General features: G+C 68.2%; 100 protein-coding genes and 2 pseudogenes (2 of these 102 only partly in view). 48 read left to right on the top strand and 54 right to left on the bottom strand.

The window, feature by feature from the left end; all coding sequences use genetic code 11:
- On the bottom strand, positions 1-479 hold the 5' portion of the coding sequence (locus ITJ67_RS07235; protein ID WP_194677175.1) for a rhamnan synthesis F family protein. 1,231 nt of this gene lie to the left of the window's left edge; only the first 479 of its 1,710 coding nucleotides appear in the window; it begins with the start codon at positions 477-479; its stop codon lies off the left edge, out of view.
- 94 nt (positions 480-573) lie between these two features.
- Here ITJ67_RS07235 and ITJ67_RS07230 point away from each other — a divergent pair, with 94 nt between their 5' ends.
- On the top strand, positions 574-1,617 hold the full coding sequence (locus ITJ67_RS07230; protein ID WP_160072639.1) for a glycosyltransferase: 1,044 nt from the start codon (positions 574-576) through the stop codon (positions 1,615-1,617).
- A gap of 89 nt (positions 1,618-1,706) precedes the next feature.
- Here ITJ67_RS07230 and rfbA read toward each other — a convergent pair whose 3' ends face one another.
- A complete protein-coding gene (rfbA, locus tag ITJ67_RS07225; RefSeq protein ID WP_160072641.1) occupies positions 1,707-2,567 on the bottom strand; it encodes a glucose-1-phosphate thymidylyltransferase RfbA in 861 nt (286 codons plus the stop codon).
- A 2-nt stretch (positions 2,568-2,569) separates the two neighbouring features.
- Entirely contained in the window at positions 2,570-3,184 is a 615-nt protein-coding gene (locus ITJ67_RS07220; protein WP_068479667.1) for a dTDP-4-dehydrorhamnose 3,5-epimerase family protein, read from the bottom strand.
- 111 nt (positions 3,185-3,295) lie between these two features.
- Here ITJ67_RS07220 and ITJ67_RS07215 point away from each other — a divergent pair, with 111 nt between their 5' ends.
- The 6 genes from ITJ67_RS07215 to ITJ67_RS07190 all read left to right on the top strand — a co-directional run bounded on the left by ITJ67_RS07215 (position 3,296) and on the right by ITJ67_RS07190 (position 9,373).
- A complete protein-coding gene (locus ITJ67_RS07215; RefSeq protein ID WP_194677174.1) occupies positions 3,296-4,237 on the top strand; it encodes a glycosyltransferase in 942 nt (313 codons plus the stop codon).
- 123 nt (positions 4,238-4,360) lie between these two features.
- A complete protein-coding gene (rfbB, locus tag ITJ67_RS07210; RefSeq protein ID WP_068484209.1) occupies positions 4,361-5,344 on the top strand; it encodes a dTDP-glucose 4,6-dehydratase in 984 nt (327 codons plus the stop codon).
- Positions 5,341-6,240, top strand: coding sequence for a dTDP-4-dehydrorhamnose reductase (gene rfbD, locus ITJ67_RS07205; RefSeq protein WP_323741410.1), 900 nt, complete (start codon positions 5,341-5,343; stop codon positions 6,238-6,240). The genes rfbB and rfbD overlap by 4 nt, the downstream gene beginning before the upstream one ends.
- Positions 6,240-7,397, top strand: a complete 1,158-nt coding sequence (locus ITJ67_RS07200; protein WP_160072645.1) for a glycosyltransferase family 4 protein — start codon at positions 6,240-6,242, stop codon at positions 7,395-7,397. Before rfbD ends, ITJ67_RS07200 begins: the two co-directional genes overlap by 1 nt.
- 49 nt (positions 7,398-7,446) lie before the next feature.
- The gene (locus ITJ67_RS07195) at positions 7,447-8,145 is read left to right on the top strand and encodes a hypothetical protein (RefSeq protein ID WP_194677173.1); all 699 of its coding nucleotides are present in this window, start codon (positions 7,447-7,449) and stop codon (positions 8,143-8,145) included.
- A 265-nt stretch (positions 8,146-8,410) separates the two neighbouring features.
- Positions 8,411-9,373, top strand: coding sequence for an endonuclease domain-containing protein (locus ITJ67_RS07190; RefSeq protein WP_160072649.1), 963 nt, complete (start codon positions 8,411-8,413; stop codon positions 9,371-9,373).
- Positions 9,374-9,520: 147 nt separating this feature from the next.
- Here the strand turns inward: ITJ67_RS07190 and ITJ67_RS07185 are convergent, their stop codons facing one another.
- The 8 genes and pseudogenes from ITJ67_RS07185 to ITJ67_RS07145 form a co-directional block, all read right to left on the bottom strand.
- Positions 9,521-10,588, bottom strand: a complete 1,068-nt coding sequence (locus tag ITJ67_RS07185; protein ID WP_194677172.1) for an aminoglycoside phosphotransferase family protein — start codon at positions 10,586-10,588, stop codon at positions 9,521-9,523.
- Entirely contained in the window at positions 10,585-11,817 is a 1,233-nt protein-coding gene (locus ITJ67_RS07180; protein WP_160072653.1) for a phosphotransferase, read from the bottom strand. The genes ITJ67_RS07185 and ITJ67_RS07180 overlap by 4 nt, the downstream gene beginning before the upstream one ends.
- A complete protein-coding gene (locus ITJ67_RS07175; RefSeq protein WP_194677171.1) occupies positions 11,804-13,618 on the bottom strand; it encodes an ABC transporter ATP-binding protein in 1,815 nt (604 codons plus the stop codon). The genes ITJ67_RS07180 and ITJ67_RS07175 overlap by 14 nt, the downstream gene beginning before the upstream one ends.
- 34 nt (positions 13,619-13,652) lie before the next feature.
- Positions 13,653-16,040: a glycosyltransferase family 4 protein gene (locus tag ITJ67_RS19690; protein WP_228502406.1), complete on the bottom strand. Its 2,388-nt coding sequence runs from the start codon at positions 16,038-16,040 to the stop codon at positions 13,653-13,655.
- A gap of 55 nt (positions 16,041-16,095) precedes the next feature.
- A complete protein-coding gene (locus ITJ67_RS07160) occupies positions 16,096-17,325 on the bottom strand; it encodes a glycosyltransferase family protein (protein ID WP_194677170.1) in 1,230 nt (409 codons plus the stop codon).
- Between the two features lie 282 nt (positions 17,326-17,607).
- Positions 17,608-18,996 carry an LCP family protein gene (locus ITJ67_RS07155; protein ID WP_160072659.1) on the bottom strand — a complete coding sequence of 463 codons (1,389 nt, stop codon included), beginning with the start codon at positions 18,994-18,996 and terminating at the stop codon, positions 17,608-17,610.
- A gap of 52 nt (positions 18,997-19,048) precedes the next feature.
- Positions 19,049-19,591 carry a 5-(carboxyamino)imidazole ribonucleotide mutase gene (purE, locus tag ITJ67_RS07150; protein WP_194677169.1) on the bottom strand — a complete coding sequence of 181 codons (543 nt, stop codon included), beginning with the start codon at positions 19,589-19,591 and terminating at the stop codon, positions 19,049-19,051.
- 91 nt (positions 19,592-19,682) lie between these two features.
- Positions 19,683-20,876, bottom strand: a pseudogene (locus ITJ67_RS07145) (5-(carboxyamino)imidazole ribonucleotide synthase); the annotation flags it as partial.
- Positions 20,877-21,048: 172 nt separating this feature from the next.
- On the opposite strand from ITJ67_RS07145, the gene ITJ67_RS07140 reads away from it, so the two are divergent.
- Positions 21,049-21,678 (top strand): GtrA family protein, encoded by a 630-nt coding sequence (locus tag ITJ67_RS07140; RefSeq protein WP_160072665.1) that lies wholly within the window; start codon positions 21,049-21,051, stop codon positions 21,676-21,678.
- A 123-nt stretch (positions 21,679-21,801) separates the two neighbouring features.
- Here the strand turns inward: ITJ67_RS07140 and ITJ67_RS07135 are convergent, their stop codons facing one another.
- From ITJ67_RS07135 to ITJ67_RS07125, 3 genes are read right to left on the bottom strand one after another with little or no spacing between them, the layout of a single operon-like run.
- Positions 21,802-22,542, bottom strand: coding sequence for a PH domain-containing protein (locus ITJ67_RS07135; protein ID WP_194677168.1), 741 nt, complete (start codon positions 22,540-22,542; stop codon positions 21,802-21,804).
- The gene (locus ITJ67_RS07130) at positions 22,542-23,414 is read right to left on the bottom strand and encodes a biotin--[acetyl-CoA-carboxylase] ligase (protein WP_194677167.1); all 873 of its coding nucleotides are present in this window, start codon (positions 23,412-23,414) and stop codon (positions 22,542-22,544) included. Before ITJ67_RS07130 ends, ITJ67_RS07135 begins: the two co-directional genes overlap by 1 nt.
- Positions 23,411-23,854: a hypothetical protein gene (locus ITJ67_RS07125; RefSeq protein ID WP_160072671.1), complete on the bottom strand. Its 444-nt coding sequence runs from the start codon at positions 23,852-23,854 to the stop codon at positions 23,411-23,413. Before ITJ67_RS07125 ends, ITJ67_RS07130 begins: the two co-directional genes overlap by 4 nt.
- Positions 23,855-23,964: 110 nt before the next feature.
- Here ITJ67_RS07125 and ITJ67_RS07120 point away from each other — a divergent pair, with 110 nt between their 5' ends.
- The 4 genes from ITJ67_RS07120 to ITJ67_RS07105 are packed head-to-tail and all read left to right on the top strand — an operon-like array spanning position 23,965 to position 27,166.
- Complete coding sequence (locus ITJ67_RS07120) at positions 23,965-25,578, top strand: acyl-CoA carboxylase subunit beta (RefSeq protein WP_104243005.1); 1,614 nt, start codon at positions 23,965-23,967, stop codon at positions 25,576-25,578.
- Complete coding sequence (locus tag ITJ67_RS07115; RefSeq protein WP_181059498.1) at positions 25,575-25,820, top strand: acyl-CoA carboxylase subunit epsilon; 246 nt, start codon at positions 25,575-25,577, stop codon at positions 25,818-25,820. Before ITJ67_RS07120 ends, ITJ67_RS07115 begins: the two co-directional genes overlap by 4 nt.
- 10 nt (positions 25,821-25,830) lie before the next feature.
- On the top strand, positions 25,831-26,577 hold the full coding sequence (locus tag ITJ67_RS07110; RefSeq protein ID WP_194677166.1) for a hypothetical protein: 747 nt from the start codon (positions 25,831-25,833) through the stop codon (positions 26,575-26,577).
- A 55-nt stretch (positions 26,578-26,632) separates the two neighbouring features.
- Positions 26,633-27,166 (top strand): septum formation family protein, encoded by a 534-nt coding sequence (locus ITJ67_RS07105; protein ID WP_194677165.1) that lies wholly within the window; start codon positions 26,633-26,635, stop codon positions 27,164-27,166.
- A gap of 121 nt (positions 27,167-27,287) precedes the next feature.
- Here the strand turns inward: ITJ67_RS07105 and ITJ67_RS20230 are convergent, their stop codons facing one another.
- The 7 genes and pseudogenes from ITJ67_RS20230 to ITJ67_RS07070 all read right to left on the bottom strand — a co-directional run bounded on the left by ITJ67_RS20230 (position 27,288) and on the right by ITJ67_RS07070 (position 33,587).
- Positions 27,288-28,202, bottom strand: coding sequence for a class I SAM-dependent RNA methyltransferase (locus tag ITJ67_RS20230; RefSeq protein WP_416362312.1), 915 nt, complete (start codon positions 28,200-28,202; stop codon positions 27,288-27,290).
- 168 nt (positions 28,203-28,370) lie between these two features.
- Positions 28,371-28,625 (bottom strand): annotated as a pseudogene (locus ITJ67_RS20225) (TRAM domain-containing protein); the annotation flags it as partial.
- Positions 28,613-29,206, bottom strand: a complete 594-nt coding sequence (locus ITJ67_RS07090) for a putative glycolipid-binding domain-containing protein (RefSeq protein ID WP_194677194.1) — start codon at positions 29,204-29,206, stop codon at positions 28,613-28,615. The gene ITJ67_RS07090 and the pseudogene ITJ67_RS20225, both read right to left, overlap by 13 nt.
- A gap of 302 nt (positions 29,207-29,508) precedes the next feature.
- A complete protein-coding gene (locus ITJ67_RS07085) occupies positions 29,509-30,483 on the bottom strand; it encodes a transketolase family protein (protein ID WP_160072677.1) in 975 nt (324 codons plus the stop codon).
- Entirely contained in the window at positions 30,480-31,346 is an 867-nt protein-coding gene (locus ITJ67_RS07080; protein ID WP_160072679.1) for a transketolase, read from the bottom strand. The genes ITJ67_RS07085 and ITJ67_RS07080 overlap by 4 nt, the downstream gene beginning before the upstream one ends.
- A 21-nt stretch (positions 31,347-31,367) precedes the next feature.
- On the bottom strand, positions 31,368-32,672 hold the full coding sequence (locus tag ITJ67_RS07075) for an MFS transporter (RefSeq protein ID WP_228502405.1): 1,305 nt from the start codon (positions 32,670-32,672) through the stop codon (positions 31,368-31,370).
- Between the two features lie 117 nt (positions 32,673-32,789).
- Positions 32,790-33,587 carry an SDR family oxidoreductase gene (locus ITJ67_RS07070; RefSeq protein ID WP_160072683.1) on the bottom strand — a complete coding sequence of 266 codons (798 nt, stop codon included), beginning with the start codon at positions 33,585-33,587 and terminating at the stop codon, positions 32,790-32,792.
- A 146-nt stretch (positions 33,588-33,733) separates the two neighbouring features.
- Between ITJ67_RS07070 and ITJ67_RS07065 the strand changes: the two genes are divergently transcribed.
- Positions 33,734-34,870: a mandelate racemase/muconate lactonizing enzyme family protein gene (locus tag ITJ67_RS07065; protein WP_160072685.1), complete on the top strand. Its 1,137-nt coding sequence runs from the start codon at positions 33,734-33,736 to the stop codon at positions 34,868-34,870.
- Positions 34,834-35,217, top strand: coding sequence for a putative quinol monooxygenase (locus ITJ67_RS20420; protein ID WP_416362311.1), 384 nt, complete (start codon positions 34,834-34,836; stop codon positions 35,215-35,217). Before ITJ67_RS07065 ends, ITJ67_RS20420 begins: the two co-directional genes overlap by 37 nt.
- Here the strand turns inward: ITJ67_RS20420 and ITJ67_RS07055 are convergent.
- Positions 35,153-35,914: an SDR family NAD(P)-dependent oxidoreductase gene (locus ITJ67_RS07055; RefSeq protein ID WP_228502404.1), complete on the bottom strand. Its 762-nt coding sequence runs from the start codon at positions 35,912-35,914 to the stop codon at positions 35,153-35,155. The two genes, ITJ67_RS20420 and ITJ67_RS07055, sit on opposite strands and share 65 nt — an antisense overlap.
- 187 nt (positions 35,915-36,101) lie before the next feature.
- Between ITJ67_RS07055 and ITJ67_RS07050 the strand changes: the two genes are divergently transcribed.
- Both ITJ67_RS07050 and ITJ67_RS07045 read left to right on the top strand, forming a co-directional pair.
- Positions 36,102-36,833, top strand: a complete 732-nt coding sequence (locus ITJ67_RS07050; RefSeq protein WP_194677164.1) for an IclR family transcriptional regulator — start codon at positions 36,102-36,104, stop codon at positions 36,831-36,833.
- Positions 36,817-37,545: an IclR family transcriptional regulator gene (locus tag ITJ67_RS07045; protein ID WP_160072691.1), complete on the top strand. Its 729-nt coding sequence runs from the start codon at positions 36,817-36,819 to the stop codon at positions 37,543-37,545. The genes ITJ67_RS07050 and ITJ67_RS07045 overlap by 17 nt, the downstream gene beginning before the upstream one ends.
- 52 nt (positions 37,546-37,597) lie before the next feature.
- Here the strand turns inward: ITJ67_RS07045 and ITJ67_RS07040 are convergent, their stop codons facing one another.
- Complete coding sequence (locus tag ITJ67_RS07040; RefSeq protein WP_160072693.1) at positions 37,598-38,641, bottom strand: zinc-binding dehydrogenase; 1,044 nt, start codon at positions 38,639-38,641, stop codon at positions 37,598-37,600.
- 157 nt (positions 38,642-38,798) lie between these two features.
- Here ITJ67_RS07040 and ITJ67_RS07035 point away from each other — a divergent pair, with 157 nt between their 5' ends.
- The gene (locus ITJ67_RS07035) at positions 38,799-39,449 is read left to right on the top strand and encodes a Maf family protein (RefSeq protein WP_104330533.1); all 651 of its coding nucleotides are present in this window, start codon (positions 38,799-38,801) and stop codon (positions 39,447-39,449) included.
- A 151-nt stretch (positions 39,450-39,600) separates the two neighbouring features.
- Entirely contained in the window at positions 39,601-41,661 is a 2,061-nt protein-coding gene (locus ITJ67_RS07030) for a glucose PTS transporter subunit IIA (protein ID WP_194677163.1), read from the top strand.
- A gap of 42 nt (positions 41,662-41,703) precedes the next feature.
- Here the strand turns inward: ITJ67_RS07030 and ITJ67_RS07025 are convergent, their stop codons facing one another.
- Together ITJ67_RS07025 and ITJ67_RS07020 are read right to left on the bottom strand one after the other, a co-directional pair.
- Positions 41,704-42,702 (bottom strand): glycosyltransferase, encoded by a 999-nt coding sequence (locus ITJ67_RS07025; RefSeq protein WP_194677162.1) that lies wholly within the window; start codon positions 42,700-42,702, stop codon positions 41,704-41,706.
- A gap of 79 nt (positions 42,703-42,781) precedes the next feature.
- Entirely contained in the window at positions 42,782-43,357 is a 576-nt protein-coding gene (locus ITJ67_RS07020; protein WP_194677161.1) for a hypothetical protein, read from the bottom strand.
- A 106-nt stretch (positions 43,358-43,463) separates the two neighbouring features.
- Between ITJ67_RS07020 and ITJ67_RS07015 the strand changes: the two genes are divergently transcribed.
- The gene (locus ITJ67_RS07015) at positions 43,464-43,919 is read left to right on the top strand and encodes a MarR family transcriptional regulator (RefSeq protein WP_160072701.1); all 456 of its coding nucleotides are present in this window, start codon (positions 43,464-43,466) and stop codon (positions 43,917-43,919) included.
- Here the strand turns inward: ITJ67_RS07015 and ITJ67_RS07010 are convergent.
- Positions 43,903-44,481 (bottom strand): TetR/AcrR family transcriptional regulator, encoded by a 579-nt coding sequence (locus tag ITJ67_RS07010; protein WP_194677160.1) that lies wholly within the window; start codon positions 44,479-44,481, stop codon positions 43,903-43,905. The genes ITJ67_RS07015 and ITJ67_RS07010 overlap by 17 nt on opposite strands.
- 118 nt (positions 44,482-44,599) lie before the next feature.
- Between ITJ67_RS07010 and ITJ67_RS07005 the strand changes: the two genes are divergently transcribed.
- Positions 44,600-45,661 carry an SDR family NAD(P)-dependent oxidoreductase gene (locus ITJ67_RS07005; protein ID WP_194677159.1) on the top strand — a complete coding sequence of 354 codons (1,062 nt, stop codon included), beginning with the start codon at positions 44,600-44,602 and terminating at the stop codon, positions 45,659-45,661.
- A gap of 406 nt (positions 45,662-46,067) precedes the next feature.
- Here the strand turns inward: ITJ67_RS07005 and ITJ67_RS07000 are convergent, their stop codons facing one another.
- Both ITJ67_RS07000 and ITJ67_RS06995 read right to left on the bottom strand, forming a co-directional pair.
- Positions 46,068-48,140 (bottom strand): ABC transporter ATP-binding protein, encoded by a 2,073-nt coding sequence (locus ITJ67_RS07000; RefSeq protein WP_104306031.1) that lies wholly within the window; start codon positions 48,138-48,140, stop codon positions 46,068-46,070.
- Positions 48,137-49,870 (bottom strand): ABC transporter ATP-binding protein, encoded by a 1,734-nt coding sequence (locus ITJ67_RS06995; RefSeq protein WP_160072707.1) that lies wholly within the window; start codon positions 49,868-49,870, stop codon positions 48,137-48,139. Before ITJ67_RS06995 ends, ITJ67_RS07000 begins: the two co-directional genes overlap by 4 nt.
- A gap of 383 nt (positions 49,871-50,253) precedes the next feature.
- On the opposite strand from ITJ67_RS06995, the gene ITJ67_RS06990 reads away from it, so the two are divergent.
- Positions 50,254-52,038 carry a biotin carboxylase N-terminal domain-containing protein gene (locus ITJ67_RS06990; RefSeq protein WP_194677158.1) on the top strand — a complete coding sequence of 595 codons (1,785 nt, stop codon included), beginning with the start codon at positions 50,254-50,256 and terminating at the stop codon, positions 52,036-52,038.
- Positions 52,039-52,167: 129 nt separating this feature from the next.
- Entirely contained in the window at positions 52,168-52,932 is a 765-nt protein-coding gene (locus ITJ67_RS06985; RefSeq protein WP_194677191.1) for a sulfite exporter TauE/SafE family protein, read from the top strand.
- A gap of 58 nt (positions 52,933-52,990) precedes the next feature.
- Here the strand turns inward: ITJ67_RS06985 and ITJ67_RS06980 are convergent, their stop codons facing one another.
- A complete protein-coding gene (locus tag ITJ67_RS06980; protein WP_160072711.1) occupies positions 52,991-54,439 on the bottom strand; it encodes an NAD(P)H-quinone dehydrogenase in 1,449 nt (482 codons plus the stop codon).
- Between the two features lie 128 nt (positions 54,440-54,567).
- Here ITJ67_RS06980 and ITJ67_RS06975 point away from each other — a divergent pair, with 128 nt between their 5' ends.
- Positions 54,568-55,398 (top strand): purine-nucleoside phosphorylase, encoded by an 831-nt coding sequence (locus tag ITJ67_RS06975; protein ID WP_160072713.1) that lies wholly within the window; start codon positions 54,568-54,570, stop codon positions 55,396-55,398.
- On the top strand, positions 55,398-57,119 hold the full coding sequence (locus ITJ67_RS06970; RefSeq protein WP_194677157.1) for a phospho-sugar mutase: 1,722 nt from the start codon (positions 55,398-55,400) through the stop codon (positions 57,117-57,119). Before ITJ67_RS06975 ends, ITJ67_RS06970 begins: the two co-directional genes overlap by 1 nt.
- A 407-nt stretch (positions 57,120-57,526) precedes the next feature.
- On the opposite strand, the gene ITJ67_RS06965 is transcribed toward ITJ67_RS06970, so the two are convergent.
- From ITJ67_RS06965 to ITJ67_RS06910, 12 genes are all read right to left on the bottom strand, one after another.
- The gene (locus tag ITJ67_RS06965) at positions 57,527-58,057 is read right to left on the bottom strand and encodes a methylated-DNA--[protein]-cysteine S-methyltransferase (RefSeq protein WP_160072717.1); all 531 of its coding nucleotides are present in this window, start codon (positions 58,055-58,057) and stop codon (positions 57,527-57,529) included.
- Positions 58,054-59,676 (bottom strand): DNA-3-methyladenine glycosylase 2 family protein, encoded by a 1,623-nt coding sequence (locus ITJ67_RS06960; RefSeq protein ID WP_194677156.1) that lies wholly within the window; start codon positions 59,674-59,676, stop codon positions 58,054-58,056. The genes ITJ67_RS06965 and ITJ67_RS06960 overlap by 4 nt, the downstream gene beginning before the upstream one ends.
- A gap of 144 nt (positions 59,677-59,820) precedes the next feature.
- Positions 59,821-60,306, bottom strand: a complete 486-nt coding sequence (locus tag ITJ67_RS06955) for a PTS sugar transporter subunit IIA (RefSeq protein ID WP_194677155.1) — start codon at positions 60,304-60,306, stop codon at positions 59,821-59,823.
- Positions 60,303-61,445: an adenosine deaminase gene (locus ITJ67_RS06950; RefSeq protein WP_323741409.1), complete on the bottom strand. Its 1,143-nt coding sequence runs from the start codon at positions 61,443-61,445 to the stop codon at positions 60,303-60,305. Before ITJ67_RS06950 ends, ITJ67_RS06955 begins: the two co-directional genes overlap by 4 nt.
- A 139-nt stretch (positions 61,446-61,584) precedes the next feature.
- Entirely contained in the window at positions 61,585-62,907 is a 1,323-nt protein-coding gene (locus ITJ67_RS06945) for a thymidine phosphorylase (RefSeq protein WP_160072722.1), read from the bottom strand.
- Positions 62,904-63,323, bottom strand: coding sequence for a cytidine deaminase (locus tag ITJ67_RS06940; protein ID WP_228502402.1), 420 nt, complete (start codon positions 63,321-63,323; stop codon positions 62,904-62,906). The genes ITJ67_RS06945 and ITJ67_RS06940 overlap by 4 nt, the downstream gene beginning before the upstream one ends.
- Before the next feature lie 2 nt (positions 63,324-63,325).
- Positions 63,326-64,636, bottom strand: a complete 1,311-nt coding sequence (locus ITJ67_RS06935) for an ABC transporter permease (protein ID WP_194677154.1) — start codon at positions 64,634-64,636, stop codon at positions 63,326-63,328.
- Positions 64,633-65,937 carry an ABC transporter permease gene (locus ITJ67_RS06930; RefSeq protein ID WP_160072724.1) on the bottom strand — a complete coding sequence of 435 codons (1,305 nt, stop codon included), beginning with the start codon at positions 65,935-65,937 and terminating at the stop codon, positions 64,633-64,635. The genes ITJ67_RS06935 and ITJ67_RS06930 overlap by 4 nt, the downstream gene beginning before the upstream one ends.
- Positions 65,934-67,433 carry an ABC transporter ATP-binding protein gene (locus ITJ67_RS06925; protein ID WP_194677189.1) on the bottom strand — a complete coding sequence of 500 codons (1,500 nt, stop codon included), beginning with the start codon at positions 67,431-67,433 and terminating at the stop codon, positions 65,934-65,936. The genes ITJ67_RS06930 and ITJ67_RS06925 overlap by 4 nt, the downstream gene beginning before the upstream one ends.
- Before the next feature lie 185 nt (positions 67,434-67,618).
- Positions 67,619-68,704 (bottom strand): BMP family lipoprotein, encoded by a 1,086-nt coding sequence (locus tag ITJ67_RS06920; protein WP_236558481.1) that lies wholly within the window; start codon positions 68,702-68,704, stop codon positions 67,619-67,621.
- 240 nt (positions 68,705-68,944) lie between these two features.
- Positions 68,945-70,030, bottom strand: a complete 1,086-nt coding sequence (locus ITJ67_RS06915) for a BMP family lipoprotein (protein WP_194677153.1) — start codon at positions 70,028-70,030, stop codon at positions 68,945-68,947.
- 91 nt (positions 70,031-70,121) lie between these two features.
- The gene (locus ITJ67_RS06910; protein WP_194677152.1) at positions 70,122-71,234 is read right to left on the bottom strand and encodes a mannose-1-phosphate guanylyltransferase; all 1,113 of its coding nucleotides are present in this window, start codon (positions 71,232-71,234) and stop codon (positions 70,122-70,124) included.
- A gap of 124 nt (positions 71,235-71,358) precedes the next feature.
- On the opposite strand from ITJ67_RS06910, the gene ITJ67_RS06905 reads away from it, so the two are divergent.
- From ITJ67_RS06905 to ITJ67_RS06860, 10 genes are all read left to right on the top strand, one after another.
- The gene (locus tag ITJ67_RS06905; RefSeq protein ID WP_160072732.1) at positions 71,359-72,504 is read left to right on the top strand and encodes a glycosyltransferase family 4 protein; all 1,146 of its coding nucleotides are present in this window, start codon (positions 71,359-71,361) and stop codon (positions 72,502-72,504) included.
- A 303-nt stretch (positions 72,505-72,807) separates the two neighbouring features.
- The gene (gene sdhC, locus ITJ67_RS06900) at positions 72,808-73,140 is read left to right on the top strand and encodes a succinate dehydrogenase, cytochrome b556 subunit (RefSeq protein ID WP_104252310.1); all 333 of its coding nucleotides are present in this window, start codon (positions 72,808-72,810) and stop codon (positions 73,138-73,140) included.
- 12 nt (positions 73,141-73,152) lie between these two features.
- Entirely contained in the window at positions 73,153-73,596 is a 444-nt protein-coding gene (sdhD, locus tag ITJ67_RS06895; protein ID WP_181058009.1) for a succinate dehydrogenase, hydrophobic membrane anchor protein, read from the top strand.
- 56 nt (positions 73,597-73,652) lie between these two features.
- Entirely contained in the window at positions 73,653-75,455 is a 1,803-nt protein-coding gene (gene sdhA / locus ITJ67_RS06890; protein WP_104243062.1) for a succinate dehydrogenase flavoprotein subunit, read from the top strand.
- A 15-nt stretch (positions 75,456-75,470) separates the two neighbouring features.
- A complete protein-coding gene (locus ITJ67_RS06885; RefSeq protein WP_104243064.1) occupies positions 75,471-76,232 on the top strand; it encodes a succinate dehydrogenase iron-sulfur subunit in 762 nt (253 codons plus the stop codon).
- A 122-nt stretch (positions 76,233-76,354) separates the two neighbouring features.
- Positions 76,355-77,416 (top strand): YihY/virulence factor BrkB family protein, encoded by a 1,062-nt coding sequence (locus ITJ67_RS06880; RefSeq protein WP_194677151.1) that lies wholly within the window; start codon positions 76,355-76,357, stop codon positions 77,414-77,416.
- Positions 77,417-77,594: 178 nt separating this feature from the next.
- Positions 77,595-78,596: a dihydroxyacetone kinase subunit DhaK gene (dhaK, locus tag ITJ67_RS06875; RefSeq protein WP_194677150.1), complete on the top strand. Its 1,002-nt coding sequence runs from the start codon at positions 77,595-77,597 to the stop codon at positions 78,594-78,596.
- Positions 78,593-79,237: a dihydroxyacetone kinase subunit DhaL gene (gene dhaL, locus ITJ67_RS06870; protein WP_160072740.1), complete on the top strand. Its 645-nt coding sequence runs from the start codon at positions 78,593-78,595 to the stop codon at positions 79,235-79,237. The genes dhaK and dhaL overlap by 4 nt, the downstream gene beginning before the upstream one ends.
- Positions 79,238-79,345: 108 nt before the next feature.
- Positions 79,346-80,218: a class II fructose-bisphosphate aldolase gene (locus tag ITJ67_RS06865; RefSeq protein WP_194677149.1), complete on the top strand. Its 873-nt coding sequence runs from the start codon at positions 79,346-79,348 to the stop codon at positions 80,216-80,218.
- A complete protein-coding gene (locus tag ITJ67_RS06860; protein ID WP_160072744.1) occupies positions 80,215-80,979 on the top strand; it encodes an HAD-IA family hydrolase in 765 nt (254 codons plus the stop codon). The genes ITJ67_RS06865 and ITJ67_RS06860 overlap by 4 nt, the downstream gene beginning before the upstream one ends.
- Positions 80,980-81,125: 146 nt before the next feature.
- Here ITJ67_RS06860 and ITJ67_RS06855 read toward each other — a convergent pair whose 3' ends face one another.
- The gene (locus ITJ67_RS06855; RefSeq protein ID WP_323741408.1) at positions 81,126-81,878 is read right to left on the bottom strand and encodes a GntR family transcriptional regulator; all 753 of its coding nucleotides are present in this window, start codon (positions 81,876-81,878) and stop codon (positions 81,126-81,128) included.
- Between the two features lie 195 nt (positions 81,879-82,073).
- On the opposite strand from ITJ67_RS06855, the gene ITJ67_RS06850 reads away from it, so the two are divergent.
- Positions 82,074-84,242, top strand: coding sequence for an alpha-ketoacid dehydrogenase subunit alpha/beta (locus tag ITJ67_RS06850; protein ID WP_194677147.1), 2,169 nt, complete (start codon positions 82,074-82,076; stop codon positions 84,240-84,242).
- 19 nt (positions 84,243-84,261) lie between these two features.
- Positions 84,262-85,650, top strand: a complete 1,389-nt coding sequence (locus ITJ67_RS06845) for a dihydrolipoamide acetyltransferase family protein (protein WP_194677146.1) — start codon at positions 84,262-84,264, stop codon at positions 85,648-85,650.
- Between the two features lie 220 nt (positions 85,651-85,870).
- Here ITJ67_RS06845 and ITJ67_RS06840 read toward each other — a convergent pair whose 3' ends face one another.
- From ITJ67_RS06840 to ITJ67_RS06830, 3 genes are read right to left on the bottom strand one after another with little or no spacing between them, the layout of a single operon-like run.
- Entirely contained in the window at positions 85,871-87,205 is a 1,335-nt protein-coding gene (locus ITJ67_RS06840; RefSeq protein ID WP_194677145.1) for an iron-containing alcohol dehydrogenase, read from the bottom strand.
- The gene (locus tag ITJ67_RS06835; protein WP_160072754.1) at positions 87,202-88,065 is read right to left on the bottom strand and encodes an HAD-IIA family hydrolase; all 864 of its coding nucleotides are present in this window, start codon (positions 88,063-88,065) and stop codon (positions 87,202-87,204) included. The genes ITJ67_RS06840 and ITJ67_RS06835 overlap by 4 nt, the downstream gene beginning before the upstream one ends.
- Complete coding sequence (locus ITJ67_RS06830) at positions 88,062-89,606, bottom strand: FGGY-family carbohydrate kinase (protein ID WP_160072756.1); 1,545 nt, start codon at positions 89,604-89,606, stop codon at positions 88,062-88,064. Before ITJ67_RS06830 ends, ITJ67_RS06835 begins: the two co-directional genes overlap by 4 nt.
- A gap of 136 nt (positions 89,607-89,742) precedes the next feature.
- Between ITJ67_RS06830 and ITJ67_RS06825 the strand changes: the two genes are divergently transcribed.
- From ITJ67_RS06825 to ITJ67_RS06815, 3 genes are all read left to right on the top strand, one after another.
- Entirely contained in the window at positions 89,743-90,774 is a 1,032-nt protein-coding gene (locus ITJ67_RS06825) for a zinc-binding dehydrogenase (RefSeq protein ID WP_194677144.1), read from the top strand.
- 241 nt (positions 90,775-91,015) lie between these two features.
- Complete coding sequence (locus tag ITJ67_RS06820) at positions 91,016-91,897, top strand: AraC family transcriptional regulator (RefSeq protein WP_160072760.1); 882 nt, start codon at positions 91,016-91,018, stop codon at positions 91,895-91,897.
- Positions 91,898-92,077: 180 nt separating this feature from the next.
- Positions 92,078-92,587, top strand: a complete 510-nt coding sequence (locus ITJ67_RS06815; RefSeq protein ID WP_160072762.1) for a hypothetical protein — start codon at positions 92,078-92,080, stop codon at positions 92,585-92,587.
- A gap of 69 nt (positions 92,588-92,656) precedes the next feature.
- Here the strand turns inward: ITJ67_RS06815 and ITJ67_RS06810 are convergent, their stop codons facing one another.
- Positions 92,657-93,337: a hypothetical protein gene (locus ITJ67_RS06810; protein ID WP_194677142.1), complete on the bottom strand. Its 681-nt coding sequence runs from the start codon at positions 93,335-93,337 to the stop codon at positions 92,657-92,659.
- A gap of 342 nt (positions 93,338-93,679) precedes the next feature.
- On the bottom strand, positions 93,680-95,173 hold the full coding sequence (locus tag ITJ67_RS06805) for an FGGY family carbohydrate kinase (protein ID WP_104243095.1): 1,494 nt from the start codon (positions 95,171-95,173) through the stop codon (positions 93,680-93,682).
- Positions 95,174-95,331: 158 nt separating this feature from the next.
- Here ITJ67_RS06805 and ITJ67_RS06800 point away from each other — a divergent pair, with 158 nt between their 5' ends.
- From ITJ67_RS06800 to ITJ67_RS06790, 3 genes are all read left to right on the top strand, one after another.
- Complete coding sequence (locus ITJ67_RS06800; protein ID WP_194677141.1) at positions 95,332-96,276, top strand: hypothetical protein; 945 nt, start codon at positions 95,332-95,334, stop codon at positions 96,274-96,276.
- A gap of 81 nt (positions 96,277-96,357) precedes the next feature.
- Positions 96,358-97,227 (top strand): HAD family hydrolase, encoded by an 870-nt coding sequence (locus tag ITJ67_RS06795; RefSeq protein ID WP_194677140.1) that lies wholly within the window; start codon positions 96,358-96,360, stop codon positions 97,225-97,227.
- A complete protein-coding gene (locus tag ITJ67_RS06790; protein ID WP_194677139.1) occupies positions 97,227-98,498 on the top strand; it encodes a RuBisCO large subunit C-terminal-like domain-containing protein in 1,272 nt (423 codons plus the stop codon). Before ITJ67_RS06795 ends, ITJ67_RS06790 begins: the two co-directional genes overlap by 1 nt.
- A 62-nt stretch (positions 98,499-98,560) precedes the next feature.
- Here ITJ67_RS06790 and ITJ67_RS06785 read toward each other — a convergent pair whose 3' ends face one another.
- A complete protein-coding gene (locus ITJ67_RS06785) occupies positions 98,561-99,736 on the bottom strand; it encodes a PucR family transcriptional regulator (protein WP_160072770.1) in 1,176 nt (391 codons plus the stop codon).
- A 143-nt stretch (positions 99,737-99,879) separates the two neighbouring features.
- On the opposite strand from ITJ67_RS06785, the gene ITJ67_RS06780 reads away from it, so the two are divergent.
- Genes ITJ67_RS06780 through ITJ67_RS06770 form a run of 3 tightly spaced genes read left to right on the top strand, consistent with a single transcriptional unit; the run spans position 99,880 to position 103,781 of the window.
- The gene (locus tag ITJ67_RS06780) at positions 99,880-101,211 is read left to right on the top strand and encodes an MFS transporter (protein WP_104243106.1); all 1,332 of its coding nucleotides are present in this window, start codon (positions 99,880-99,882) and stop codon (positions 101,209-101,211) included.
- A gap of 54 nt (positions 101,212-101,265) precedes the next feature.
- Entirely contained in the window at positions 101,266-102,972 is a 1,707-nt protein-coding gene (locus tag ITJ67_RS06775) for an amidohydrolase (protein ID WP_104306016.1), read from the top strand.
- Positions 102,969-103,781, top strand: coding sequence for a maleylpyruvate isomerase family mycothiol-dependent enzyme (locus tag ITJ67_RS06770; protein WP_104299696.1), 813 nt, complete (start codon positions 102,969-102,971; stop codon positions 103,779-103,781). The genes ITJ67_RS06775 and ITJ67_RS06770 overlap by 4 nt, the downstream gene beginning before the upstream one ends.
- Before the next feature lie 49 nt (positions 103,782-103,830).
- Here the strand turns inward: ITJ67_RS06770 and ITJ67_RS06765 are convergent, their stop codons facing one another.
- On the bottom strand, positions 103,831-105,000 hold the full coding sequence (locus tag ITJ67_RS06765) for a Cmx/CmrA family chloramphenicol efflux MFS transporter (protein WP_194677138.1): 1,170 nt from the start codon (positions 104,998-105,000) through the stop codon (positions 103,831-103,833).
- Between the two features lie 177 nt (positions 105,001-105,177).
- Positions 105,178-105,981 (bottom strand): triose-phosphate isomerase family protein, encoded by an 804-nt coding sequence (locus tag ITJ67_RS06760; RefSeq protein WP_160072776.1) that lies wholly within the window; start codon positions 105,979-105,981, stop codon positions 105,178-105,180.
- Positions 105,982-106,120: 139 nt separating this feature from the next.
- Between ITJ67_RS06760 and ITJ67_RS06755 the strand changes: the two genes are divergently transcribed.
- The 3 genes from ITJ67_RS06755 to ITJ67_RS06745 all read left to right on the top strand — a co-directional run bounded on the left by ITJ67_RS06755 (position 106,121) and on the right by ITJ67_RS06745 (position 110,643).
- Positions 106,121-107,785: a glycerol-3-phosphate dehydrogenase/oxidase gene (locus ITJ67_RS06755; protein WP_194677137.1), complete on the top strand. Its 1,665-nt coding sequence runs from the start codon at positions 106,121-106,123 to the stop codon at positions 107,783-107,785.
- A gap of 69 nt (positions 107,786-107,854) precedes the next feature.
- On the top strand, positions 107,855-109,393 hold the full coding sequence (locus tag ITJ67_RS06750) for a class I adenylate-forming enzyme family protein (protein WP_194677136.1): 1,539 nt from the start codon (positions 107,855-107,857) through the stop codon (positions 109,391-109,393).
- Positions 109,390-110,643 carry a beta-ketoacyl-[acyl-carrier-protein] synthase family protein gene (locus ITJ67_RS06745; protein ID WP_194677135.1) on the top strand — a complete coding sequence of 418 codons (1,254 nt, stop codon included), beginning with the start codon at positions 109,390-109,392 and terminating at the stop codon, positions 110,641-110,643. The genes ITJ67_RS06750 and ITJ67_RS06745 overlap by 4 nt, the downstream gene beginning before the upstream one ends.
- An 8-nt stretch (positions 110,644-110,651) precedes the next feature.
- On the opposite strand, the gene ITJ67_RS06740 is transcribed toward ITJ67_RS06745, so the two are convergent.
- The 4 genes from ITJ67_RS06740 to ptsP form a co-directional block, all read right to left on the bottom strand.
- Entirely contained in the window at positions 110,652-111,461 is an 810-nt protein-coding gene (locus tag ITJ67_RS06740) for a MetQ/NlpA family ABC transporter substrate-binding protein (protein ID WP_194677134.1), read from the bottom strand.
- A gap of 58 nt (positions 111,462-111,519) precedes the next feature.
- Positions 111,520-112,200, bottom strand: coding sequence for a methionine ABC transporter permease (locus ITJ67_RS06735; protein ID WP_104330495.1), 681 nt, complete (start codon positions 112,198-112,200; stop codon positions 111,520-111,522).
- Positions 112,200-112,940: a methionine ABC transporter ATP-binding protein gene (locus ITJ67_RS06730; protein ID WP_194677133.1), complete on the bottom strand. Its 741-nt coding sequence runs from the start codon at positions 112,938-112,940 to the stop codon at positions 112,200-112,202. The genes ITJ67_RS06735 and ITJ67_RS06730 overlap by 1 nt, the downstream gene beginning before the upstream one ends.
- 161 nt (positions 112,941-113,101) lie before the next feature.
- Positions 113,102-114,530, bottom strand: partial view of a phosphoenolpyruvate--protein phosphotransferase gene (gene ptsP, locus ITJ67_RS06725; RefSeq protein WP_160072788.1) — the 3' portion only. Its footprint extends 263 nt past the window's final position; 1,429 of the gene's 1,692 nt are visible here — the last part of the coding sequence; its start codon lies off the right edge, out of view; its stop codon occupies positions 113,102-113,104.

Genomic DNA, 114,530 nt, shown 5'->3' with positions numbered 1-114,530 from the left:
TACTCGGCCCACGCGTCACTCATCACGACGTGGCGCCGCACTGCGATCCAATGCGATTGCAGATGCGACGGCAGGGTGCCTCGTCGCGTGTACGGATCCGGGGTGAGCTCGCCGTGCTCCGTGACGCCCCACACGTCGTGCCCCGCGGCATCCGCCCACGCGAACGTCTCGGCGAAGTCGCCGACGGGCCCGAAGAAGGTGTAGTTCGCAAGCACGACCTCGTCGAAGGCCGCGAGCCGCTCCGGACCGATCTCCTCGAGCGCTGCGCGATAGCCGCCCACATCGAAGCCCTCGTTCGGTCGCTCGAAGACCCTGTCGGCGACGGAGGCGAGCGACTCGCGCGAAGCGTCGGTCACCGAGCCGTTCACAACGACGAAGAGCTCGCTGGCGTGCCCCCGCAAGCCCTGCAGCGCCCGGAGCACACCGGCGTCGGCGAGACCCGCCCGGTCGAAGAGCAGGTAGATGACAAGTCGATTCATAGTCGCGGGCGGCCGCTGCGGCCGACTCCTCCCCTGAGCGCGTGCAGACTCGTGCCAAGCTAGCACCACAGCGCACCGAGACAGAGGAGAGCAGATGCCAGCTTCGCGACTCGTCGCCGAACGCCGCCAGGAGGATGCCCGCGAGCAGCGACTCGGAGACGCCCCCGTCACCGCGGTCGTCTGCACCCACAACGGCGAGCAGTTCCTCGAGCAGCAGCTGCTGAGCATCCTCTCGCAGAGCCACCCCGTCGCCGAGGTCATCGTCTCCGACGACGCGTCGCGCGACGGCACGGTCGAGCTCGCGCGACGCGTGCTGGAAGCCTCCGACCGCGCGTTCCGCATCTACACCCGCGACGAGCCGCTGCGGGTGAGCGCGAACTTCGCGTTCGCACTCGGCGAGGCACGCACCGAGTACCTCGCCACCAGCGACCAGGACGACGTGTGGCATCCCAAGAAGGTCGAGCACCTCCTCGCCGCCCTCGTCGGCGACGACCAGGCCCTGCTCGCGCACTCCGACGCGCTCCTCGTCGACGAGGACGGCGAGCCCATTGGCGGCACCCTCCTCGAGTCGCTGGAGATCACCGACGCCGAATGGCGCGACTACGAGAACGGGCGGCAGCTCGAGGCGCTCACCGCCCGCAACTTCGTGACCGGCGCGACCATGATGCTGCGCGCATCCCTCGTCTTCCGGGCCGGCAACGCGCCAGAGCCGTGGATCCACGACGAATGGCTCGCGACGACGGCGGCCCTCGTGAACGGACTCCGCGTCGTGCGCGAACCCCTCATCGACTACCGGCAGCACACCGGCAACCAGATCGGGCAGACCGCACCCACCCTGCGGGTGAAGATCGCGCAGGCGACCAAGGACGGCTCCGCCGACCAGCTCCGCCGCTACCGCCGCGCCGTGGCGCTCCTGCGTCGCGTCAGCGAGCTCGGCGGCACCCCGGAGCAGGAAGCGCACGTCCGCCGCAAGGTCGCCCACGAACGGCAGCGGCTCGAGCTGCCGGCTTCGCGCATCCGTCGCCTCCCCCGCGTCCTCAAGTGGACTCTGCGGGGCCGCTACGCGAGCTACTCGCGCGGGAGCTACGACATCGCCCGCGACCTCTTCCAGTCGCTGCGGGAGCGCGACGAGCGCTGACCGCCCAAAAGCGCTGACGTCGAGCGTCGCGCGGACGACGAAGGCCGTGACCCCGAGGGGCCACGGCCTTCACCGCCAAGCGGGGCTCGCTACGCGAGAAGCCCCTGCATGTAGCGTCCGTATCCGCTCTTCTGCAGCGGCTTCGCGAGCTCCGCGAACTGCGCGTCGTCGATCCACCCGGCGCGCCACGCGATCTCCTCGATGCAGCCGATCTTGAAGCCCTGACGGTCCTCGATCACGCGAACGTACTCGCTCGCCTGCATCATCGACTCGAACGTGCCGGTATCAAGCCACGCCGTGCCACGGTCGAGCACCTGCACCTGCAGCTTGCCCGCATCCAGGTACGCCGAGTTGACGCTCGAGATCTCGAGCTCGCCACGCGCGGAAGGCTCCACGCTCTTCGCGATCTCGACCACGTCGTTGTCGTAGAAGTAGAGGCCGGGTACCGCGTAGTTCGACTTCGGCACCTCCGGCTTCTCCTCGATCGACACGGCCTTGTTGTGCTCATCGAACTCGACGACGCCATACGCGACCGGGTTCGACACGTGGTAGGCGAAGATCAGGCCGCCGTCGAGCACGTTGTTGCCGCGCAGCGACGATCCGAGCCCAGAGCCGTGGAAGATGTTGTCGCCGAGCACCAGCGCGACCGAGTCGTCGCCGATGAACTCCTCGCCGATGATGAACGCCTGCGCGAGCCCATCCGGCGACGGCTGCACGGCGTACTCGATGCGCATCCCGAGCTGCGAGCCGTCACCCAGCAGGGCGCGGAACTGCTCGTTGTACTCGGGAGTCGTGATGATCAGCACCTCGCGGATGTCCGCCATCATGAGCGTCGACAGCGGGTAGTAGATCATCGGCTTGTCGTAGATGGGCATGAGCTGCTTGGAGATGCCCTTGGTGATCGGCCACAGACGCGTGCCGGAGCCGCCTGCCAGGATGATTCCCTTCATGGCTACGCACCCGCCTTCGCGCTGAGCTCCGCGTAGTAGGCGCGGGCCTCTTCCCAGCTGGGGAGGAGACCGGACGCGGCCGCCTCGGCGAGCGAGGGGGCATCCGTGTCCTTCGGGGAGAGCAGCAGCTCGCCGGCCTCCTCAGGGAAGCGCAGGTCGACATCCTTGTCGAGCGGGTTGATGCCGTGCTCGCGCTCCGCGTGGTACGTGTCGGTGACGAGGTAGCTGACCGTGGCGTCATCCGTCAGTGCCACGAACGCGTGGCCGAGCCCCTCGGACAGGTAGATGGCCTTGCGGTCGACGTCGTCGAGACGGACCGAGTCCCACTCGCCGAACTTCGGCGAACCCGTGCGGATGTCGATGACGAAGTCGAGCACAGCTCCACGCGTGCACGTCACGTACTTGGACTGGCTCGGCGGAATGTCCGCGAAGTGGATGCCACGGACCACACCACGCGTCGACACCGAGGTGTTCGCCTGCTTGAGGTCGATCGAGTGCCCGACAGCTTCTGCGAGCTTGTCGAAGCGGTACCACTCCAGGAACACGCCGCGGTCGTCGCCGAACTGCTTCGGCGTGATCTCGTAGCTGTCTGGGATGCTGAGTTCGCGAATCTCCATGCCGAGGAGTCTAGTGCGGCACGGATTGCGAATGCTCGCCGACCCACTCGGCCATACTTGAACGCTGGCGAACCGCCGAACAAGAACGCGTATAGAGAAGAGGAATACGGGATGCACACCAACGCCGAGCCGCGCACTCCACCGCGCGTCGCCGTCCTCCTCGCGACGCACATGGGGAAGCCCTACCTCGACGAACAGCTCGACTCGATCCTCGCCCAGGCAGGCGCCGACCTCCACGTGTACGTGTCCGACGACGGATCGACCGACGGCACCCTCGAGATCCTCGCCGAGCGAGCAACCGCCGATGCCCGCATCACGATCCTCTCCCCCGAGACCTTCGGCGCTCCCGCACCCAACTTCTTCCGCCTGCTCACCACGATCCCCATAGAGGATCACGACTACGTCGGCTTCGCGGACCAGGACGACGTGTGGATGCCCGCCAAGCTCGAACGTCACATCCGACTCCTCAGTGAGGGCCACGCCGACGGCATCTCCTCCAACGTCACCGCGTTCACCGAAGACGGCTCGCGCCTGCTCATCAAGAAGGACTACCCGCAGCGCCTCGCAGACCATCTCTTCGAGACGCCGGGCCCCGGATCGACGTTCCTCCTCACCCAGCGATTCGCGCGGCTCGTCGCAGACCAGCTCGACAACGCGGACTCCCCGGCGCGCACGGCCTTCGCCCACGACTGGCTCATCTACGCGCTCGCCCGGTCGGCAGGGCTCCGCTGGATCATCGACGGCGAGTCGACCGTCGACTACCGCCAGCACGTCGCCAACGCGGTCGGCGCCAACACCGGCCTCTCGCAGGCGTGGAAGCGTCTCAGGCTCACCTCGAACCGCTGGCATCGTGGACAGGTGCAGCTGACCGTCGAGGCGTGCATCCACGTCGCCTCCCCGGACGAGCTGCCGAGACTGCAGTGGCTGCACGAGATCCTCGCCGAGTTCACCTACCGAGACGCGCTCCGGCTCGTGCGACGCTGGCGGCAGCTGCGACGCCGGCCACGGGACCGTGCGGCCCTCGCCACCCTCATCACGACGGGACTGTGGTAGCTCGACGAAGGGCCGCGCTAGAGTAGCTCCGACTGCGCGCGGGTCACACCGCAGCACTCGAACCGCACAACCATCGGCAACTTTCCATCGGCACAGCCCGGCCGACGATTGAACAGGACAGGTATGAAACTTCTCGTGACCGGCGGAGCCGGCTTCATCGGCTCGAACTTCGTGCGCCGCGCGCTCCAGGACCAGTACGAGGGTCTGGAGGGTGTCGAGGTCGTCGTGCTGGACAAGCTGACCTACTCCGGCAACCTCGAGAATCTCGCACCCGTCTCCGACTCCGAGCGGTTCACGTTCGTCGAGGGCGACATCACCGACGACGTCGTGCTCGATGAGTGGATCCCGAAGGTGGATGCGGTTGTGCACTTCGCCGCCGAATCGCACGTCGACCGTTCCGTGCGCGACGCCTCCGTGTTCATCGAGACCAACGTCGTTGGCACGCAGAAGCTGCTCGACGCGGCACTGCGCCACGAGCTGCCCCGCTTCGTGCACGTCTCCACCGACGAGGTCTACGGCTCGATCGAAGAAGGAAGCTGGAGCGAGACGTTCCCGCTCGAGCCCAACTCGCCCTACTCGGCGTCCAAGGCGTCCTCCGACCTCATCGCGCGCTCGTACCACCGCACGCACGGCCTGAACGTGTCGATCACGCGCTGCTCGAACAACTACGGCCCGTACCACTTCCCCGAGAAGGTCATCCCGCTCTTCGTCACGAACCTCATCGACGACAAGCACGTTCCCCTCTACGGCGAGGGCAACAACATCCGCGACTGGCTGCACGTGGACGACCACTGCCGCGGCATCGCCATGGTGCTCGTCGGCGGAAAGGCCGGCGAGATCTACAACATCGGCGGCGGCACCGAGCTCACCAACAAGGAGCTCACGCAGCTCCTCCTCGACGCGACCGGCAAGGACTGGTCCTACGTGGACCGCGTGCAGGACCGCCTCGGCCACGACCTGCGCTACTCGGTCGACATCTCCAAGATCCAGCGCGAGCTGGGATACGAGCCCAAGGTTCCGTTCGAGCAGGGTCTGGCTGACGTGGTGCAGTGGTACCGCGACAACCGCACCTGGTGGGAGCCGCTGAAGGAGCGCGCTGCCCTGTGACCGATTCGACGTCTGTCCCCGCCACGGCGGCCGCACCTGCGGTTGCTGCACGGTTCCTGATCACGGGTGCATCCGGGATGCTCGGCCGTGACCTCCAGCGCGCCCTCGCGGGCCGCGAGGTCACGGCTCTGGATCGCGCCGCGCTCGATATCACCGACCCTGCAGCGGTCGAGGCCGCTGTGGCGGGGCATGACGTCGTCATCAACGCCGCCGCCTACACGAACGTGGACGGCGCGGAGACCGACGAGGCGACCGCCTTCGCGGTCAACGCGACAGGCCCCGGCGTGCTCGCGGCCGCCGCCGCGAAGCACGGCGCACGGCTCGTGCACGTCTCCACCGACTACGTCTTCCGCGGCGACGCCGCGTCCCCGTATGCGGAAGGCGCCGACCACGACCCGATCTCCGCCTACGGTCGCACGAAGGCCGCCGGCGAGAAGGCCGTCCGCGACGCACTGCCGGACGCCTCCTACATCGTGCGCACGGCCTGGCTCTACGGGGCAGACGGCCCGAACTTCGCGAAGACGATGGCCCGCCTCGCGGCGTCCAAGCCCGAGGTCTCCGTCGTGTCCGACCAGCTCGGACAGCCCACGTACTCTGCAGACCTCGCGGCGCAGATCGTCGCGCTCGTCGATTCGGGCGCTCCTGCCGGCACCTACCACGGGACAAACGCCGGTATCGCGTCCTGGTACGACTTCGCCAAGGAGATCTTCCGCCTCGCGGGCTTCGACCCCGAGAACGTCAAGGAGACGGACAGCAGTTCGTTCGTCCGTCCCGCCCCTCGCCCCGCCTACTCCGTCCTCGGCCATGACGCCTGGGCGAACGCGGGAGTTCCACCCATGCGGCCCTGGCTCGACGCGCTCGAGGACGCCGCCGCGCAAGGAGTCCTCAGAGCCTGATGGTTACCCTTCGTGTTCTCCTCGACCGTGCCGCCGATGAGCGTCCAGGCGGCACCCGCCGCTACAGCGAAGAGCTCGGACGCCAGCTCATCACGCGCGCGCCCCGCGGCTGCGACATCGAGGCGATCATCCCCCGGCGCACTCGCGACGAGGTCGCGCTCCTCGAGGAGCGAGTCCCCGGCCTGACGAGCGTCGTTCAGGCCCCTCTGCGGCCGGATCGCCTCGAGTCCTCCTGGTCACGCGGGCTCCTGACGAACGCCGTCGGCGGCGGCTTCATCCACAGCTTCACCCCCCTGGCGCCCATGCGCGACATCTCGCTCAGCCAGGGCATCGACCAGACGGTCGTCACCTGGCACGACATGACCGCCTTCACTCATCCGGAGCTCATCAGCTCGCACACCGTGAAGCACCACAAGGCCCTCCTCCGTCGTGCATTCCGCTACGCCAGCGGCATCGTCGTGCCGACGAACGCCGTCGCCGACCAGGTCATCGAGCACTTCGACTTCGGTGACCGAGTTCGCGTCATGAGCCCGGCCGCAGCTGCGAGCATCCGTCTCCCCGAGTCCGAGGGAGCTGGGGATGCGATCGCCGACACGCTCGGATTGCCGGACGAGTACGTGCTGACGCTCGCATCACTGCACAAGCGCCACGGCCTCGCCCAGCTCATCAAGGCCCTCGACGACAAGGACCTCGCTGGCGTCACACTCGTCGTCGTCGGTCCGACAGAGCGCGGAGAGACCACGCTCGACGGCCTCGTGAGCGACTCCGGCGTCGCCCGCGAACGCGTCGTGTCCGTCGGCGTCATCAGCGACGAGCAACTGGCCGTCGCCCTCCAGCGCGCCAGCGCCCTGGTCGTGCCTAGCCTCAGCGCAGGTTTCGGCCTGCCTATCATCGAGGCCTTCAAGTTCGGCACCCCCGTCATCACCTCCGACGACCCAGCGCTCGTCGAAGTCGGCCTCGACGCCACCCTCGTCGTCGAGCGCGGCGACGGACTCGCCGACAGCGGCTACCCCGGGCGCCTCGCCGGCGCCATCGCCGGAGTGCTCGGCGACAGCGACCTCGAACGGCGACTCCGCCTCGCCGGCAAGGACCGCGGCGGGATGTTCTCGTGGGAGATCGCCGCCGACCAGGTCTGGAACTTCCACGCCGACCTCTAGGCACGACGCGTTCGGCGCGTTCGGCGCGGGACATGGATTGACGTTGGACGTGGTTCTGCAGTGGGGCGCCTCGCTCCTCACACTGTGCGGGTTCGGCCTCGCCATGGGCCTCAACCCCGCGCTGTACGCAGCGACCGGAGACCTGCTCGCCCGCAACATCGACGTCGGCAAGCGGCTGGGGTGGATGCTCCTGGGACTAGCACTCGGTGCCACGGTCCTGCTACTCGTCTTCCGCAGCTTCGACCCGACCACGCTCGTCACGACCCTCCGCGGCAGCATCGACACGGCGCTCCTGAACAGGACGCTCGACCTCATCGTCGGCACTATCTTCCTGGTCTCCGCGTCCGCAGTGCTCATCTGGAGAGCGCGCGTCCACGACTTCCCGCAGAAACCGGCGACAGTGTCGAAGCCACGCGCATCCGCCGCCGGCTACTTCCTGCTCGGCCTGGGCGCCTGCGTGGGTTTCACGACCCTCCCGATCATGTACCTCACGGGGCGCCTCCTCCACGGACTCACCGCAGATGATCCTCTGCGCGTTGTCGCCTATGCAGTGTTCCTGCTCGCCCTGGCAGCGCCCTTCCTCACCCTTGCCTGGGTGTGGACGAAGATCCCCTCGCTGGCCGCCCGCGTCGTCGGGTTCTATTCAAGGGCAGCCGACTGGGACTACCGGCGAACGCTCGCGATCCTCCTCGTCCTCGCCGGCTTCCTCTTCCTCTGGCTGGGGATCTTCGCGCCTCGCGGCCTCTGATCCACCGCGCCCGAGCATCCGCGTCGCCGCATCCGCCCCGGGCCTCCGCCTCCCGCCGCCTCACCCCTTTAGCCGGCCCATCCTCTGCCTCGACGTCTCGGGATGGAAACATCACTTCGTTGCGAGAACATTCCCCGAAGCAAGTGATCTTGCCAGCCCGAGTATTCGGAAATCGAGCCAGCCATCAGCTGGTGAGGGAAGCGTCGCCCGCCTGGGCTGTGCATAACTTCCAGTCCGGCAGCGCGGAATCTCTACCGTGGGCGGCATGACAGCAGCATCAGCGCCTCTTCCGCCCGAGCAAGGGCATGCCTTCACCACCGGCGCGGGGCTCCGTTCTGGGCTCAGCCGCCGAGAGGTCTTCGGATCGAGCCTCGCGCGACCGCACCACGGAATCCGAGCGACCGCGGAACCAGCCACGCCCGAGGAACTCGCCAGGGCCTACCTGCCGCGGATGCGCGAATGGCAGGCATTCGGAGACGTCACAGCAGGACTGTTCTGGGGTTTCCCGCTCCCGAGTCGTCTCCGGAACGCGATGACCGTGCACGTCGTGGTGCCGACAGGACGAAATGCACCCAAGGGCAGCCGGCTCGCCTCGAGACGCATCTCCCCGGAGAAGTGGGAGCGAGTAGTCCACCTGGGCACTCCCCTGTCGGCTCCCGCGCTGACTTGGGCGCTTCTGTCGCGCGTCCTCTCAGCGCAGGAGCTGGTCGTCGTCGGCGATGCCGCCATCTCTACTTCACGGAACTACCCCTCTCTGCGGCGACCGTCCGAGCCGAGCATCCCTGGCGACGACTCCAGCGGCGTACCCGCGCACGCCGCGCTGGACCAGCTGGTCGACATCAGCAAGGCCTGGGGCCGGACAGTCGGAGCATCGCGACTTCGCCTGGCTCTTGAGCAGATCCGCGCGGGAGTGGAGTCGCCGATGGAGACCTTGACGCGGTTGGCTCTCGTTGACGCCGGGCTTCCCGAGCCTCAAGTTGCCTACGAAGTGTTCCAGAGGAAACGCTTCCTCGGACGCGTGGACCTCGCTTATCCGGAATTCAAGGTCGCTATCGAGTACGACGGCGAGCATCACTGGACGAAGGAGCAGGCCATGAAGGATCTCGCGCGCATCAACCGCATCCAGCACGCCGGTTGGCTCGTGATCCGCGTGACGCGGAGGCAGCTGACCCCGAACCCGGCGGAGTTCTTCGCGCAGGTGCGTGCAGCGATGCGGCGTGCGCGCTGAACCGCGCTCCTCTCGGGCTGGGAAAATCACTTCGTGCTGGAGAACTTCCCACAAAACAGGGACCTTTCCATCCCCAGGGCCCTGGAAGGGGCGGGGAGGCGGGAAGGGAGAAGGCGGGGAAGCTGGCGGATGGGGCCGCGGGCCGGTTCAGCGCTCGCCGGCGAGCCATGCGGTGGCACGATCGTGCGACCGGGGACGGAACGCCCAGACGCAGGCTATGCGATGCTCGGCCGTCGTGCGGTAGCACGCGAACCGCTCGGGGTCGCCGCCCACTGCCAGCTGGAGGCGCTCGATCATCGCGTGCGCTTGGTCGCGCATCGGGCGCGAGATGCTGCCGGTGAAGGCAGCGAAGTCGAGGTGGGCGAGCAGGTTCGCGAGGTCGAGTTCCGGTTCGGTGAGCGCGGCAGTGTCGAGGTCGAGGACCGCCAGCCGTCGGCTGTCCGGGTCGAAGAGCAGCTGGCCGTCGTGCAGGTCACGATGTGCGAGCACCCCGGCCCGGCGCGCGTCTGCGGTCAGCTCCTGGCAGCTGCGTTCGACCCGTTCAACGAACAGTCTTGTGGTGGCGGCGGAGAGACGGAGCGGATCGAAGGCTCGCAGCTTATCGAGCCAGGCGGCGAGGATGCTGGCCTCGTCAGCAGCCGTGTGCGTGGGGGGTGGTGTCGTCGGGGAGCTCGTCCGTGGTGCATGAACGGCTTTGGTCGCGAAGCTGCCCCAGGAGCGTTCGAAGGCTGCGAGCGCGAGGCCCCAGGCGTCGGGGTCCAGGTGCGCGATGAGGCTTCCCGCCACCGCGCGGGCGTGAATGAGGTCGCCGCTTGCGTCCAGTGACTCGTCGGCGGTCTCGAACCCCGCGCTGCTGAGCGCGCCGGCGAGGGGCCTCGTTGCCTGGTGGATACGCGCTGCCTTGCCGGGCCGGGTTACCTTGACGTATCGTCCGGCCTCGTCATCGCGGAGCACGGCCCGCTTGCCGAGTCGGTGGACGAGCAGGGTTCCTCGAGTCGAGCTGAGGCCCGGCAGCCGCGTGTCGTGCCGGTGCGGGGTGACGGTCGCGATGCCCTCCGCATCGATGCTGCCGGCGCGGCATCGCCCGACCGTGTCCGTGCCTTCGACCACGAGGGCACCGTTCGGGGCGGGCCAGGCCCGCTCGATCGCCAGGGTGCAGCCTGCGTCTGGGATCGGGATCTCCAGTGGGACGCGATGCGTCGCGCTCGGTGTCACGATCGTTCCTCGGTTCCAGCGACGGTGAGGTCCGCGACCATGGTCAGTCGTTGCGCGATGTCGGCTCGCCAGTTCGGGGCGCAGGCGCGGAACGGCTCACTTGCCCGGGCGAGAAGGTGCAGCCCGGTCCACGCCTCGATCTCGTCGAGGGTCGGTTGTGGGTGCCTGGGGCTCGCCCCGCTGCCCCCTGCGAGGTAGCCGGACAGCAGTTCGTCGCGGATGGCGGGCAGGCGTCCGCTCGGTCTGTGCAGGCATCCCGGTTCGGCGTCGATTCGGGTGAGGAGTTCGACGGCGATGTAAGACCCCAGATCGGAGCCGGGTGCGCCCACCGAATGCCGGTCGAAGTCGACGACGACGCCCTGGCTGCCCTCCCCTAGCACCTGATCTCGTGAGAAGTCGCCGTGCAGGAAGACGGGGTACCGCGGGCTCTGCGCGAGCCGACCTTCGAGCGACCGCGAGAGGGCGCGGACAGCACTGCCATGTTCGGGAACGAGGCGTGAGAGCTGCTCCACGCTGGCGGAGAGGTGCGCCCGCCACGCGAGGAAAGGGCTCTCGGCGAGTGGGGCCTGCGTGTGGATGCGCGCGAGCAGCTTGCCTGCCGTCTGGGCGTCGACGGGTTGCGCCGAGTCCGGGGTCACGAGCGGGGTCAGGAGCAGCCGTCCGGATGCGCTGACCCGTGTTGGCAGGGCCGGCCCCCCGCTCTCGGCGATCGCGTTGGCGGCGGCGGCCGATGCCGTGAGCGGACTGCGAGCGAGCTTGACGACGGTAGCCGTGTCTTGGGACTCGTGGATCCTGACGGCTCGGCGCCAGGGGTTGTAGTTGAGCGTCGAGCTCGGGATCGGGGTGAGGTCCGGGGTCGCTGCGAGCTCGCGGTCGGCATCCGCGAGGCGTGGGTCGGTGGCGGCCGGTCCGACGAGCAGGATCGAGCCGTCGGCGAAGGCGTGCTCTGCGAGCTCGACGCCGAGCGCCGAGGCGCGCTTTCGCGCTTTGGCGCCTTTCACCCGTTGTGCTGCGCTGAGGCCCGCCGCCCACCAGAGTCCCTCACCGGAGCGCTCGGTGAGGCGCGCGATGACGGAGAGTGTCGGCTTCTCGCGGAGGTGCCCCGCCGTCACCTCGCGCCCGCCGGTCAGTGAGCGCAGAAGCGCTCGTGCATCCGGTTGCCCGCTTCCGGCTGCGAGGAGGAGGTCGAGTGGCTCGAGACCGAACATGGGGGTCCTAGGCTGCGTCATGGTCGCTCCGCTTCTCCTGCGCCTGAAGCCAGCGCCCGAAGCGGTTGCCGGTCGATGCGCCGAGTTCGATGGGTGAGCCGTCGAGCAGGATCTCCCCGTCCTCGATCCAGACGATGCGTGTGGCCCGGCGGGCGACGGCCGCGTCGTGCGTGATGGAGATGGTGGTCCGTCCCGTGGTGAGGCCGGTGAGGGCTGACAGCACCTCGTTGGCGGAGTGGGGGTCGAGGCCAGTGGTGACCTCGTCGAGCACGACGATCTCGCTGTCACGGAGGATGGCGCGCGCGATGGCGATGCGCTGCCGCTGTCCGCCGGAGAGCGTGCCGCCTCGCTCGCCGAGGACTGTCTCGTATCCCTCTGGGAGGTGGCGGATGAAGTCGTCGGCACTTGCCTGGCGGGCGGCCCATTCGATGTCGGCGTCGCTGGCTCCTGGTCTGCCGAAGCGGATGTTGTTCCTGACCGTCTCGGAGAACAGCACCGCCTCCTGCGGGACGAGCGCGATGTGGCTGCGCAGGGAGGCGAGGGTCATGTTCCGGATGTCGACCCCGTCGAGCTCGATGCGGCCGCTGCGTGGTTCGATGAGCCGGCACAGGGCGAGCGAGAGTGTCGACTTGCCGGACCCGGATGGGCCGACGATGGCGATGTGCTCGCCGGCGGCGATGCTGAGCGACAGGCCGCTGAGGATGTCCCGTTGGCCGTAGCCGAGGGCCACGTCGCGCAGGCGGAGGTCGCCGCGGACTCGTGCCACCGAGACGGCGTGCGGGGTGTCGGCGATCTCGGGGACGACGTCGAGGAGGTCGGCCACGCGTTCGCCACTGGCGGCCGCGCTGGCGATGCGGCCGGTGTACTTCGCCATGTCTCTGAGGGGTTTCATCGCCGTCTTGAGGTAGGTCAGGTAGATGACGAGGTCGCCTGGGGTCATGACCTGGCTGGCTACTCGCCAGCCGCCTGCCACGAGGATCACTGCGGTGGCGAGGCCGACGATGACGTCGGTTTTTCGCTCGAGTCCGGCGGCGAGGCGCTTGGCCTGGACGCCGTCTTTGAGGGATCGCTCGTTGTTGCCGGAGAACGTTCGCGCCACGTGGGACTCGAGTCCGTACATCTGCACGATGCGGAGTGACGTGAGCGATTCCTGCGCGATGTTGGCGAGGTTGCCTTCGCCCTTTCGTGTTCTCCGGGCCGCGTTGGTGATCGCTCCCGTCGAGGTGCGGGAGAAGAGGAAGTAGAGGAACCCTGCGACGAAGACGACGAGGGAGAGGAGCGGGTCGAGCCAGAGCATCACTCCGCTCATGACGACGAGCGTGAGCACGTTGGCGAGCAGCGGGAGTCCGGCGGTGACGGCCACATCCTGCAGCTTGCCGACGTCGCCGACGAGGCGCTGCACGATGTCGCCGCTTCTCGCTTTGGAGTAGTAGACGTACGAGAGCGACTGGACGTGGTCGAACACGTGCGAGCGGAGTCGCGTCGCGACGCGGGAGCCGACGAGTGCGAAGGCGAGCGTCGCGAGGTAGTTGGTGAAGGCGCGGAGGGAGACGATGACGAGCAGCGCTGCGCCGCAGGCGAGGAGCAGGGGCACGCTGGCGCTCGGCCCTGCCCCGGCGAGGTCGGCGCCGAGGCTTCGGGTGACGGCGTCGATGACGAACTTCGTCGGCCAGGGTTCGAGGACGCGGAAGATGACTTCCGCGAGGAGCGCGGTCATGCCACCGGCGGCGAGCAGGCGGTTTCCCGGGATGAAGGGCCGGATGAGCCGCAGCGTTCGCTTCAGCGGGCCCGCCGGGGTGCCGGAGGCGCCGGAGGGCCCCATGGGGTCGCCCTGCTTGTCCGCGGGGTCGCGCCGCTTACGCAACGGTCCGCCAGATCTTCGAGACGACGTTGCGCCAGTCGTGGTGCTCTTCCGCTTGGGCGCGGGCGGCGCGGGAGAGGCTCGTGCGGCGCTCGGGGTCGGCGGCGAGGGCGTCGAGGGCCGACGCGAGGGCGCGCGGGTCGGATGGCGGGACGAGGACCCCGGTTCGTCCGTCATCGAGGATGCTCGGGATCTGTCCGGTTGCGCTCGCCACGATCGGCAGGCCTGAAGCGAGGTACTCGTAGATCTTGAGCGGTGAGAAGTAGCCTTCCTCTCCGTCGTGTGCCGGGTAGGGTGCGACGGCGATGGAGGCGGCCGCGAGGAAGCGGGGCACTTCGGACGGCGGCACGGCGCCCGCGAACTCGATGCGTCGGCGCGTGTCGGGCGGAAACGCGGAGGCCTGCTCGAGGAGCCGCTCGCGCTCGGGGCCGTCGCCGACGATCACGAGCCGCCATGACGGCGCCGCGAGGGAAACGGCGTCGAGCAGCGTCGAGACGCCGTGCCAGGGCTTGAGTGTCCCGACGAACACCACGGTGACGGGGGCTTCGCGCACGATCTCCGCATCCGTCGCCGTGATCCGGCGTGTGTTGACGCCGTTCGGGACGACGTGGATGCGCGCACTCGCTTCGGGTGCAGTCTGGCGGGCCCACTCGGCGACGGGTGGTGAGACGCAGACGGTCGAGGCGGCGGCCTCGAGCTGGGCGCGGAGGTTTGCCCGGGCTCCCGCCTCGTCGTGGAGCTGGCGGTGCTTGCGCTGCTCGTCGATGAGGGGGGAATTGACTTCGAGGATCCCGGGCACGCCGGTTGCTGTGGTCACCTCGCTGAGCGCGCACGACCAGAGGCTGTACCGCTCGTAGACGATGTCGGGGTGGCTCTCGGCGACGCGTTCGGCCAGTTCACGCGCGGCCGACCGGACTGCCTTCTCGCGGTTGCCGTCGTCTCGCCCTCGGACCGGAACCTCGGTGACGGCGAGGTCGGCGAGGTCGGCTGGGACGTGGTCGCCTCGTCGGAGGCAGTAGAGCTGCACGCTCGCGCCGAGGGCACGCAGCGCGCGAAGAACTTCCTGCACGTGCACGGAGCTCCCCTTCGTGCCGAAGACGGGCACGCCGGGGTCGGCGCAGACGTAGGCGACCCGTTGATCGACGAGGGAGGCGGGCAGTGGATGCTGAAGGCGGCGCAGTGAGTTCGCCTGCGCGGCGGAGTCGAAGCGCGCTTCGATGAGGCGCCGGGCGCGCCGTGTCAGCAGGCCGAGTTCGGGATGGGCGGCGAGAGCACGGATGGCGTCCACGAGCGCTGTACGGTCGCCGGCCGGGACAAGCAGCCCGGTCTCGCCGAAGCCGTCGATGCGCCCGATGACCTCGGGCATGCCGGTGACGTCGCTGGCGATGGATGGGGTGCCGGTCGCCATGGCTTCCAGCAGCACGGTCGGCAGGCCATCCGCGTTGCCGTCTTCACCCACGATGGAGGGGGCGACGAACACCTCTGCCCATCGGAGCAGCTCCCCCACCTCCCGCTGGGTTCGGCTGCCGAGGAGGTGCACTCGGGCGCCCAGTCCATGCGCGGCGATTCGAGCCGCGAGCTCGGCTTCGAGCTCCCCGTCGCCAGCGATGCGCACCTCGCTGTCCACCCCCTCGTCGCGGAGCTGCGCTATGGCGTCGACGAGCAGGCCGAAGCCCTTCTTCTCCACGAGACGCCCGACGGCCGCGATTCGCAGCGGCGCTCCCGGCGCACGCGTTGTCTCCGGCGCACGGTAGGGGAAGCGCTCCAGCTCGAGCCCGTTGTACTGCAGGACGATCTTCGCCGCGTGCTCCGGGTAGCGGTCGCGGAGCGACTCGAGGTTGAACCTGCTGATGGTGACGACGTGGTGGGCGCGCTCGATGAGCATCCCGAGCCGCTGCTCGTCGACGCTCTCGTGGAAGATGTCCTTCGCGTGGAGCGTGACTGAGTAGGGAATCCCGCTGAGCCGCGAGGCGACCTCCGCAACGCGGCCGGCGAGGGAGCCGAAGTGCGCGTGCAGATGGGTGAGGTTCGCGCGGATGCTCTCCACGGCGAGGCGGACGCCCTGGGCGACCTCGGATGCCTCGAAGGCGGCGAGCTCTGGGAGGCTCTCGGCGAAGCGCTCCGCGAAGCCGGGGACGGTGCGCTCTGCTTCGGCGACGTCGGCCCACACCTCGCCGAGCTTGTGCTCCTTCGCGATGAAGGTCACGGGAGCCTGTACACGAGCCAGCTCCGGGTGGAAGCGGGGATCGCTCGTGGGGCGCAGAGCGTAGATCGCGATCTGCTCGCCTCGCGCCTCTCTCGCCAGGATCTCGGTGACGACGAAGGTCTCCGAGAATCGCGGATACACCTTGACGACGTAGCCCGTCTTGGATTGCTGTCTCATTCTCGTCTCGCTCCTCGCCGTCATGGCTGTCCGGTTTCCCTCGCTCCCTGCGCTGCTAGCTCGCATCGGCCACCGCTGCCGTCAGGCTCATGCGCAGCGAGACGCTGGGGGCGTCGTGCGGCGACAGCAGCGCTGCCGTGAGCCGGACGACCGCGTCGAGTCCGTGCCCGTCGATCGCGGATCGGCCGCCGCTCTGAGCGATCTGCCCGGTCGTGGCCGCGGTGAACCAGCGGGCCAGCGCGTCCGGGCTGACGGCCTCGGGTTCGAGGACGCTCACGGCGCCGTGCCGCTCCAGGGCCGTCGCGCGGATCAGCTGCTCGGTGCGCGGCGACGTGCGTGGGACGACGAGGGCCGGGACGTGGCTGGAGAGCAGCTCGCACATGGTGTTGTAACCGCCCATCAGCACGGCAGCGGATGCCTCGCGCAGGCAGGCGAGGCCGTCTGGTACGGATTTGTGCAGCTGGACGTGGGGGCCAGCCGCGGCCTGCACGCGCCGGAAGTCGGCGCTCGGCATCTGCGGGCCCGTGACGACGAGGTGCTCGAACCCTTCTGGCACCGGGGTGCGCGCCGCGAGCTCGGCGAGCTCGAAGGCGTCCGAGCCGCCGCCGAACATCGACACGACGTAGGGCTGCTCGACCATGCGCGGTGACCGCCCGACTGCCCGCCCCGCCGACAGGTAGCCCGTGTGTCGGACGAGGTGGCTGACGGCCGCTGGGATCTCGCCGCTCTCGACGGGGTCGTGGACGCGCGGGTCTCCGTACACCCAGATCTGGTCGAAGTCTCGGCAGAACTGGTCGAGGTCGAGCTTCGCCCACTCCTTCGCCGCGCGGTCGGGCTCGTCGAGCACCTCGCGCATGCCGAGGACGATCCGGGTCTCGGGCCGTTCCCTCTTCAGATCTCGCAGTGCGGGAGCAAGCTCCTGTCGGACGCCGTAGGGGTGACGGTCGACGACCACCAGGTCTGGGCCGAAGCTCAGCACAGCGCCGCGCACGATGCGGCCTCGCAGCTGCGTCAGGTCGCCGAAGGGCACGTCGAGGCGACGCGCGCCGTAGGAGGAGCCGGATTTGGTGATGCCTGGGATGACGAGCCACTCCCAACCGCGCGGCAGGGGGAACTTCAGTGCGACGGGCTCACCCGTGATGAGGAGGCCTGTGACGGGGCCGGTACCGTCGCGGTCGGCGGCTTCGGTGAACGCTCGGGCGAGAGCGAGATTGCGCCGCACGTGGCCGAGGCCGACGGAGTCGTGGGAGAAGAGCACGATCTTCTTGGGTGCGTGGATCTTCATGGCTGTTCATCCCTAGGTCGCCGAGCGTGGAGACGTTCAGCGTCAAGTGAAGGCTGAACGTTCCTCGAACCTAGGGAGCGGCGGCGACCGGGGTCGCCAAAATGAGAGGACTCTCCTGGAGTCCGGACGAGCAGGGTTCACGGCGACTGTCGGCCGTGATCAGCTCGACACCCGGGTATTTCCGCCGATCGAGCGACGCGGGCGCGGTTGGGTGACCGGCCGGCCAGAGGCTTCGCTGACCCGCAGCATGAGAACTCCCTCATGCGCGGTCAGAGGCCGGCGCTACTCGGCGGGAGCGGTCTCCTCGGGAGCGGGCGTCGCCTCGGGCGGGTCCGAGGCGATCGCATCCTGGACGGCAGCGTGGATAGCGGGGATGTCGGGATTGCCCTGGTCGAAGTTGGGCGGCACGATGTCGAGCCGCACGCTGTTGCCGCTGCGCGACTTCAGGAGGAGATCGCCCACGTAGCCGATCATGCCCTCCGGGATGTCGGTCTGCACGACCTTCTCGAGCGCATCCGTCACCGGCCCGATCTTCCCGAGGAGGTTGGTGGGCGTCATCGTCGCCACCATCGCCTCCTGGAGCTGCCGCTGGCGCTCCATGCGGGCGAAGTCGGTCGTCTCGTAGCGGGAGCGCGCGTACCAGAGGGCCGTCGAGCCGTCCATGTGCTGCTGTCCGACCTCGATGAACTCGGTGGCGGGTGCCCAGCCGGGTGACCCGTCGTCGTTGATGCCGATGCCCACGCGCTCGGTGACGTTGATGTCGACGCCGCCGAGGGCGTCGATGAGCTCCGTGAAGCCGGCCATGTCGACGAGCACGTAGTACTGGATGCTCAGCCCCGTGATGCCCTCGACCGCGTCCCGCATCGCCTCGATGCCGGGCTCCGAGCCATGCTCGGCGGCGTCGGCGTAGCCGCCGTCCTCGGCAATCGTCGCCTCGGTGTAGACGGAGTTGAGGTAGCAGACGTCGACCGCGCAGCCCTCGTAGAGGTCCGGGTAGAGGTCGCGCATGTGGCCCTCGGAGAACGGGAAGCTCTCCATCGCTCGTGGGAGGCCGATCGTGGTGAGCTTGCCCGTGAACGCGTTGAAGCTCATGACGCTGATCGAGTCGGGGCGGAGGCCTTCGCGGTCGGCGCCGCGGTCGCCGCCGAGCATCATGATGTTGATCTGGCCATCGGATGGGAGCTGCAGGCCGTTCGAGGCGCCGCCGAAGAGCCCCTCGATGGCGGACTTCCCCTGGTTCGCGACCTGCGACGTGACGGCGGCGAACACGAGCGGCACGGTGACGAGGACGACGCCGACGATGGCGATGAGCGGCCGAGCGACCTGCTCGAGCTTGATGATGCGCACGAGGCGGAGCGCGTCCAGCCCGCTCACGACCCACATGGCCACGTAGAGCATGAGCACGAGGTGCACCGCGGTGATGCCGAGCGTGGTGGAGAACACGAACAGCAGGGGTCCGCGCAGCACGAGCGCCATGAGCAGGACCACGAGAACTGCCGCGATGCCGCCGAGCCAGATCGAGAGCATGAAGCGCCCGAACTTCCGATTCCCGGCGAGGATCTGCGCGGTTCCCGGAAGGAAGAAGTTCGCGAGGAGCAGCCACCAGGCGCGCCTGGTCATGAGCTGCGGCGAGCTGGCGTCCGGGTACCGGAGCGGGAGGGTGAGTGTCATGTGGTCCTGCGGTCGAGGAGCAAGGGGTGGCGACGGCGGCCGAGGGGGTGGGCTAGAGCGACTGCTTGAGGGCGTCGTTCTTGGCTTCTACGGCGTCGCGCAGTCCGTCACTGTAGTCGGCGAGCCTGGCCGCGAGCGCTTCGTCAGCTGTGCCGAGGATGCGGGCGGCGAGGATTCCGGCGTTCTTGGCGCCGCCGATGGAGACCGTCGCGACGGGGATGCCCGCGGGCATCTGCACGATCGAGAGCAGGGAGTCCATGCCGTCGAGGTACTTGAGCGGGACCGGCACGCCGACGACGGGGAGCGTCGTGAGCGAGGCGACCATGCCGGGGAGGTGGGCCGCGCCTCCGGCTCCGGCGATGATGACGCGGATGCCGCGTCTGCTCGCTTCGCGGCTGTAGCTGACGAGCTTCTCGGGGGTGCGGTGGGCGGAGACGACCTCGACCTCCGTGGGGATGCCGAACTCCGCGAGCACGTCGCGAGCTTCGTGCATGACACGCCAGTCGCTGTCGCTTCCCATGATGATGCCGACGAGGGGAGCCTGCTGTGGGGTGCCGTCTGCGGGCGCCGGCGATGCGGTGGGGTGGTCGCTCATGCGTGCAAGCGTAGACGCGGGTGCGCGCGGCCCCGCTGAGGCTGGCCGGTGACGGCTCGCCTCAGGTCGCGCGCCGCTTCACGGCCTCGCGTCAGGAAACGCGGTCGTCGTCGAACGCGGCCGCCGCAGCCCGGGCCCGGTAGGCGACGTCGTCGAGCTCGGGGCCCGCGACGGTCACGTGCCCTACCTTGCGCCCGGGGCGCGCGGACTTGCCGTAGCTGTGGATCTTCGCGTCGGGATGCGCGTGCATGGCCTTCTCGTACCGGTCGCCGTAGCTGCCCTCCTGCGGCCCGCCGAGCACGTTGACCATGACGGCGTGGGGTGCCGTCATTCCGGTGTCGCCGAGGGGAAGGTCGAGGACGGCGCGGAGGTGCTGCTCGAACTGGCTCGTGGTGGACCCGTCGATGGTCCAGTGCCCCGAGTTGTGGGGGCGCATCGCGAGCTCGTTGACGAGGATGCGCTGGTCGGTGGTCTCGAAGAGCTCGACGGCCAGCACGCCGGTGACGTCGAGCCCGAGGGCGACCGACTGGGCGATGGTGGCGGCGACGTAGCCGAGGCGGTCGTCCGCTCCTTCGGCACCGGGGGCGGGGGCGAGCACCTCGGCGCAGACGCCGTCGCGCTGCACGGTCTCGACGATCGGCCAGAGGGCGATCTCGCCAGAGGGACGACGGGCGACGAGCTGCGCGAGCTCGCGGCGGAAGTCGACGCGTTCCTCGACGAGCAGGGACTCGCCCGCGGCGAACCAGTCGGCGCCATCGGCGCCGGATCGGACGATGCGGACGCCCTTGCCGTCGTAGCCGCCTCGTGGCGTCTTGAGCACGGCGACGCCGCCATTGGCGTCGATGAACGCCTGCAGCTCCGCTTCGTCGCGCACTTCGGCCCAGTTGGGGATCGGGATGCCGAGCTCGGCGAGACGGCGGCGCATGAGGAGCTTGTCCTGCGCGTACTGCAGCGCGTGCGGACCTGGGCGCACGGCGACTCCCGCATCGACGAGGCCCCTGAGCACGTCCTGCGGAACGTGCTCGTGGTCGAAGGTGACCACATCCACTCCGCGCGCGAAGTCGAGCACCTCAGCGAGGACATGCATGTCGCCGACGGCGGTGACGGCGCGGTCTGCGCTCTCGCCACGGCCTGCCGCGAAGACCCGCAGGTCGACGTCGAGCTCGATGGCGGGTGGGAGCATCATTCGCGCGAGCTGCCCTGCTCCGATGACGCCGACGACCTGACCCATGGTTCGCTCCGTTCGAGAGTGCTGCTGGCAGTCTTGCCGTGAGGGAGTCTGTGCGCTCGCATCGAATTCGACGGCCGGGGAGTTCTCCCCGCCTGCGTTGCAGTGGCAGTGACGTGCCTTTTGCTCTGACGTGTCTATACTCCGACGAGGGTCACAACTCCCCAACAGTCTATCCTGCTTGCGGCGGCATCATCCACGCAAGTGCCCCACGATGGAGGTCGAGCGCTTGACCAATCGCTCCCACAAGCACGCAGAGCCGCATCACTCTGAGCCTGAAGATTTCGTCGGCTTCGTAGCCGCGGAGACAGCCGAGTTCGATCTGCCTGCGCAGCGGACCTCGCGGAGCCTCTGGGGCCGCATCGTCAACGTGTTCCGACGCATCGCGGCGTCGAAGGGCATGATGGCGCAGCTCATCAACTTCGGCCTGGTCGGCGGGGTCGGCTTCGTCGTCGACACTGGCCTGTTCAACATCCTCATGCTGACGGTGCTCAACCCCACCGAGGTCGCGCATGGCGCGCTGTGGGCGAAGGTCATCTCGACGTGCGCGGCGATCGTGACGAACTGGATCGGCAACCGCATCTGGACGTTCCGCCAGCACAAGCGGCAGGACAACTTCCGGGAGGCGATCGAGTTCTTCGGCGTGAGCCTCGTGGGGCTCGGCATCGGCCTGCTCCCGATCTGGTTCACGAATGCCGTGCTCGACAACCACTCGTGGATCGCCTACAACATCGCGAACCTCATCGGGATCGGCCTCGGCGCCATCTTCCGCTTCATCCTGTACCGCTTCTGGGTCTTCTCCCCCAAGCGCGTCGCGGAGATGCAGGAGAAGGACGGCACCGCCATGGAGGCGAGCTGACCTCGTCGGCCGAGCGATCGGCGGGCACAGAAGAGCCGCGGGCACTGATGCCCGCGGCTCTTCGCGTCCGCGGCCCTCGGCGAGCCCGCAGGAGGGAACAGCGGGTTGCGGTGCTCGGGGCGGCTACGGCCCGCTGAGCTCCCGGATGCAAGCCGCCACCGTGTTGGCGCTCGGCACGTCGATGAGTCTGAGGCGGTGACCGGAGACCGAGGTGAGGACGATCGTCCCTGAGCGGAACATGGCCTGCCAGAGGTTGCGCCGAACGGTGACGTCGACGATCGCGTTCATGTAGATCTCGCGGGTCTCGCTCGTCAGGGTTCCCTGCGAGAGCACGATGCGGTGCGTGGTGATCCTGCTGCGGGCCTGGAGCCAGACCACGATGGGCACGACGCCGAGGAGCACGATCGCGGCGAGCGAGATGAGCAGCCAGGCGTGGCGGGCCCCGATCGTCGTCTCCTGCAGGGCACCGAGGTTGTAGCCGGCGGCCGCGAAGCCGCCGATGAGGACGATCGACGGCAGCAGCAGACGGCGTCCGTGTCGGCGCACTCGCATGATCGTCCGCTCCGGCAGCCGCATGCCGAGCGGCTCGTAGTACCGCTGCTGGGGGGCCTCCGGCTGAGCGGGGAACTGCTGACCGTACTGCTGTCCAGGGTTGTACTGACGCTGGTCGGGCTCAGCTCGCTGCTGGGCCTGCGCGTACTCGTGGTGCGACGGTGCCGCCTGCTGTCGAGGCGCGTGGCTGACGGGGAGCTGCGCCCCCTGGGGCGGTGCGCCGTACTGCTGCGCACCGTACTGCTGCGCGTCGGGAGCGCCGAAGATCTGGTCCCAGGACTGCTCGCTCGGATGCGGTGGGCGGCCGCGCATCAGGCCCCGTTCTCTGGGCGGACCCGCTCGACGTCCCCGGCCGCGACAGACCTGGTCTCCCCGTCATCGCCTCTGATCACGAGGTGCCCTTCCGGCGTGAGCTCCGTCGCGAAGCCGTGCAGGATCTCGCCAGACGGCAGTGTGGCTGCGACGCGGGCGCGGAGGGTCGAGCAGACGTCGCTCAGCTCGCCGTGGGCTCCGCTCGCGATGGCGTCGCCGCGAGTCTCGCGCAGCGCATCGAGTCGCGCCACGAACTCGGAGAGGTAGGCGGGGAGGAGCTCCGCCGGGTGCGGTGGGAGCATCCCCGCCAGCGCGAGCGAGGTGGCGTGCGCCGTGGGCAGCTCCTCGGCCTGCAGGGTGATGTTGACGCCGGTGCCGATGACGCAGGAGAGCTCTCCGTCGCGCGTTCCGAGGACGCGTCCCAGGATGCCGGCGACCTTGCGTCCGTCGATCTGGACGTCGTTCGGCCACTTGATCTCGACTCGACCGGAGTGCTCATCCGGCCGGAAGCCGGGGGCCGGTGGGGACAGCTCGAGGATGGCGCTGCGGAGCGCGAGTCCCGCGATGAGGGGCAGCCAGCCCAGGATGCGGGGGGCTGCCTCGTCGTCGGCGAGGCGCACGAGAGTCGAGGCTGCGAGGCACTTGCCGCGCGGGGAGATCCACTCGCGGCCGTGGCGGCCGACGCCGGCGGTCTGGGCGTAGGTGACGAGGGTGCTGAGAGCCGGGTTCTGGCTTGCCTCTCCCCCGGTGCGCTCCCAGATGTCGGCGAGCACGTCGTTGGTCGAGGTCGCTGCTGGCACCGAGATGAGGCGCAGCTCGGTGCCAGCAGCGCGCCCTCCGAGGAGCAGCTGGGTGATGGCCGGGGTGCTCACTGGGCGCCCGCGATCGCCGAGCCGATGAACGACAGGTACACGAAGGTCATCACGACTGAGGCGAGGACGGCGATGAAGAGGGTGACGAGGGCGATGATCGCGAGCACCTTCGAGCGACGCTTCTGCCAGAGCGCGACGATCGCGAGCACGAACGCGACGGCCGCGATGGAGAGTGCGAGCGCGATGTTGAGCACGGGAACCGGGGTGAACGCGAGGACGAGGGAGAGCGCCGCGACACCGAGCGCCCACCTGCCCCAGAGGCTCCGCCGCGAGAGCTCAGGCGCGGCGCTCGCCTCACCGCGGACGCTCGCGTCGTACGGCGCCATGGGCGCGCTCGACGGCAGCAGGCACTGCTGCGCCTGGGCATCCGGTGCCAGCGGTACGACCTCGGCGCCTGCCCTGGGCGCGGCCCCGTTCGGTGCGCCAGTCCCCTGAGTCATGCCGCCAACCTCTCAAATGTCGTGCGTCGTGCGTCTCTCACGCACTTCACCGGGGAATCAGGCTAACCCGTGCGGCCGAATATGAGCCGCCGCCCGGTAAAGTGACGCGGGTGAACTCCGCACCACTTGACTCCTCAGCGTCCGGTCCGACCCCTACGAGCACGGCTGACAAGATCGCCGACCTCAGGGCCCGCCATGCGGAAGCAGTGACGCAGGCGGAGGAGGTCTCCGCGAAGAAGCAGCACGCGAAGGGCAAGAAGACAGCCAGGGAGCGCATCCTCGAGCTGCTCGACCCGGGTTCCTTCGTGGAGCTCGACGAGTACGTGCGCCACCGGACGACGGCGTTCGGCATGGATGCTCGCCGTCCGTACGGCGACGCGGTCATCACGGGAACGGGCACGATCCACGGCCGCGGTGTCGCCGTCTACTCGCAGGACTTCACGACGTTCGGCGGCTCGCTCGGCGAGGTCGCGGGCGAGAAGATCATCAAGATCATGGACCACGCCATGAAGGTGGGGGTGCCGATCATCGGCATGCTCGACTCCGGCGGCGCGCGCATCCAGGAGGGTGTCGTCGCGCTCGGCAAGTACGGCGAGATCTTCCGGCGCAATACGCAGGCCTCCGGCGTCATCCCGCAGATCTCCATCGTCATGGGCCCTGCAGCCGGCGGCGCCGTGTACTCGCCGGCGCTCACCGACTTCGTCATCATGGTCGACAAGACGAGCCACATGTTCGTGACGGGACCTGACGTCATCAAGACGGTCACGGGCGAGGAGGTGGGCTTCGAGGAGCTCGGCGGCGCGCTCGCGCACAACCGAACCTCCGGCGTCTCCCACTACCTGGCCGCGGATGAGGACGACGCGCTCGACTACGCGCGCCAGCTCCTCTCCTTTCTGCCGGACAACAATCAGGCCGAGCTGCCGAGCTACGACATCGAGACGGAGCTCGAGATCACGGATCTCGACAAGAAGCTCAACACGGTCATCCCCGACTCCCCGAACCAGCCATACGACGTGAAGCAGGTCATCGAGCTGATCGTCGACGACGGCGACTTCCTCGAGGTGCAGCCCCTCTTCGCCCCCAACATCATCATCGGCTTCGCGCGCGTTGACGGCACCTCCGTCGGCATCGTCGCGAACCAGCCGAGCGCGATGGCGGGCACGTTGAACATCGAGGCCGGCGAGAAGGCGTCCCGCTTCGTGCGCTTCTGCGACGCGTTCTCGATCCCGATCCTCACGCTCGTCGACGTGCCGGGCTACCTGCCCGGCACCGACCAGGAGTGGTCCGGAGTCATCCGCCGCGGCGCGAAGCTGCTGTACGCGTATGCGGAGGCGACGGTGCCGCTCGTGACCGTCATCCTGCGCAAGGCGTACGGCGGCGCGTACATCGTCATGGGCTCGAAGCAGCTCGGCGCCGACCTGAACTTCGCGTGGCCGACCGCCGAGATCGCCGTCATGGGCGGCCAGGGTGCGGTGAACATCCTGTACCGCGGCGAGATCAAGCGGGCCGAGGAGGCTGGCGAGGACGTCGCCGCCGTGCGCACGCGCCTCGCGAACGAGTACACCTACAACGTCGCCTCGCCCTTCCTGGCGGCCGAGCGCGGCGAGCTCGACTCGGTCATCGAGCCCGCGTCGACCCGAGTCATCGTCGCGAAGGCGCTGCGCACGCTGCGCACGAAGCGCGCATCGCTGCCTCCCAAGAAGCACGGGAACATCCCGCTGTGAGCCAGGAGCAGATCCCATCGCACGTCGGCCTCGAGCACATCGTGCGCACCGTCAGCGGCAACCCCACCGAGGATGAGCTCGCGGCGGCCACGCTTGTGCTCGCATCGATGATCGAGTCAGCGCAGGACCTCGACCGGCCCCGCGACATCGTCAAGCGCCGCACGGCGTGGCAGCTCTCGCAGCGCAGCATGCGCGGCGGCGGCTCCGCGAGCGACCCGTTCGGCGGCTCCTACCGGAGCTGATCGCAGCAGCATGCGAACCGAGCGATCGTCTGGCGGGTTCCTGTTCGCCCTCGTCGCCCTGCTTGCAGTGGTGCTGGTGTTCGCGACCCCGGCTGGTGTGCCCTCGAACGACGAGGGTGGCACGACCGCGGCAGAGCCGTGGAGCGCTGAGGGCGTCCGCGAATGGTTCGAGGTCAACGTCTTCGGCACACACAGCCGTTTCGAGCCTGTGGTCGTCGCGCCGGAAGATGCGCAGAGCGCCTCGCTGAGCTACCCGCCGCTCGTCACAGCCCCGCTCGGCCCGTGGCCAGAGGGAGAGGCTGGCATCGACGCCTTCATCGCGGCATCCGGTGTTCCTGCGACCTGGGCTGCCGATGGCCAGACCGCCTGCCCTGAGGACGCGCAGGCCTGCACGAAGCAGTCCTGGTGCGAGGGCAACGGTTGCCCGGTCGAGCCGCCGACAGCCAGCATCCACCTGCGGGCGGATGATGCGACGCTGTTCCCGACGATCACCGATGTGGGCGCGTCGGTCCTGATCCATGAGCTGGGCCACGCGCAGCAGGCGTACGTCTTCCCGAACCCGGATGAGATGGTCCGCGTGCTGGAGGAGGAGGGCTACGGGCAGTTCTCCGGCTGGGACGGCAACGCGGTCCCAGCGGTCGAGGGGCACGCCGAGTGCTACACGCAGGCGCTCATCGCCAGCTCAGCGTATTTCGCAGACTGCCCGGTCGATCGCAAGGAGCGCGCCGTCGCGCTTCTGCTCGAGAAGCGGTCCTGAAGCGCCCATTCTGTCGCTACAGTAAGCGAAAACCACCGAACCTCCAGGGGAGATCATGGCGAAGACCACCGTCACATCAGCGTTCGCGATCGGAGCCCTCGTGCTCCTCGGGTTCGGCCTCACCGGCTGCTCCGCCGCCCAGGAGATCGCGGACTCGGTCGAGGGCGAGCTCTCCGGCGGCGAGAGCGACGTCCGCGACGGCGAGACGCAGGAGGTCACCGAGTCGGGTGACCTCGACGTCTTCAAGCTCGCGGTGGGTGACTGCTTCAACGACGCCGGCAGCACCACGGTCAGCGAGATCCCGGTCGTGCCGTGTTCTGACCCACACGACTACGAGGTGTACTTCGAGGTCGAGATGCCCGCCGGCGAGTACCCCGGAGACGAAGCCATCAGCGCGCAGGCGGACGCCGACTGCACGGCGCAGTTCGCGACCTTCGTCGGTCTTCCCTACGAGGAGAGCGCGCTGAACTTCAGCTACCTCACTCCCACCCAGCAGAGCTGGGATGGCGCCGATGACCGTCTCATCCAGTGCATCGTCATCGACGATGCTGCGCAGACGACGGGCAGCCTCGCCGGCGCCGCTCGCTAGGACGCTCGGGTCTCTCTGCTCGAGTCGGGTCTCTCTGCTCGAGGGAGACCGTGCGACGAACGCCGGGCCCCTCGCTCCTGCGATGGCCCGGCGTTCGTCGCGTGCGGCGTCGTCGTTCCGGTCAGGCGCGCACGAAGCGGGCGACCGTCTCGAAGTGGTGCGTGTTCGGGAAGAGGTCGTAGGCGCGCATCCAGTCGAGCTTGTAGCCGTGGCCGAGGAGGAGACCGGTGTCGCGGGCGAGCGCGACCGGGTCGCAGGCGACGTACACGAGCTGAGCCGGCCCGAAGCCCGCGAGACGGTCGATGACGTCCTTGCCGGCGCCGGAGCGCGGCGGGTCGAGGATGACGCTTCCCCGGCGGATCCCGTCGCGGTCGAGGTGCGTCGCGTCGCGCTCGAGGTTCGCGAGGTACTGGTCGACGCGTGCGGTGACGGCGCTCGCGCCGCGCCACTCCGCGAGGTTCGAGGTGGCGTGGCCAGTTGCGGCCGCGTTCGACTCGACGGTCTCGATGAAGGCCCCTGGCCCGGCTTCCTGCGCGAACGCCGCGGCGAGCAGGCCGACGCCGCCATACAGGTCGAGGTTCACGGCCTCGGCGTCGACGAGGGCGGGATCGAGGGCATCGGCGACGGCATTCGAGAGCGTCTCGGCGGCGAGCCTGTGCACCTGCCAGAACCCGTCCTCGTCGACCCGGTACTCGCGCCCGTTGACGACCTCGGTGACCACGGCCGGCTTGCGCCCGTGGGCGCCGTCGAGGATGGTCCGCATGCGGGTGTCGAGCTCCGCGGGTGCAACGAGCTCGATGCGTCCAGAACCGGCGAGGCGTTGACCGAGCGGAGCGAGCTCCTCGATGTCGCCGTGCGCGAGCGGCAGGGTCTCCGTCTCGATGACGCGGTGCGAGCGTGCAGCGTACGGGCCGACGCGCCCTTCCTTGTCGACGTGGAGGGTGACGCGGGTGCGCCAGCGCGTTCCGCCATTCTCGTCGTCGCCGAGAAGGGGCTCGACGACGCCCTGCCAGTCGTGGCCAGCGAAGCGGGCCATGGATTCTCGCAGGACCTGGGCCTTCAGCTCACGCTGGCGGGCCAGGCGGATGTGTCCGAGCTCGGCTCCCCCGGCGCGTTCCTCCGGCGTCCGCTCGATGCCGGCTTCCTGCCAGACGTGCGCCTGGCGGTCATCGGATGCGCGGAGCACGTCGGTGGCGACGGCCCGCGCGAAGGACTTCCTGACCTCGGTCACCCGAGCCTGCACGAGCTCGCCGGGCACGGCGTCCGCGACGAACACGACTCGGCCCTCGTGGCGGGCGACGAAGATGCCGCCGTGCGCGATGTCGCCGACCTCGAGCTCGATCACGTCTCCTGGGGTGATCTCCGCTGAAAGGTCTGGGGTGGTGCCGTCGTGGGTCATGCGCTCGAGCCTAGCCGTGCGCGCCCACCGAGCCTGGCGGCCTCGGGTCAGAGCCGCGTGAAGAGGCCGGGGTAGCTGAGCACGAAGCTCTGCTCGTCGGTCGCGATCTCGCGTTCGAACGAGCCGTCGGCCGCCTGGAAGAGGTAGCGGGTGCGGCTCAGGCGGCGGTACCGCTGACGGTCGAGGAACACGGCGAATGTCTCCGTGTCGATGTAGGCGACGTCGATCTCGCGTTCTTCTCCGACCTCGAGTCCCAGCCTGCGCATGGGAAGCGTGTTGGTGAGGGGCGTCGCCCGGATGTCCACGTCGAGCGCACCGCTGAGCTCGGGGGCTGGACGGTCGCCGACCCGCCAATCGCCGCGGCCATTCGAGGTGACGGTGAGGTGCTCACCGGTCTTCGGGCGGCGCAGCGAGACCAGCCGCGTCCGCAGGACCGGGTCGGTCTCGAGCAGGTACTCGAGGTGCGGGCCCCCACCCTCGCCCGGCTCGGCCGAGACCGGCGCGGAGATGCGCGAGTTCGCGGTGATCGCGCCGACCGCGTCCTCGACGACACTCGCCGCCTCGACGTCGCCCGTCGCCTCAGCGACCCAGGCGAGTGCGGAGGGGGTGGAGACGGCTTCGACACCCGGCGAATCCCACACCACGGATGAGCGGGAGAACCTGGTCTGCTTCGGCGCGCGGTACCTCGACTCGATGCGGGTCACCCGACGCCCTCCCCTTCGGAGTCTGGGCACTGGGCCGAACTGTGGAGCCTGATGAGCATGCGAGAGATCGTATGCAAACGGCCTTGGCGCACTCTGGCAGGAGGTCGCGCGTTGGCTGACCGCGCCCTGACCGGCCGCGTCGAGAGTCGCGCCTCCCCGCCTCGATCCTCGGGACAGTCGCCCCGCGGTCGCGAGTGTGCTGTGGCACAGCCCACGACCGCAAGGCGCCCCGATCGACGTCAGAGTTGCTGCCGCGCGATGCTCACGAGCCCATCCGCATCCAGGCCATAGTGACGGTAGAGATGAGTTGGCGGGCCGATCAGGCTGTACTCGTCCCTGAGACCATGGCGAACGAGACGCGCCCCGGCCGATCGCTCAGCCAGAACCTCGGCAACAGCTGATCCGAGACCACCGAGGATGTTGTGTTCCTCAGCCGTGATGATCACGGCGCTCCGCTCGGCCACCGCGGCAACGAGCTCCGCGTCCAGAGGCTTGATCGTCGCCATGTCCACGACCCCCACTGAGTACCCCTCATCCGTAAGCCGTCGTGCGGCTTCGAGTGCTGGATGGACAAGCGCACCGCAGGCTATGAACGTGACGTCTGTGCCACGGGAATGCTCGATCCCCCTCCCGATGGTGAACTCGACATCGTCCCCATACACCTGTGGGTCTCGACCCCGGCCGATCCGGAAGTAGATCGGCTCCGGCCAGTGGGCGCTCGCTCTGAGGGCGGCCCTCAGCTGGCGACCATCCGACGGCGAGATGACCGTCAACCCGGCAATCGCTCGTGTGGTCGAGATGTCCTCGGTCGCGTGATGGCTCGTCCCGTAGAACCCGAGGGAGATGCCCGTGTGGTGGCCGATGAGGCGCACCGGGAGCTTGGTGTATCCCAGGTCCATCCTGATCTGCTCGCAGCAGAGCAATCCGAGGAACGACGCGAACGTCGCAACGAACGGCATGAGACCGCAGGTGGCCATGCCAGCCGCGGCCGAAACCATGTGCTGCTCGGAGATGCCGAACTGCACGAATCGATCCGGATGCTGTCTCTCGAAGAGCTGCAGCCCGTTGGAGTACTTGAGATCTGCCGTCCCCGCCACGACCGGGACCCCGTCCTTCACGAGGTCGTCGAGCCCAAGAGAGAGGTAGTCGAGGTCAGGATTCAGCTCGTTCAGCGCGCGGTACTGCCACGACTTCTTCGACTTCGGCCCGGTCATCGAGCTCTCCTTCCGTTGTTGATCTCTTCGATAGCGGACTCCGCGTCCTCCGGATCCAGGTACCCGAGGTGCCACCCGGGTTCTTCCTCCATGTAGCGGACGCCCTTGCCCTTCTGTGTATGCGCGATCACGCACGTCGGCACCCCGTCCCGCCTGGCATGCTTGATGCGGTTCAGTGTGTCGCGCACCTCGATCACGTCGTGCCCGTCCACCTCGATGACGTTCCATCCGAAGGCACGCCACTTGTCGGCGAGCGCCTCGACTCCGAGGACGTCGTCGACCGCTCCATCGAGTTGATAGCCGTTGCGGTCGATGATCGCGACGAGTCGATCGAGACGGTGGTGGGCCGAAGACATCGCCGCCTCCCACACCTGTCCCTCTTGCATCTCACCGTCACCCAGCATCGCGAAGACGGTGTAGTCACGGTCGGACATCCTCCCGGCAAGCGCCATCCCGAAGCCGTTGGACAGGGCATGGCCGATCGATCCCGAGCTGAAGTCGATGCCTTTGACCTTCGTCATGTCCGGGTGATCGCCGTAGGGGCTGCCCAGGCGCGCATACGAATCGAGCTCTTCGCGGGGGAAGTACCCGAGGTCGGCGAGGTACGCGAACATGCCGACAGCGGCGTGGCCCTTGCCGATCACGAACCGGTCGCGGTCCGCCCACCCGGGATCGTCGGGGCGGATGTCCATGACCGAGTAGTAGAGCGCAGCGAAGATCTCCGCCGCCGAGAACACGGAGCTGTAGTGCCCTGTCTTCGCTATCTCGATCAGCCGGATCGTCTCCGTGCGGATGAAATCGGCTCGGTCTTCCAATCGAGCTCGGTCGGTGTCGTCAGCCGTGACGGTCGTCGTTGTGTTCATACGTATTCCTTTCACGTTCAGTCAGCCTCGCTTCCGCTGACGGGGCGCGATCGCGTCCTCGTCGAGTGTCAGATCGCGACCAGCCACCTCGGGAGAGATCAGTGCTGCGATGAAGCCGATGAGCGCGAGCAGCGCGACGTAGGCCGCGATCACCCACCAGTGGCCGGTGGCTGCAAGCAACAGGGCGACGACCAGAGGCGCGATGCCGGCACCGGCGAGCCCGCCGAGTTCCTTCGAGGCGGTCACCCCGGTCAATCGATGGCGCAGCCCGAACATCTCGACCATGTAGGCGGATTCGGTTGCGTACATGCCTTGCACGCAGATGCCGGAAGCGATGATGAACGCGGCGAAGATCGCCCACGTCTCACCCGTGGAGATGAGCATCAGGCCAGGGAAGGCGAAGAGCACCTGGACCCCGGCGAGCACCAGGAACACCCGCCGTCGACCGTACTTGTCGGTGAGCGACCCGATCAGGGGGATCGCTCCGAGCCCGACGAGTGAGGCGACCAAGAGCGCCGTGGCCCCGGTGGTCTGGCCCTGTCCGGGGAGCGTGGCGACGTACCCGACGAGGAACACCTGGTAGAGGGCGCTCGTGCCTCCCTCTCCGATACGGAGGCCGAAGCACACCAGGAAGGACCGCCACCCGCTTCGGAAGAAGTTGGCGTAGAGCTCCTTCATCGAGCTCTTCCGCTGCCGGTCGGCCACCGACTCGAAGACGTGGCTCTCCTTGACCCGCTTGCGGACCCAGAGACCGAGGACCGTGACCAGGATCGACCCGAGGAACGGGAGGCGCCAGCCCCAGCTCATCAACTGGTCCTCCGGCATCGTCGAGATGAGCAGCCAGACTCCGGTCGCAAGGAGCGAGCCCGTGTTGGTTCCGAACGAGACGAAGGACCCGACGAATCCTCGGTGCTTGCGAGGCGCGGACTCGACCATGAGCGCGGACGCACTGGCGAGTTCGGCTCCAGTGGCGAACCCCTGGACCATGCGGCACAGCAGCAGCAGGAGCGGCGCGACCACTCCGACCTGGTCGTACGTCGGGAGGAGCCCGATCGCGAAGGTGGATGCACCCATCAGCACGATGGTGAGCACCATGATGAACTTCCGGCCGATTCGATCCCCGACTGCACCGAGGAGGAGTCCGCCGATGGGGCGCACGATGAAACCGACCGCGTAGGTAGCGAACCCTGCGACGAAGCCGATCTGCGGGGGCAGGTTGGAGTAGAAGAGCTGATTGAAGATGAGCGCCGTCGCGAGCCCGTAGATGACGTAGTCGTAGTACTCGAGCGTGGTCCCGAGTGCCCCTGCGACAGTCGTTCTCATCATCGAGCCCCGACTCTGAGGGGTGACGTTCTCATGCGTCTGCGTATCGGTCATATGCCTCTCCTTTGAGGTCATAGGGGATGGGCCCGCGCCGAGTGACGCGGACCGGGTGAAGCGTTGCTAGTCGAGGTCAGCTGGCAGCACGGGAGTGGCCTGCTGGGTGTTCCCGATGGACTGCAGGCGAGTCGCAGTGAGGGTGATCTCTGAGACGGTCGTGCGTCCCGGCATCGTGATGGCCGCCAGGGTCGCCTGAGCGACGTCTTCTGGCTGGATGAACCACCGGCGCATCTCCTGCGGCGGCGGTGTCGGCCGTCGGTCCAGGATGGGCGTGTTCACGACGCCGGGGAGGATAGTCGTTATCCGGACCCCGGCTGCGTGCTCATCACGACTCGCACCTCTCGCCAGACCGATCATGCCCGCTTTGGACGCCTGGTACGCGGCTCCCGAGTGATCGGGCCAGAGGGCGGCAACACTCGAGATGAGGACCGCGTCGCCGCGAGCGTCCCGCAGCTGCGACAAGGCGCCGCGCAGGAAGTAGAAGGCGCCGTTGAGGTTCACGTCGATGAGGTCGTCCCAGGCGTCGAACTCCACGTCGCCGAACGTGCGGGGGTTGATGTTCCGTCCCGCCGCCACGATGAGCGTGTCGATGGGATCCTCCTGCGCGAGCTGGTCCAGCAGAGATGTGACCGCTGCTCCGTCTGAGACGTCGAGCGTGTGCGGCACGTATGCACCCGAAGCCAGGTGCTCGCCACCCACTTCTGCGAGCTCTTCCGCTCGGCGCGCGACCGCATGCACTCTCGCTCCGCCGCTGAGGAGCATCTGCGCGATCGCAGCCCCCATGCCGCTCGATGCGCCCGTCACCAGTGCGGTGCGGCCTTCGACGTTGCCCAGTTCTCGCTGGTGCGAATCAAGTCTCATGATTCCCCTCTCGTCCGTCCAGGTCGATGGTTGGTTCCATCGAACGGCGCAATAGTCTCACAGAATGGACCACGTCTGCAATGGATGGTAATTTGACGACTGGCGCAAAGGAGCGCCGCCCGAACGTCGATACGAGGAAGTGCAAAATGCCGAGAGCCGTCGAGATCACCACATGGCAGTGCAGAGTCCCGCTGGAGCATCCGCTTCATTTCAAGAGCACCACGATCACGCACCGCGACTGCACCGTCGTGCGCGTCAGCACTGATGATGGGCTCACCGGCGCCGCCCTGGGACTCAATCGCGGTGCGCCACTCGACGCGGTGATTCAGGACATGCTCGCCGCGTGCGTCCTCGATCACGATGCACTCGATGCCGACGGATTCCAGCACCGCTCTCGGAGCAGGCACGCATTCGTCGACCAGACGGGGATGCTGGCTCAGGCAAGGTCTCTCGTCGATCTGGCGCTCTGGGACATTCGCGGGAAGCACTTCGGAGCACCGCTCTGGCGACTCCTCGGCGGAGGAAGAGAGACCGCGCCGGTATCCCTCGTCGAGGGATACGAGCTCCCTGGCGAGTCAGACGCCGATTTCGCGGCGCGACTCCTCGCGCGCGCCGACGAAGGCTACCGTTCGATCAAGGTGGAAGCCGCCGGGTACGAGAACCCGCGGCAGCTGCTCGACCGGCTTCACCTCATCCGCGAAGAACGAGATGCGACTGAGCTCGCACTCGTCGTCGACGTGAACGGATCGTGGCCGACCCTGCGACATGCCCAGCGGATGCTCCGCGACCTCGAGGAATTCGACCTGGCCTGGCTGGAAGACCCCTTCCCCCACCATCGCTTCGAACTCCTGCGCCCACTCACCGAGAGCTCCGCAGTGCCGATCGGATCGGGAGACGACATCACTGACCCGCAGATCCTCATCGACCTCGTGACGAGCCGCGCCGTTGACGTGCTGCGCGTCGACGCAACCACGCTCGGCGGCATGCAGGACACGCTCGATGTGCTGGGAGCGGCACGCCAAGCAGGCATCCCCACGTCGGGCCACGCCCATTCCTATGTTCACCAGCACTTGAGCTTCGCCAGCGAAGCCATGCACCACATCGAGGTGTTCCCCGATGACCGCCCGTTCGAGCCTTCGTACCGACTGACCACAGGATCAGTGTTCCCGCACATCGAGGACGGGCTCCTGCGCCGCCCGTCAGAGCCGGGATTGGCATTCGCCCTCGACCTGGATCGGATCGAGCAATGGGCCGACCGGTCGACGACGCGGCGCGCAGCATGACCGTGAGCACCCTGGCCAGGTACGAGTGCGAACCGGGCGACAGGGAGGCAGTACTGGCACTTCTCGAGCCGGCGCGAGCGGCGACGATCCAGGAAGCAGGCTGCCTCTACTTCCACCTTCTCCTGCCTCGTGAAGCTCCGGATCACATCTTCCTGATCGAGGGATGGCGCAGTGCGGAGGACCTGGCGGCCCACCGCACTGCACCGCACTTCACGGAGATCATCCTGGGGACGATCGCGCGACGTGTCCGCAACCGCTCCGTCGAGATCTGCGAGGAGCTTGCTAGTCCTGCACCTGCGGGAAGTGAATCGTCATCCCACCATCAGCTGCGATCGACTGCCCGGTGATGTACGAGGAAGCAGGTGACAGCAGGAAGGCGATGACCTCCGCGATCTCACGTGGCTCGGCGAAGCGCCCCATCGGAGTCCGCGCTTCCACAGGGGCCGGATCCAGATACCCGGAATCGATGAGACTCGCGATCGCGGGCGTCCGCACCCAGGCGGGCGCGACGGCATTGGCCCGTATGCCATCACGGACCCACTCGACGGCCAGCGTTCGGGCGACCCCCTCGATGCCAGCCTTCGCTGCGTTGTAGCCCAGCCGCTGCGCAACCCCCAAGCGGGCGCCCATCGAGGACAGGTAGACGATGGCCGCCCGCTCGGAACGCTTGAGCAGCGGGTACGCCGCCCTGCTCATCCTGATACTCCCCATGAGATGGATGTCGATAAGGCGCAGCAGACTCGCATCAGAGACTTCGGCCGACGGTCCAGGATCCACGATCCCCGCAGCAGCCACGACTCCGTCGACTCGTCCGAATCTCTCTCCGACGGTCGCGAATGCCTCGTTGACGGACGCCTCGGAGGTCACGTCCACGCGTATTCCGTGATGGCCTTCCCCAGGCAGGCCATCCACTGCATTCTGCAGGTTCTCTTCATGCAGATCGAGGAGCACAAGCTGAGAGCCTTGCTCTGCGAGCAGACCAGCCGTCGCGAGGCCGATGCCGCTGGCACCTCCAGAGATGACGATGATGGGTGCTTCGGTCATGTTCGCTCCTCTTCGTTGAGTATTCGCACATAGCAGACACTATGCCCAACTGACAGTAAATCACGAGAGTGGGCTCCGGCCCAGAATCGCGGACGAGGCACCTCCTCGCACTCGACTCGGATCGAGGCATGCCCCGTCCATGCGAAGATTTGGTATGGCTCCCGACGCGGATTTGCAGCACCTTGAAGTGCTGGACAAAGCGAATGCGATCCTGACCGCACTTGAACACGGAGAGCGCTCGGCCAATGAAGTCTCCGAGCAGATCAACGAACCGATCAGCACCACGTACCGCTTGATCCGGACACTGCTCTCCCTGGACTGGATCTCGCACGGGAGTGCGCGAGGACTCTACCGAGTCGGACTGCAGGCCATGGCCGCCGGTTCAGCATTCGTGGACACGCTCGATGTGCGCGAGCTTCTCTCGCCCCTCCTGTTGCACATCCGCGACGAAACCCTCCTGACCTCCTACCTGTGCCTCCCATCCGGGACGCACGGAGTCTGCATCGAGCGCCACGCCGGCCACGGCGTTCGACTGCTCGCACTCACCGTGGGCGGCTCGATGCCCATGTCCAGCGGCAGCGGTCCGGCCGCGATGCTGGCGGCCATGCCGCCGCAGGATGCGGACGAGATCATGGACAAGCTCGGCATCCGCGGAGTCCAGCGCACCGCCCTCAGGCAGCGGCTCGACGGCTATCACGAGCGGGGTTACATCGTCTCGGATGGTGACGCAACCCGCGGTGTCGCCTCGTTTGGGGCCCCGATCTTCGACCATGAGGGGCGTGTCGCCGGATCGGTGAGCGCAGGAGGTCTCCGCGACAGCGTGATCGGCAACGCGAGCCTGGCCGACCTGATCATCGAGACCTCCCGGTACGGGAGCGAACTCCTGGGATGGAAGGGAACAGATGCCCAAGCCCATTAAGCTGCTCGACAACGCGGATCAGATCATCACGCTGCTCAGCGAGATCGGGTCGGCGAGCAGCACGGTCATCGCCTCGGAGATCGGTGTTCCACGCTCCAGCGTCTATCGCCTCCTCGAAGGTCTTGCAGCGGCTGGATTGGTGCGCTTGGCACCGTCGGGTCAGGTCAGATTGTCCGAGAGATGGCTGCACCTCGGACACGTCGCCCAGAAGAGCTTCTCGGAATGGCAAGCACACATCGATCGACTCGATGTGATCACCGCCGACACGGGCTACACCAGCTTCCTGTCGATCCCGACAGCCAGCGATGCTGCGTGCATTGCCTGGTCACCGGCCAGCAACCTGATCGTCCTGTCACTTCGACCAGGCCGTCGACTGCCATTCAATGTCGGAGCTGCCGGGAGACTGCTCTTCGCACTGAGCCCGGAGGACACCCGAGACCAGCACCTTGCGCACTGCTCTTTTCCCGGTCCGACGGAGAAGTCGATCGCGACCCGCGAGGAGTTGATCTCTGACACCTCACTCGTGCGCGAGCGCGGGTGGATCCTCTCGGACGAGGACGTGACGCCCGGCATCTCAGCAGTCGGCATTCCGGTGCACTCGGAGGGCAAGGGACTGCTGGGCTGCATCTCCGTGTCCGGTTTGGCGCAGGATCTCGCGCCTCGCGCCGAGGAGATAGCCACCTACCTCCTGAACGCGTCGAAGCCGCAGTAGCTGGGTGCTCTTGTCGCCTTGGCCGGCGCGGCGAGGTGCACGACGAGCAGCTTCACTCTCGAAGAGACGCACCCCACTCCAGCACGACTTTTCCGCTTCGGGACGAGTCGCCAGCGAGCCGGAAGGCATCACGCGCCTGTATCGCCGGAATGATGTCCGTGACGATCGCTGCGAGGTCCGTTCGCCTCGCAAGCAACTCGAGCGCCTCCGGCATCTCCCCGTCGAAGCGTTGCGAGCCGAGGATCGCGATCTCGTTGCTCTGCACCCTCCAGACCTCCGTCGCCACCTCCGTTGCCGGAAGAATCCCCAGCTGGATGATCGCTCCGCCCGGACGGATCGCATCCAGAGCCGCGGTGAATGATGCAGCGACGCCGGAGCATTCCACGACGATGTCGAACACCCCGGAGGGAACTTCGGCGTCCGTGAGCAGCAGCGTCGCGTCCGCACCGATCTTCCGCGCGATGGCCAACGGGAAATCGTGGATATCAGCAGCAGTGACGTGCCCCGCACCCCGCTCCTGCAGCGCAGCCACGACGAGCGCCCCGATGGGCCCAGCCCCAGAGACGAGCACTCGCGCGTCGGTGATGCGATCGCGCGCACGGTCGATGCCGTGGAGGGCGATGGCGAGCGGCTCGGCGAGCACCGCGCGGCGCAGATCGAGTTCCGCTGGGATCGCATGCAGCTGCTCCGGCCTGACGACCATCGCGCCACAGAACCCCCCTTGCGTATGAGGGTTCGTAGCAGCACTGCCGAGATAGGTCAGGCCGGGAGTGAGGTGGAGATCGGCACCCTGCGATGCGCCGGGGACGCGACACGGACTTGCCGGATGGATTGCGACGGGAGTGCCAACGGGAAGCGCGTTCCTGGCACTGTCTCCGACGGCATGCACGTACCCGACGAGTTCATGTCCAAGAACAAGGGGCTCCTGCAGACGGTAATCTCCGTTCGCGCCAGACCGCGCATAGTGGAGATCTGATCCGCAGATCCCTCCGAACGCGATACGCACGACAACCCCCTCCCGGGGCACGCTGGGGGTCGAGCGCTCCTCTATCCGGAGATCTCCGGGACCGTGGGCAACAACTGCAACCGTGTTCATCGAGGACTCCTCCGAGCGGGATGAACTCGCGACACAGCGAAGCGATCCAGGACATCCGCATGCTCTCTTTCTACACAACAAACACAAGTCCCACTAGATGGTAATAATTGCGCACTGCCGTCGACCTGGCGATCGGTGGCCCCGGTACCCTCGCTTCATGCGCCTGTACCTCGCCTCGACGTCGCCCGCCCGCCTCATGCTGCTCCGACAGGCGGGCATCGAGCCCGTCGTCATACCGTCGAGCGTCGATGAAGACGCCGTGATCGAAGCGCGCCTCGCCGAGGGGCCTCTCGATCCGAGCGACTACGTGCAGCTGCTCGCCCGAGCCAAGGCCCTCGCGGTCGCGGATGCGCCCGACCCGCGGACCGGGGAACCGCTCGACGGCCTCGTCCTCGGGGGCGACTCGATGTTCGAGATCGGCGGCCGGATGCTCGGCAAGCCCCATGAGCCGCAGGTGGCCCGCGAGCGCTGGCTCGCGCAGCGAGGCCAGACGGGCACGCTGTGGTCCGGCCACTGGCTCGTCGACCGCCGTGGTGGCTCGGGCGCTTCCGGGGACGGCGTCGGCAGCACCGCGAGCGCCAGCGTGACCTTCGCCGACGATCTCGTTGACGCCGAGATCGACGCCTACGTCGCCTCGGGTGAGCCCCTGCACGTCGCCGGTGCGTTCACGATCGACTCGCTCGGGGCTCCCTTCATCGACCGCATCGAAGGCGACCCGTCGACGGTCGTGGGACTCTCGCTTCCTGCCCTGCGCCGACTCGTGCGCGGCTTCGGAGTGGGGTGGCCCGAGCTGTGGAACCGCGCCTGATGCGCCCATCGGCGGCCTCAGCACCGGGCCAGGACAGGCGCCCGGCTACGAATTGAACACGGTGCCGGCTCGCATCTGGTGAATGCCGACGGTCGGGCGTAACGTCGCGATCCAGGCGTCAACGAGGACGCCTCGCGAGGGAGGTCCGACCATGCCCGCACATTCGTCAGGAGACTCAGGGCCAGCAGCCCAGATCGTCAGCCAGCTGGGCGGCGCGGGGAACATCGAGAACCTCACGCACTGCGCGACGCGGCTGCGCTTCCAGCTGCACGACGCTTCCGGCATCGACCAGGCGGCCGTCGAGGCCATCCCCGGCGTCATGGGGGTCGTCCCGCAATCGGGCGAGCGGTACCAGGTCGTCATCGGCGGTGGCGTGCAGAACGTCTACAACGACATCCAGGCGCTCCCCTCGATGTCGGGCGGTGGCGCCCCCGCCGATCCGGAAGACGCGGCCTCGATCAAGGCCGCGGCGAGGGCGAAGGGGCCGCGTGGCAAGTTCGCGTGGCTCGACAGCGTCTTCGAGTTCCTCTCCGACTCGTTCCGACCCATCCTCGGGGCGCTGCTCGGCGCATCCCTGTTCATCACGTTCATGGCGCTCATGAGCACGCTGGGCGTCATCCCCAACTGGGCCGACCCGCGCACCGACCTCCCGCCGTCGTGGCGGTTCCTCAACCTCTGCTGGCAGGCGGTCTTCGTCTTCCTGCCCCTGTACATCGCCTACAACGCGTCGAAGCGCGTGGGGGCCGACCCGTGGATCGGCTTCGCCATCATGGGCGTCGTCATGCTGCCTGGCTTCACGGGGCTCGCCGACGGCATCGACCCCATCGAGGTCTTCGGCTCCGAGGTCTCCGTCGTGCCGATCTTCGGCCTCCCGCTCACGGTCTTCGACTACAGCTCGCAGGTGTTCCCGCCGCTGCTGATGGCCGCACTGCTCGGCCCCCTGTACAAGGGCCTCAAGAAGCTCATCCCGGAAGACCTGCACCTCATCTTCGTGCCCTTCCTGAGCATGCTGATCATGATCCCGCTCACGGCGTTCCTCATCGGCCCCATCGGCGTCTACACGGGCGCCGGCCTCGCCAACCTGCTCCGCGGCATCAACGACTTCTCGCCGCTCATCTTCGCCATCGTCATCCCGCTCGCCTACCCCTTCATGGTGCCGCTCGGCCTGCACTGGCCGATCAACGCGATCATGCTGCTCAACATCCAGACGCTCGGCTACGACTACATCCAAGGGCCAATGGGCGCGTGGAACTTCGCGTGCTTCGGTGCGACCGCCGGCGTCCTGTACCTCTCCATCCGCGAGAAGGACGCGCAGATGCGGCAGACCTCGACGGGCGCCCTCGCGGCCGGCCTCCTCGGCGGCATCTCCGAGCCGTCGCTGTACGGGATCCACCTGCGATTCAAGCGCATCTACGGGCGGATGCTCGTGGGCTGTCTCGTCGGCGGAGTCATCATCGGCATCGGCGGCGGCGTGAAGACGAGCGCGTTCGTCTTCACGTCACTGCTCACCATCCCGGCCTTCGACAACATCCCGCTCTATGCCGGCGCGGTCGGTGCCGCATTCCTCGTCTCGATGTTCCTCGTCATCTTCTCCGGCTATCGCAGCCCCGAGCAGCAGGCGGCGTTCGAGGCGGCCCGCGTTCCGGTCGCCGACCTGGAGACGGCGAAGAAGGGGGAGAGCACGGAGGACGTGATCGCCGCCGCCGCCACTCGCGAGGGCGAGTCGGCTCCCCGCACCATCGAGGTCCTGTCACCGCTCGAGGGGGAGATCGTGCCGCTGTCAGAGGTCCCCGATGCCGTCTTCAGCCAGGGGATCATGGGCCCCGGCGCCGCTATCAAGCCGAGCGGCACCGTCGTCTACGCTCCGGGAACCGGCACGGTCGCCGTCGCCCAGGCGACCGGGCACGCGTTCGGCCTGCAGCTCGACAACGGGCTCGAGGTGCTCATCCACGTCGGCATCGACACGGTCGAGCTCGACGGCAAGGGCTTCGACGTCAAGGTGAAGGCAGGAGACAAGGTCACGCCAGACACGGTGCTCGTCGAGTTCGACCGCGACATCGTGGAGGCCGCAGGCTTCTCGCTCATCACGCCCGTCATCGTGCTGAACGCGGGCTCGTTCGCGTCGGTCGAGGCGGTCGGGCTCGGCAGCGGCAAGGTCGGCACACCGATCCTCGAGGCGGTGACGAAGGCGCCAGCACCCAGCGAGGTGTAGTCACCTCGGCAGTCTCCCCCGGCGGGGCGACAGGTTCCGCCGTCAGGCGCGCGCGGCCAGCGCTTCCCTCGCCGAGACGAGCAGGGTCATCGCCCGCGCATCGAAGGAGTGGAACTCGGCAACCTTGCGGGCCGTCGCTGCCCGCTCCTCCGGGGTGGGCCATCCGCTCGCGCCCTCGGCGAGGAGCCCGCGAAGCTCATCCACCGACGCGTACATGCGCACGGAGCCGCCGAACTCGACGGGGAAGCCGCCGGTGATCGCGTCCGAGACGACGAGGGCACCCGCAGCGACGGCGTCGAAGAGCCGATTCGAGACGAAGCCGTGCTGCGCCATGTCATCCCAGTGGTCGTTGAGCACAATGCGGGCCCCACGGTAGGCGCCGGGCGCTGCAGCGTTGTCGAGATACTCGGCCTTGATGTGGCGCTCGTCGATGAACTGCTCCCACAGGTCGCCGTAGACCTCGAGATCCGCACCTGCCGCGATCGAATCGCGCACGATGGGGCGGAAGATGTTGCGGGAGCGGCCGACGAACAGCACGCCGGATTCCAGGTCGCTCGGCTGCACCTCAGGGGTGAACCGCTCGACGTTGGTGGCCTGCAGCAGTGGCCGGATCTCGCGGTCAGGGCGCGACATGACGGCGGCCCACGGCACGCTCGCGGCGAGGCGCAGGTCGAAGGGCAGATCGAGCTCCTCCTCGCTCACCCAGTCCGGGTGGCTGATGATCCAGAGGATGTTGACGGCACCGTCGACGAGCTCGGGGCGGTGGAAGCCGCGGAGGTGCACCGCGACGTCGTCCTGGACGCTCGGGTCAGGTCGCGTGCGCGTCTCCCACCGGTCGACGTAGACGGTCTGGCCGAGTCGTCGCAGCGCCCTGGCGAGGTCCTCGGCGTAGAACACGTCACCCCAGACGTCGCCCTCCGGGGAGTCGGGGGCCGGTACCTTGATCGCCCAGCTCAAGGGCGCCTCGACTGGCGAACCGCCGAGCGCTCGTTTGGCGCGGGATCGCGCGGCGTTGACGAGGTTCCTGGCGCGAGAGATCACCCGTTCAGCGTAGCCGCCGGCGGCCACGCGCCCCGAGGGTCGCGTCAGCGTCCCGTCATCGGATGCGCCAGCGGATGCGTCAGCGGACAGCTTCAGCGGATGCGTCGTGGAGGAGATCGTCGAGCTCGCGAACCTGCACGGTCGGCATGGGCCGCGCCGACTGCGCTCCAGCGAGCCGGATGCGCGCCTCGATGTCGGAGTTCTGGGCGTCCCGGTCGACGGTCGAGACCGCAGCAGAGCTGCCGACCGCGCCGCGGACGAGCACCAGCTGCGCCCCGGCTGGCCAGCGGTCTGCGAGCTCGCCGTCGCTGCGCGCGGCCTGGTCGCGCGTGGCCGCACCCTCGAGCTTGTGGAGGAGGCGGCCCGCGACCTGCTCGGCACTCCCCTCGCCGATCTCGCCCAGCAGCACCCCGAAGTGGGTGACCTCGCCGAGGTTCAGCTCGATGCTCTCGCGCACCTCGGCCAGCGCCTCGGAGGTCGTCGCGGTGAGCTCGACGGGCATGACCGCGTCGGCGTAGTCGTCGACGAGCAGCGCGAAGGGCGCGACGTCGCGGCCCACGATCGCGACCGTGCTGCCGCCGCGAAGCAACGCGTCGGCAAGCTGCCGGTCTGCTCCGTCTTCGCCGCCTGCGATGCACCAGATCTGATCGGTCATGGTCGACTCCGTCCCTGTCGGGGCATCCGCTCTGGTGCCCACCTCGAACTATACTTAGGCATCGCCTCACTATTAGTGAGAGGCTCGGCAATCCCAGGGGGTTCCCATGCAGCAGGACGAATCGCGCGAAGCACTCCTCGCCCAGCTGAATGACGTCAGGAACGAGCTCACGAGGGGCCTCGCCGCGAGGCACATGGCGCCGTTCCTCGAGCTCGACATCACCGCCCAGCAGCTGAAGACCGTCTTCCTCGTCACCACCGGCACGGTCACGACCGTCTCGCAGGCCGCAGAGCACCTCGGCGTCGCCGTGCCGACCGCCTCCGCGAGCATCGACAAGCTCGTCGAGCACGGGCTCGTGACCCGCACGGAGGGCAAGCCCGACCGGCGCATCCGTCACCTCACGGCGACCCGCAAGGCCATCCGGCTCCACGAGCGCTTCCTCGGGCTCCGCACCGATACCGATGAGTTCGCGGCCCACCTGAGCGACGAGGAGCTGCAGGGGCTCGTCATCGGGTTCCAGGGCATCCGCCGAGTGCTCCGCCAGTTCACCGACGGCAGCTGACCCCGTTCAGGGAAGCGAACGACCTCCAGAACAGCTCGAGAGCGCGCCGCACGACGGCCTCGCGCTCGCCGAGCGGCGTCCGCGGCAGAACGCCAGCGAGCATGGAGAGCAGCAGGAGCAGGTCGTCCGCGCTGATCTCACGGTCGACCCGACCACCCGCCCATTCGCGCTCGAGAACGACGCCGAGGACCGCGAGCATCCGGCCTCGAACGCTCGCCCCGTGCGCGTCGGCGGTGTCGGTCAGGGTGAGCTGGATGAGTCCGACCGACACGAGCATCTGCCGGGCGATGAGCTCGAGCAGTCCTGCCAGATCGGCCTCGGGCGAGGCAGCGAGGTCCTCGAGCTCGACGATGGCGTCACCGAACACCGCGAGCGCAAGCGACGCCCGATCCGGGAAATGCCGGTACAGACTGCCCTGCCCGACGCCAGCGCGCTTGGCGACAGCACTGAGCGGAGCATCCACTCCCCCCTCGCCGAAGATCTCCCGCGCGGCCGCGATGAGGGCACGGCGGTTCTCGGGGCCAGCACTTGGTCCTCGATTGGCTTTCGCTGGAGTCGACACCGGGATAGCATAATCCGGACAGTGTTGTCCGGTTCGTTCGATCCGACGCTGTCGCCACCTTGACCCACGCTCGCCACGAGCGCGGGCTGGGCGGACCGAGCAGAAAGCTGGCACCACGATGACCTCGAGCGCACACCCCCTCACCGGAGACACCACGATCGGCGAATGGCTCACCGATCCAACGGGAGGCGTCGTCATCCGCGAGATCCTCGCCCAGGGCGGGCAGGACGCTTCCTCCCTCACTCCCGTCTCGGGCCTCCCCCTCTCGCAGCTCGTCGAGCTGAGCCAGGGCAAGTTCCCCCAGGAGATGGTGGATGCGATGATCGCGCGCGCGAACAGCGGCCAGGTCACCCCAGCACAGCCCGGCGACTTCGGCCCCGTCGTCGACCACGACGCCCCTGGCGCACCGCGGGCGGCGGCCTGGGTCGAAGCCACGACGGGCGGCCGCTTCGACGGCAAGACCATCATCGTCACGGGGGCCGGCTCCGGCATCGGCAAGGCGACCGCGTCTCGCATTGCCCGCGAGGGCGGGCGCGTCATCGCCGTCGACGTCTCAGCTGAGCGCCTCGCCGCGCTCGTCACCGAGCACGACGGCGCCGACATCGTCACCCTCACCGCCGACATCACCGACGACGCTGGCGTCACGCGGATCCTCGAGGCGGCAGGCCCACGCGTCGACGGCCTCGCGAACATCGCCGGCATCATGGACAACATGACGCCGGTCGGCGAGGTCAGCGATGAGGTCTGGAACCGAGTCTTCGCCGTCAACGTGACCGGCACGATGAAGCTCATGCGCGCCGTCGTCCCCGCGATGCTCGCCGTCGGCAAGGGCGCGATCGTCAACGTCGCCTCCGAGGCCGCACTCCGCGGGTCGGCCGCAGGCGCCGCCTACACCGCGTCGAAGCACGCCGTCGCCGGCCTCACCAAGTCGAGCGCGTTCATGTACGGCCCGAGCGGACTCCGAATCAACGCCGTCGCCCCGGGCCCCGTCGCCACCAACATCGAGGCCCGCTTCGACTCCGAGCTCGGCGGGCAGCGGGTCCGTCAGGCGATGGCGCTGCTGCCGACGCCGACCACGGGAACGGCGCTCGCCGCATCCATCACCTTCCTGCTCAGCGACGACGGCGTCAACATCAATGGCGTCATCCTCCCCTCCGACGGGGGCTGGTCCGCCGCGTAGGCCCGAGGCGGCGGTGGAGCGCTCGCCGCACTGCGGACGCTCCACCCGTAGGCTTCCCCCATGAGCAAACCCGTCACGCGCACTCGCAAGTTCTTCTGGATCGGCCTCGTCGTGATCGCATTGATCTTCATCGGCTCCGGCGTCTACGAGATGCTGGCGTAGCCGCGCTGGCACTGACCAGCCTCGCTGGCGCCGCCACCCTGTCGGCAGCTCCGTAGTCTCCGGATGGCTTTCTCGCTTCGGGATGGGAAGGAACCCATCCGGAAGCCGGAAGACCATCTCGAGACCGCGCGCAGCCGGCGCGCGATTCCTAGGGGAAAGACGGGAATGGCCGGGTGCCTCCGCAAAGCAGCGGATGCACCCGGCCAAGCCGGATCACGAGATGAGCCCCGCCAGGGGCCCGGACCTAGGACGTGAGCTGGCTCTGCTCGGCATCCAGGTCGCTGACGGCCTGCTCGAACTGGGAGTTGTAGAGCCTCGCGTACGCGCCGCCCTGCTTCACGAGCTCATCGTGCGTGCCCTGCTCGACGATGGAGCCGTGCTCCATGACGAGGATCAGGTCGGCGTCGCGGATCGTCGAGAGACGGTGCGCGATGACGAAGCTCGTGCGGCCCTGGCGAAGCGCGGCCATCGCCTGCTGCAGGAGCAGCTCCGTGCGCGTGTCGACCGAGCTCGTCGCCTCATCCAGGATGAGCACCTGGGGGTCGGAGACGAAGGCGCGCGCGATGGTGATGAGCTGACGCTCGCCGGCGGAGACGTTCGACGCGTCCTCGTCGAGCACCGTGTCGTATCCCTCTGGGAGCGAGTGCACGAAGCGGTCGACGTAGCAGGCGGTCGCAGCGGCGAGCACCTCCTCGTCGGTTGCGTCCTGACGTCCGTAGCGGATGTTCTCGCGGATGGACCCCGCGAAGAGCCACGGGTCCTGCAGCACCATGCCGGTTCGACTGCGGACATCCTCGCGCCTGAGCTCGGCGATGTCCTGCCCGTCGAGCAGGATGCGCCCGCCGTCGAGCTCGTAGAACCGCATGATGAGGTTCACGAGGGTCGACTTGCCTGCGCCGGTCGGCCCGACGATCGCGACCGTCTGGCCAGGCTCGACCGAGAAGTTGAGGTTCTCGATGAGCTTCTGCTCCGGCGTGTACGAGAAGGTGACGTCGTCGAAGACGATCTCGCCCGCACCGTTCGCCGGCTTGGGCGCGTCGCTCGCATCGGGCTCCTGCTCGTCCTCGTCGAGCAGCTCGAACACCCGCTCGGCAGAAGCCGTGCCCGACTGCAGCACGGCAGCCATCCCGCCGAGCTCGGCGAGCGGCTGCGTGAACTGCTGCGAGTACTGGATGAACGCCTGCACGTCGCCGAGGCGGAGGTTGCCGCCCGCGACCATGAGGCCACCGAGCACCGCGATGCCCACGTAGGACAGGTTTCCGATGAACATCATCGCCGGCATCATGACGCCCGCCCAGAACTGGGCCTTGAAGGCCGCCTGGAAGAGCTGCTCGTTGTCGACCTGGAACTGCTCGCGTGCATCCTTCTCGCGGCCGAAGACGCGAACGAGGGCGTGACCGGAGAACGACTCCTCGACGCGCGCGTTGAGGCGCCCCGTCTTCTTCCACTGCTCGGCGAAGTTCCGCTGCGACTTCGGTCCGATGACGCCGAAGATGACACCCATGAGCGGCAGGGTGACAAGCGCGACGAGCGCGAGCTGCCAGGAGATGGAGAACATCATGACGAGCACGCCGACGACGGTCAGCACGCTCGTGACGACCTGCGACAGCGACTGCTGCATCGTCTGCGTGATGTTGTCGATGTCGTTCGTGACGCGGCTCAGCAGCTCACCGCGCTGCACGCGGTCGAAGTAGCTCAGCGGCAGTGCGTTGATCTTGCGCTCGACGTCCTCGCGCAGCTTGTACATCGCCTTCATCATGATGATGTTGATGACGTACCCCTGCAGCCACATGAGCAGCGCCGAGAACACGTAGAGCGCGAGCACCGACAGGAGCACCATGCCGAGGCGCTCGAAGTCGACCCCCTCGCCCGGCGTGATGTCCATGGCGGCGACCATGTCCGCGAACTGCGTCTGGCCGGAGTCGCGGAGGCCCGCGACGACCTGGTCCTTGGAGGCCCCCGCCGGCAGCTGGCTGGAGACGACGCCCTCGAAGATGAGGTTGGTCGCCTGGCCGAGCACTCGTGGCGCGATGACGGACAGCACGACGCCGACGGCACCGAGGAACGACACGATGATGAGCGCGGCCCGGTAGGGCCGGAGCCTGCCGAGCAGCCTGCCGAAGCTCTGCCCGAAGTTCTTCGCCTTGCCCGGAGCGACGCTGTCCCAGTCGCCGGACGACTGCCTCGCCTGCTCGGCGAGCTCCAGTTCGAGCTGCTCCTCCTCGGTCAGGACCTTCTCGACGACCTCCTTCGGCCTGCGCTTGCCCCTACGGGCGCCCTTGGCGTCCTGGTTCTGGTTGTCTGCGTCACGGCTCATGACTGCGCCTCCACTGCAAGCTGGGAATCCACGATCTCCTTGTACGTCGTGCAGCTCTCGAGCAGCTCGTCGTGCGTTCCGAGACCGACCATGCGTCCGTCGTCGAGGACGACGATGCGGTCGGCGTCGACGATCGTCGAGATACGCTGCGCGACCACGATCTTGGTCACGCCTGGCAGCTGCTCCCACAGCGCCCGCCGCAGCCTGGCGTCGGTCGTGAGGTCGAGCGCGGAGAAGGAGTCGTCGAAGACGAACACCTGCGGTTCGTGCACGATCGCGCGCGCGATCGCGAGCCGCTGACGCTGCCCGCCCGAGACGTTCGTGCCGCCCTGCGCGATGCGCGCTTCGAGCTGCTTGTCCTTCTCCTGCACGAAGGCCGTGGCCTGCGCGATCTCGAGCGCCTTCCAGAGGTCGTCGTCGGTCGCGGCCTCACGGCCGTAGCGCAGGTTCGAGGCGATCGTGCCCGTGAAGAGGAACGGACGCTGCGGGACCAGGCCGATGCCGTCCCACAGCAGCTCGGCGTCCGCCTCGCGGACGTCGACGCCGTTGACGCGCACGGATCCGCCTGTCGCGTCGAAGAGGCGAGGGATGAGCGAGACGAGCGTCGTCTTGCCTGCCCCCGTGGAGCCCACGACGGCGACCGTCTCGCCTGGGGCGGCGCGGAAGGAGATGCCCGTGAGCACCGGCTCCTCCGCCCCCGGATACGTGAACTCGACGTCGTCGAACTCGATGACGCCCGGCTCCGGGAAGTCGGAGACGGGGTTGGCCGGCATGATGAGCGTCGACTCGGTGTCGAGCACCTCGGAGATGCGGTCGGCGCTGACGGCCGCGCGCGGGATCATGATCGTCATGAAGCTCGCCATGAGCACACCCATCAGGATCTGCATGACGTAGGCCATGAACGCGAAGAGCGTCCCGATCTCGACCGTGCCCTGGTCGACCTGGATTCCGCCGAACCAGATGACGCCGACGACGGTGATGTTCAGCACGAGCATCGCGAGCGGGAAGAGCGTGACGAAGAGGTCGCCGACTCGCTTGCCGAGGAGGAAGAGGTCGTTGTTCGCGACCTCGAACCGCTGCTCCTCGATCGGCTCGCGCACGAACGCGCGCACGACGCGCACCCCGGTGAGCTGCTCGCGCAGGATCCGGTTGATGTTGTCGAGCTTCACCTGGAACTGTCGGAACAGCGGCACCATCCGACTGATGATGATGCCGACCAGGAGGAGCAGCACGGGGGCTGCGACACCGATGATCCAGGAGAGGCCCACATCCTGCTGCAGGGCCATGATGATGCCGCCGATCGCGAGCATGGGAGCCGAGACGAGCATGGTGGAGCCCATCATGGCGAGCATCTGCACCTGCTGCACGTCGTTCGTGTTGCGCGTGATGAGCGAGCCCGCGCCGAAGCGCGAGACCTCGCGCTCGGAGAAGCCGCTCACTCGCGCGAACACATCGGCGCGAATGTCACGGCCGAGCGCCATGGCGGCGCGCGCGGCGAAGACGGTCGCGATGATCGAGCACGTGATCTGCCCGAGCGAGATCGCGAGCATGACGGCGCCCGTCGACCAGATGTAGTCGGTGTCGGCGTTGGCGACGCCCTTGTCGATGATGTCGGCGTTGAGTCGCGGCAGGTACAGCGACGCGAGAGCTTGAAGGAATTGGAAGACCAGCACGCCCGCGAGGAGCGGCCAGTACTTCCTGAGATAACGGGCGAGGAGCTTACCGAGCATCGATTCTCCGGAACGACGAGGCGTCTGGCACGGCGCATCCGCTAGCGTGGTGGATGCGCGTCGCTGGGGACGCGGAGTGGACGGCAATGAGGCGGGCCCTGACCGGACCCGGCACGCCGGACCATTGCTGGTCGTGCAGTCATTGCTGACCGACTGGCATGACGAGCTGAGCTAACGCGCAGCCCTGTAGCTAAACACGACGTAATACATGGCGCAACACCCTTCCCACTGCGTGGGAATGTGTCACGCGGCCAATGTCGCCCAACTGCCACCCGCTCGGCGTGGTGAGAACCTCCAACCGAGCGCATCTGACAACCTTCTCCCGATAAGTTTGTCGAATCGAGCCAAATCCGGCCGCACCGACCTCAATAGGCTTAGGAACCATGTCGCGAATCTCGAAGCTCCTCATCGCCAACCGTGGCGAAATCGCCGTACGCATCGCACGAGCGGCTCGAGACGCGGGTATCACCTCCGTCGCCGTGTACGCAGACCAGGACCGTGACGCACCCCACGTCCGCCTCGCCGATGAGGCGTACGCGCTGCGAGGCGCCACGAGCGCCGAGACGTACCTCGTGATCGACAAGCTGCTCTCCATCGCCCGCCGCTCCGGCGCTGACGCCGTGCACCCGGGATACGGCTTCCTCGCCGAGAACGCCGAGTTCGCACGCGCCGTCATCCGCCAGGGCCTCACCTGGATCGGCCCATCCCCCGAGGCCATCGAGGCGCTCGGTGACAAGGTCACGGCGCGCCACGTCGCCGAGAAGGTCGGCGCGCCACTGGCCCCCGGCACGCTCAACCCCGTCGAGGGCCCGAGCGAGGTCCTCGACTTCATCGACATCCACGGACTGCCGGTCGCCATCAAGGCCGCGTTCGGCGGCGGCGGGCGCGGCCTCAAGGTCGCACGCGAGCGCGAAGAGGTCGCTGAGCTCTTCGAGTCCGCGACCCGCGAGGCCATCACCGCGTTCGGACGCGGCGAGTGCTTCGTCGAGAAGTACCTCGACAAGCCCCGCCACGTCGAGACCCAGTGCCTCGCAGACTCCCACGGCAACGTCGTCGTCATCTCCACGCGCGACTGCTCGCTGCAGCGACGCCACCAAAAGCTCGTCGAAGAGGCACCGGCACCCTTCATCACCGCCGAGCAGGAAGCCGAGATGCGTCGCGCATCCAAGGCGATCCTCAAGGAGGTCGGCTACGTCGGCGCAGGAACCTGCGAGTTCCTGCTCGCCGCCGACGGCACCGTCGCGTTCCTCGAGGTCAACACGCGCCTCCAGGTGGAGCACCCGGTCTCCGAGGAGGTCACCGGCATCGACCTCGTCCGCGAGCAGTTCCGCATCGCGCAGGGCGAAGCGCTCGGCTACGACGACCCGACGGTCACCGGCCATTCGTTCGAGTTCCGCATCAACGGCGAGGACCCGGGCCGCGGATTCTTCCCGGCCCCTGGCACCATCACGACCTTCCGCGTTCCCGGAGGCCCCGGCGTGCGCGTCGACTCCGGTGTCCGCGAGGGCGACATCGTCTCCGGCGCCTTCGACTCCCTCCTCGCGAAGCTCATCGTCACGGGCGCCACGCGCGAGGAGGCGCTCGAGCGCTCCCGCCGCGCGCTCGAGGACTTCGAGCTGAACGGCATGCCGACCGTCCTGCCCTTCCATCGCTCCGTCGTCCGCGACCCCGCCTTCACCGCCGAGAACGGCGAGTTCGGGGTCTACACGAGCTGGATCGAGACCGAGTACAGCAACACGATCGAGCCGTGGGGCGGCGAGGCCGGCGATGTCAACGAGCCGATCGCGCGCCGCAACGTGGTCGTCGAGGTCAACGACAAGCGCCTCGAGGTGTCGCTCCCCGAGCGTCTGCTCGCCGCCACCGCTGTCGGCCATGGCGGTGCGGGACGGACCATGGCGGGACACGCCCCGAAGCGTCGCTCGCACACCAACGTCGAGACCCACTCGAGCGGTGACGTCGTCGCCCCCATGCAGGCGACGATCGTGAAGTTCGCCGTCGAGGAGGGGCAGAAGGTCGTCAAGGGCGATCTCCTCGTCGTCCTCGAGGCCATGAAGATGGAGCAGCCCATCCAGGCTCCCCGCGACGGCATCGTCGCATCCATCACCGGCGCCGCCGGCGAGACCGTCTCGAGCGGCACGAAGCTGCTCGAGCTCGCCGACGCCGAGTAGCCTCGGTAGGTGATCGACGCCTCCTTCCTGACCTCCACGCTGCTCTCGTCGCCCCTCGACGCCGCGATCCCGACGAACGACGCGAGCTGGCTCGAGTCGTTCACGGGGCTCGAGGGATTCAACGGCTGGCTGCTCGCGCTCGTCATCGTGGGCGGCTTCGCGGCCGGCTGGGTGGACGCGGTCGTCGGCGGCGGCGGACTCATCCAGCTCACGATGCTCCTCACCCTGCCCGGCGTCACCCCCGTGCAAGCACTCGCGACCAACAAGTTCGGCAGCATCGCCGGCACCGCGACCAGCTCCATCACCTACTTCCGACGCGTCAAACCCGACCTGCGCACCGCGCTGCCCATGGCCGCCATCGCGCTCTTCGGCGCCTACGGCGGCGCGATCCTCGCCTCCAGCATCCCCGCCGCAGCCTTCAAGCCCATCATCGCCATCGCGATCCTCGGCATCGGCATCTTCACCGCCTTCAAACCGAGCGTCGGGCAACTCGACAAACTCAAATACGAAGGACGCAAGCACCACGTCATCGCTGGCCTCATCGGCTTCGCGATCGGCGTCTACGACGGCCTCCTCGGGCCAGGAACCGGCTCGTTCCTCGTCATCGCCCTCGTATCCCTGCTCGGCTACTCCTTCCTGCAAGCCAGCGCGAAAGCCAAGATCGTGAACCTCGGCACCAACCTCGGCGCGCTCCTCTTCTTCGCCCCACAGGGCTACGTGCTCTGGGGGCTCGGAGCCGCACTCGCCGTCTCCAACGTCGCCGGCGGCTACCTCGGCGCCCGCACCGCCATCCGCGGCGGGAGCAAGCTCATCCGCTGGGTCTTCCTCATCGTCGTCAGCGTGCTCTTCATCAAGCTCGCCATCGACATCTGGAACGAGTACGTCGCGACCTGATCGCCCTCTCGGGAGGGGGATCGCTACCAGGCGCCGTTTCCAGCGCAGCGAAGGCGGGCTAGGCCTTCGTCTGCTCCTCGTACGGCATGTGCATGGCACGTGCGGCATCCGAGATACTGCTCGCGAGCGACGGGTAGACCGCCCAGGCACGCGCGACCTGGTCGACCGTAAGGCGCTGCTCGATGGCGATCGAGAGCGGCAGCACGAGCTCCGAGGCGCGAGGCGCGACGATCACGCCGCCGATGACGGTGCCCAGGTCATTGCCGGCGATGAGCTTGACGAAGCCGTCGCGCACCCCCTGCATCTTCGCGCGTGGATTCTCGCCGAGCGGCAGCTTGTAGACGCGCCCCTCGCGGGTGCCGTCCTCGATGGAACGCTGCTGCCAGCCGACCGTCGCGATCTCCGGGTACGTGAAGATGTTCGAGGCGACATTGCGCAGGTTGATGGGCCGAACCTCGTCGCCGAGCGCGTGGAACACCGCCGTGCGCCCCTGCGTGGAGGCGACGGATGCGAGCGGGAAGAACTCCGTGCAGTCGCCGGCCGCGTAGATGTTCGGCACCGAGGTGCGCGCGACGCGGTTGACGCGGATGTGCCCAGACGGCGAGACCTCGACACCGGCCTCCTCGAGCCCGATGCCGGACGTGTTCGGGATCGAGCCGACCGCGATGAGGCAGTGCGAGCCACGCACCTCGCGCCCGTCGTCGAGCGTCGCCACGACCTCGTTGCCGTCGCGCACCACGGTCGCCGCCCGGGACTTCGACAGCACGGTCATGCCGCCGCGCTTGAACACATCCTCGATGACATCCGCCGCGTCAGCATCCTCGTTCGGGAGCACGCGGTCGCGGCTCGAGACGAGCGTGACCTTCGAGCCGAGCGCCGAGTAGGCCGACGCGAACTCGGCCCCGGTCACACCCGAGCCGACGACGATGAGATGGCTCGGCATCTCCTTGAGGTTGTAGAGCTGGGTCCAGGTGAGGATGCGCTCCCCGTCGGGCTTGCAGGAGTCGAGCGTGCGAGGACGAGCACCGACAGAGATCACGGCCGAATCGAACTCGATCCGGTCGAAGTCTTGCCCACCCGATCCGGTGCCGACCGTGACGGCCGAGTTGCCGTCGAGCTTGCCCTCGCCCTGGATGACGTTGACACCGGCAGCCTCGAGCGTGCGCTGCATGTCGTCCGACTGGTTCTGCGCGAGGCGCAGCAGCCGCTTGTTCAGCTTCGAGAGGTTCACCGCGACCTCGGGCTTCAGCGGCTTCCCCGTGTCGCCCTTCGCGAAGAACTGCACGCCGAGCTCGCCGGACTCGCGGATCGCCGTCGCGGCCTCCGCACTGGCGATGAGGGTCTTGGAGGGAACCACGTCGGTGAGCACGGCGGAGCCGCCGACGCCGACGCGTTCGATGAGGGTGACGTCTGCGCCGAGGCGGGCGGCCGAGAGTGCGGCTTCGTACCCGCCTGGCCCCCCGCCGACGACGACGATGCGGTGCTTGCGATCAAAGGGCGTGGCCATACCCGCCATTGTCCTCCTCCCGCATGAACCCGCCAAACCGGAGAGGTTTCCGCGCCGTTCCGAGACGGGGCTGGACATCATGCGCTTGTGCTCCACGCTCGTCGCGTCCCGGTCGCTACGCTGGGGGCATGTCAACGCACGAGTCAGAGTCGATCGACGATCCAGCCACCTCACCCTTCGAGTTCGCGCAGGCAGCTGCCGCGGTCATCGCCGAGAAGACGGGTGTCGAGCGCCATGACATCGCGCTCACGCTCGGCAGCGGATGGGGGCAGACGGCCGAGCTGCTCGGCGAGACGATCGCGACCATCCCAGCCGACGAGGTGCCCGGATTCGCGAAGTCCGACATCCCCGGCCACTCCGGGACGCTGCGCTCGATTCGCCTCGCGAACGGCAAGCACGCGCTGGTCATCGCAGCACGCACCCACTACTACGAGGGCAAGGGCGTGCGCCGGGTCGTGCACTCCGTGCGCACCGCCGCAGCGGCCGGCGCCTCGGTCATGATCCTCACCAACGGCGCTGGCGGCGTGCGCCCCGAGTGGGGCCCTGGCACGCCCGTGCTGATCTCGGACCACATCAACCTCACGGCCGACTCGCCCCTCGAGGGTGCGACGTTCATCGACCTCACCGACCTGTACTCGGCACGCCTGCGCGAGCTGGCGCTCACGGTGCGGGACCTCGACGAAGGCGTGTACGTGCAGTTCCGCGGCCCGCACTACGAGACCCCCGCCGAGGTCAGGATGGCGCGCACGATCGGCGGCGACATCGTCGGCATGTCGACGGCGCTCGAAGCCATCGCGGCTCGCGAGGCCGGCATGGAGGTGCTCGGCATGTCCCTCATCACGAACCCCGCGGCAGGCGTCTCGCCCAACCCCCTGAGCCACACCGAGGTCCTCGAGGCAGGCAAAGCGGCGGAAGCCGACCTCGCCGAGTTGCTCTCCCAGATCGTGGTCAAGCTCTGATGAGCGGCATCGCACGGTCGCTGCAGGTCGCGCTCCGGCACAACGCGGTGTCGTGGCTCGAGCAGGACCCCGACGAGGTGACGCGCGCCGAGCTGCAGGAACTGCTCGAAACCGCTGGCGACGTGTCGCCGGAACTCGCCATCATCGAAGACGCAGACACCAGCGAGCGCGCCCTGGCCTGGCGCGAGCTGCAGGACCGCTTCTGCGCTCGCCTCGCATTCGGAACGGCCGGCCTCCGCGGCCGGCTCGGCGCGGGTCCGAACCGCATGAATCGGGTCCTCGTCGCCCAGGCCGCTCGCGGCTTCGCCGACTTCCTGCTCGCGCGGGAGGAATCGCCGTCGATCGTCATCGGCTACGACGCCCGCAACAACTCGCAGCGCTTCGCGCAGGACACTGCGGAGATCATGCAGGCCGCGGGCGTCGCCGCCACGATCCTGCCGAGGCAGCTCCCGACGCCCGTGCTCGCCTTCGCCGTCCGCCGGCTCGGCGCATCCGCTGGCGTCATGGTCACCGCCTCGCACAACCCGAAGTGGGACAACGGCTACAAGGTGTACCTCGGCGGGGCCGACGACGGCTCGCAGATCGTGGCACCCGTCGATGCCGAGATCGCCGAGGCGATCGGCAAGGTCGCGGCCGGCCGGAAGGTGCCGGAGCTCCCGCGATCCGCCGAGTACGCGACGGCCGACGAGTCCATCGTCAGCGACTACGTGTCCGCGACCGCGGCTCTCCTGCGCGGAACGCCGAGCGACGTGCGCTTCGTCTACACACCCCTGCACGGTGTCGGCTGGGAGACGTTCCGCGCTGTCGTCGCCGAGCTCGGCATCACCGAGCCGGTCGTCGTCGCACAGCAGGTCGAGCCAGACGGCGCGTTCCCGACGCTCGATTTCCCGAACCCCGAGGAGCCGGGCGCACTCGACCTCGCCTACGAGACCGCGGATGCTGCGGGCATCGACCTCGTCATCGCGCACGATCCGGACGCCGACCGACTCGCTGTCGCCGTCAAGGGCGCGTCAGGCTGGCGGCGCTTCGGCGGCAACGACATCGGGAAGATCCTCGGCTGGCGCGCCGCAGAGCAGGCGAAGGCCGACGGCGTGCACGGCACGCTCGCAACCTCCGTCGTCTCCGCTCCAGCCCTCGGGCGCATCGCTCACGAGTATGGGCTCGACTACGCCGAAACGCCCACGGGGTTCAAGTGGATCTCCCGCGCCCCGAACATCCTCTACGGCTACGAAGAGGCTCTCGGATACCTCGTCAACCCGGAGACAGTGCACGATAAGGACGGCATCTCCGCGTCGGTCGCGATCCTCGAGCTCATCATGGGACTCCAGTCTGAGGGGCGCACGCTCATCGACCACGACGACGCCTTCGCCGAGCGCTTCGGCACGTTCGTGTCGACGCAGGTCTCGGTGCGCTTCGACGACATCGCCCAGATCCCCCGCGTGATGGCGGTCCTGCGCGGCCACACGCCCACCGAGGTCGGCGGCGTCGCGGTGCTCGAGACCGGCGACCTGTCCGGCGACGAGGTGCCCATCGACCTGCTGCGCTACCAGCTCGCCGACGGCACGCGCGTCATGGTCCGCCCCTCGGGCACGGAGCCGAAGATCAAGGTGTACGTCGACGCATCCAGCGAGGACGGCACACCGGCCGAGCGTGCGGCCGACGCCGAGGCGAAGGCGGCCAACGCCGGCGAGGCCCTGCGGGTCACCCTCACCACCGCGTAGGCACGAACACGGCAACACGGGAGGGCCTCTCGGCTGGAGAACTTCCATCCGAGAGACCCTCCCGTGTTGTTGCACGGACTCGCGGCTCGAGCCGAAAGGCTCCTCCTTCTCCCCAGCTCCGGTCCGCGACTCCTCCCCGGCTCCGACCCCAGACTCCTCCCAGCTCCGACCCAGAACCTCGGGATGGCAAGTTCCCTCTTCTGCGGGAACATTCCCCCAATGAAGTGATGTTCCCAGCCCGAGACCCTGGCCAGCCCCGACCAAGCTCCCTCCCCAGCTCCGGCCCCAGACTCCTCCCCAGCTCTGACCCAGAACCTCGGGATGGCAAGTTCCCTCTTCTGCGGGAAGATTCCCCCAACGAAGTGATGTTTCCACCCCGAGAACCCGGCCAGCGGACGGGCGCGGCGTCAGCCGGCGTGAGCGAGCTCGCGCTGCAGGAGGGAGCGCTTGACGTCGACGCCCCACGCGAATCCGCCGAGCGTGCCGTCCGAGCGCAGCACCCGGTGGCACGGCACGAAGAGCGCAGGCGCGTTGCTGGCGCAGATGCTGGCGGCCGCACGCACGGCCGTCGGCCGGCCGAGAGCCGTCGCGAACTCCGTGTAGGTGAGCGGATGCCCGGCCTCGATGGCCCGCAGACCGAGCCATCCCTGCATCCGGAACGTCGCGCCGAACTGGGCGACCAGCACGTCGTCGATGACGCGGAGATCACCGTCGTAGTACGCACGCACGGCATCGGATGCGCCAGCAGCGCGACCCCGCGCGATGGCGGTCGGCCTGGCCTGCGCCGTGATGCGTTCCAGGACACGCTGCTCGTCGTCGCTCCATCCGGAGGAGAGCACCGCACCGTCACTGTCGCGGGCGATGATCGTGAACGGCCCGTCCGGGGTGTCGAGCGTCTCGATGACGGCCCGAGCTTCACTGCTGGTCTGCGCGCTCATGCTGGTGTCTCCGTGGTGGTGGTGGGCGATGTCTGCTGGGTGGCGTTGGTCTTGATGCCGGGTCGTGACCTGGGCGGGGCAGCTCCCCAGAGATGGAGGGACAGGTAGCTTCGCCAGGGTCTGAACTGCTCCGCGACGGCTGTGAGGGGTCTCGGCTCTGGCGGGAGCCCGAGCGCTCGCGCTCCGCTTCGCAGGGCGACGTCTCCCGTGAGCAGCACATCCGGGTTGCCCAGCACCCGCATGCTCACGTAGCCGGCCGTCCAGTCGCCGATGCCCTTGAACGATGTCAGCGCTTCGTGCTGCTCGGCGATGTCGTCGCCCGGTGAGAGCCTCAGCTGACCGTCCGCGATCGCCTCGGCGACGCGTGTGATGGTCGCCGATCGCGCCCTCGGGCCGGCGAAGGACTCCTCGCCGAGCTCCGCGATGGCCGCTGCGCTCGGGAAGAGGCGGTTCACACCGAGCTCGACCGTGGGTTCCTGGTTGTCGCCGTCCTGCTCGAGCGGGGCGCCCGCCCGCGAAGCGAGGCGACCGAGGGCCGTCCGCGCCGCGGAGACGGTGATCTGCTGACCGATGATGGCGCGAAACAGCATCTCGTCGGGGTCCACGGCCCCGGGCAGGCGGCGGCCCGGACGCAGGCGCACGCGCTCCGCGATCGACGGATGCACGGAGAGCGCTCCGTCGACGGCCGCCGGGTCCGCATCCAGGTCGAAGAGCCGGCGCACACGCGTGACGAGGGCCTGCAGGTCGCTGAGGTCGGTGAGGCGCGCGCGGAGTCGCAGCGACGCGGGCTGCGGGCCGCCCGCGTCCACGCCGAACCATGCGGGGCCTCCCGGGAGGAGGAGGCTGCGCTCGTACCTGTCCTCGGTCGCGACCTCGACCCCGTCGATGGCGCGCTCCCGGAGCCAGGTGAAGACGCCCGCGGCGTCGTACGGCTCCCGATACGCAAGCGACAGCGTCAGTGGGGCGGCTCCGGTGCTGAGCGCCAAGCCAGTGCCGAAGCTCCCGAGGCCGCCGTCCAAGGCTCGCGACCCGGCCGCGGCGGCTCGTCCGCGCGATCGTTCTCGGACGAGGGTCGGCGTCAGCTGGAAGACCTCCTGCACGGTCTCGTTGAACGCTCTGACACTCGCGAAGCCCGCCGCGAAGGCCACTTGAGCGAAGGGCAGGTCCGTCGCGCCGAGGAGCGTTGCCGCCGTGCGTGCCCGCTGTGCGCGCGCAAGCGCAAGCGGACCGGCGCCGAGCTCAGCGGTGAGCACCCTCGCGAGGTGCCTGGACGAGTAGCCGAGTCGGGCGGCGAGGCCAGGGACCCCCTCACGTTCCACGACCCCATCGCTGATGAGCCGCATGGCCCTGCCGGCGACGTCGCTGCGGAGGTTCCAGGCTGGGTCACCGGGTGCCGCATCCGGCAGGCAGCGCTTGCAGGCCCGGTATCCGGCCTCGTGGGCCGCGGCGCTTGTCGGATAGAACGTGACGTTCTCTCGCTTGGGTGTCCGGGCGGGGCAGCTCGGCCTGCAGTAGATGCCGGTCGACCCGACCGCGGTGATGAACTGCCCGTCGAAGCGTCGATCCTTGGCGAGGATCGCGCGGTAACGCTCGTCGCCGGTGAGGGTGATGCTTGCCATGCGACGAGTCTGGCAGGTTCACCCCGCCACAGCTCGCGGAAATCGGACACGACGGTTGCGTGATTCCAGCCCCGCGGCTCCTGCTGGGCGTCGAACGGCAGCGAGCTCCTGAGCTCTGTCACGCCGCCGAGACCCGAAGCCGGGTCAGGCGATGAGCAGCCCAGCTGCGACGAGCCTCGGCTTGAGGAGCTCGACGAACTTCTCCGGCGTGGCTGCGGCGACGAGCTCGCCGAGCACCGCGTCGTTGTCGAACGTCTTCGCCAACGCAGCGATGAGCTTGAGGTGCTCCGACGCGTTGGTCGCCGTCATGCCGACGACGATGCGTACGGGATCGTAGCGAGCATGGCCGAAGCCGACGCCTTCCGGGTAGGTGATGACGGCGAGACCGTTCTCGATCGTCTCCTCACCGGGACGCGCATGCACGAGAGCGACGCCCGGGCCGACGACGACATACGGCCCGAAGCGTTCGATGACGCGAACCATGTTGCTGGTGTAGCCGCGCTTTGCGAAGCCGCGCTCGGCGAGCAGCTCGCCCATCTGGCCGACCGCCTGCCGCCAGTCGAGCGCCTGCTCGGCGAGGCGCACGCTGCTTGCATCGAACTGAAGCTCAGGTGTGGCCTGCGCGTTCATGCTCCTGCCTCGTCGAACCCTTCGCTCACGATCTCAGCCAGCTCTTCCCGGTCTTCGATCGGCAGGAACGCGCCCTCGGCGGCGTTCAGCTGGAACGTCTCCAGGTCGGCGAGGTCGTAGTCGAAGGCGTCAGCGAGCAGCGTCAGCTCTCGGGAGATGCTCGTCGCGCTCATGAGGCGGTTGTCGGTGTTGACGGTGACGGTGAAGCCGAGCTGGTAGAGCAGATCGAAGGGGTGGTCTTCGATGGCGTCTCCCCAGGCGGCGATGGCGCCGGTCTGCAGGTTCGAGGATGGGCTGAGCTCGAGCGGGATGCGGCGGTCGCGCACCCACTGCGCCAGCCGGCCGAGCGACACGTAGGTGCCGTCGTCGTCTTCGCCCTCGAGGTCGATGTCTTCTGCGATGCGCACGCCGTGGCCGAGGCGCAGCGCGTGGGCGTCGAAGAGGGCGCTCTCGATGGAGTCGAGGCCTGCAGCTTCTCCGGCGTGGACCGTGGCGGGGAACCGTTCCGACATGAGGTAGTCGAAGGCTTCCTGGAGGTTCGTGGGCGGGAACCCGTCCTCCGGGCCGGCGATGTCGAAGCCGACGACGCCTGCCTCGCGGTGGCGCACGGCGAGCTTCGCGATCTCGAGTCCGTTGCCAGTGTGGCGCATGGCGCTCACGAGCTGGCCGACGCGGATGCGCTTGCCGTGGGATCGGACGTCGTCGATGCCTTCGTCGATGCCGGCCTGGACCGCGTTCACGGCGTCGTCGAGGCTCAGGCCACGCTTGAGGTGCTGCTCCGGCGCCCAGCGGACTTCGCCGTAGACGACCCCGTCGGCGCCGAGGTCGTTGACGAAGTCGCGGGCAACGCGCCGCAGACCGTGTGTGGTCTGCATGACGGCCGTTGTGACGTCGAAGGTCTTGAGGTACTCGACGAGCGAGCCGGAGTCGGACTGGTCGGAGAACCAGTTCGACAGTTCGGGTGCGCTCGTCGCGGGGAGTTCCAGACCGATTTCGTCGGCGAGCTCGATGATGGTCTGCGCTCGCAGTCCACCGTCGAGGTGGTCATGCAGCGAGACCTTCGGCAGCGCTCGGATGCTGGTGCCGTCTCGTAGCGTGAAATCGCCCTCGTCGTATGGCGCGGAGCTCTGCACAGACACGGTGTTCCCCTTCGAATGTGGCCGCGAACCAACAAGTGCGGCCGTCCAGAGCCCTGATTCTATCTGGCGGAGACAACCGACGCGCGAGGCGGCGCGGCGGTGTGGAGAAGGTTTCCCTTCTCGACACCGCCCGCCTGCGCTATTCGGCCCCGATGCGTCCCGCGATGAGCGGGCCGCCGGTGAGAGCCTCCGACCCGGCGTCCCCGACCTCGTACGCACCCTCGAGCGCCTCGAGCGCACGCGGGAAGCGAGCGGCGTCCTCGGCAGAGAGCGTGAAGAGCACATCGCCCTTCTTGACTGTGTCGCCCGGCTTCACAGCCAGGTCGATCCCAGCCGCGTGGATGACCGGATCCTGCTTGCGTGCACGCCCCGCTCCGAGTCGCCACGCGGCGATGCCGAAGGGCAGCGCCTCCTGGCGGGTGAGCACGCCGTCGCGGTCTGCCCGGACCTCGTGCGTCTCGTTCGCCACGGGCAGCGCGCCGTCTGGGTCGCCGTCCTGCGCAGCGACCCAGCGCCGCCACACGTCCATCGCTGCGCCGTTCTTCAGCGCACCTTCGACGTCGGCGTCCGGCTTGCCCGCCAGACGGAGCATCTCGCGGGCGAGTTCAACAGTGAGCTCGACGACATCGGCGGGACCCCCGCCCGCGAGCACCTCGACCGATTCGCGAACCTCGTTGGCGTTGCCGATCGCGAGCCCGAGCGGGACATTCATGTTCGTGAGCAGCGCCGACGTGCGCACGCCGGCGTCTTCGCCGAGCGCCACCATGGTCTCGGCGAGGGCGCGGGAGCGCTCGATGTCGCCCATGAAGGATCCGGAGCCGAACTTCACGTCGAGCACGAGCGAGTCGGTGCCCTCCGCGATCTTCTTCGACATGATGCTCGATGCGATGAGCGGGATGCACTCGACCGTGCCGGTGATGTCGCGGAGGGCGTACAGCTTCTTGTCGGCGGGGGCCAGGCCGGCGCCAGCTGCGCAGATGACGCCGCCGATCTCCTGGAGGAGCCGGAACATCTCCTCGTTGCTGAGGTCGGCCCGCCAGCCGGGGATGGCCTCCAGCTTGTCGAGGGTTCCCCCCGTGTGGCCGAGTCCGCGGCCGGAGAGCTGCGGCACCGCCACGCCGAAGGAGGCGACGAGCGGCATGAGCGGAAGCGTGATCTTGTCGCCGACGCCCCCGGTGGAGTGCTTGTCGACTGTGACCTTGCCGAGCCCGTCGAAGTTCATCCGCTCACCGGATGCGATCATCGCGAGGGTCATGTCGCGGATCTCGGTGCGCTCCATGCCGTTGAGGAAGATCGCCATGGCCATCGCTGCCATCTGCTCGTCGCCCACGAAGCCGTTCGCGTAGCGCGAGATGAGCCAGTCGATCTCCGGCGTCGACAGGGATCGCCCGTCGCGCTTCGCCTTGATGAGGTCGACGGCGTCGAACGCCTCGATTGCGGAGAGTGCGGGGGTGGAGCTCATGCGATCCCTTCGAGATCTCTGGGGCCGAACGCATCCGGCAGTACCTGGTCGATGGTGCGGATGCCCGAGACGGTGTCGAGGAGCATCCCGGGGGCTGAGAACTCGTACAGCAGCTGACGGCAGCGGCCGCACGGCATGATGATGTCGCCGGCGCCGTTGCAGCAGGAGAACGCGACGAGCTTGCCACCGCCGCTCGCTTGGAGCGCGGACACCAGCCCGCACTCGGCGCACAGGCCGACTCCGTAGCTGGCGTTCTCGACGTTGCAGCCGACGACGATGCGTCCGTCGTCGACGAGCGCGGCGGCGCCGACCGAGTAGTTCGAGTACGGCGCGTAGGCCTTCGCCATGATGTCGCGTGCTGCCTGGCGCAGGGCTTCCCAGTCGGGTGCGAGCACTTCGGTATCTGGTGTTGTCATCGCTATGCCTTCACGTAGGGTTTGCCCGCCGCGGCAGGTCCTCGTGACTGGCCGACGAACCCGGCCACGGCGAGGATGGTGACGATGTAGGGAATCATCGCCATGAACTCGGGTGGGATGTTCGCGCCGACCTGGCTCACGAGCGTCTTCAGGTTCGAGGCGAAGCCGAAGAGCAGCGCCGCGAGGGTCGCGTAGACGGGGTGCCAGCGCCCGAAGATCAGTGCGGCGAGGGCGATGTAGCCCTGTCCGCTTGTCATCTCCTGGCTGAACGAGCCGACGCTGCCGAGCGTGAAGAAGCTTCCGCCGGCGCCGGCGATGGCGCCCGAGAGCAGGACGTTCCAGAACCGCGTCTTGTTGACCTTGATGCCAACCGTGTCGGCAGCCTTCGGGTGCTCTCCGACGGCACGGAGGCGCAGGCCCCATCGGGTCTTGAAGAGCGCGAAGGTGAGCGCGGGAACCGTGAGGAACATGAGGTACACGATGAACGTGTTGTCGAAGAGCAGCGGCCCGATGACGGGGATGTCGCTCAGCAGTGGGATCGCGAAGCGCGGGTACTTCTCGTTCTGCGCGATCGTGTTGAGGAACCCGCTGTCGCGGGTCATGACACCCGAGTAGAGGAAGTTCGTCAGGCCGATCACCAGCATGTTGATGACCACGCCGACGACCACCTGCTCGACGAGGTAGCGGATCGAGAAGACCGCGAGGATGAGCGAGACGAGCATGCCCGCGAGGATCGCTGCGAGGAGGCCGAGGAACGGGTTGCCCGTCATGGAGCCGATGAGCGCCGAGGTGAACGCACCGGCGAGGAGCTGGCCCTCGATGGCGATGTTCACCACACCGACGCGCTCTGAGACGAGTCCCGCCATGGATCCGAAGATCAGCGGGGTCGAGATGGCGAGCGTTCCGGTGAGGAGCCAGGTGAGCGGGACGTTGGCGTTGGCGCCGATGAAGACGATGAGCGCCCACACCCAGAGGATGCCGAAGACGACCATGACCCACATGGGCAGCTTCTCGCCCGCCGCTGTGCGGAGGAAGGCGACGACGGTGATTCCCGCGAGGATCACGCCGATGATGAGGTTCGTCATCATGGTCGGCAGGACCAGGGGGGCGAACTTGATGGGGACGCCATCCGAGTTCAGGTCGATCGTGCTCGAGGCTCCTGCAGGTGCGAGCAGCCCGAAGACGATGAGGACGAGCGCGCTGAAGAACGCGTACGCGATCGGCGCCTTCCAGCTGCGGGTCGAGCGGACCTCGGCCTTGGTGCTTGCCCCTACCGGGATCTGCTCCTCGGTGCTCGGCGTCACTGCGGTCATGCGTTCACCTCGTTCTTCTTGCCGTTGCTGCCCTTGTCGCTGCTGTCTCCCCGGCCCTCGCGCGACGCGCGGATGCGGTCGAGGAGGCGGATGCCGGACGGCCGCGGGAGGCGGAAGATCGCCCGGATGAGCGGCGGCGCTGCGATGAAGAGCACGATGAGGCCCTGGATGACGGCGACGATGTCGATGGGGATGCCCTCGACGACCTGCATGGGGAAGGAGCCAGCCTTGAGCGCTCCGAAGAGGAGGCCCGCGAGGATGATGCCGACCGGGTGGCCGGCACCGAGCAGTGCGACGGTGATGGCATCGAAGCCGATACCCGCGTGCACTCCGGGGTCGTAGCCCGCTGTCGCGCGACCGAGCACCTGCGTGGCACCGGCGAGGCCGATGAAGGCGCCGGCGATGGCCATCGTGAGGAAGGTGATGAAGGCGACGTTGATGCCAGCCGTTCGTGCGGCGCTCGGGTTGAGGCCGACCGCGCGCACCTTGAAGCCGACCGTGGTGCGCTCCATGATCCACCAGTAGACGAATGCGGCGGCGATGGCGAGGATGAAGCCCCAGTCGGCGGCACCGACGAGATCCGGCAGCTGCGCGGACTCGACGATGGGCTTGGCCTTGGCGTTGCCGCCAGCACCCTCAGCCTGGAAGACCGGGGTCTTCAGCAGGTACGTGATGCCCCAGAAGGCAATCCAGTTGAGCATGATCGTGACGATCACCTCGTGGGCGCCGGTCTGTGCCTTCAGCCAGCCAGCGATGCCGGCCCAGAGCGACCCGCCGACGATGCCGGCGAATGCCGCCACGAGAACGTGCACGACGAACGGCAGCTGCAGGCTCGCGCCGATGAAGCCGGTGAAGAGCGCCGCGATGAGGATCTGGCCCTGACCACCGATGTTGAAGAGGCCGGCGCGGAACGCGAACGCGACGCCGAGGCCAGCCGTGATGAGCGGGGTCGCCCACATGAGCGTGTTGGTCAGCGGCACGAAGCCGTTGCGGGGCGAGTAGATCGCGCCTTCCCACAGCGCGCGGAACGCGCCGGCGATGACGCCGCCCGCCGCCGCGAAGAGGTCCATCGGCCGCGAGAAGAAGTAGCCGGTGGTCTCGAGCACGTCATCGCTCGTGAAGACGACGAGGAGCGAGCCGATGAGGAGCGCGAGCACGATCGCGAGGATCGAGCGCAGCGGCCCTCCGCCGAGGATGTCGCGCCAGAGGCCGTGCCACGGCGACTGCTCGCTCGCGGCGGCCGGCACCTGGGTGCCGGGTGGCGGCGGGGTCTCCGCCGTCACGTTCTGCAGCTGGCTCATACCTCTACCCCCGCCATCATCTGGCCGAGCACGTCTCGCGACGTCTCCGGTCCAACGATTCCCATGCTCTTGCCCTGGTACATGACCATGATCCGATCTGCCAGCTGGACTACTTCGTCGAGCTCCGTCGACACGATGATGACCGGGATGCCCGAGTCGCGGACGCGCACGATCTGCTCGTGCACGAACTCGATCGACCCGACGTCGAGACCTCGCGTCGGCTGCGAGGCGATGAACATCCGCAGGTCGCGGCCGAGCTCGCGCGCGAGGACGACCTTCTGCTGGTTTCCGCCGGAGAGGCGACCCACGGCCGTCTCGATAGACGGCGCCCTGACGTCGAAGTCCTTGACGTTCTTCTCCGCGAAGGCGGTGATCTCCCGCAGGTTGAGCGCGATGCCGTTCGAGAATGGCGGGCGGTCCGCGCGGTCGAGCACGAGGTTCTCCGCGATCGTGAAGTCGCCGACGATGCCGTCTTCGGTGCGGTCTTCCGGCACGAAGCCGAGTCCAGCATCCAGCGTCTTCTTGACCGACTGCCCGATGAGCTCGTTGCCGTCGAGGCTGATCGAGCCGAGCGCCTTCTTGTGGAGGCCGAGGATGGCCTCCGTCAGCTCGGTCTGCCCGTTGCCCTGCACGCCGGCGATCACGAGGATCTCGCCCTCGCGCACCTCGAAGCTCAGCTCGTCGACCTGCTTGGCGCCGACTTCGTCGAAGACCGTCAGCTCGGAGACGACGAACGTCGTCTCCCCCAGCTTCGGGGCCTCCTTGTCGACGTCGAGGTCGACCGCTCGGCCCACCATCTTCGCCGCGATCTCTTCGTTGGACTCGCTCGGGAGCGCCGTGCCGACGACCTTGCCTCGCCGGATGACCGTGATGCGGTCCGCCACCTTGCGGACCTCTCGCAGCTTGTGCGTGATGAAGACGATGGAGGTGCCGGCCTTGCGCAGCTGATCCATGATGACGATGAGCTCGTCGGTCTCCTGGGGCGTGAGCACGGCGGTGGGCTCGTCCAGGACCAGGATCTTCGCGTCGCGCGAGAGGGCCTTGATGATCTCGACGCGCTGCTGCGCGCCGACGGGCAGGTGCTCGACCAGCGCATCGGGGTCGATGTTGAAGCCGAACTGCGCCGACAGGTCGCGCACCTTCTGGCGCGCGCTGTCGATGTCGAGCACGCCGAGCCCACTGGCCGGCTCGTGCCCGAGCATGAGGTTCTCCGCCACGGTGAAGACGGGGATGAGCATGAAGTGCTGGTGGACCATTCCGATGCCGGCGGCCATGGCATCGCCAGGACCGGAGAAGTGCCGGACGTCGTCGTCCAGCAGGATCTCGCCCTCATCGGCCTGGTAGAGACCGTAGAGCACGTTCATCAGGGTCGATTTGCCAGCACCGTTCTCGCCGAGGAGCGCATGGATCTCGCCCTCCTCGATCGTGAGGTTGATGTTGTCGTTGGCCGTGAAGGCACCAAATCGCTTGGTGATGCCTCGAAGCTCGAGTTTCATAGCGGTCCACTTCGCTGTGCAGTAGTGCGGAATACGGCCTGGTGGGCCGGTGATACGCGAGCCGGTCGCGGTGGTGACCGCCGCCAGCTCGAGATGCATGCGTAGGCATGCTACGGGGCCGCCGCGAGTTTGCGCGACGGCCCCGCATCATGTTGTGCCCAGACGTCAATCTGGACGGCAGAGGATCAGACCTTGGGTGAGGAAGGCGACAGTTCTGGGTACTTGCCGTCGATGACTTCCTGCTTCAGGGTGTCGATCTCGTCGAGCGTGCCGGAGGGCAGCTCCGACTCGAAGGCGCCGAAGCCGGAGAGGCCGACGCCCTCGTTCTCGAGGACACCCGTGTAGGTGGTGCCACCCTCGAACGTGCCGTCGACGCTCTGGGAGATCGCGTCGAGAACCGTGACGTCGAGGCCCTTCATGATCGACACGAGGATGATGTCCGCGTACTGCTCGTCTGCGACCGCGAGGTCGGAGTCGACGCCGAGGATGACGGCGTCCTGGCCGCCTTCGCGGATCGCCTCAGCTGCACCCTGGTAGAGGGGTCCGCCGACGGGGAGGATGACGTCTGCACCCTGGCTGAGGAAGCCGGTGGAGATCTCCTTGGCGCGGGAGACGTTCGTGAAGTCGTCCACGAACGAGCCCTGCTGCGAGTCGACGTCCCAGCCGATGACCTTGACGTCCTTGCCCTTGACCTCGTTGAAGTGCTTGACGCCGTTGGCGAAGCCGTCCATGAAGATCGTGACGGTCGGGATGGCGGCGCCGCCGTAGGTGGCGACGGTGCCCGTCTTGGAGTACGCAGCTGAGGCGTAGCCCGCCAGGAACGCGGCCTGGGCCGTGTCGTAGTTGAGCTCGAGCACGTTGGCGATGCCGAGGCCCTCGACGTCGACGATCGCGAAGTCGACATCTGGGTTCGCCTCGGCCGCTGCGGCCGTCGCGTCTGCCAGCTTGAAGCCGACGGGAACGATGATCTTGCAGCCCTGGTCGACCATGGTCGTCAGGTTCGCCGCGTAGTCGTCCGGTGTTGCCGACTCCGCCTCGAGCACGTTGACTCCGAGCTCGGACTCCGCGTTCTCGAGCCCCGTGTGCGCAAGCTGGTTGAAGGAGCGGTCGTCGAACCCGCCCTCGTCAGACACCATGCACGCGGTGAAGTCGGATGCGCCTTCAGCGGCCCCATCGCCTGCTTCTGGCGCGGGGGCACAACCGGCGAGCACGAGGGCTGCAACGCCCACCGTGCCAAGTGCAGCGAAACGCTGCTTCGAAGAGATAGCCACTCTCGATCCTCCTGAGTTGGATGTCCGTCGGGCCGCAGAACGCGAACACGACGAAGCTGGTGATTGCCCGAGCATAGCCGTAGCGCTGCGTCACAATTCGGCCGAAATCGGAATCGAAACCCGACCGTTGCACAGTTACGAGCGTGTTTCTCGGCGCGTCGCCCGGCGATGCTCACGACACCGGAGCGTCGCAGGCCGATCGGTCGGTGCGGAGCCGTGGATGCCCGCTCCAGCCCTCGGTCAGTTCGCTCCCGTCGGCGATGACGGCGACTCGACGACGATCTCGCCGGAGATGATCTTCGCCTTGAGCGCCTCGACCTCCATCTTCAGCTCGGCGGGGATCTTCGCGTCCCAGTCGTGGAAGGAGGACAGTCCGACGCCGTCGTTCTCGAGCGTGCCGACGTTGTTGCCGGCCTCGAAGGTCCCGGAGATGTCGGAACCGATGACGCCGAGGATGGCCGGTTCCATCCGCTTCTCGACCGTCGTGACCAGGAGCGGCCGGTACTCCTCGCCCAGGAGCTCGTACCCGTCGGAGTCGACCCAGATGATGCCAACGTCGCCCGCGGCCAGCGCCGCTGCCGCTGCGCCCTCACCCGCCTGAGCCGCGACGGGCATGATGATGTCGGCGCCCTGCGAGATGAGCCCCTGCGCCGTGGTCTGCGCGGCGTTCGTGTTGGTGAAGTCGTCGGTGAAGGATCCCTGCTGCGTCTGCGGGTCCCAGCCGACGACCCGCACGGACGCGCCCTTCGTCGTGTTGTACTGCTCGACCCCGGCGGCGAAGCCGTCCATAAAGACCGTCACGGGAGGCTGGTTGCCGCCGCCGAACGTTCCGACGACTCCGGTCTCGCTGACTCCCGCCGCCAGGTAGCCCGCGAGGAAGGCGGCCTGGGCCGTGTCGTGCACGATGGACGCGACGTTCGGACCGTCGACGACCTCGTCGACGATCGAGTACGTGATGTCCGGGTTCGCCTCCGCGGAAGCGCGGGTCGCGTCGGCCAGCTCCCAGCCGACCGTGACGATGTAGTCGCAGCCCTCGCCGACCATGGTCTCGAGGTTCGTCTCGTAGTCAGCCTGCGACTGCGAGACCGTCTCGCGCATGTCGACGCCGTACTCCGCCTGGGCCGCCTCGAGCGACTCGAAGACGGCCTGGTTGAACGAGCGGTCCTGGATGTTGCCGCTGTTCGCGACCATGCACGCCAGGTAGTCGCTGCCCGCAGCCGCCGTGCCAGTCGATCCGGGCGCCTCTGGAGGTGCCTGGCAGGCCGTGAGAGCGAGGGTTGCGACGGCGAGCGCACCGATGGCGCCTGGAATGCGAGAGCGTGACATGCCGGAAGAGTAGTGGGACCCGGGCGCAGACCGCTACGCGCGTGCACGGATCGTTGTGACCGTGCACGCGCGCGGAGGACTGGGAGGCGACCTAGAGGACTTCCGGTCGCTTCGACGCCTTGATCTCGGCGACCAGCTGCTTGACCTTCTGCGCGTTCGCCGCGGTTGTGACGAGCAGCGCATCCGGGGTGTCGACCACGACGATGTCCTTGATGCCGGCGATCGCGACGACGCGGTCGGTGTGATTGATGATGAGGCCGGAGCCGTCGACGACGACGACGTTGCTCTCGTTGCCGTGCACGGTCACGCCGTTGCCGTTGGTGCTCTTGCGGAGCCGGCTCACGGCCGCGAAGTCTCCCACGTCGTCCCACTGGAAGTAGCCGGGGATGACGGCCAGCTCGCCGCGGGCGGCCGCCGGCTCGGCGACGGTGTAGTCGATGGCGATCTTCTCGAGGTTCGGCCAGACGCGAGCGGTGACCTCCGCCTGCTGATCGGTGCCCCAGGCATCCGCGATCTCGTTGATGCCGGCGGCCAGGGTCGGGTTCGACTCAGCCAGCGCCTCCATGAGCCGGTCGACGCGGGCGAAGAACATGCCCGCATTCCAGAGGTACTCCCCGGAGGCGAGGTAGCGGCGAGCGGTCGCCTCCTTGGGCTTCTCGACGAACGCGTCGACCTTCCGCGCACTCGGGGCGGCGGGGATCTTCAGCGGCTTGCCCGCTCGGATGTAGCCGAACGCGGTGGACGGCTCGATGGGCTGGATGCCGATCGTGACGATGGCACCGGCGTCTGCTGCCTCGACGGCCTCGCGCACTGCCGCTGCGAAGCGGTCGGTCGCACCGATGAGGTGGTCGGCGGCGAACGAGCCGATGATGGCGTCGGGCACACGCCGCTGCAGGATGGCCGCGGCGAGGCCGATGGCCGCCGTCGACTCGCGCCCTTCGCTCTCGAGGACGATGTTCTCCTCGATGAGCTCTGGGAGCTGCGCGCGCACCTCCTTGGCGTGCGCCTCTCCCGTCACCACGAGGAGCCGGTCCTCCGCGCACAGCGGCGCGAGGCGGTCCCAGGTCGCCCGCAGGAGGGTCGAGCCGTTCCCGACGACGTCGTGGAGGAATTTCGGGGCTTCGGCCCGCGAGAGGGGCCACAGTCGGGAGCCGACGCCTCCCGCTGGAATCACGCCATAGAACCGATCGATCGCATCTGCCATGCGCAACACCCTAGGGGAACACTGTCACGCGCTGGTTTCGGCAGGACGAAGCTGTGGAGAAGACGTCGTTCCGGCGTCGCCGCGAGTTCACCTCCGTGCCACTCCCAGCACCTACGTTCGCCCTATGCGCATCGCGGTCGTCACCGAGAGCTTCCTCCCCACCGTCAACGGCGTGACGAACAGCGTCTGCAAGGTGCTCGACCACCTCGCGCTGCGCGGACACGAGGCCATCGTCATCACCCCAGCCGCCGGCTCGCCGAAGGACTACAAGGGGTTCCGCGTCGTCGAGGTGCCGGCTCTCGACTACCGACAGTTCCCCGTCGGCCTCCCCTCCCCGAGGGTCGATCGACTCCTCGCCGAGTTCGCGCCAGACATCGTGCACGCGGCGAGCCCGCTCTTCCTTGGCTCGCAGGCGATCGCGGCCGCGAAGCGACGCGGCATCCCGAGCGTGGCCGTCTTCCAGACCGACGTCGCGGGGTACACGAAGCGCAACAAGCTGAGCGCCATGGAGGGCTTCGCCTGGTGGTTCATCCGCTGGCTGCACAACAACGCGGACCTGACGCTGGCGCCGTCCAGTGCTGCGCTCGGCGACCTGCGGCGCGCCAAGATCACGAACGCCACCCGCTGGGGCCGAGGGGTCGACCTCGAGACCTACCATCCGCGCAACAAGCACGAGCAGAGCGTGCGCAGTAGTCGCAAGCGCCTGGGCGCCGACTCGCGCACCATCATCGGCTACGTGGGCAGGCTCGCGCCCGAGAAGCAGGTCGAGCGCCTCGCCTCGCTCAGGGGGCTCGACGACGTGCAGCTGGTCGTCGTCGGCGATGGGCCGTCGGAGCCGAGCATCCGGAAGGCCCTCAAGGGGGTCCCAGTGCATTTCGCCGGGCGACTCGGCGGCCAAGACCTGGCCATGGCATACGCGAGCTTCGATGTCTTCGTGCACACGGGCACGGAGGAGACCTTCGGGCAGACGATCCAGGAGGCCCACGCCAGTGGCCTGCCCGTCGTCGCCCCCTACGCGGGCGGGCCCATCGACCTCATCGAGCACGGCGTCGACGGATTCCACTTCGATCCCGACCGAGCAGGCGACCTCGATCTGCGGGTCATGCTCGAGAAGCTCGTCGAGGCTCCCGAGCTGCGTGCCAGGATGGGTGAGGCTGGTCGCCGCCGAGTGCTCTCGCGCTCGTGGGAGAGCGTCTGCGACGAACTGCTCGGCCACTACGCCGACGTGTTGGCGGGGGCGCGCCGCCCCGTCACGCTGCCGCTCGCCTGAACGGCCCGGTCCATGCCTCAGCCTCGCGCAGACAACGCCGCCAAGGAAGGTTAACCTTGCCAGCCGGAAACGGCGGGAGGCGTAGTCTAGGCGGGTATCAACATGCCCAACGCAGTGTAGTTGGGAGCTGCCGCTCAGTCTTCACCTTCTCGGCGCAAGAGTCCTGAGCGGAAGAACGCAACGCGACAGAAGGGCAATCCCGTGTCAGCCGTACAGACACCAGCTCCGGCGGGCTCGACAGCCCCGAAGAACACAGCGAAGAAGCCGCGACGCGGCGGCACGCTGTACCGGGGGAACGAGGGCATGTGGTCCTGGGTCCTCCACCGCATCACCGGCGTCTCCATCTTCTTCTTCCTCATTGTGCACGTGCTCGACACGTCGCTCGTGCGGGTCAGCCCTGAGGCCTACAACGCGGCCATCCACACCTACCAGACGCCCATCATGGGCATCGGCGAGGTCGGACTCGTGGCAGCCATCTGCTACCACGCGTTCAACGGAATCCGCATCATCCTCATCGACTTCCTGCCCGGCGGCGCGAAGTACCAGAAGCTCATGTTCTGGATCGTCATCGGCCTCTGCGTCGTCACGATGATCGGCTTCACGCCCCGCCACCTCATCAACGTGTTCAGCCACTAGGAGGGAGCTGCCATGACTATCGAAACCATCGAGTACCCCCGTTCAGCAGCTGCCGCCAAGAACAGCACCAACTGGGAGCGAATCGGCTGGGCGTTCATGCGCGTCTCCGGCGTGCTGCTCGTCATCCTCATCTTCGGCCACCTCTTCACGAACCTCATGGTCGGACAGGGCGTCGCCGCCATCGACTTCGCGTTCGTCGCCGGCAAGATGGCAGACCCCTTCTGGGTGGTCTGGGACACGCTCATGCTGGTCCTCGCGTTCATCCACGGCGCCAACGGCATGCGCACGATCATCAACGACTACGTGTCGAAGGCGAGCACGCGTCGCGCACTGCAGGTCACGCTGTTCCTCGTCACGACGGTGCTCATCGTCCTCGGCCTCCTCGTGATCTACACGTTCGACCCGTGCCCCGCGAACGGCGCAGCCGAGAACCTGCCGAGCTTCTGCCCGGCCTAGCCGACCCCGCTCGGCCACACGACTTCCACCACCTCAGAAAGAAGAGCCACAGACATATGGCAGAGAAGCTCGCTCCGACGCGCACCGTCGACGGCGTCCACTACCACCAGCACGAGATCGTCATCGTGGGCGCTGGCGGCGCCGGGATGCGCGCGGCCATCGAGGCCGCGCAGGGCGCTGACACGGCTGTCGTCACGAAGCTCTACCCGACTCGCTCGCACACCGGTGCGGCACAGGGAGGCATGGCGGCGGCTCTCGCGAACGTCGAGGACGACAACTGGGAGTGGCACACGTACGACACCGTCAAGGGCGGCGACTACATCGTCGACCAGGACTCTGCGGAGATCCTCGCGAAGGAGGCCATCGAGGCGGTCATCGACCTCGAGAACATGGGCCTGCCCTTCAACCGCACGCCGGAGGGCAAGATCGACCAGCGTCGCTTCGGTGGCCACACGCGCGACCACGGCAAGGCGCCGGTTCGCCGCGCCTGCTACGCGGCTGACCGCACAGGTCACATGATCCTCCAGACGCTGTACCAGAACTGCGTCAAGCACAACGTCAAGTTCTTCAACGAGTTCTACGCGCTCGACATCGTGATGACCGAGGTCGACGGCCAGGAGGTCCCCGCGGCCATCGTCGCGCTGGAGCTCAAGACGGGCGAGCTGCACGTCTTCCAGGGCAAGGCCTTCATCTTCGCGACGGGCGGCTTCGGCAAGGTCTTCAAGACGACCTCGAACGCGCACACCCTCACGGGTGACGGCATGGGCATCGTCTGGCGCCGTGGCCTCCCCCTCGAGGACATGGAGTTCTACCAGTTCCACCCCACCGGACTGGCCGGCCTCGGCATCCTCCTCACCGAGGGCGCGCGCGGCGAGGGCGCCATCCTCCGCAACGCCTCGGGCGAGCGCTTCATGGAGCGTTACGCACCGACCATCAAGGACCTCGCGCCCCGCGACATCGTGGCTCGCTCCATGGTGCAGGAAGTGCTCGACGGCCGCGGCGCCGGCCCGCACAAGGACTACGTGTACCTCGACTGCACCCACCTCGGTGCTGAGGTGCTCGAGACGAAGCTGCCCGACATCACCGAGTTCGCGCGCACCTACCTCGGCGTCGACCCCGTCACCGAGCCGGTGCCCGTGTACCCCACCGCGCACTACGCGATGGGCGGCATCCCGACGAACAACGCCGGAGAGGTGCTCTCCGACAACGAGACCGTCATCCCCGGCCTCTACGCGGCCGGCGAGTGCGCCTGCGTCTCGGTGCACGGCTCGAACCGTCTCGGCACCAACTCGCTGCTCGACATCAACGTCTTCGGAAAGCGCAGCGGCCGCAACGCCGTCGAGTACGTCAAGACCGCCGAGTTCGCTCCCCTGCCCGACGACGCAGCGGCGTTCGTCAAGGGCATGGTCGACGACCTGCAGGCATCGACCGGCACCGAGTCGGTTGCCGGCCTGCGTCGTGAGCTGCAGGAGACGATGGACAAGAACGCCCAGGTCTTCCGCACCTCGGAGACGCTGACCGAGGCGACGAAGGTCATCCACTCCCTCCGCGAGCGGTACACCGAGATCTCGGTCTTCGACAAGGGCAAGCGCTACAACACGGAGCTGCTCGAGGGCATCGAGCTCGGCTTCCTGCTCGACCTCGCCGAGGTGCTCGTGTACTGCGCCCTCAACCGCGAGGAGAGCCGCGGCGGCCACATGCGCGACGACTTCCCGAAGCGCGACGACGTCAACTGGATGCACCACACCATGGCGTACCTGACGGGCGACCGGAAGTCTCCCGACCCCGCAGACCACATCCGTCTCGACAAGAAGCCCGTGCGCGTGACGCGCTACGAGCCGACCGAGCGCAAGTACTAGGAAGGGCTTCACAGAATGACTGCTGCAACGACTGAAGCACCCGAGGCGCCCATCGAGGCTCCCAAGCCGTTCACGGTGACGCTCAACGTACGCCGCTACAGCCCTGAGACGGACACCGAGCCGTACTGGGAGGCGTTCGATGTCGAGATGTACCCGACCGACCGCATCCTCGACGCCCTGCACCGCATCAAGTGGGACCAGGACGGCTCGCTCGCGTTCCGTCGCTCCTGCGCACACGGCATCTGCGGCTCCGATGCGATGCGCATCAACGGCCGCAACCGCCTCGCGTGCAAGACGCTGGTCAAGGACCTCGACATCTCGAAGCCCATCTACGTCGAGGCCATCAAGGGGCTCCCCCTCGAGAAGGACCTCATCGTCGACATGGAGCCGTTCTTCGAGGCGTACCGCGAGGTGCAGCCCTTCCTGAAGGCTCAGGCTGAGCCGGAGAAGGGCAAGGAGCGCTTCCAGTCGATTGCCGACCGCGAGCGCTTCGACGACACCACCAAGTGCATCCTGTGCGCCGCATGCACCACGTCGTGCCCCGTGTTCTGGACCGACGGCCAGTACTTCGGCCCGGCCGCCATCGTGAACGCGCACCGCTTCATCTTCGACTCCCGTGACGAGGACGCGAAGGTCCGCCTCGACATCCTCAACGACCGCGAGGGAGTCTGGCGCTGCCGCACGACCTTCAACTGCACCGAGGCCTGCCCGCGTGGCATCCAGGTGACGAAGGCGATCGCCGAGGTCAAGCAGGCAATGCTGAAGGGTCGCGTGTAGCCACGACGTCAGCATCAGCGAAAGGGAGCAGCCGAATTCGGCTGCTCCCTTTCTCGCGTCGAGGTGGTGGCCGAGCGCGCGCCCTCCCTGCCGCGGGCACCGCTCGCGCCTAGCCTGCCTCTATGACTACCCCCGGGGCAGCCCATGAGACCAGCGTCGTCAAGGAACGGACGGCTCCGGATGCGCGAGACCCCCGCAAGCCAGACGGGCTGAAGAACGTGGTCGGCCCGGCCTGGCGGTACGTCCTCATGCGCGCTATCCGGGAGTTCCTCCGTGACCGCTGCACGGTACTGGCCGCGGCGCTGACCTTCTACATGCTGCTCGGCCTCTTCCCCGCACTCCTGGCGCTGATGTCGGTCATCGGCCTCTTCGGGCTGACCGACACGGCAGTGTCCTTCATCGACGAGATGTCGACCCACCTCGCCGACCCGACGTTCGCGGAGACGCTGCGCAGCACGGTCCTGCAGCTGGGCGAGTCGCAGGGCGCGGGCACCGCGTTCATCGTCGGTCTGCTCGGCGCTCTGTGGTCGGCGTCGGGGTACGTGAACTGCTTCTCGCACGCCATGAACACGGTGTACGAGATCGACGAGGGCAGGCCGTTCTGGAAGCTGCGCCCGACCATGATGCTGTGGACGGTCGTCCTCTTGCTCCTCATGCTGGTGATCTTCGCCATCCTCGCCCTCTCTGGACCCGTGGCCTCGGCGATCGGGGGCATCATCGGTCTCGGCGACGCGTCGCTCACCGTGTGGAGCTTCGCGAGGTGGCCGATCGTGCTGCTCGTCGTGATCGTGATGATCGCCGTCCTGTTCTACGGCACGCCCAACGTCAAGCTGCCGAAGTTCAAGTGGATGACGCTCGGCGCGTTCATCGCGCTCTTCGTGACGGGTGTCGCGAGCGCCGGCTTCTTCTTCTACGTGGCGAATTTCAGCAGCTACGAGCGCCTCTACGGCAGCGTCGCCGGTGTCATCGTGGGGCTCCTCTGGTTGTGGATCGTGAACCTCGCCCTGCTCTTCGGTGCGCAGTGCGACGCCGAGATCGAGCGTGTCCGGCAGCTGCGGGGCGGCATCGCGGCGGAGCAGAGCATCCAGCTGCCGCCACGTGACACGAAGGCCAGCGCCAAGCGCCTCGAGCAGATCGAGAAGGACATCGTGAAGGGGCGCGAGCTGAGGCATCGCGCAGAATAGTCGCCGCCCTCCTGCGCACCGTGTGCGCGTGCATCGCGATCCAAGTTGGACATACTTGTATAGACATGTATGCTGACCTATGGATTCGGCAAGACCGCCAACATGTACATACTTGAATATGCTTGTATGTACTTGTAGTCACGATCGAGCTGTACGCCACGATGCAAAGGAGCATTCGGTGAAGAAACTGATCAACGCACCCGCGACCGTCCTCGACGAATTCATGCGCGGATTCGCGCGTGCGAACTCGTCGCTCGTCAGCCTGCACACCGATCCCGTGCACTTCTCGAGGGCGGTGCCCGCCTCCTCACCCAAGGTCGGCGTCATCTCTGGCGGCGGTTCCGGTCATGAGCCGCTCGGAGGAGGCTACGTCGGCCCGGGGATGCTCGACGCGGCCGCCCCGGGAGCGTTCTTCAGCTCCCCCACCCCCGACCAGATCCTCGCGGCGACGAGCTCCGCCGATCAGGGCCGCGGTGTCGTCCACCTCGTCCTCAACTACACGGGTGACATCCTCAACTTCGAGGCCGCCGCAGAGCTCGCCGACCTCGAGGGCATCGAGGTCGAGACGGTCGTGCTCGACGACGACGTCGCGGTCGAGGACTCGACCTACACGGCAGGCCGCCGCGGCGTCGCAGGCACGATCGTCACGATGAAGCTGGCCGGGGCCGCAGCCGAACGCGGCGACGACCTCGCCGATGTGGTCCGCATCGCCAAGAAGGCCAACACGAACATGGGCACGATGGGCCTCGCGCTCGAAGCGTGCACCGTCCCCACCGTCGGCAGGCCATCGTTCGATCTCGGACCCAACGAGATCGAGATCGGCATCGGCGTGCACGGTGAGCCCGGGGTTCGACGCGGCGAGATGACGACGGCCGACGAGATCACCGACATCCTCCTCGAGCGTGTGATCAGCGACCTCGAGATCACCTCCGGAGACCGGGTCCTGCTGTTCGTGAACGGCCTTGGCGGGACCCCCCTCTCCGAGCAGTTCATCCTCTTCAACCACGCCGCCGATGTCCTCGACAGCCTCGGGGTGACCATCGAGCGCAGCCTCGTGGGCAACTACTTCACCTCGCTCGAGATGAAGGGCGCATCCATCACCCTCCTGCGCCTCGACGACGAGCTCACCGAGCTGTTCGATGCCCCCGTGCACACGAGCGGATGGCGAGCGGGCGCATGACCGGGACCGACGAGCTCGACACGGGCTGGGCGATCGCCTGGGTGCAGGCTGCGGCAGCCGACGTCATGACGGCTCGCACTGAGCTCATCGAGCTCGACAGGGCCATCGGCGACGGCGACCACGGAGAGAATCTGAGTCGAGGCCTCGCGGCCGCAGCGACCGCCGTGGGTGACGGCACCCCCATCAGTGTCAAGGAGGTGTTCGCCGTCACCGCCAAGACGCTCATGTCGACCGTCGGCGGCGCATCCGGCCCACTGTATGGCTCGGTCTTCATCGGAGCGGCGAAGTGCGCGACGCTCCCACTCGACGGCACTGGCGTCGCGACGATGCTCGAGAGCGCGCTCGAGAGCCTCATGAAACGCGGCAAGGCGCATGCCGGCGAGAAGACGATGGTGGATGCCTGGACCCCGGCGGTCGAGGCGGCGAGGGCGGCCGCCGCCGCCGGAGCGGGTCCGGCGGAGACCCTGTCGGCCGCGGCACGGGCCGCTGCCGCAGGTGCCGTCGCCACGGAGCCACTCATCGCGACGAAGGGGCGTGCCAGCTACCTGGGCGAGCGCTCGCGAGGGCACCGAGACCCCGGCGCCCAGTCCACGGCGATCATCCTCGCGACCGCCGCCAGCACGGCGGCGTCCCGGAGCTGACCGGTGACGGACCAGCTCAGGGCCGTCACCCGTGACCCTCGGAACCCATTCGCTCCACGACCGAACCCAGCGGCCTCACGCGCCGACCCAACCACGTAGGAGAACACCATGACCTTCGCAAGCACGCGACGGCTCGCTGCCGCCGCCCGGGCTGGCGGGTATGCGATTCCCGCCGTCAACATCGTCGACCAGCTCTCGCTGCAGGCCACGGTGGCCGCGGCGCAGGCCGCGAACTCGCCGATCATCCTGCAGACGTCCGTCAAGACACTCAAGGTCGTCGGCGCCGCGCAGCTCGCCGCCGCCGCGCGCATCGCCGCTGACGGCGTCGACGTGCCGGTCGCGCTGCACCTCGACCACTGCCCCGACCGCGCCGTCATCACCGAGGCGATCGCGCAGGGCTGGAGCTCCGTGCTCTTCGACGCCTCCGACCGCGGTCTCGACCAGGCGTGGGCAGAGACCCGCGAGGTCGTCCAGGAGGCGCACGCCGCAGGCGTCGACGTCGAGTCGGAGATCGAGAACATCGTCGGCGTGGAAGACGGCGTCGGCTCTGACGAGGCGACGCACGCCTACTCGGTCGACACGCTGCTCGAGGTGGCGAACGACACGGGCACGGACCTGCTGGCCCCGCAGCTGGGCACGGCCCACGGCCTCTACACCGCCAACCCGACGCTGCTCTTCGAGCGGGCGTCCGAGTTCGCGAGCCGCACCGACATCCCGATCGTGCTGCACGGCGGCACCGGCCTCTCGGCCGACGATTTCGCTCGCTTCATCGCCTCGGGCACCTCGAAGATCAACATCTCCACTGCACTCAAGCTCGCCTACCTGCACTCGGCGCACCGCCACCTCGTCGCCGCCGAGGCGAGCGGGAAGTGGGAGCCGGTGAAGCTCTTCGCAGATCAGGTCGAGGCGGTCACGGCGACCGTCACCGAGCACATCGACCTCTTCGGCAGCCGCGATAAGGCGAACGGGGCAGCGGCATGACGCGCGCGCTGATCCTCGACTGCGATGGGGTCCTCGCCGACACGGAGCTCAACGGTCACCTCGTCGCCTTCAACCGGGTCTTCGACGAGCTCGGGCTCGGCTTCCAGTGGAGCGCCGACGAGTACGGCGAGCTGCTGCGAGTGGGCGGTGGCAAGGAGCGCTTCAAGGCCTACCTGGGTGAGCACCCCGAGTTCACCCCCGCCGACTCGGCCGAGCTGGATGCACTCGTCGCGGATGTGCACCGGCGAAAGTCGGCGGCGTACGTGGAGATCATGGGGTCAGGCAGCGTGCCCGGCCGCCCCGGCGTGCGCCGCCTCATCGCGGAGGCGCTGGATGCAGGCTGGGTCGTCGCGGTGGCGTCCACCTCTGCACTCGGCAGCGTGGAGGCCGTGCTCGATACCGTGATCGGCGCAGACCTGCGGTCACGTCTTGCCGGGGTCTTCGCCGGAGACGTCGTTCCCGCGAAGAAGCCGGCCCCGGACATCTACCTCCTCACGCTCGACACGCTCGGGCTCGCGAAGGACGAGGCGGTGGTCATCGAGGATTCGTGGGGCGGCGCACAGGCCGCCGCCGCGGCGGGCCTGGCGCACATCGTCACGGTCAGCCACTTCACGGCGGACGACGACTTCCCCGCCGCGACGAGCGTCGTCTCCGACCTCGGCGAGGCCGGCGCCCCGTCGACCACACTGCGCGGCGCTGACCTCACGCGCGCCGACGGAACCATCACCGTCGCCTCGCTGGAGGCAGCACTGGCGGCGTGATGCCGTGCGAGGTGCACGAGACCTGACTCTCCGACAGGCGGTGCCCGCAGAGACCCCGCACGAAGAAGAACGGGCCCCGACCGAGGATGGATGCTCCTCCCCGTCGGGGCCCGTTCGTGTCGCGTGCGGCTGCCGCATCCGCTGAGTCAGAGCGAGTAGGAGAACTCCAGCCGAACCTTGTCGCCGCGGAACAGGATGCGGGTGAACTCGAAGGGCGTTCCGTCGTCGTTCGAGATGCGCTGCTCGAGCAGCAGCACAGGGGTGCCGGTTCGCGCCTTGAGCGTCGTGAGCGTGGACTTCGACGGCACCGACGATTCGAGCGTCTCGATGACGTTCGCCATCCGCAGCTGATGGTTTTCCTCCAGCACCGTGCAGAGCTGGCGCGTGACGAGGTCGGCTTCGAGCAGCTTGGGTGCGAGTCGCTCTGGCACGTACGACTCGTGGATGCTGATGGGCTCGTCTTCCGCGTAGCGGAGCCTGCGCACCATGAAGAGGCTCTCGGTCTCACCGATGCCGAGGATCTGTCCGATGCGGCCTCCCCCATCGATTCGCTCGAGCTCGAGCATCTCGGTGCGGGTCGCGAAGCCCTGCTGCTCGAGCTGCTCGCGGATGCCCTGATAGGACGGCGACTTCGTGCTGATCTTCTGATGTGCCACGAACGTGCCCTTGCCGTGGACCCTGAACAGGAGTCCCTCGTCGACCAGCTTGGAGAGCACGTTCCGCGCGGTCATCCGGCTGATGCCGTAGATCTGGTTCAGCTCATTCTCGGAGGGAATGCGCTGATCAGGCTTCCATTCTCCGCTCTGGATCTTCGAGCGCAGCACGTCAGCGAGCTGCACGTAGAGCGGGACTGCCGCATTTCTGTCGAGCGTCTCTCCGCTGAGTCCTTGATCGGCCACGGTTTCACCAACGTCCCTTAGATGCATATACATGTCTAGCCATGTACAGTAGGTCCTGTTCATGGCTCGCCCGGCCAATCCTATGTGAAGCCAGGACCGTGCATGTACAGACAACTGGGAAGCGCAGTGCAGCGCTGTCGCCCAGACAGATGAGCTCCCCGCCAGGGAGCTCACGAGCGGAGGATCACACACTCGATGTCTACCATCAAGAACCTCAAGCCGAACGTGAGTTGGGTCCAGCTGGAGACCACCCAGGAGGACTGGGACGACGCACCCCCGGAACTCCTGCAGAACTTCGCAGTACAGCTGCACCTCGTGCGAGCCTTCGAGGAGGAAGTCCTCAACCTCGCCGGCCAGAAGCTCATCAACGGCCCTGCCCACTCCTCGATCGGCCAGGAAGGCGGCGCCGTCGGCTCCTGCGTCCCCCTGACCCCGGCCGACCAGGTCAACGGCTCGCACCGAGGCCACCACCAGTTCCTCGCCAAAGTCTTCGGATACGTGCAGCCGACGGGCTTCTCCGTTGACGACGAGCTGAGCCCCGAAGTGGTCGACGTTCTCTACCGCAGCCTCGCGGAGATCGCCGGCCTCAAGGACGGCTACTGCAAGGGCCGCGGCGGCTCCATGCACCTGCAGTGGAAGGAAGCCGGCGCCATGGGCACAAACGCCATCGTCGGCGGCGCGGTGCCATTCGCGACCGGCTTCGCGTGGGCCGACAAGCACGCCGGTACCGATGCCGCCGCCGTCACGTACTTCGGCGACGGCGCCGCGAACATCGGCTCCGTGCTCGAGGCGTTCAACCTCGCCGCCGCCTGGAAGCTGCCGACGCTCTTCTTCATCGAGAACAACCAGTACGCGGTCTCGACGACCGTCGAGGAAGCGACAGGCGAATCCCGACTCTCCGGCCGCGGCCAGGGCTTCGGCATCCGCAGCTGGCGCGTCGACGGACAGGACACACTCGCCGTCTACCTCGCCACGCAGCAGGCCCTCGAGCACATGCGAGCAGGCGAGGGGCCCGCGATCATCGAAGCGGACACCTACCGCTACTTCCACCAGAACGGCCCATTCCCGGGCAGCGCGTTCGGCTACCGCTCGAAAGACGAGGAGCAGGGCTGGCGTGACCGCGACCCCATCGCACTCGTCGAGGCGCACCTCGAACGGCGGGGCATCGCGACGCGTGAGCAGCTCGACAGCCTGGCCGGCCGCATCAAGGAGGTCATGACCGAGGTTGGCTCTCGCATCGTCGAGCCCGACGCCTCCGGTCGCCCGGGCAAGCTGCAGATCAAGCAGAGCCTGTGGCCATCGACGGACTTCATCGACATCGGCATCCGCGGCGAGGCTCCGGAGTTCACGGGCGATGTGAAGGAATGGGGCGACTTCGCCGAGGACGAGCTCGAGAAGCGCAAGTTCGTCGACGTCGTCGCGGCCGTCATGGACCGCCGCATGGAGACGGACGACAGCGTCATCGTGCTCGGCGAAGACGTGCACAAGCTCAGCGGCGGTTCCCGCGGCGCCACCAAGGGACTCGCGGAGAAGTACCCGGGCCGCGTGCTCGGCACCCCGATCAGCGAGGCCGCGTTCACGGGCCTCGGCGGGGGCATCGCGCTCGACGGCCGCTACTACCCGGTCATCGAGCTCATGTACGCCGACTTCCTCTGGGTGGCCGCTGACCAGCTCTTCAACCAGATCGGCAAGGCCCGCCACATGTTCGGCGGCGAGCACGACATGCCGCTCATCCTGCGCATCAAGATCGGCACGTCGACCGGATACGGCTCGCAGCACTCCATGGACCCGGCCGGCATCCTCGCCACCTCCGTCGGCTGGCGCATCATCGCCCCGTCGACGGCCATCGACTACGTCGGCCTCCTGAACACGGCCATGCGCACGAAGGACCCGGTCGCCGTGCTCGAGCACGACGCCGACCTGTACAAGACAGAGGGCCTCGCGCCGAAGGATCTCGACTACGAGCTCCCCCTCGGCAAGGCCGCTGTGCGGCGCGAGGGATCCGGTGTGACAGTCATCTCGTACCTCTCGATGGTGAAGCGCGCACTGGACGCCGTCGAGGAGTCCGGCATCGACGGCGAGGTCATCGACCTCCGCTGGCTCGACCGCGCCAGCATCGACTGGGACACGCTCGAGGCCTCCATCAGGAAGACGAACCGCGTCGTCATCGTCGAGCAGGGCGCACAGGGCACCTCCTACGGTGCCTGGCTCGCAGACGCCATCCAGCAGCGCCTCTTCGACTGGCTCGACGCCCCCGTCGCGCGAGTCCACGGCGGCGAGGCATCCCCGAGCATTTCCAAGGCGCTCGAAGAGGCCGCGAACGCCACGACGGCCGACATCGTCGCGGCCCTCAAGGCCTTCTGAGCGAGAGAGAGAACCTGACATGGCAACATTCCTCAGGATGCCCGGAGTCTCCGCCGACTCCGATGAAGCCGCACTCGAGAACTGGCTCGTCGCAGCCGGCGCTTCGGTCAAGAAGGGCGAAGCCGTCGCCGCAGTTGAGACAGAGAAGGCGGTCGTCGACATCGTCGCAGAGCTCGACGGCGTCGTGCACACGCTCCTCGCCGAGGTCGGCGACATGGTTCCCGTCGGGGACCCCATCGCGATCGTCCTCGCCGTCGGCGAGGACCCCTCGGCAGCCGCCGAGCTCGCCGCCCAGCTCAGCGGCGCCCCGGCCACCGTCGAGGTCGTGCCGAGCGCGCCAGCGGCGACCGCCGCGTCTGCGTCGGTCGCCGAGGACGAGGCCGCCCCCGTGAACCCGGCCCCGGTGTCGGCCGATGCGGCGCAGGACGACGCATCCACGGGCTCCGCCGCCGACGCATCGTGCTCGACCGGCTCGACCGGCAGATCCTGCGCCCCGGAGCCGAAGGGCGGGCGCATCTTCGCGAGCCCCCTCGCTCGTCGCCTCGCGAAGGAGTACGGGCTGTCGATCGAGAACCTCGACGGCACGGGACCGAACGGGCGGATCGTGCGCGACGATGTCGAACGGGCACGCGCATCCGCCGCGGCCCCGGCCGCACCGACCGCTGTGCCTCAGCCCGCCGCCGCACAGCCGGCACCCACGCCAGCTGCCGACATCGAGCTCCCAGAGGGAGGGGAGGCGACGCCGCACAGCAAGCTGCGCAGGCTCATCGCGAACCGCCTCCAGACCTCGAAGCGCGACGCCCCTCACTTCTACCTCGAGGCGACGCTGCGCGTCGACGAGCTGCTTGCCCTGCGCACACAGCTCAACGAGGCGAGCGAGGTCCGCATCTCCGTCAACGACCTCTTCGTGAAGGCCGCCGCCCTGGCGCTCCGGGACGTGCCTGAGCTCAATGTGATCTGGACCCCGGACGCCGTGGTGTCCTTCGCGACCCAGGATGTGGCGGTCGCGGTGGCCAGCGAGCGCGGACTCGTGACGCCCGTCATCGCGAACGCCGGGGCGCTCAGCATCGGCGCCCTCGCGGCGAAGGTGAAGGACGCGGTGGCGCGTGCCAACGAGGGTCGGCTCCAGCAGAGCGAGCTGCAGGGTGGCGCCATCTCGGTGACCAACCTCGGCATGTTCGGCGTCGACGCATTCTCGGCCATCATCAATCCGCCGCACTCCGCGATCCTCGCCGTCGGCGCGGCGCGCAAGGTGCCGGTTGTGCTCGACGACGACACGCTCGGAGTCGGCACCGTCGTCACCGTGACGCTGTCGGTCGACCACAGGCCGGTCGACGGCATCATCGCCGCCAGGTGGCTCGCCAGACTCCGCGAGCTGATCGAGAAGCCACTGGGTCTCCTCATCTAGCCCGGGGCTCTTTCCCCGCGCGAGGCCACACCCCGCCAGGGAACCGGCCGAACAGGAGGGGCGGACACCGATCGGTGTCCGCCCCTCCTGCTGTGCGCGCACCCTCGTGGGCGACGGGTGCGGCCCGGGCGCGAAGAAGGGCCGGACACCGTGGAATGTCCGGCCCTTCGTCCCTGCGCGCCGCGTGGCCCTTTCCCTCGAGAAAGTCGGCGCGGAGTCTCTACAGCCCGCCGCCAGCCGATTCTGCCCTGGCGATGACCTTGTCCAGGAACTCGTCAGTCCAGGCTCCGCCGACCACGAGGAGGTCTGCCAGCGTCAGCCGATCGCGCATGAACGGCAGCGCGGACAGCGCCCACCTCGCCGTCTCGGCGTCGACGGCCGGCGTCAGCTCGCGGAGGCGAGTCGGCGCACCCCATGCGCGCAGCGTGCCGACGATCGTCTCCGGCGTGACGAGCTGCGCCCTCACCTCGGCGAGCACGCCTGGTGCGAGCCCGTCGCCGCCCTGCCAGAGCGCACGCTTGCGCTCGACGTTGGCGGCGCACGTGGCGCCCAGGTGGCCGCTCGCATCGACCCGCGACCAGACCTCGCTGACCCGCTCCTCGAGGTCGTCGGGATACGCGGAGCCGGGTGCGAGGCGCACGAGCCCGTCGCTGAGCGCGACATCCCACAGCGCCGCGCTGAGCACCGTCGCCACCCCGACCTGCGCGCCGTGCAGGTCGTGCGGCTGGTCCTGTGCCATGGCGGACATGTCGAGGATGTGGCTGAGGAGATGCTCGTTGCCCGAGAGCGGCGCGGTCGTGCCGAGTGCGCCGATGATGAGGCCTCCGACGGTGAGCGCGTCAACCAGCGCGGGCATGGCACCGGGGGCGTGCGCCCCAGCGGCGAGGCGAGCGACGGCGTCACGGATCGGCACGAGCGCAGCCGCGTCGGCCTGCGTGCCCTGCAGGGCGGACGCGAGCAGCCAGTCGGCGCCGGAGCAGCCGATGGCAACCGCGTCGCCGACACCGGCAGCCACGAGGCGGGCCGGTGAACGGTCGAGGGCATCCGCATCGATGAGGAGCGCGTCCGGCCACCGCGTGGGCGTCGTGGACTTCGCCCCGCCGCGCACGAGCACGCTGAGCGAGTCGGCGAAGCCGTTGACGGAGGGCGCGCTCTGCACCGCGACGAGCAGCACCCCCGCCGGCGCGACCGCCTTGCCGAGATCGGTGACGGTTCCGGAGCCGACGGTGACCACCGCCCGTGCGCCACTCACCGCGGATGCAGCGCTCGCGACGGTAGCCTCGTCGAGGACCAGCCCGTGCCCGCCGATCTCCAGGACCGGGCGCCTCACGAGGTATCCCGCCGCGGCGAGCGCAGCCGTGACCTCCTCGCCGAGCTCGCCCGTCGAGGTGAGCTTCTGCGCGGCGTCCGCGAGCAGCGCGACGTCGGCGCCGTCCGGCAGGCCGAGATCTCGCAGCACGCGGCCGACCGCGAGGCGTACATCCGCTTCGTAGCGGAGCACCCGGAGGTCTCCGCCGGAGGCCTCGAGTGCGTATGCCTGCAGTGCTGCCGTCATGCCGCGGCCTCCTGTTCAGTTGTGGCCAGGTCGCGTTCGAGCCTGCTCCAGGCCCCTGAATGGTGCAGGTCCACGAGTTGGCCGATGCCAGACAGCACCACGTGCGGCCGCTCGGCGTTCGGTGCGAGCTCGGCATCGCCGGGCTGCGCCTCGCCCGTGAGCACCAGCGCCGTGCCGGCACCCCAGGCCCTCCCGAACGCCATGTCGGTCGCGAGCCGGTCGCCGACCATCACGGTGCGCTGCGGGTCGAGCCCGCGGGCGCCCGCGATGACGTCGAAGAAGTCGACGCTCGGCTTGCCGAAGACCGCGACGCAGCGGGTGCCCGTGCCTGCCTCGATGGCCGCCGTCACGCAGGCCGCATCCGGCTCCCCCCTGCCGCCCGGGAACGGGCAGTACCGGTCGGGGTTGGTGGCGACGAGCTCGGCACGCTTGTGCATCCAGATGGCATCGAACGCGATCTGCAGCTTTCGATAGTCGAAGTGGCGGTCGTAGGAGGCGACGACGAGGTCGATCGCCTCCGGGTCCTCGCTCACGGTGATGCCCGCAGCTATGAGCGCGCCAAGGAGCGGCTGCTCGCCGATGGGGAACACCGTCGCGCCCGGCCGGTGACGGGTGATCCACTCGATGGTCGCCACGAGGCTCGTGTATACGTCGCGCTCGTCGGTGGGGATGCCGAGGGCGGTGAGCTTCTCTGCGTAGTCCCCCGGCGTCTTGGTGGGGTTGTTGCTGCAGAACAGCACCGTGGCTCCCGCTTCCCGGAGCCCGATGACGGTGTCTCTCGCCCCGGGGAGGAGACCGCCGCCGAGGTAGATCGTGCCGTCGAGGTCGAAGAGGTACGCGTCTGGGACGTCGGCTCTCACTGCTCGTCGGCCCTGGTCGCCGCCTGCAGCTCGTCCCAGATGGGCAGCATCGCGGTGCGGATGCTGCGGTAGACGGGGAAGAAGCGGTCGTAGATCTTCGTGTTGTCGCGGTTGGGCTCGTACGTGCGGACGATGTTGACGGTCGCGTCGGCGCCCTCCGCATAGGACGCGAAGACGCCGGCTCCGACGCCCGCGACGATGGCGGCACCCTTGGCACCGAACTCAGTGCCCGCCGGGACGATGATCGTCCGCCCGAGCACGTCCGCGAAGATCTGGCACCAGACGGCGCTGTTCGCGCCACCCCCGGCCATGCGGACGGTCTTGACCTCGGTCGGGATGGAGTCGAGGCAGTCGCGGATGCCGTAGGCGACACCCTCGTAGACGGCGCGCAGCATGTGGCGGCGCGTGTGGGAGCCGGTGATGCCGTTGAAGGAGCCGCGGGCGCTGGGCTTCACGAAGGGGGCGCGCTCGCCGCCCGGCGCGAGGTAGCCGTGGTACAGAACCCCATCGGCGCCGACGGGGGTCTCGGTGACGACCTCGTCGAGGTAGTCGAAGATGTCGATGTTCTTGCCGCGAGCCTCGAGCGAGAAGGCCGCGCCGAGCTCGGCGAGGAACCAGTCGAGGTTGGGCGTGCAGAAGTTCATGCCCATGGCACGGATCCACGTGTCCGGGCTGTGCGGGATGACCCAGCCGGAGTCTGCCGGCTCGAAGCCGTGCTCGAGGGTGTCGGTCGCGACGGTGACGATGCCGGCGGTGCCGATCACGGCCATGCAGTCGCCTGGGCGGGCGACGCCGACGCCGAGCGAGGACGCCGTGATGTCCATCTGCCCCTTGTAGACAGGAGTACCCGCGATGAGTCCGGTGACACCGGCCGCCTCTTCGGTGATCTCGCCTGCGAGGTCGGTGGAGGACTTGATCTTGGGCAGGACGTGCTTGATGTCCTCGATGCCCCACGTCCGGAGGACCTCGTCGGACCATTGGCGAGTGCGTGCGTCGATGCCGGAGAGGCTGGCGTCGGAGGCATCGGTGGAGATGTCGCCGGTGAGGCGGTACTCGATCCAGTCCTTGCACCACAGCTGCGTGGCGCCTTCGAGGAGTTCGCGCTGGTTGTCGCGGCGCCAGCGGAGGATGGCGGACGCCGTGCCGGCATAGGGGCCGGTGCCGCTGATGTCGAACTGCTTCGTGACGGTGCCGTCGGCGTACCAGTCGTCGATGATGCTGCCGGTGCGGCCGTCGGTCCAGAGGATGGCGGGACCTGCCGGCTTGCCGTTCTTGTCGATGAGCCAGCTGCCGTCGCCTTGGCCGGTGACGGAGATCGCGATGATCTCGCGGGGCCGGACCGCACTGCCGGTGATGGCGTCGCGGATGGCCGTGGTGGCGGCGATCCAGACGGTCTCCATGTCCTCTTCGGCCTCGTAGGACTTCGGGTTCGAGATGGGCACGTTCGCGGCGCCTCTGCTGAGCTCCGTGCCGCGTTCGTCGAAGACGGCGGCCTTGATGACGGATGTTCCCGCGTCGATGCCGAGAAGGTACGAGGTCATTGGGGGTATTCCTCTCCATTGAGGTGCCAGTGCTGGCCTGTCGCTCGTGACAGTAATACACCTGACCGAACTTGTCTAGCCATGCACAGTCTTGTACATGCTTGTACTTTCCGTCGGTCCTTGCCAGGATCAGAGCATGAAAGCTCTCCTCAAGTTCTCCCCAGCCGCCGGGGCTGTTGAACTGCGCGACGTGAAGGAGCCGAGCATCGCCGATGATGCCGTGCTCATCGACGTGGCCTACGGCGCAGTCTGCGGCACCGACCGTCACGCGATCGACAGCGCAGGCGACCAGCACACCCCGCGCATCCTGGGCCATGAAGCATCCGGCACCATCGTCGCACTCGGCGACGGGGTCGTGCGTGCAGACCTGCAGATCGGCACTCAGGTCACCTTCGAGACGGATGCCGTGCTCTGCATGCAGTGCACCTACTGCAGGTCCGAGCAGTACAACCGCTGCGCGAAGCGCAAGGGCATCGGCACGACGACCGACGGTGCGCTGGCGGATCGCATCGCGATGCCCGAACGCGCAGTGCACGCGCTGCCACCGGGGGTGAGCCTGCGAGCGGCCGCGCTGACGGAACCCCTCGCCGTCTCCGTCCACGCCGTCGTCGAGCGCTCCGCGCCGCTCGCCGGCGAGGTCGTCGTCGTGACGGGACCGGGAGCAGTCGGCCAGTTGACAGCACTCGCGGCCCTGGCGGTCGGCGCGACGCCGATCCTCGTGGGGCGCAGCCGGCACCGGGAGACGCTCGACCGCGCACTGGAGATGGGGATTCCGCACGTCGTGAACAGCGAGAGCGAATCGGTCGCCGAGCTCGTGAAGTCGCTCACGGGCGGACTCGGCGCGGCGGCCGTGTTCGAATGCTCCGGCAGCGCGGAGGTCGCAGAGAGCGCACTCGAGCTACTCGCGAAGGGCGGCGAGCTCGTCATGGTGGCGTTCTACAAGCGCAACCCGGACTTCGACATCGACGCCGTCGTGAACCGAGAGCTGACCCTCAAGGGATCACGGGGGAAGCGTCCGTCGAGCTACCGCACAGCACTGCGACTGATGGGACAGGGTCGCGTCGACACGGAAGCCGTCATCGGGCGCGAGCTCGCCCTGGAGGACTGGCAAGAAGGGATGGACCTCGTCGCGAGAGGCGTCAAGGTCGTCTTCCGCATCCACGACTAAGTGAACGCCATTCACCAGGCATGGGGAATTCTCCAACTATCGACCCGGGGAATTCGGACAATTGAATTGCAACCTTTGCAAGCTGCAATCACCCGCAAAAAAGTCTCATTATGAAGCCCGCGACACGCCACCAAGGGTGCCCCGTCTTGCAATAAACAACTGAATTCAGAACACTAGCGATATGGCCGCTCCCCCCGGCGCTCACCGGTCCTCGCTGATCCTGAGCTCGCAACGTTCTGTCGTGGACGGGGTCTCAGCGAGCGCGGACGTCGACACGGGGGTTGGAAGGTTCTCCAGCGACGACCGCAACTGGCACCTGTCTGCCGCCGGCGTGGTCTTCGAGAACGGCTGTGTGTTCCGGGCTGAGGTCCGCACGGGACCGGTGCGGATCGAGAATGACGCAGCCCGCCAGCGCATCATCCTCGGACTGGTCAGACAAGGACGGCTCACCATCGACCCCGCGGGCGCGTCGCACACGGTCACGACCAGCGGGGGCTTCTTCCTGGGTCCGGGAGCGCAGTCCTCGATGAGATTCGAGGAAGCCTCCGCCGTGATCCTCGTGTCGGTCCCCGCCCAGGTCGCGGCCGACCTCGGCGTGCGGGTCTCGAACCACAGCGGCGTACTGCGCTCCGATACGGCGCTCGCACGCCCTGTGACCTCGTTTCTCGAGGTGCTCGCACGGCTGGACGAAGATCCGACGGTCCTGTCCTCCTACTTCCTCCAGCAGCTGCTCCACGAGCAGTCGGGTGCGCTCCTGCTGAGCAGCGAGGGCTTCCACGCAGACGTGCAGGTCAGCACCCAGGGCCTCTACCCTCGCGCGCTGGAGCTCATGATCGTGCGACGTGCGGACCCCGACGTCTCACCCGCGACCATCGCCCGGGACCTGAGCGTCTCCCTCCGGCAGCTCCAGAGGGAGTTTCACACGCACGGGGACGCTCCGGCCTCCGCGCTGCGACGCGCTCGAGCCGAACTGGCGCACCAGCTGCTCAACGACGAGCGCTACGCGCAGGTGCCGGTCACCCAGCTCGCGGAGCTCTCCGGATTCTCTTCGTCGCAAGTCATGCACCGCGTTCTGAAGCGGTATCAATTCAACGCAGTATCCGCTTCGCCTCAAAGCGCGTAGTCCTTCTCGCTGCATTCCGCACACACTCGCCTTCGACCCGGCGAGGATGAACGATTTGCGCCGTCTATCCGGCAGAACGCGACGGGATAAGCGCTCATTCCGTGCAAGAAAGCGATTCTTCATTCAATAGCGGGGAGCACTTGCTCGAACAACGTCGTCACTCGCGAGAGGTCTCCCCCCATGACCGCAGCTTCCCCCAATTCACCGAAGACCATCGATCGCCGCAACCTCGTGAAGGGTGCCGCCTGGTCGGTGCCCGTCATCGCGCTGGCGACCGCCGCACCCTTCGCCTCCTCGTCCCAGCTCGTCAACGTCGGCAACTTCCGTGTGGTCGGCGACTGTGGAGTCCTCGCCCTCCTCGGCCCCGGATTCGAGGTGACGGCGGGTGCGCAGCCGCTGCCGATCGGCACCCAGATCGACATCGTCGGCTCGGGTATCGCCAACATCGGCCTCTTCTCCGTCACAGGTGGCACCGCCAATGTGAATGTCCTCAGCGGAAACACTCGCCGGATCACACTCACGGCGGCACTGCCCGCGAACGCGACGCTCGAGCTGCGCACCACGCTGTCGATCTCCGTTGCGTTCAACCTCGCCGCGACCGCCACACTCCCGACCGGCTTCACCGCAGGGTCCACGGCGAAGCCGAGCGGCGCCGTCAACTCGACGCTCGTCCTCTGCAGCGGGACCTGATTCGACTCACCTCGACAGATTCGGGCCCTCAGCGAGCTTGCCGCCGAGGGCCCGAACTCGACGAGGAGTTCAGTCCTCGCCCTTTCCCCATCCCGTCGGCCTAGGCGCCGAGTCCGGGTCCGGGTCCGGTTCCGAGGCGACGGCGTCGAGCAGCACGAGGTCGCTCAGCCGGAGGAGCACACGGGCATCATCGTCCTGCTGGCCGTGGACGAGCTGCACCACGAGCCTCGACACGGGCCCCCTCCAGGAGAGGCGGAGACTGCGCTGGCGCGACCCCAGGTTGTGGAACGGGTCGGCTTCCGAGCCATCACCCCCGAGCCCGCGTTCACGCTCGAAGGTCAGACCGGAGGAGGTGACGACGATCCGCGCATCCTCGTCATCGACGCCCGGGATCTTCAGCAGGGAGAACGAGACGCCCTGCACCGCTCGGCTGAAGGCGATGCTCAACCGCGTCGCCCTGCTCCCCCGAGCCGGCGGCACAGCAAGATGCCGCCCGAGCCCCTTCAGCGCGGTGATCGTCGCCCGTTGCTGAACACCGACGCTGGAGTCGGTTGTGGCGTCGAACTCGAGATCGAGCGGACCGTTGGACGTGGAGGTGAGGACCTTGCCAACGGGCGCGCCGACACGGTAGCGACGCCAGGACACCAGGCTGACGGGCGACGTCGACGAAGAGGGCGTGCGCTGCAGGGCTCGTCGGAGCTTCGGGGGCAGTTCTTCCCCGGCGCGAGGGCCGGTATTCGATGCAGGCAAGGGTGGAACGCTTTCAAAGACGGGCGTGGCGACGTGCGGACACTGAAAGAGGTTCAGGGTTCAGCGCCGCCCAGGGTGGGGTGCGGGCTGGAACTCCCTGCGTCCTTCCGCAGTAGGGCGTCTCGTCGAGAACCGGGACAACTTGTCCAAATGACCACCACTGCGCCTGAGAGGCGCACGTGCCCGACACTGCCAACCAGCAGACTATTCGGACTTGACTGGGATTTGGATGGCACGAAGCTGGGCGAGTGGTGCCAAAACCTCTCCACCTGAGCACAAAGGTGCCCTCCGATTCACTCGGAGGGCACCTTCGAACGGGTGGCTAGGGAGGGGGGCTCCGCGCTACGCCACCTTCTTGGCCCACCCCATGGTGAGCTCCCGAGCAGCGCGCCAGCCGGCGTACATCGAGTCGGCCTCATCCCGCGAGCGCTGCGGCTCGAAGACCCGGTCGACCTTCCACTTGCTCTCGACCTCCTCGAGGTCGGCGAAGATGCCGGCTGACATGCCGCCGAGCAGCATGGCACCGAAGATGGTGGCCTCCGCGATCTTGGGACGCACGACTGGGATGCCGAGCACATCAGCCTGGAGCTGACAGAGCAGGTTGTTCTTGACGGCGCCACCATCGACGCGCAGCTCCGAGATGGAGATCTCGCCGCTCTGCGTCGCGGCCTCGACGACGTCGCGGGTCTGGAACACCATCGACTCCACGGCGGCGCGGATGATGTGCAGCCTGGTGGTCGCGTTGCTCATGCCGATGATGGCTGCGCGGGCGTGGGGGTCCCAGGTCGGCGCCGCGAGACCGGTGAAGGCGGGAATCAGGTACACGCCTTCGGTGCTGGCCACCTGACCGGCGTACCACTCGCTGTCGGGGGCGGCGTGGATGAGCTGCAGGTCGTCGCGCAGCCATTGCATGGTCTTGCCCATGGCGAAGAGCACGCCCTCGATCTCGTACGAGGTCTTGCCCTCGACAGTCCAGGCCACGCTCGGGGTGAGCCCCTCGATGCGCTGCGGCTTGTCACCGGAGTTGATGTTGAGCACGCCAGCGGTGCCGTACGTCATCTTGCTCAGCCCCTTCCGGAATGCGGCCTGCCCGAAGAGGCCCGCCTGCTGGTCGCCCAGGTTGCCACCGATCGGCACGGGGGCCCCGAACGTCGCGCTGAGGTCGCCGACGATCTCGCCGCTCGGCACGATGTCGGCGAGCATCTTGCGGGGGATCCCGTAATGGCCGAGCAGCTCCTCATCCCACTGGAGCGTCTCGAGGTTCATCATCATGGTGCGGGAGGCGTTGGAGGTATCAGTCACGAAGGCCTTCCGGCCCGTCAGGTTCCAGATGAGCCACGTGTCGATCGTTCCGGCGAGCAGCTCGCCGGCCTCAGCTCTGGCCTGGGCGCCCGGCACCTGGTCGAGGATCCAGCGGATCTTGGAGGCCGTGTAGTACGCATCCGGGATCAGGCCCGTGCGCTCCTGGATGAGCGGGCCGATCCCCTGCTCGACCCAGCCTTCGACGACTTCCACGGAGTGCCTGGACGCCCACACGATGGCGTTGTAGATCGGCGCGCCCGTCTCCTTGTCCCACACCACGCCGGTCTCGCGCTGGTTGGTCATGCCCACCGCGCTGAGGTCGCTCGGCTCGAGGTTCGCGTCACGCAGAGCGGCGCGAATCACCTCGAGCTGGGTGTTGAGGATCTCTCGAGGGTTGTGCTCGATGAGGCCGGGTCGAGGGTAGAGCTGCGTGAGCTCCGCCTGGGCGAAGCCCACGACGTTGCAGTCCTCATCGATGATGAACGCACGGGCACTTGTCGTGCCCTCGTCGATGCCGAGAATGTACTTTGCCATTTCGTCCCACTTCTTTGTGATCACGGGGCGGTGTTCCGCCAGAGCCGAGCGTACGATTGGTGTACGAACATGTCAATGCTTGCACATGCATGTATAGACTTGTATATGCTCATGGGAGTTCGCGTCAACGGTGACGCGTGTCGAGAAAGGCCTCGCCCATGGAAATCGACCTGTTCTCCATCCTCGCCGCACTGGCAGGTGGCTTCTTCGGAGCAGCGATCGGAAGTCTGCACGCCTTCGTCTTCACCGGTGTGCTCGTCATCGTCGGGTTCGTCGCACAAGTCGCGGTTCCGGATGCACCCATCATCAGCAGCCTCGCGTTCGGTCCCGCATTCGGCCCCCACATCGCGTTCGCTGGCGGCGTCGCCGCGACCGCGTACGCGGCACGCCGCGGCTACATGGACAACGGCAAGGACATCGTCCTGCCCCTCGCCGCACTCGCCAAGCCGGACGTGCTCGCCGTCGGAGCCGTCTTCGGGCTCTTCGGCTACTTCGTGCAGAAGCTCATCGCGATCATCCCCGGCTTCGGCGCCATCACCGACTCCGTCGCCCTGACCGTCGTCATCAGCGCCATCCTCGCCCGCGTCCTCTTCGGGCGCACCAAGGTCTTCGCCCGAAACAACTCAGGCAAGAGCGGCTTCGACTCCTTCGAGCCCAACGACGCCGGCTCCTGGATCCGCGCCCAGGAGAGCTTCGGCATCAACACGGCACTGGGCGTCGGAGCCGGGCTCTTCGCCTCCTTCATCTCCATCACGCTGCTGCAGGCCTTCCCGGAAGCCGCCAACGCGTCGACCTTCGTATTCGGCATCTCCGCGCTCTCCCTCATCCTCCTCTCCGCAGGCCAGCCGGTGCCGGTCACGCACCACATCACGCTGCCAGCCTCCATCGCGGCCGCGACCTTCTACCCCCTGGTCGGCGAGAACGCCGCCCTCGCGATCATCATCGGCGCCGCGGCCGGCGTACTGGGAGCCTGGTTCGGGGAACTCTTCGCCCGCCTGTGGCAGTCTCACGGCGACACGCACATCGACCCGCCGGCAGCAGCCATCTGGCCGGCGACGACGATCGTGCTCGGCCTCGGCGCCGTCATCGGAGCCGCGGGTTGATGACCGACTCCGAGCACCCACCGCACCACGCAGCCGTTCGACGCCCGACCGCCTGACCCCGACCCGAAGGAGTACCCCCTCGTGCCAGCATCCGTGAACCTCGACACCGTGCGCGCAGTCGCGCTCGACGTCGACGGGACCATCGCCGGAGCCGACCACCAGCTCACCCCGCGCACGACAGCAGCCCTCCGCTCGCTCGTCGAGCACGGAATCCCGGTGATCCTCCTCACCGGACGGGCGAGACAGAACGTGCTCGAGCTGGCACGCGAGGCGGGCATCCGGAACACGGTCGCAAGCAACAACGGGGCGGTCATCTTCGACCCGGTGGAGGACACCAACACGACGATCACGCCGATGACGCACGCCGAGGCCAGACGCATCCTGGACCTCGGCGCGCGCCTCGGCCTCGAACGCACCTGGTGGTCGGTCACCGACATCTACGTCGACCGGGACGGCGAGTGCTCGCGGATGCTGCGGGAGCTCAACGAGCGGGACATCATCATCGGCGATCCCGACGAGCTGCCCGACGACATCACCAAGGTGATGCTCTTCGGCAGCGAGGCGGAACTCGACGAGGTCGCCGACCGCATCTTCGACGCCGCGCCGTCCGGCACCCGCTCCATGTACTGCTTCTTCGAGTTCGTGGCGCCGGATGCGACGAAGTGGCACGCGCTCGAGACCATGCTCGAGGAGCACGGTGTCGACCCAGCGCATACCCTCGGCCTCGGCGACGGCGGCAACGACCTCGCCTGGCTCACTCAGATCGGCTTCCCCTTCGCGATGGAGAACGCCCGCCAGGAGGTCAAGGACATCGCGATCGGCGTCGTCGGCCACCACGCCCACGACGGCGCCGCCGAGATCCTCGAGGAGCTGGCCAGGAGCATCGGCGCCGATGCGCCAGCACCGGCCGCCCCGCGGCAGGAGCCCGCCGAACAGCAGGAGGAGCACTGATGGACATCGAATTCGTCCCCGCCGACCTCGCCCTCGAGCGCGACCTGATCCTCGCGAGCTACGTCTTCACGCTGCCGGCGAGCCAGGACGCGCACGCCGTCGTCCAGCGCTTCGCAGTCGGCCAGACCACCGGCACCTGGCTTCCCGTCCCCGGCCTCACGCGCGAGCTGCGCGACAGGCACGAGGCGCGCATCGTGCGCATCCAGCCCATCCCGGCCGCCGACACGACGACCTCGGCGCCAGACGACGCGAGCTGGTACTTCGCCACGATCGGCGTGCCGGCAGTGAACATCGGGGATTCGATCCCGCAGCTGCTCACGACCCTCATCGGCAACGACGCCTCCACGTCGCTCGAGGCGAAGCTCGTCGACCTCGAGTTCCCGCGAGCGCGCCTCGACGCGTTCGCTGGCCCCCGCTTCGGCATCGAGGGACTCCGGCAGGTGCTCGACGTCGAGTCGCGCCCCCTGCTGCTCAACATGCTGAAGCCATGCACGGGCCTGACCCCCGACGAGGGCGCCGCGATCGCGTACGAGACGGCACTCGGCGGCATCGACATGATCAAAGACGACGAGCTGCTCGGCAACACCGCCTTCTCGCCCGTCGTCGACCGCGTCATCGCCTACAACGAGGCACTCGACCGCGCCGCGCAGGTCACCGGCCGGCGCACCATGTACATCCCGAACGTCTCCGACCGGCCGGACCGCATGCTCGACACCGCCAGACGAGCCGTGGATGCGGGAGCTCGCGCCGTCATGGTCTGCTACGCCAACGTGGGCTACGGCTCGGTCGAGGCGCTCGCCGACGCGGTCGACGTTCCCATCCTCGGGCACTTCGCCGGCTCAGCCCCCTACTTCGAGAACGCCACGACAGGCATGACCTCGCCCATCGCGAGCGGCCTGCTCCCCCGCCTCGCGGGCGCCGACCTCGCGCTCGTGAACACTCCGTACGGCGGGTACCCGATCACGCGGCTGCAGTACCTGCAGACCGCGCAGCAGCTCAAGGTGCCCCGCCCTGGCCTCCGCAGCACGGCGCCCATCATCGGCGGCGGCGTGCACCCGGGCACCGTGGCGACGTACGTCGGCGATCTCGGCAACGACATCGTGCTGGGCGTCGGCGGCGCCATCCAGGGGCACCCGGGCGGACCCGCGTCGGGAGGCCTCGCCATGCACCAGGCCATCGACGCGGCGCTCGCGGGCCGCGACGTCCGCGACTCCGACGGGCAGACACCGGAGCTCGACGCGGCCATCGCAGCCTGGGGCACCCTCGACTAGGCGTGCCTCAGAGCTGATCGCCCGGCATCTTCGGCTCCGGACAAGGTCTCTCGCACGAAGTCCTAGCTCCAGGCCACGACGAGTCGTGCGGCATCGCCGGGCAGCATCGGGTCCAGGCCCGTGACCTCGGCGAACCGCCGCAGGCGATTGCCGAGCGTATTCCGGTGGCAGAAGAGCTCTGCCGCCGACCCGCTGATGTTCCCGGTCCGCAGATAGCTCACGACCGCTTCCCGTAGACGAGTCTGCTCAGAGGGGCCGCAGCGAGCGAGCGCCGCATCGACATCCGCCAGGAGCGGCACCCCCGCATCGACGACTGCGCGCTTCGCGAAACGCGCCCACCCCCGCTCCCACGTCAGAGCATCGACCTCGTCTGGGCCGAGCAGACGAGCGAGAGACAGAGCGACTTGAGCAGTCTGACCGAGCTCGGGGAGCCCGCGACGAGCCTCCACCAGGCCAACCCGCTGCTCCCGCAGGCGTTGGAGCTGGGCGGCGGATGCAGCAGTCCGGTCACCCCACGGACTCCGTGGCGCGAAGGCGATGATCCCGTCGGCGACCGTATGCGTGAAGAATCGCGTGCCGACCCGATCGAAGTCCGCGAGCAGCAGACGCAGCGCCTCCGTGTCCGACCCCACGGCGGCGCACACGAGCAGAGGCGCCGAGACCTGCACACCGAGATGCGCGGCGACAGCCTGGAGCCGATCGTTCGCCGGAGCCCCTTCGAAGAGACTTGCGATGTGGCCTTGCAGCACCGCCGAGGCCTCGCCCTGCATGCGTTCACGCTCGGCGACGTACGCGCGCTGCGCCCGGTGGGCGTACTCGTCGACGGTTCGGATGACGACGGCCGTGTGCCGCACGATGAGGCCCGCGTCCGAGGGGGACGCGGTCCGAGTCACGGCCTCCCAGAGCACCTGGAAATCGGCGTGGATGGCCGACATCAGGGAACTGAGCGGAACGTCCGCACGGGCGCGTGAGACACCGACACGATTGGCCACCTCGACCACGTCCGGCAGGCCACCCTCCCTGAGCCCGTCGATCATCGCATCGAACGCCTGGGTCGCCGTCCTGCGAATCTCGGATCGCGGCACCAATGACGAGGCGTAGCCGGGAATGGTGAAGATCAGGTCCATGAACGCTTCGACAAGCTGCGGCACCTCGATCAGGTCGATGATCGCGAGCCAGCGCTCGCGGTCCTCCGTTCGGGGATGTCGGGAGATCCCCGAAGGGGAGGGTGAGGTCATGACCTCCACATTATGTGCAGATGCACTGATTTGGGGAGCAAGATGGGAGCCGATGCCCCTGAAATGATGACGAACCTCCTGGGAGGCTTCCTGTGGGCCCCCGCATACGGCGGTTGCCGGCCAGATCCTCACTGGAGATCATCATGAGCCACCACGCACCGACAGCAACGATCGAGTACAGCGCAGTACAAGAGCTGAGCTCAAGAGACGCCAACAAGGTCGCCATCGGCGCACTTGTCGGCACCGCACTCGAGTACTACGACTTCTTCCTCTTCAGCGCAGCCGCAGCGCTCGTCTTCAACGTGCAGTACTTCACCAACGAGAACGCGAGCGCAGCAGCGCTCGCCTCGTTCGCCACGTTCGGTGTGGGCGTCGCCGCCCGCCCGCTCGGCGGCATCATCTTCGGGGCGATGGGCGACCGGATCGGGAGACGCAAGACGCTGATGATCACCATCATCGGCATCGGCCTCATCACCGGGCTCATCGGCATCCTGCCCACCTACGCGGCGATCGGCATCGCAGCCCCGATTCTGCTCGTGCTCCTCCGCGTCGTCCAGGGGCTCTTCGTGGGAGGTGAATGGTCGGGAGCGCTCACGCTCGTCGTCGAGAACGCTCCCCTGCACCTGCGGGCGCGCTACGCGGTCATCCCCCTCATCGGCTCTCCGATCGGAACGATCCTGTCATCAGGCGGGTTCTTCCTCATCACGTTCTTCTTCACGCAGGAGAACTTCGACTCGTGGGCCTGGCGGATCCCATTCCTGCTCTCCCTTCCGCTGCTGCTCATCGCCATCTACATCCGCAGCCGACTCGAAGAATCACCGGTCTTCCGCCAGCTCGAGGCGGCCGGCGAGACAGCGCCGACGCCGGTCCGGACGACGTTCAAGCACAGCTGGCGCCAGATCCTCGTCGGACTGGGTGCCTCGCTCCTCGGCATGGGCGGCTTCTACCTGGTCACCACCTTCTGCGTCTGGTACGGCGTCAACGTGCTCGGCTATGAACCGTGGCTGATGCTTCTCGGGACGATCGCCGCCGCCACGGCGGAGATCTTCGTGATCGTCTGGGCCGGGAGGCTCGGGGCGCGGTTCGGCTCCAGCCGCGTCATCTTCTGGGGCGGAATCGCGTCCGCGATCGTGGCGATTCCCGCCTTCATGCTGCTCACCTCAGGTATCCCGACCCTGGTCATCCTCGCGATGGTGCTTGCCGTGTCGACCCTGTCGTTCCCCTACGCCGGTACGGGAGCCGTCTTGACCGGACTCTTCCCCGCGAGAACCCGGTACACGGGCGTGGCGGTGGCGAACAACACGGCCGCCATGGTGGCCGGCTTCGTCCCGCTCATCGTCACGGGACTGGTCGCGACGGCCAATGACTCCTGGTGGCCCGCCGCCCTCATGCTGGCACTCATCTCGATCATCACTGCCGTCTGCGGTGCCATCGCGCCGCGCTTCAGCGTCAGCCTTCCGGGGTTCAAGCACTAGCACCTCGTCGCGCGGATCAGGGCGAGCAACGAGCAACAGGGAAGAGAGAGCACCATGCACATCGACGTGAAGATCCGAGCCCACGAGATCCTCACCATGGACCGGGCGCGACCGAAGGCGAGCTGCGTCGGAATCCTCAACGGACGCATCGTCGGGTTCGACCAGGACCTCACCGGCATCAGTGCTCGCGAGGAGATCGACTTCGGCGACGCCTGCATCACCCCGGGATTCATCGACGCGCACTGCCACACAGCATGGTGGGGGCTCAGCCTCGGGGCGGTCGACGCCGGCGACAGCCCCACCTACGCATCCCTGTACGGCGCGATAGAGGCAGCTGTCGCTGCGGTCGACGACGAGCCTGGCGCCTGGATCCACGTGACGGGCTTCAATCAGGCTCGCTATGACGGCAGGTACCCCAGCCTCGAGCGGCTCGACGAGATCACCGGTGATCACCCGCTCTCCATGCGCCACACGTCTGGACACGCCTCCATCGTCAACACCGAGACGCTTCGAAGGATCGGCGTCTTCCGGGACGGCTTCGAACCGCCAGCAGGCGGAGCTGTCCTCCTGGACGAGAGCGGTGCACCGACCGGTGTGCTCGAAGAGGCAGCGCAAGGCCTTGTCCAGGCACTGCTCATGCCCTATTCGCAGGATGTGCTCGTGGACGCGATCGAAGCTGCAACCGCCAGGTACGCCGCCGAGGGCATCACCAGCTTCTCCGAGGCCGGCGTCGGCGGCGGCTGGATCGGGCACAGCCCTGTCGAGGTGGCCGCCTACCAGGCCGCGGCCGAGCGAGGCTCATTGCACGCTCGCGCTCAGCTCATGCCGGCCGCAGACGCCCTCCGTCCGCTCCACGCGCACCCAGCCGACTTCCACGGCCATGGCGAGGGGAGGGGCCTCGATCTGGGCGTGCGCTTCGGCTTCGGGACCGACGAGGTGCGGTTCGGGCACGTCAAGGTGTTCCTGGACGGGTCACTGCTCGGCGCGACGGCAGCCGTGACCGAGGACTTCTGCGGGCACGACCACAATCGCGGGTACCTGCTCGATGAGCCTGCGCACTACCGAGAGCAGGCGCTCGCCATCTACCGCTCGGGCTGGCCGCTTGCGCTGCACGCCATCGGCGACGCCGCCATCGACCTCGCTCTGGACCTGATCGAGGAAGCGCACTCGCTCTACGGCCCCCTCCCGGCGCCGTGCAGGATCGAGCATTTCGGGATCGCCCGACCAGACCAGGTCACACGCGCCGGGCGCCTGCGAATCGCCGTGACCCCTCAAGCAGGGTTCATCGGGCCCCTCGGCGACCAGATCCTCAAGCGGGTCGGGGCAGGACGCCGCGACTGGCTCTACCGTGGGCGGTCGATCATCGATGCCGGGGGGATCCTCACCGGCTCGTCGGATCTGCCAGTGGCAGACAACAATCTCAGGAGAGGCATGCAGTCAGCCGTGGACCGCCTCACCGCGGGCGGCGAGATCCTCGGGACGCGCGAGGGAATCACGCCGGAAGAAGCACTGCGGACGCACACGGAGTGGGCCGCGAAGGCAACGGGGCAGCTGCGAGACAAGGGCACCCTCGAGGTCGGCAAGCTCGCCGACATGACCGTGCTCGCGTCCTCGCCGATCTCGGCGACGGATATCTCGGCGATCGAGGTCGTCGCGACAGTACTGGGCGGAGAGCTCAGCTACGACTCGCGGAGCTCCGCCGTTGGCGGCCCGGCTCCGATTCCCACGACGATCAGAGACAAGAGAGCAGGAGCAAGATGAACGTGTCCGATGCGACCGCCCAGAGCACACCCCCGACCGGGGGCAGGCAAGCTCCCGGCACTCCTGGCGAGACAGCGGAGGGTCTGCGAGAAGTCCTCCATGCGCAAGCACGCTTCGACGAAGCCCTCTCTCACCTGGACGCCGGGGATCTGCGGGACGCCTCGCTCCTCCCCGGTTGGACGCGCGCCCATGTCATCGCGCACGTGGCCTACAACGCACGCGCGCTGGCTCGCCTCGTGGACTGGGCGGCGACTGGGTCTCGGAACCCCATGTACGAATCCCGAGCGGCACGCGATGCAGAGATCGAGGCCGGGTCTCAGCTGACCGCCGCGCAGCTGGCACGACTCTCGGCGGCGGAGGCGCGGAGCTTCGAGGCCGCCTGGTCCGCGCTCCCCGAGGACCGCTGGGACTACCAGGTCCGGGACGGACGGGGGTCGCCACTCGCGGTGAGGGACACGCTGGAGCTGAGAACCCGCGAGCTGTGGATGCACCTCATCGACCTCGACGCCGGAGTCACCCCGAGCGACGTCCCCGCCGTCCTCCAGCGACGCATCCTGCAGGAGGTCCTGGACACCTGGGCTCGTCACGACCACTTCGTCAGTGCCGTGGCGACGGATGACCGGAGCGCGTTCCACCCGTGGGCCTCGGCCGAATGCGGGCCAGGGGTCCGAGACACGGACCTGCGGGTCTCCGGCACGCTCTCCGACCTGCTCGCATGGGCAACTGGTCGGTCGCTGTCGGGAGTTGCGGCCGCAGACTTCCAGGGCCGGCCACTCGACACCGCGCCGCCCGCCAAACCCTGGATCTAGGCGCCTTCTCGGAGCACCAGGCGACCGAGGCGGACGCCGTCACGGCGGCTTACGCCGTGCTCGCCCGCGGCGTCCAGTCTCGCGAGAGCATCATGACGAGGAGCGCGACCGCGGTGAGCGCCGAGGCTACCCAGACTGGCGCGAGCGCCCCCACCCCCAGTGCGAGCCCGAGCGCTCCGAGTACCGGTCCGGCTGCCGCCCCGATGTTGAGGGCGGCGGTCGCGTAGGAGCCGGCCATCGTGGGCGCTGCGGAGGCCTCGTACAGGACTCGCGCGATGAGCGTGCTGCCGACTCCGAACGAGAGCACCCCGAGCACGAAGACCAGGGTGAGGAGCACCGCAGGGTGGGCGGCACCGCAGGCCATCGTGATCCATCCGGCCAGCAGCAGGGGGCCGCCGACGGCGAGGGCAAGTCCGGGTCGCTGATCCGACATCCGACCCGCGATCGTGACGCCGAGGAACGAGCCGACGCCGAACAGCACCAGTGCGACGGGAACCCACCCTTCGTCGAGCCCTGCAGTGTCGGTCACCACCGGCGCCAGGAACGTGAACGCCGCGAAGGTGCCGCCGTTGATGAGCGCGCCGAGCACCATCGCCCGCACGAGTCTCGGCGACGCCAGCTGAGCGAGCTCGGCGCGCAGACTCGGCGCGACGCCGCTCGCCCCGTCCCGAGCGTTCCTCTGAGGGATGCCCCGGACGATCCCGATGAGGGCGGGGACACAGAGGATCGCGATCCCCCAGAACGTCGCGCGCCACCCCAGCGCGGTGCCGAGCAGAGCGCCCGCGGGCACGCCAGCGACGGTGGCGATCGTCGTGCCGGACAGCAGGATCGACAGCGCACGACCCTTCCGGTCAGGCGGAACGAGTGTGGTGGCGACGCCGAGGGCTACCGCGAGGAACCCCGCGTTCGCGAGCGCACCGAGCACCCGCGTGACGAGCAGAGGCGGGAACGACGTCGCCATCGCGCCGACGACGTGGCATGCCGCGAACACGCAGAGACAGACGATGAGCGTCAGCCGCGGTGGCCAGCGTCGAGCGAACGCCGCCATAGCGGGCGCACCGACGACCATGCCGATCGCGAAGGCCGAGGTCAGCAGACCCGCGGTGCCGACCGAGACGTCGAGGTCGGCGGCTATCGCGGGAAGCAGACCCGCGAGCATGAATTCAGATGTGCCCATGACGAAGACGGCCAGGGCAAGCAGGTAGAGGGCAAAAGGCATCGAGGACTCCGAGGTGAGCGATCAAGAGAGGGGAACTCCTGTCACCACGGCCAGCTGCCCGAGAGAGCGGACTCACGCCCGCAGCTTGCGGGGCGGTACGACTAGCGGTTCGCGGGGCTGGCGGTGTGACCGGCAGCCCCTGACCTGTCTGACTCGGGACTCGACATGACCAGCACCCTACCTGCGCTCGATGCGCGGCGCATCGCCCACCAGCTGGTCCTGCACCGCCCGCACTTCGCGAACGGTCTCCAGGAAGCCCGCTGCCCGGAGGCCGAAGCGTCCGAGGAAGACGCCATCGGGGTGGCCCGCGCCGAGCTCTTCCGCGGCGTCCCAGATGGCGGCGAACGTCCCCGGCCCCGCGCTGCCGCCGTAGAGGATGCGCACGTCCCCCGAGCGAGCGGCGAGCTGCCCGCGGATATGCGCGATGGTGGCCGCCACGTAGTCGCCGGGGGCCGGCTCGGGTTGCCCGATCGCCCAGCTCGGCTCGTAGGCGACGACGATCGGCCGGTCGCCGGGTACATCCGCGAACGCCTCGATCAACTGCCGGTCGATGATCGACCTGGCCGCCTCACCCCGCTCCGGCTCGCCGGCGATCAGGATGGGGACCACTCCCGCGTCGGATGCGGCACGGCATTTCTCTCGCACGTCGGCGAGCGTCTCACCGAGGAGCTTCGCGCGCTCGGGGTGCCCGACCATGACCAGCGTCGCACCGACCTCCGACAGCACCTCGGCCGCCGTCTCGCCGGTGAAGGCCCCGAGACCGAAGGGCGAGACATCCTGTGCCCCGACCTGCGCTCCGATCTCGTCGAGCCCGTTGCCTGCGATCGAGATGACCGGATCGGGCGTGCAGAGGAAGATGCCGTCACCGCCGCGGGGACTCCCCCTCAGCTCGCCCACGACCTCGGCGACCCAGGCTCGCGTGTCGGCGAGGGTCGCGTAGGACTTCGAGCTGTGACCGATCATCATGGCTGGCAGCGTCATCGCTGTTCCTCCGTAGTCGTGGCGTTCAGAGTTGTCGAGCACACTCTCAGCAGCGCACTCGCCGCAAGTCTAATCCTGTGCGAACATGTACGTACAACTTCGTTTCGCGGCCTGGCCGCACGACCGGGTCAGGAGCACCATGGCAACGACGCCAAACACATCCCTCCGCGGCGGACTCCCGCGGGCGAGCGCAGGCGAACTCGCGAGCCGCACCTTCGACGTCATCGTCGTCGGCGCCGGCATCAACGGCGCCGCCGTCGCCCGCGAAGCCGCCCTACGCGGCCTGAGCGTCGCCCTCCTCGAACGCAGCGACTTCGGCGAAGGCACCTCCGCCTGGAACTCCCGCCTCATCCACGGTGGCCTCCGCTACCTCGAGCACGGAGAGATCCCCCTCGTCTACGAGTCACTCCACGACCGGGAGGCCCTCCTCCACATCGCACCGCACCTCATCGAGCCCATGCCCTTCATCGTGCCGCTCTACAAGCACAATCACCTCCCCGGCTGGATGTTCCGGATCGGGATGATCCTCTACGACGTGCTCTCCCTCCAGAAATCGCTGCCATCGCACCGGCACCTCGGCGTGAAAGAGCTCGCCACCGAGTTCCCAGGCCTGCGCCGAAGAGGCCTCGGCGGAGGACTCCACTACTACGACGCGCAGATCGCGTACCCGGAGCGACTTGTGCTCGAGACGATCCTGAGCGCAAGCGAGGCCGGCGCGCGCGTTGCGAACTACACGAGCGTGGAGCGCCTCGTCCGCGACGGCACCGCTGTGACCGGGGTGGAGGCCACCGACGTGACAAGCGGCGAGCGTTTCACGGTGCGCGGCCACACCGTCGTCAACGCGGCGGGCCCCTGGCTCGACGAGCTCTCCTTGCCCGCGGGAGTGAAGCGACAGATCGGCGGCACCACCGGCACGCACCTCGTCGTCGACGAGTTCCCGGGCGCCCCGACCGCCACCATCTACTACGAGGCGTTCACCGACAACCGCGCGATCCTCGTCATCCCCTGGAACGGCAAGTACCTCATCGGCACGACCGACGACCGCTTCGAAGGCGACCCGGGCAAGGCGCGCGGCACCGCTGCGGAAGTCGAGTACATCCTCAAGGAGACGAACCTCGTCATCCCGCAGGCGAAGCTCACCAAGGCCGACGTGCTCTACAGCTACACCGGAGTCCGCCCCCTGCCCTTCGTCGACGCCGCCAAGACCGGTGCCATCTCGCGCAGCCACATCATCACCGCCCACGACGATCGTCTGGGCCTCGTGAGCATCGTCGGCGGCAAGCTCACCCCGCACCTCAGCCTCGCGAAGGAGACCGTCGACCTCATCGCCAGCAAGCTCCTCGGTCGGAAGCTGCCCGCCTCCGGCGCGGCCAAGGCCGCCCTGCCCGGCGCATCCTGGAGCAAGTGGCCGAGCACGTCCCTGCGGCGCGCGAACCTCAGACGCGAGCTGCCGTGGGACGAGGCGATCTCCGACCGCCTCGTCCGCGTCTACGGTGCCCGCGCCCTCGACATCGCCGCCCTGGCCGCGGAGAGACCACAGCTCGCGAAGGTCATCGGCGACGGCCCCTCCGCCATCGTCGCCGCCGAGATCGTGTTCGCCATCGAGCAGGAGAGCGCCGTGCACCTCAGCGACATCCTGCATCGACGCACGATGGTCGGCCTCGAGGCCGACCTCGCCGTCTCCGTCGCCGAGGAGTCGGCGGCCGTGGCAGCGGATGCGGCCGGCTGGTCGGCAGAGCGGGTCACCCAGGAGCTCGCCGACCACGCCGCGTACATCACTCGCTTCCGCGGCGGGCTCGACTAGCCACCCGATCGACGCGCCCCTGGCTGACTTGCCCCGCAGCCGGCCAGGGGCACGTCCTAGACTCGACAGGTGCCTCTCACTCGCACGCTCATCGACGTCGCCGCCCGCAGGCCCGACCGCATCGCGCTCGCCGGCGACGGCGAGCGGCTCACCTACCGTCAGCTCCTCCGCTCGTGCGCAGCGGTGCGAGCGGGGGTGGAGACCCTCCTCGGCTCGTCCCAACCCGTCGCGCTCGGGGCCTCGTCGGCCGAAACGCGCGGCGTGCCGATCGTGGCCGTCTCCTTGTCGCGCGCGATCGACGCGGCGCGGCTCCTCACCGGCGCCATCAGCTTCCGGGCCGTCGCAGCCGTCCTCGACCCGCTGTGGCCGCTCGAACACCGCCTCGAGATCCTGCAGCGCGTCGAACCGGCACTTGTCATCACCGACGATGCCGACTTCGAAGACCACCTCCGGGCGTCCTCCTTCGCCGGAACCGTCGTCTCCCTCGCTGCGTTCGACTTGGCGGCGGCGGATGCTCTCGCTCGGCGAGACGATTCGGCGCCGGGCCCCGAGGTCCGGCCCCGCGACGAGCCGTTCCTGCTGCTCTTCACCTCGGGCACAACCGACCTCCCCAAGGGCTTCCTGCGCACCCGGGGCAGCTGGGACCACAACGTGGACATCAGCCGCAGGTACCTCGGCGTCGAGGACGGCCGCTCGACGATCGCCCCGGGCCCGCTCTCCTACAGCCTCACCCTCTACGCGCTCGTCGAGGTCCTCGCGACCGGCGGCTCCCTCTTCCTGCAGAGCCGCTTCGACGCGCAGGCCACCGCGCGAACCATCGCGACCGACCGCGTCGAGCGCCTCGTCGGCGTGCCCGCGATGCTGCTCGCGATCCTGCAGGCCGCACGTCGCGCCGAGCAACCGCTCGACTCCCTGCTCGAGGTCATCACTGGCGGCGCGAACCAGCCGGAGCACATCCGCCGCAGCTTCGAGGAGACCCTCCCGACGGCGCACCTGCGCAGCTACTACGGCGCCTCCGAGATCGGCTTCATCGGCTACAGCGACGCGGGCGACGGCACGAGCCTCACGCCCTTCGGCGGCGTCGAGGTGAGCGTGCGCGACGAGTCCGGTGCGGAGGTGCCCACCGGCGAGACGGGCACGCTCAACATCAGGGTCGGCTCAGCGGTCGAGCGCTACCTCGCCGCGACGAGCGCAGAGCGCATCACGGATGCCGACGGCTGGGCCAGCGTCGGCGACCTCGCCTCGTTCGCGGGCGGGCGCATCCAGCTGCTCGGCCGCGCTGGTGACGTCGCGGTCTCCGGCGGCCACAAGGTGTCCCTGCCCCAAGTCGAGCGTGCGCTCGCATCCCTGCCGGGCTGCGAGCAGTGCTGTGCCGTCGCCCTCCCAGACGCCACGCTCGGCTCGATCGTGGCGGTCGTCGTCGAGGGCGAGGCGGAATCGCTGCCCGCCAAGGCGCGGATGCTCGCGCACCTGCGTGCCCACCTCGCGCCGCAGTTCGTCCCCCACCGCCTCTACCGTGCGCTCGCCCTGCCGAGGACCGCCGGCGGGAAGATCCGCCGCACCGCCGTGCTCGAGCTCGTCGGCTCGGGCGACGTGGACCGGCTATGAACCGCGCCGTCGTCACCGCCGTGGGAGCCGTCACGCCGAACGGGCTCGACGTGGCGAGCACCTGGTCGTCGCTGGTCTCCGGCAGGAGCGGCATCGGCCTCATCGCCGGCGTCGACGTCTCCGACCTCGCCGTGCGCGTCGCCGGAGAGGTGCGCGGCTTCGACGCCGCCTCCCACCTCCCCAAGCGGGACATCGCGAGACTCGACCGGCACGCGCACTACGCCGTCGCGGCGGCGGACGAGGCGATGCGCGCCACGGGCATCACCCCTGGCGCCCTGCCGTTCGACGCCAGCCGATTCGCCGTCACCATCGCAACCGGCTCTGGACCCGTCTCGCTCACCCAGGATGCCGCGCGCGTCCTGGACGCCTCGGGCCCTCGCCGCGTGCCGCCTGGCGTCGTCGTGTACGGCGGCCTCGACGCCGCAGCCGCATACCTCAGCGAACGCTACGGCGCGCGCGGGGCGAGCGCCGGGCTCTCGGCGACGTGCGCCAGCGGCACCGTCGCGCTCGGCGAGGCGATGCGCACGATCAGACACGGCTACGCCGACGCGGTGCTCGTGGTCGCAGCCGACGACTGCCTCAACCGCGTCAACCTGGCCGTGAACGCCACGCTCGGGGCCCTCGCGCTCGGCCACGAGGATGCGCCCGAGACCGCCAGCAGGCCCTTCGACCGCGGACGCCACGGCTTCGTCATGTCGGCCGGAGCAGCCGCCCTCCTCGTCGAGTCCGAGACGAGCGCACTCGCGCGGGGCGCGGAGATCCTGGGCGAGATCGCCGGATACGGTGCGACGTCGGACGCCTACCATCCGACGGCGCCGAGGCCGGACGGGAGCGGCGCGATCGCCGCCATGCGCTCCGCCCTCGACGACGCGAAGCTCAGCACCGACCAGCTCGACCACGTCAACGCGCACGGCACGAGCACGCCGCTGAACGACGCCATGGAGACTGCCGCCCTGCGCGAGCTGCTCGGCTCCCGCCTCGGCGAGGTGCCCGTCACGGCCAACAAGTCCGCGACCGGGCATCTCCTGGGCGCCGCGGGCGCGCTCGAGGCCGTCATCTCGCTGCTGACGACGCGCGACTCCCTGATTCCGCCGACCCTCAACCTCGACGACCCCGAGTTCCCAGAGCTGGACGTCGTGGCGCACGAGGCCCGCCCCGCGCGCATCCGCACCGTGCTCTCGAACTCCTTCGGCTTCGGAGGGCACAACGCCTCGCTCCTGCTGCGTGAGTTCGCGCCGACATCCCGCTAGCTGGACACCTAGAACGCGGGCGGCACGTCAAGCGACTCGAGCGTCTCCCGCACGTGGTCGCTCGTGAACGCCTTCTCGAGCGCCGCGATCTCGGGCGTCCCGAGCTTGTCCTCGCGCGTGACGAGCGTCACGGCGAACTGAGGATCCTGCTCCACGGCCAGACCGTTGTCGACCGGCGTCAGCCCCAGCTGGCGCGCGAACGAGGGCAGGTTGAAGACCGCATCCGCCTCTTCGTACGCCGTGTTGAGCTGCAGCAGGTCGACCTGCGTGATCGTCAGCTCGCGTGGGTTCTCCGTGATGTCGGCGACCTTCGCGGTGAACCGCTCGACGCTCGGGTCGAGCGTGATGACGCCCTGGTCGGCGAGCAGCTGCAGGGCACGGGCCGCGTTCGCGCTGTCATTCGGGATGACGACGCTGCCACCCTGCGGCAGCTCGTCGAGTGAGGCCAGGGTCTTCGAATAGAACGCCACGACCGTCGAGTAGATCGGCTTCACACCGGCGAGCGACGCGTCGTTCTTCGTGTTGAACTCCTCCATGAAGGGCACGAACTGCACGAAGTTCGCATCGATCTCGCCGTTCTCGACGAGCACGTTCGGTTGCACGTAGTCCGAGACGGGCACCAGCTCGATCTCGTAGCCCTCCTCGATGACCTCGGCCGCCGCCTCGACGACATCCGTCATGGGCGTCACCGTCGCGGCGACCTTGATCGTGACGACGTCGCCACCCGCCTCCCCGGCGGACGGAGCGCACCCTGCGGTCAGGAGGGCGAGGGAGCCGACAGCCAGTGCGGCGCCGATCGAGCGGAGGCGGAGTCTCATGGCGGTTGGTTCCTTTTCGGGTCGTGCGGGAGGCGGATGGACGTCGTCCGACGGAGAGTCAGCGGCGGTCGAGCGCCACGGAGAGCCTGTGGCCCCCGGTCTGGAGGAGCTGCACGCAGACGATGACGATGACGATGGTCGTGTACATGAGCGGGTAGTCGTACTCCTGATACCCGTAGCGCAGGGCGAAGTCGCCGAGCCCACCGCCCCCGACGACACCGAGCACCGTCGAGTACGAGAGCAGGCTGATGGCGGCCGAGGTGAGCGCGTAGACGAGCCCGCTGCGCGCCTCCACGAACAGGAAGCGGGTGATGATCTGCCCCGTATCGGCGCCCATGGACCTGGCGGCGTGGATCACGCCGGAGGGCACCTCCAGCAGGATCTGCTCGACGAGGCGCGCGTAGATCGCGACGCCCACGAAGCACAGCGGGAACGTCGCCGCCTGCGTGCCGAACGTCGTGCCGAACACGAGGCGCGTGAGCGGGATGAGGAACACCACGAACAGCAGGAAGGGGAACGACCGGACGACGGTGACGTAGAGGTTGGCGACCCGCCACAGACCACGATGCTCGCGCACCCCACCCGGCCGCGTCAGGTAGATGAGGACGCCGAGCGGAAGCCCGAGCACGACCGCTGCTGCGAGCGAGAACACGAGCATGTATCCGGTCTCGGCGAGTGCCTGGCCGATCGCGTCGGCGTTGCCGGTGAGGGAGGAGACGATGCTGTCGATGAGCTCCATCACGACTCGAGCATCCGCTTCGCGTGCTCGACGTAGGAGCCGCGGTCGTCGCGCGCGCTGTGCTCGACCGAGACGATGCCCTGCAGCCGACCCCGGTCGAGGATCGCGGCCCGGTCGCAGATGGCCTTGACTGCGGCGAGCTCGTGGGTGACGAGCGCGATGGTCGTGCCGAAGTCCTCGCGCGTCGAGGCGAGCAGCCGCAGGATGTCGCTGGTCGTTCGCTCGTCGAGCGCCGAGGTCGGCTCGTCGCAGAGCAGCAGCGGCGGCCGCGTCACGAGCGCACGCGCGATGGCCACGCGCTGCTTCTGCCCGCCCGAGAGCTGAGCCGGGTAGTCGCCGCCCCGATCGCCGAGGCCCACGTAGTCCAGCAGCTCGTCGACGAACGCCGGATCCTTGCGCCGCTGCAGCCGCAGCGGAAGCTCGACGTTCTGCCGCGCCGTCCGGTTCGCGAGCAGGTTGAAGCTCTGGAAGACCATGCCGATGCGGCGGCGCAGGCCACGACGCTCGCGCTCGCGCATCGCAGACGGGTCGGCGCCCTCGATGAGCACTCTCCCCTCGCTCGGCGTCTCGTCGGCGTCGAGGAGTCGCAGCAGCGTCGACTTCCCGGCGCCGGACTCCCCCACGATGCCGAGGATCTCGCCGCGCCGGATCTCCAGGTCGATGCCGTCGAGCGCTGGCACACCCGCCCCGTATCGCACCGTGACGCGTTCGAGGGCGGCCACGGGGCCGGGATCAGGCATGCACGCTCCGTCGTTGTTAGATACTGTGCAACTATAGCGTCGAGCCGTCGGATGCGGAACCCCGCGCACGCAGAAGCGGGGCGCATCCGGAAGAATCCGGACGCGCCCCGCTCGACACCTGCGGCGCCCGCCAGCGAACCGGCAGCGCCTGCAGAAGGGCCCTACGCCTCGACGACCGGCACTGCCGTCGTGATGACACCGCGCGTCGCGAGCGCGTCGACCACGCGACCCTTCGCACCCTCGGCCGACTTCGCGAAGATCGCGAGATGAGCGATCTCCTTCGCCTGCTCGAGCGTGACGCGCTTGAGCGCGGCGCGGACCTCGACGAACGCGGGAGGCGCCATGGAGAGCGAGCGGACGCCGAGACCCACGAGCACGATCGCCAGGTTCGGGTCGGCCGCGGCCTCGCCGCACACACCCACGTTCTTCTGGTGGTGCTCGCCTGCCTCGCCGATACGCTCGATGAGGCGCAGCACGGCGGGGTGCCACGGGTCCTGGAACGCCGCGACGCTGCCGAGGAGACGGTCGGCCGCGAGCGTGTACTGCGTGAGGTCGTTGGTACCCACGGAGACGAAGTCGCTCGTCTCGAGGATCTGCTCGGCCAAGAGCGCAGCCGAGGGAACCTCGATCATGCTTCCGGCCGTCATGAGGCCGTACTCGCGAGCCAGCGCCGTGAAGTGCTCGCTCTCGTGCGCGTCGGAGACCATCGGAGCCATGACCCAGACCTTCGCCTCGGTCGCGGCCTGCGCGTTGGCGAGCGCCTGGAGCTGGTCGCGGAGGATCTGCTCCTTCTTCATGAGGACGCGGATGCCGCGAAGGCCTAGGGCCGGGTTGGGCTCGTCGGCCTCGGTGAGGAAAGCGAGGGGCTTGTCGGCGCCGGCGTCGAGCACGCGCACGACGACCTTCTTGCCGGGGAAGTGGGCGAGGGCCGCCGTATAGTCGGCGGTCTGCTTCTCCACCGACGGAGCCGTGTCGCTGTCGAGGAAGAGGAACTCGGTGCGGAACAGGCCGACGCCCTCGGCGCCGAGGGCTGCCGCGCGCTCCGCATCCACGGGCTTGCCGATGTTCGCGAGGATCTGCACGGGCGTGCCGTCGGCGAGCTCACCCGGCTCGATCGGAGCGGCCTTCATCGCCGCGACGCGGTCGATCTCGGCCTGGGCCTCCGCGATGCGCTCGGCGGACGGCTCGGTGATGACCTGGCCCTTGGCCGCGTCGACGACGATCGTCTCGCCGTCGCGGAGGCTGTCGGCTTCCTTGACCGCAACAACCGCGGGGAGACCCTTCTCGGCCGCCAGGATGCCGGTGTGCGCCTTGGGGCTGCCGTCACGGGTGACCAGCGCGAGCACCTTCGACAGGTCGAGCTTGGCCGTGTCGGCTGGTGCGAGGTCGTGGGCGACCAGGATGAACGGGGTGTCGCTCGACGGCACCTCGGGGGCAGGAACGCCGCGGAGCAGGGCGATGACGCGCTGCGAGACGTCGCCAAGGTCGGTCGCGCGCTCCGCCAGGTAGCCGCCGAGGCTCTTGAGCATCTCGGCGAACGAGGAGAAGGACTCGAAGACGGCACGCTCGGCGGTCTTGCCACCCTCGGTG

The sequence above is a fragment of the Pseudoclavibacter sp. VKM Ac-2867 genome, assembly GCF_015351275.1.
In the GTDB taxonomy this organism is placed as follows: Bacteria; Actinomycetota; Actinomycetes; order Actinomycetales; family Microbacteriaceae; genus Pseudoclavibacter.
The sequence above is the reverse complement of the archived record's forward strand: the minus strand, read 5'-3'. Positions and strand labels throughout refer to the sequence as shown.

Excerpts from the sequence above, each read along its gene's own strand:
- ITJ67_RS07230 (WP_160072639.1), top strand. The coding sequence starts at position 574 with ATGCCAGCTTCGCGACTCGTCGCCGAACGCCGCCAGGAGGATGCCCGC.
- rfbA (WP_160072641.1), bottom strand. The coding sequence starts at position 2,567 with ATGAAGGGAATCATCCTGGCAGGCGGCTCCGGCACGCGTCTGTGGCCG.
- ITJ67_RS07220 (WP_068479667.1), bottom strand. The coding sequence starts at position 3,184 with ATGGAGATTCGCGAACTCAGCATCCCAGACAGCTACGAGATCACGCCG.
- ITJ67_RS07215 (WP_194677174.1), top strand. The coding sequence starts at position 3,296 with ATGCACACCAACGCCGAGCCGCGCACTCCACCGCGCGTCGCCGTCCTC.
- rfbB (WP_068484209.1), top strand. The coding sequence starts at position 4,361 with ATGAAACTTCTCGTGACCGGCGGAGCCGGCTTCATCGGCTCGAACTTC.
- ITJ67_RS07200 (WP_160072645.1), top strand. The coding sequence starts at position 6,240 with ATGGTTACCCTTCGTGTTCTCCTCGACCGTGCCGCCGATGAGCGTCCA.
- ITJ67_RS07190 (WP_160072649.1), top strand. The coding sequence starts at position 8,411 with ATGACAGCAGCATCAGCGCCTCTTCCGCCCGAGCAAGGGCATGCCTTC.
- ITJ67_RS07180 (WP_160072653.1), bottom strand. The coding sequence starts at position 11,817 with ATGACGCAGCCTAGGACCCCCATGTTCGGTCTCGAGCCACTCGACCTC.
- ITJ67_RS07175 (WP_194677171.1), bottom strand. The coding sequence starts at position 13,618 with ATGGGGCCCTCCGGCGCCTCCGGCACCCCGGCGGGCCCGCTGAAGCGA.
- ITJ67_RS19690 (WP_228502406.1), bottom strand. The coding sequence starts at position 16,040 with ATGAGACAGCAATCCAAGACGGGCTACGTCGTCAAGGTGTATCCGCGA.
- ITJ67_RS07160 (WP_194677170.1), bottom strand. The coding sequence starts at position 17,325 with ATGAAGATCCACGCACCCAAGAAGATCGTGCTCTTCTCCCACGACTCC.
- ITJ67_RS07155 (WP_160072659.1), bottom strand. The coding sequence starts at position 18,996 with ATGACACTCACCCTCCCGCTCCGGTACCCGGACGCCAGCTCGCCGCAG.
- purE (WP_194677169.1), bottom strand. The coding sequence starts at position 19,591 with ATGAGCGACCACCCCACCGCATCGCCGGCGCCCGCAGACGGCACCCCA.
- ITJ67_RS07135 (WP_194677168.1), bottom strand. The coding sequence starts at position 22,542 with ATGCGCGGCCGCCCACCGCATCCGAGCGAGCAGTCCTGGGACCAGATC.
- ITJ67_RS07125 (WP_160072671.1), bottom strand. The coding sequence starts at position 23,854 with ATGACTCAGGGGACTGGCGCACCGAACGGGGCCGCGCCCAGGGCAGGC.
- ITJ67_RS07110 (WP_194677166.1), top strand. The coding sequence starts at position 25,831 with ATGCGAACCGAGCGATCGTCTGGCGGGTTCCTGTTCGCCCTCGTCGCC.
- ITJ67_RS07105 (WP_194677165.1), top strand. The coding sequence starts at position 26,633 with ATGGCGAAGACCACCGTCACATCAGCGTTCGCGATCGGAGCCCTCGTG.
- ITJ67_RS20230 (WP_416362312.1), bottom strand. The coding sequence starts at position 28,202 with ATGGCCCGCTTCGCTGGCCACGACTGGCAGGGCGTCGTCGAGCCCCTT.
- ITJ67_RS07085 (WP_160072677.1), bottom strand. The coding sequence starts at position 30,483 with ATGACCGGGCCGAAGTCGAAGAAGTCGTGGCAGTACCGCGCGCTGAAC.
- ITJ67_RS07080 (WP_160072679.1), bottom strand. The coding sequence starts at position 31,346 with ATGAACACAACGACGACCGTCACGGCTGACGACACCGACCGAGCTCGA.
- ITJ67_RS07075 (WP_228502405.1), bottom strand. The coding sequence starts at position 32,672 with ATGATGAGAACGACTGTCGCAGGGGCACTCGGGACCACGCTCGAGTAC.
- ITJ67_RS07070 (WP_160072683.1), bottom strand. The coding sequence starts at position 33,587 with ATGAGACTTGATTCGCACCAGCGAGAACTGGGCAACGTCGAAGGCCGC.
- ITJ67_RS07065 (WP_160072685.1), top strand. The coding sequence starts at position 33,734 with ATGCCGAGAGCCGTCGAGATCACCACATGGCAGTGCAGAGTCCCGCTG.
- ITJ67_RS20420 (WP_416362311.1), top strand. The coding sequence starts at position 34,834 with ATGGGCCGACCGGTCGACGACGCGGCGCGCAGCATGACCGTGAGCACC.
- ITJ67_RS07055 (WP_228502404.1), bottom strand. The coding sequence starts at position 35,914 with ATGACCGAAGCACCCATCATCGTCATCTCTGGAGGTGCCAGCGGCATC.
- ITJ67_RS07045 (WP_160072691.1), top strand. The coding sequence starts at position 36,817 with ATGCCCAAGCCCATTAAGCTGCTCGACAACGCGGATCAGATCATCACG.
- ITJ67_RS07040 (WP_160072693.1), bottom strand. The coding sequence starts at position 38,641 with ATGAACACGGTTGCAGTTGTTGCCCACGGTCCCGGAGATCTCCGGATA.
- ITJ67_RS07035 (WP_104330533.1), top strand. The coding sequence starts at position 38,799 with ATGCGCCTGTACCTCGCCTCGACGTCGCCCGCCCGCCTCATGCTGCTC.
- ITJ67_RS07030 (WP_194677163.1), top strand. The coding sequence starts at position 39,601 with ATGCCCGCACATTCGTCAGGAGACTCAGGGCCAGCAGCCCAGATCGTC.
- ITJ67_RS07020 (WP_194677161.1), bottom strand. The coding sequence starts at position 43,357 with ATGACCGATCAGATCTGGTGCATCGCAGGCGGCGAAGACGGAGCAGAC.
- ITJ67_RS07015 (WP_160072701.1), top strand. The coding sequence starts at position 43,464 with ATGCAGCAGGACGAATCGCGCGAAGCACTCCTCGCCCAGCTGAATGAC.
- ITJ67_RS07005 (WP_194677159.1), top strand. The coding sequence starts at position 44,600 with ATGACCTCGAGCGCACACCCCCTCACCGGAGACACCACGATCGGCGAA.
- ITJ67_RS07000 (WP_104306031.1), bottom strand. The coding sequence starts at position 48,140 with ATGAGCCGTGACGCAGACAACCAGAACCAGGACGCCAAGGGCGCCCGT.
- ITJ67_RS06995 (WP_160072707.1), bottom strand. The coding sequence starts at position 49,870 with ATGCTCGGTAAGCTCCTCGCCCGTTATCTCAGGAAGTACTGGCCGCTC.
- ITJ67_RS06990 (WP_194677158.1), top strand. The coding sequence starts at position 50,254 with ATGTCGCGAATCTCGAAGCTCCTCATCGCCAACCGTGGCGAAATCGCC.
- ITJ67_RS06980 (WP_160072711.1), bottom strand. The coding sequence starts at position 54,439 with ATGGCCACGCCCTTTGATCGCAAGCACCGCATCGTCGTCGTCGGCGGG.
- ITJ67_RS06975 (WP_160072713.1), top strand. The coding sequence starts at position 54,568 with ATGTCAACGCACGAGTCAGAGTCGATCGACGATCCAGCCACCTCACCC.
- ITJ67_RS06970 (WP_194677157.1), top strand. The coding sequence starts at position 55,398 with ATGAGCGGCATCGCACGGTCGCTGCAGGTCGCGCTCCGGCACAACGCG.
- ITJ67_RS06965 (WP_160072717.1), bottom strand. The coding sequence starts at position 58,057 with ATGAGCGCGCAGACCAGCAGTGAAGCTCGGGCCGTCATCGAGACGCTC.
- ITJ67_RS06960 (WP_194677156.1), bottom strand. The coding sequence starts at position 59,676 with ATGGCAAGCATCACCCTCACCGGCGACGAGCGTTACCGCGCGATCCTC.
- ITJ67_RS06955 (WP_194677155.1), bottom strand. The coding sequence starts at position 60,306 with ATGAACGCGCAGGCCACACCTGAGCTTCAGTTCGATGCAAGCAGCGTG.
- ITJ67_RS06945 (WP_160072722.1), bottom strand. The coding sequence starts at position 62,907 with ATGAGCTCCACCCCCGCACTCTCCGCAATCGAGGCGTTCGACGCCGTC.
- ITJ67_RS06940 (WP_228502402.1), bottom strand. The coding sequence starts at position 63,323 with ATGACAACACCAGATACCGAAGTGCTCGCACCCGACTGGGAAGCCCTG.
- ITJ67_RS06935 (WP_194677154.1), bottom strand. The coding sequence starts at position 64,636 with ATGACCGCAGTGACGCCGAGCACCGAGGAGCAGATCCCGGTAGGGGCA.
- ITJ67_RS06930 (WP_160072724.1), bottom strand. The coding sequence starts at position 65,937 with ATGAGCCAGCTGCAGAACGTGACGGCGGAGACCCCGCCGCCACCCGGC.
- ITJ67_RS06925 (WP_194677189.1), bottom strand. The coding sequence starts at position 67,433 with ATGAAACTCGAGCTTCGAGGCATCACCAAGCGATTTGGTGCCTTCACG.
- ITJ67_RS06915 (WP_194677153.1), bottom strand. The coding sequence starts at position 70,030 with ATGTCACGCTCTCGCATTCCAGGCGCCATCGGTGCGCTCGCCGTCGCA.
- ITJ67_RS06910 (WP_194677152.1), bottom strand. The coding sequence starts at position 71,234 with ATGGCAGATGCGATCGATCGGTTCTATGGCGTGATTCCAGCGGGAGGC.
- ITJ67_RS06905 (WP_160072732.1), top strand. The coding sequence starts at position 71,359 with ATGCGCATCGCGGTCGTCACCGAGAGCTTCCTCCCCACCGTCAACGGC.
- sdhC (WP_104252310.1), top strand. The coding sequence starts at position 72,808 with ATGTGGTCCTGGGTCCTCCACCGCATCACCGGCGTCTCCATCTTCTTC.
- sdhD (WP_181058009.1), top strand. The coding sequence starts at position 73,153 with ATGACTATCGAAACCATCGAGTACCCCCGTTCAGCAGCTGCCGCCAAG.
- sdhA (WP_104243062.1), top strand. The coding sequence starts at position 73,653 with ATGGCAGAGAAGCTCGCTCCGACGCGCACCGTCGACGGCGTCCACTAC.
- ITJ67_RS06885 (WP_104243064.1), top strand. The coding sequence starts at position 75,471 with ATGACTGCTGCAACGACTGAAGCACCCGAGGCGCCCATCGAGGCTCCC.
- ITJ67_RS06880 (WP_194677151.1), top strand. The coding sequence starts at position 76,355 with ATGACTACCCCCGGGGCAGCCCATGAGACCAGCGTCGTCAAGGAACGG.
- dhaL (WP_160072740.1), top strand. The coding sequence starts at position 78,593 with ATGACCGGGACCGACGAGCTCGACACGGGCTGGGCGATCGCCTGGGTG.
- ITJ67_RS06865 (WP_194677149.1), top strand. The coding sequence starts at position 79,346 with ATGACCTTCGCAAGCACGCGACGGCTCGCTGCCGCCGCCCGGGCTGGC.
- ITJ67_RS06860 (WP_160072744.1), top strand. The coding sequence starts at position 80,215 with ATGACGCGCGCGCTGATCCTCGACTGCGATGGGGTCCTCGCCGACACG.
- ITJ67_RS06850 (WP_194677147.1), top strand. The coding sequence starts at position 82,074 with ATGTCTACCATCAAGAACCTCAAGCCGAACGTGAGTTGGGTCCAGCTG.
- ITJ67_RS06845 (WP_194677146.1), top strand. The coding sequence starts at position 84,262 with ATGGCAACATTCCTCAGGATGCCCGGAGTCTCCGCCGACTCCGATGAA.
- ITJ67_RS06840 (WP_194677145.1), bottom strand. The coding sequence starts at position 87,205 with ATGACGGCAGCACTGCAGGCATACGCACTCGAGGCCTCCGGCGGAGAC.
- ITJ67_RS06830 (WP_160072756.1), bottom strand. The coding sequence starts at position 89,606 with ATGACCTCGTACCTTCTCGGCATCGACGCGGGAACATCCGTCATCAAG.
- ITJ67_RS06825 (WP_194677144.1), top strand. The coding sequence starts at position 89,743 with ATGAAAGCTCTCCTCAAGTTCTCCCCAGCCGCCGGGGCTGTTGAACTG.
- ITJ67_RS06815 (WP_160072762.1), top strand. The coding sequence starts at position 92,078 with ATGACCGCAGCTTCCCCCAATTCACCGAAGACCATCGATCGCCGCAAC.
- ITJ67_RS06805 (WP_104243095.1), bottom strand. The coding sequence starts at position 95,173 with ATGGCAAAGTACATTCTCGGCATCGACGAGGGCACGACAAGTGCCCGT.
- ITJ67_RS06800 (WP_194677141.1), top strand. The coding sequence starts at position 95,332 with ATGGAAATCGACCTGTTCTCCATCCTCGCCGCACTGGCAGGTGGCTTC.
- ITJ67_RS06790 (WP_194677139.1), top strand. The coding sequence starts at position 97,227 with ATGGACATCGAATTCGTCCCCGCCGACCTCGCCCTCGAGCGCGACCTG.
- ITJ67_RS06785 (WP_160072770.1), bottom strand. The coding sequence starts at position 99,736 with ATGACCTCACCCTCCCCTTCGGGGATCTCCCGACATCCCCGAACGGAG.
- ITJ67_RS06780 (WP_104243106.1), top strand. The coding sequence starts at position 99,880 with ATGAGCCACCACGCACCGACAGCAACGATCGAGTACAGCGCAGTACAA.
- ITJ67_RS06775 (WP_104306016.1), top strand. The coding sequence starts at position 101,266 with ATGCACATCGACGTGAAGATCCGAGCCCACGAGATCCTCACCATGGAC.
- ITJ67_RS06770 (WP_104299696.1), top strand. The coding sequence starts at position 102,969 with ATGAACGTGTCCGATGCGACCGCCCAGAGCACACCCCCGACCGGGGGC.
- ITJ67_RS06765 (WP_194677138.1), bottom strand. The coding sequence starts at position 105,000 with ATGCCTTTTGCCCTCTACCTGCTTGCCCTGGCCGTCTTCGTCATGGGC.
- ITJ67_RS06760 (WP_160072776.1), bottom strand. The coding sequence starts at position 105,981 with ATGACGCTGCCAGCCATGATGATCGGTCACAGCTCGAAGTCCTACGCG.
- ITJ67_RS06755 (WP_194677137.1), top strand. The coding sequence starts at position 106,121 with ATGGCAACGACGCCAAACACATCCCTCCGCGGCGGACTCCCGCGGGCG.
- ITJ67_RS06745 (WP_194677135.1), top strand. The coding sequence starts at position 109,390 with ATGAACCGCGCCGTCGTCACCGCCGTGGGAGCCGTCACGCCGAACGGG.
- ITJ67_RS06740 (WP_194677134.1), bottom strand. The coding sequence starts at position 111,461 with ATGAGACTCCGCCTCCGCTCGATCGGCGCCGCACTGGCTGTCGGCTCC.
- ITJ67_RS06735 (WP_104330495.1), bottom strand. The coding sequence starts at position 112,200 with ATGGAGCTCATCGACAGCATCGTCTCCTCCCTCACCGGCAACGCCGAC.
- ITJ67_RS06730 (WP_194677133.1), bottom strand. The coding sequence starts at position 112,940 with ATGCCTGATCCCGGCCCCGTGGCCGCCCTCGAACGCGTCACGGTGCGA.